Raw genomic sequence first — 96,220 nt, 5'->3', positions numbered from 1 at the left:
TCACTTTTCCGTTCTCGAGTGTACTGAAACCTTGATATTCACGCCATATTTGATCATGTATTGTCCGAATTTCCATCTTTATACGGGAACGTTTATTAATCTCATTTCTCCTGGCACGGGTAAGATGTTGAAGCTTCTTGTATTCTCCTTTTACTAACTTTGCATTCGTAGCTTTATTACCAATTAACGCTTCAGCTATCAAATACAAATCAATATCATCCGTTTTTGTATTAGTAAGATGTTGTTTTCTCTCTTCATTTGTAGAAGATGGGTTAATAATATGAACAGAGTATCCCATATCCGTAAGGATACGAACGATATCTTCATAATAATGCCCGGTTGCTTCAATACCGATAAACACTCTTTCTGCATGACAAGCAAGTTTAGCCGCTTCAATATTATTTATTAAACTGTTCATCCCAGTCTTATTTACCATAAAAGAGAATGGTGCTATCTGTACCTCTCCATAGTAATTTAAAATCATCGCTTTTTGTAAAACCTTTGATACATCTATGGGTACAAGCAAAACTTTTTCTAAATTAGCTCCTCTAATTTCTTGTGCGAATTGACTTCTTCTTAATCCTTGTTTACTCTTAAGTAGTCTCATTGACTATGGCCTCCTTGGCGGGTTGGTAAATGATTGAGTTAACTTGGTTAAGTAGTTCAATCGTAGCATAGTCTTGGGACTTTTTTATGTGTAAAAATATTATTTCATACACCAGAAAGTATAAGTTTCTGGTGTTTGTTACTGCTAAATCAGCTCCAGCGCCCAGCCAAGATGAAATGGCGACGATCTTTGCCATTTCATCCTACTCGAGGGAAAAAGAAAAATCACTTTTTCCTTGGACAAATAACCTGTCATGAATAAAAGGCAAAACCACCCTTTTTTCATGACAGGTTATATGCTCTGCCTTAGGATAAAAAGGGCGCCCTGAGCCTTTTGTTCGCTTATGAATCAGATTTGGGTACATATTTCTCTCTTAAAAGATGAAGAAATCATGAATTTTTTCTACTCTTTTTCCTCTTCCCTCTTGTACTTAAAATAAAGGCAAGAGAAAGGGTGAAACTATGAATTCAATTCAAAAGCTATACCATCGTTATAGTGAGCCAGTTCGCATTCGATTTTTAGGGGCGTTTTTAACAAGCATAACCGGCTCGATGCTTGCTCCATTTATGATAATTTATTTGCATGAGCAACTAGATGGAAATTTATTACTCCCCATGCTCATTGTTGGATTACAACCTTTAAGTGATATTATCTTTACCTTACTTGGCGGTGGAATAACAGATCGGTATGGCAGAAAGCAAATGATGATGATCGCTTTATTCATGCAGGCTATTTCCATGGCAGGCTTTATTTTTGCCGAGTCCGTATTTTTCTTTGCACTATTATATGTACTCAATGGAATTGGAAGGTCAATCTTTATTCCAGCCCAGCGAGCACAAATTGTTGACTGTACGGAAGTGGAACGACGTTCTGAGGTCTTTTCTATCATTAGTACGATAGAATCCTTTGCTATTACCATAGGACCATTACTTGGCTTACTCGTTTATTCCTATCAACCAGACTTTATTTTTGGACTCGAAGCACTCAGTCTATTCCTTTATGCAATCATTGTTTGGTTGAAGCTTCCGGAAACTGCCCCAAAGCAAATGACGAAAGAGATTGAAACAAATTCAGCTACATCAGCTTTAACTGTCCAACAGTTTCTACGTAAACATCATTTTGTATTAGGTATAATGGTGTTCTCCATTCCTATAAGCTTTTTCTATAGTCAAGTAGAAACTAATTATAAGATTTTTGTACAGGATCTCTTCCCTAATTACTTAACGGTGTTGACGATCATTACGACCGTAAAAGCACTCATGATCACTTTTTTACAAATCGTTCTCGTAAAATGGACAGAAAAGCTACCAATGACAAAAATTGTCGCCATTTCCTATCTTTGCTTTTTTATAAGTGCCATCGGATTTGGATTTTCCACTCATTTATTCTGGTTACTCTTTACCCAATTAATATTAACTGTCGGGCAAAGCATTGGCCTTAATCATTTCCTCCGTTATGTATCTGAACTTGCCCCTGAACAACACCGTGGCTTATACTTTTCCTTGTATGGGATACACTGGGACATTTCAAGAACGGTTGGACCATTTGTTGGAGGACTGCTTTTACTCCATGGTGGGGGAGAACTGTTATTCCTACTATCCGCCATTTTCCTAATTGTGGGTGGAATTGGACAATATTTGTTTGTTTCCTACATCCATCGAAAACAAATGAAGAATCAACAGGAAAAAATAATCTTGCTCCACAATTAAAAGCCGACTTGTCGGCTTTCTTCTATACTAATCTATTATCTTTCCTTTTACACCCCTAATGTGCTTGGAACCAGAGCCGTCATTTTCAATGGTTACATCGTTTGTTACATTATTAATAGAAATATCTCCGCTCTCATCTTCCACGACAATACTTCCCTCCAGTCTAGCAATGTCAATCTCACCGCTTCCATCGACAATAGAAACGTTACCAGAATGGTCAACTATTACCAAATCCCCTGATTGGTCGTCTACTTGCAATTCTCCCGTACAGCTTTCTACTAGAATTGCACCTGAATCATCATGAATCTTTTTTATTCCAACTGTATTTAGTACTTCAATATCTCCAGATTCATCGTCAATTGTTAGTAATCCAGCTGAATTCTCCACGATGATCTCACCAGAATCATCCTTTATTTTAGATAGATTACTCGCATTTTTCACATAAATGTCCCCTGAATCATCGTCGATTTCAACATGTCCATCAATATCTGAAATACGTAGATCTCCAGATTCATCCTTAACAAATACAGATAAATGAGAAGGTACAGTTACGGTAATATCCATTGATTGCCTTGTCATAAACCCAAACGTTGGTCTAAACTTTGAAACAAGCTCAGCCTCGTTACCTTCTTGTTCAAGAGTTAACACAATGGCATCTTCTTTAACAGATTCAGAGCGTTTAATTTCGGCGACTACCGAAATCGTTGTAGCGTCCTTATCTCCTTTTATTATCAGATCACCTGAAGTTGTTTGTACGTTTAATCGTTCGACCCCACTAGTAGTAGCTAACTCTAACTCTCTACTTTCTTCGAAAACACGTGTACTGCTACAGCCTACCAGCATCGTGAAAATGCTACCTAAAAATATCCACTTTTTCATCATTAAATCTCCTTTAATCATGTCTATACTCATTATAAATTTAATGAGAAAAGTTTATTAGTGCCGTCAGTCATAACTTTTGTATGACCATCGGACAAAACTTTGAACGGATGTATGACCTCATACTTTGCTATAATAAACATAGAGGGAGGAGAGTTGAATGTTATTATTATCCATACTTGTAATCATCACCTTCACTTCCATCCTTTTAATCTTCATCTTTTCCATTATTAATGGGATTTCTTCCATGCCCACCTCTTCAATCGTAAAAGATGTACTTTTGCAACACCTCCCAGCTCATCCTAGCAACAATATCGCAGAGCTTGGCGCTGGCTTTGGTACACTGGCATTTCCTATTGCTAAAAAATATTCACCTACAACGGTCACTGCATATGAAAATTCATGGATTCCGTATTTATTTATGAGAATAAAAAATACGATTTCGTGTCATCAAAATCTACGAATTCAACGGAAGAATATATATCAAGTTGATTTATCAAGACATGATTTCCTAGTATGTTACCTTTATCCAAAGGCCATGACTCGTCTTCAGGATCAATTTCAAAAACAACTAGCGCCTGGAACGATTATTATTTCACACACGTTTGCCCTCCCTAACTGGAAGCCATACAAAATCATCACGGTTCATGACCTGTATCAAACAAAAATTTATTTCTACCTAGTATAAAGTGAAACTTCAATCAGTGGGGGTTTTCCTCATCCCCCACTGATTGTTAGCCCCGGCCGGCATGATGTGGGTCACACAGACGTTGCCACAGGATGTGGCGATCTTAGTCTGTGCTCATATTATCGGGTTCTTACTGGCGCTTATCCCCCACTTAAACTTCTCGATTCATCTAAAGTTTTGAAGTGGGGGACTTAGCGCCAGTTGGAGCGGGATAAATGGTGATTCGCCCAGTTTTACTCAATGTATGACATTCGCCCACCCAAACCATGGTCCCCACCCATATGTATATGGTGTAAGGCAAATCAAGGAGGTGCTACATTATGCACAACAACTTTGCGTTGATTGTTGTATTGTTCATCTTGTTAATTATCGTTGGATCTGCTTGGGTGTAATAAAATATCATCATAAATAGAGCCCTCTTGCTAAGAAAAGAGAGCTCTTTTTATCGGTCATCATTGTAAAAAAACACTGCCCAGTTTTGTTCAGCAATGGACAATTGCCCACCCAAAGTTCACACTCTCGCCATAGGTTATAAGTGTAAGGCAAATCAAGGAGGTGTTCTTGCATGCATAACAACTTTGCGTTGATTGTAGTTCTGTTCATTCTTCTAATCATTGTTGGTTCTGCATGGGTATAAATAGCAAAATTTAACTAACACCTGTTATCAGACGCCGGTTATTAGCTGTGTGTTTATAAGAAGGTTTCTTTTTATAGTCCATCTATCCTAATGATTTATAAGCTCTTTCATTAGCTCATATAAAAGCTCTCCTCCTTAAAGGATGAGAGCTTCTAGCTGTTCGACATTCTGCAAAGAATGTTGCCTTCTTATTTCCTAAATTCAGACCTGATACAGCTTCGAATTGTTCAGCAATACTCGATTTACCAGATAAAGAAACCTTCTTTTGACCTCTTTGTTTTATAATCTCAGCAAATCCTTCGACATCTATTTTTCCACTTGCATATGGTGTAAATGTTTCATGATACCTTAAAAGAACCGCTTGAATATTACCTTCCTCATCAAATTGTCCCCAAAGCTCCTGAAAATCAGTCTCATATCCAAATGCTTCTATATCTCCTAGAATAAATAGGTTAAAGGAAGCCTCTTTACTTAAAAATGGAAAAACAACTTCATGGTCTTGTTCGTTTAGTTTTCTAATCATATTCTTAAACCTACCTTTTCTTTTTCAACATCATAAAGGATTGGAAAAATTTCATCAATCATTTTATCAATGTACAGGTTATGGTTGCATAGGCTAGTGTGTACTTAAAAAAGGAGGGCTATAATGAGAAGAGCATATTACCCAAGTAAGCACAATACATGTACCTCATGTCATGAACAAAGAAACCTTTCAACCTACACGCCTTTTTATCCAGTTCAATCATCTAATCTGACTACCAGTACCACTCCAAATTATCCAATCAATCAACCTGTAAACAATTCAAGTGTTGGAAGATACCCTACTACTGTTCCAGGTGTAGCTGGAAACTACGGATCACCAATATACCCGCCCAACTTCGAAGGGCCTCTGCCTGGGCCTCCTAATGGGAACCATGGCTTTCCGGGATACCCGCCCAACTTCGAAGGACCTCTGCCTGGGCCTCCTAATGGGAACCATGGCTTTCCGGGATACCCGCCCAACTTCGAAGGGCCTCTGCCTGGGCCTCCTAATGGGAACCATGGCTTTCCGGGTTACCCGCCCAACTTCGAAGGGCCTCTGCCTGGGCCTCCTAATGGGAACCATGGCTTTCCGGGATACCCGCCCAACTTTGAAGGGCCTCTGCCTGGACCTCCTAATGGGAACCATGGCTTTCCGGGATACCCGCCCAACTTCGAAGGGCCTCTGCCTGGACCTCCTAATGGGAACCATGGCTTTCCGGGATACCCGCCCAACTTTGAAGGACCTCTGCCTGGACCGAGAAAAACCTAAAAGTCAGAAAAAAAGTCAACTAGGGCGATCCTTAGTTGACTTTTCATTATCCGTAAAAGGTTAAGATTAATGAACATAACAAGCCTAGAGCTGAAATAAAACCGACGATTGGACCGCCCTCCTCAAAAGCTTCAGGCATCATCGTTGAGGACACCATCGCGAAAATTCCCCCTGCTGCAAAAGCACTAATTGATGTAATTAAATGTTGTGACGAAGTATCAATTAGCGCATATCCTAATAAAGCACTAATTGCAGAAAGAAGCATAACAATTGCCCATAAAGAAATAATCTTAAGCTTTGAATATCCATCTTTTTTCATTCCGATACTACTTGATAGTCCCTCAGGGAAGTTACTTATAAAGATTGCGATTACAATTAACCAGCTCACTGTATGATTTTCTAATAAACTGACCCCGATAATCACTGATTCCGGTATAGCGTCGATAATGGTTCCCATTAGAATGGCAATACCGGCGTGGCCAGCCGGGCTTACTTTAGAGCGTTTCCTTTCATGTCCGCCTTTTTTCATGATGATGAGCTCTGCCACGATAAAGAGAGTTGCCCCAAGCAGAAAACCAATCGAAGGATATAAAATCCCTCCCTCCTTAACTGCATCACTAAGCAATTCAAATGTGGCTGCTCCGATGAGGACACCCGTTCCAAATGCCATGATAAAAGCTGATACTTTGTTTGGAATATCTTTAAAAATACCGACTAATGCCCCCAACAAGAGTGAAGAACCTGCAATTCCACCCCATAAAGCTGCCTCAAACATGAATCATACTCCCTGTCTTTACTAGATATTGTTAATGTAACCAATTAGTATCGGAAAATTACTACAAGACACTCTCTAGATATGTCGAATCGATGAATTCTATGTATATACGGAAATTATTAGCGAGTATAGGGCAAACGTAGTTGATCTTACTAGATAATTTAATATCAAATGGTGAAAATCCTGTTCCATCGCTTTTTACCTCATTTTCACCCAGAATACATTATTTGTTTCTACTACCATAATCAACAAAAAAATCCCCCATCCATGGAGGATTAATTAACATGACTATTTTACAAGAGAATTTTTAAATGCATAGATGACTGCCTGAGTTCGATCGTGCACTTCAAGTTTTCCTAAAATGTTACTAACATGGACCTTCACTGTTTTTAAAGCAATGAACAGCTCATCACTAATTTCCTGGTTGGTCTTCCCTTCTGCTATTAAAAGTAAAATTTCCATTTCACGATTCGTCAGATCCTCATGAAGAGGAGTGTTGGTCCCTTTACGCATCTTCGTCATCATCTTGCCCGTCACCTCTGGCTCAAGGACAGATTGACCATGGTAAGTCGAACGGATAGCGTTCGCAATCTCACTGGCCTTCGATGTTTTTAACATATAACTCGTTGCGCCTGCTTCAAGTGCTGGATAGACTTTTTCATCATCCAAAAAGCTTGTTACAATAATAATCTTTGCTTCAGGCCAGCTTTCCATAATTTTTTTAGTCGCTTCGATACCGTCCATCTCTTTCATAACTAGGTCCATAAGAATGATATCAGGTCGTAACTCTAATGCGAGCTCTACCCCTTCACTTCCGTCCTCTGCTTCTGCAATGACTTCTATATCAGGCTGTGCTGAAAGATAGGCAGAGACACCAATACGCACCATTTCATGGTCATCTACGAATAAAACTTTAATCATGCTTAATTAACCTCCATTTCCCATCACCGGTACTTTTACTTCTAACCTAGTACCCTTGTCTGCTAAACTAATGATCTTCATCGATCCACCGATTTCAACGGCGCGCTCATACATGTTTTGCAAGCCATATGAGCCTGTTTTAGATGTCTCAACATCAAAGCCTTTTCCATCATCCACTACCCGAAGAATAATAAATTCGTCCCGTTTAATGAGTAACACTTCTAGTTTTGAGGCTTTAGCATGTCGCAATGTATTCGAAACCGATTCCTGTAAAATTCGAAATAAATGATCTTCTACTCCCTTGTCCATTGGTTCATCTTCAATTTTCCAAGTAATTTCCATCGGTACTTTCTGTAAGAGCTCCGTTAAAAGCTCCTCTATTCCTTCTTGAAGGGACTTTCCTTTTAAAGCAACAGGGCGTAAGTGCAATAGCAGTGCTCTCATTTCGAGTTGAGATTGATGGATTGTCTCTTCCACCATTTTGAGCTGCTTTGTTTCTAGATCATCGGTTTCAGACTTTGCCTCGGTAATTGCAGACATTAGCATAGAAGCTGCAAATAATTGTTGACTCACGGAATCATGTAATTCCCTTGCAAGCCGATTTCTTTCTTGTGATACCATTTCTTGAATTCGTTTCTCTAGATCTTCTGCCTTTTCAGTTGCAAGCTTTTGCGAAAGCTTCACTTGTTCCATCATTTGTTTTTGAATCTTCCCTGCATGATTCCAAATACTCGCTAGTTCTTGATCGTGTCCAAGCTGTTCAAAATTCAGCTGTTTCCCTTGTTCAATTTGCTGTAATGTATCGGTAACTGTTTTAAGCTGACTGCGGGTAGACATACCCGATATAACACCGAACACAATCCCGCCAATGATACTTATACTCGGAGCAATTACAATAAACGGGACATCCATAATTTTCCTCCCCCAAAGGTATGACCAATCCTCAATAGGAAATGCACTAAAAAACGTTAAGGATAGGATGAGAAAAATGAATAGACATAGGACGATAGATGTAAGAATCTGCCTTTGAATAATACTCATACTCGCTTCACCTCAATATCGCCAATTAACATCGAGGTGATAATTTTAATTTTTTGTTCGGCTTCTAAATAATTTTCAGTTTGATAATGCAGCGACTGGTTAAATACTCGATCCTCATAATGGTCAAAGATCGTGGTCGAACCGGTTAGAACCGCGTGCCTGACACTCACTTCCATTTCATAAGGTACGAGAATCCTTACGTTTCCAATGAAATTACGAATAGAAATAACAGATTCACCTTTTGGTAGAACCGTATTACTTAAATCGATGGTCGTATCTCCCACACCAGTATGGATGTTCACATCATTCCACTCGTAAACATGTTCTGGCGTTTGCTTTTGACCGAAGAGGATGTTATCAAAAATAGGATTTCGTTTAATGATAGGTTCCCCAGTTATGGTTGGATTAGCTTCTTCAATAATAGGGATAAGCTTTACTGGTTTTTGTTTTGATTGAAGGTATTGAATAACAAAATAAATGATAATCGCCAATAATAAAAACTTAAATGTCATCATTGTGACAATCGTGATGAATAAACTGATTAACCCGAACCAAAATAAGATTTTCCCAAAGGTAGAAGGCAGCTTTTTTCTTCCGTAGTAAATACATAGTCCTGATAAAAATCCCGAGAACATGACTCCTCCATTAAAGAACGTAACTTCTATTAGTAGAAGACCTATCGCAATTAAGGTAATCGTACTTACATAATCTGTTTTTTTCTTATTTAACATGGGGATCCCCCCTTCTTTCATTAATATGAAGATTTGAACTATGATGTCAAAGTGGAAAAAGGCGCAGAGTACCACGCCTTAAGAATACCATGTTTTATCTATTAATTAGAATGGGTTTCTTCTTTTTTCATATCTTTTTCTAATTGAGCAATTCTAGCATCTATGGTATTACGGTAATAATCTGAAGTAACCTTTTCCTCTAGACGCTCCAAATAGTTTTCTAAATCTGAAAAACTAGAAGATGCTTTGTCTGTATAGGTTGAGCTTGAATCAATCACTTGGTTCATTCGGTGCTCGGCTCTTACCATGTTTTCGCGGCCCATTAGCTCCATTCTCTTCAATTGCATATCCTTAAGCTTATGCTTCATTTCTTCATACTTCTTTTCAAGCTCTAGTAAATGCTGAACCGCTTGTGTAAGCGAAGTGTTTAAACGAGTAGCCCTTTCTTCATATTGAAGCTGCTCTTGATAGGCGAACTCATGAAGCTGAGATTCTCCTGCTTTTAAGGCGACTTCAGCTTGAGACTTGCGCTTTTCTGCCATTTTCTGAGCATTTGTTAACTCACGATTAAACTCTTCCTTTAACACATGTTGACGTTCTAGTAATTTGCGAACCTTTTCAACCTCAACTTCACATTGGCGCAAGTATTGGTTTAATAAGGCAATAGGATTTTTCTTCTCCTTTTCATCTAACACCTCGTGTAAATCAGCTGCAATTGAATTCTTAATACGATCAAATAGACTCATCTAAAATCTCTCCTTTTTATTCATTAGTTTCTGTTTAACTTTGCCCATTCTTTTTCAAAGTTCGTGAATGGATCATTTTTTTCAACCATCACTTCATCTGTTTGCTTCAATTTTTTATAGACAATGTACAGAACATAAGCAGCAACAACTGCTACTATCGCCGGTACATTAGAAGCCGTAGCCGCGAATGCAATCAATCCGAAGATTGCCCAAAATACTTTACTTACAGTTGAATTTGTTTTCATAAACCCCTTGAATGCGTAATACATGATCGCAAGGCTAATCACCAATCCAACTAGAGGGCCTACATTCGCTAAAAGAATAATCGCTGCAACTCCACCTAAAAGTAACAATCCAAATTTTTTCATATCTTATTTCCTCCTTTCTTTCATGGTTTAATCATACCGTCGTATGATAATCTGTATAATGTACCGTAGTTATATTTTGATTTAAGACTAGAGGCTTATTTTGTTATAGGTCTGGATTGTACCTGGGCATATGATGGAACATACAAAGGTTGCCACAGATAATGCTGTAAAAGCGGTGGGGCTTGGCTCAAAGGGGAACTTGACTACTATCACCGAAGAAAGAAAGTGGCAATTACAAGCTATAAAAAGTATAGATACATGTTACTTAAAATAAAATGGACGATCCTTCAATGAGGATCGTCCATTTTTTGTTAGTTTAGGATATAAAGAGATAAGATTTTTGCTGCTTGAGCTCTACTTGCTGTGTTGTTCGGCTTGAATGTATCTCCATATCCAGAAACATATCCTAATTCCGCAGCTGCATAAACGGCTGCTGCCATTTCTACATCAAGGCCAGCTACATCATTAAATCCATTCGTTTCAACGTCTGTAAAATCAACGCCCGTTTCAAATTTAAAAGCACGCATTAACATCGTAACCATTTGTGCACGTGTTATAGACTGGTTTGGTTGGAACTCAGTCGCTGATACCCCTTTAATAATTCCTGCTTCAAATGCAGCAGCAATTTCTGCTTGAGTAGTTGCTGCTAATCCTTTTGTATCAGCAAATGGAGCAGCTCCTTCTGCAGTTAAACCTAGTGTACGAGTGATCATAGAAGCAAATTGAGCACGTGTTAATGTCTTCTCTGGAGAGAATGAAGTTTCAGTTGTGCCTTTCACTACTTCCAGGTTAAATAAATCCGTTACATATTGATTTGCCCAGTGGTTAATTGGTAGGTCAGTAAAGCGATTAGATAGCTCAGCGATTCTTCCTTCAGCTTCATAATAAACTGGACCATCAAATAACTTCACATACTCAAGTGTTGCATCCACATCGGTCGGTCCTTCAGTTTCTTTACCTTGGAACTCAGCACCGTATTTACCAAACATATAGTTGTTAACGGTTACTGTATATTCTGCCTTTTCATCAACTTTTGACCCGTCAGGTAGGAACATATCTACTACTTGTAAAGTTGAACGATCCCATGTATATGTGAATCCAGCAATTGAATTGTCTGGGCCGTATTTTTCTGAGATTTGCTTATTCAGAATTTCTCTTAATTGTGCACCAGTTACAGGGAATTTAACTAGATAGTTTCCAAATGGTTGAATATTGAATAGATCACCAAATGTAATTTCACCTGCTGGTAAGTCTTCACGGATTCCTCCGCCGTTCATTAAGGCAAAATCACTATCCATTGCAACCATCATTCCGTCAGCAATTAAGTTTCCAAGTGCATTGTCACCAAGTCCAAATGTACCGTATCCACCTAACAAATCAGCTGCAGCTTCCCCAACAACAACCGCCTGTTTTTCTTTAGCCTTTTCATCGTAGCTATCAATGATTGCTTTTACTGTTGCATCTGCTTCAACTTCTGCCTGCGTGTTGTAAACTACATCAGCAGTTTTCTTAACGATATCACCTGTTGTTGGGTCAATTTCAAGATCTACATCTGAGAAGGCTTTACCATATTCGTAAGCTTGTACTATTAATTTATTATCAACTGTTGCTACAACCTTTTGGTGGTTATGCGCTGCAAAGATTACATCAACCTCATCATCTACTTCGTTAGCAAAGTCAGCCGCATCACCTGTTGCGGAAGTACCATCTTGACTAGCTTCATTATGTGCAAGAACTATGATAGCCTTTACACCTTGTGATTTTAACTCTTCAGTATATTTATTAATTGCTTCTACTTCATCTGTTACTTCTAAGTTTTCATTTCCATTTTTAACGATAATATATGGAGTTTCTGTTGTCACAACTCCGATGAAACCAATTTTAGCTCCACCAATTTCTGTAATATGATATGGATCAGTGATTAGTTCACCTGTAGATTTATCAAACGCATTAGCCGCTAATACTGGGAAGTTCATTCCGTCATATCCAGCCTTTCCGTTTGGATGATCTCCACCTTTTAGCATTCTTTGTAATTCAGCAATACCTTCGTCAAATTCATGATTTCCTAAAACACCAAGATCAAATCCCATCGCTTCCATAATTTCAACAATTGGCTCATCTTGGAATGCAGCTGAGTTAAAAGGACTTCCACCAATCATATCTCCTACATTTACAAGCAGTGTATTTGGGTTTAATGCTTCTCTTTCCTTAATATGAGTAGCTAGATAATCCATTCGGCCGATTATTTCTTTTACACCATCAGCATTTATGTCTTCTTCATATTGCTCGCTCATCTTACCGTGAAGGTCATTAACACCTAATATTTGTACCTTAATTGTTTCTGTTTCAGCTTCTACGAAGCTCGTGCTAAATGGTGCTGCAAACGCTCCAATTACTAGAGCAGAAGCTAATGCAAGACTAACAATCCCTTTTGAAGTTTTACGAATCATGATTTTCTCCTCTCACTTTCTAAATTAATCATCCTATGTTTCCTAAAAGTAATAAAACTAGTATTGCGTTTAATATTGTAATAGATTTATATTTCTATAGTAAAGGGTAAATATGACACTAATTAGCGATATTTGTAAATTTCAAGATAATTTTTTGTAAATTCTTGCTTTCAAGTATCGTAATTGCTACTATTTCCTCGGAAATTGTCGGCACAACTAGGAAGGTCATTTAACATAAGCTAAGGAACATATTTCTATTTGATACGGGGGGAAAAACTATAAAAGTTTTCAGCAAAAGAATGGACTAGTTACTTCGAATCCAGCTCCAGCACCCAGCCACTCTAGGTCAAAAAAACTGTCATGAATAATGGGAAAACCACCCTTTTTTCATTGACAAAACATATGCCCTGCCTTATTAAAAATCAAAAAAGAACCCAGCTAGGTACTGCACTCCAGAGGTTAGATTTGCAACTCTAACTTCTGGGGTGCAGTACCGCTATGGGTTCTTTTTTTGATTATTCTACTGTTTTTAATTGTAGTGATTTTTCTTTGCAGGATTGTCTTTTTACTAGCTTATGTGGAACAATTACACGCTTCACATGACCTGATGGATTTTCGATTTGCTCGATCACATATTTAGCGGCTGTACAGCCAAGGTCGAAAATATTAATGTTTACGGAGGTTAACGGAGGCCGAGATACCTCTGAAAACATACTATTGTTAAAACTCACAACTGAAATATCATCTGGGACACTAATCCCCATTTCTGCTAACGTGTTTAACACACCTAGAGCCATGATATCATCCGTTACGACAAGAGCAGTAGGAGGATCAGTCAAGGCTAATAATTCCTTCACAGCCTCTCGTCCACCTTCTTTTAAAAACTCTTCTTGAACAATGTAGTCATCTCTGTAGACAAGATTTGAGTTACGTAATGCTTTCTCATATCCGAGAAGACGATCGATTGTCACAACTAGGTTTAAGCTTCCTCCGACAAAGGCAATTCGATCATGTCCTAAGCCTATTAAATATTCTGTAACTTCCTTTGAAGCTAAATAATTGTCATTATCGACATGTGTAATCGAGTCAGCATCTTTAAATGGCTTTCCAATAACAGTAAAAGGAAACTTATTTTCTACTAAGTAGTTGATGACTTCATCATCAATTCTAGAATATAGCAGGACGATGCCATCTACTCTTTTACCTTGTACCATTTTGACAACGCCTTCAAATATTTCATCCTCTGTCTCTCCGGTTGACATGTACAATGCATAGTCTTTCTCATGTGCCATTGTACTGATACCTCTAATGACTTCTGGAAAGAACGGGTTTTGAAAGACTTTATCTGCAGAACTTGGCATAACTAGGCCGAGTGCTTGTGTAGACTGATTAGCTAAGCTTCTTGCGATAAAGTTCGGATGATACCCGAGCTCCTTCATTGCTTCCCGAACACGTTCCTTCGTTTCTTCACTTATTCGAGGATTATCAGCAATAACTCTTGATACAGTAGAAGGGGCAACGTTTGCCAACTTTGCAACATCCTTGATTGTTACTGCCATGAACTCCCTCTCCTTCGGTCTCATTCATTACTCTTATTGTATCGAATAAGACCTTTATATGTCTGTGTTATGTTGTTTCCAATTTGAGTGATCTTGTTTTGAAGCATATACGCCTTTATATCGATGAAATTCACTAACTAAGGAAGAAATAGGACGTTTAACAAACTTTTCTTATGCCTTATTTTTCCCACGCTTTTTAGCAAAATACAGGAAAAGCCCAAACAAAATCCACACTCCAATCAGAGTTCCAATAAACCCCCAATTTAATCCTGATTTTTCATTAACAGTAAAGATATTGGCAAGTTCCCGGTCTAAAGTGATTGTGAATGACTCTCCAGATGGACGGATAATTTGATCCTGCAGAAGCCCTCTTAGTTCCTTATTTTCACCGATTTTACCAGAAGGTATAGTAGCTGTTTTTGTCTCTGTTGAATTATTGACTACCATAATCGTTGATTCATCTTCATACGAACGTATAAATACCGCCATTCCGCCATCCTCATATAGCAACTCGAAATCTCCTCGTGTTAATGAAGGAAACTTGGAACGAATGGACGCAAGCTTTGTCATATAGTCAATAATAACAGGGTCTGCTCTAAACCCCATCATTCTTCGATTGTCAGGGTCTTCCCCTCCATCAAGTGCTATTTCTGTTCCGTAATAGATAATGGGAATACCTGGGGCACCATATAGGTAAGTTAATGCTAGTTTTAATCTCGTTTCAGGGTTTTGCTTCTTTAAGAGTACCTCTCTTGTAAATCTTGGATTATCATGATTATCAATAAACGTTCCAAGCACGTAAGGGTTTTCATAAAAAGCTTCGTTTCGTTTCCAAATGGTCTCTAATCTACTAAGAGATTCATCTGGAGCACTAAAGACGCGAACCATTTCATTGAATAATGGATAATCAACAAATGAATCGATCCCTGTTTCACCGTATGAGGCTACATATCTAGGATCATCGTGCCATACTTCCCCAATCAAGAAAAAGTCACTTTTCACACTTTTTACTTCTTTGGAAAACTCTTCCCAAAACCATTTTGGTACATGTTTCACAGTATCGAGACGATATCCGTCTATATCCGTTTCGGTAATCCACCATTTTGCCATTTCAAGTAAATACTCTTGAACTTCAGGATTTTCTTGAGCTAAATCTGGTAAACCAAATAATTGGCCTGTCTCTACATCCTCTTGACTGTCCCAATTTCGAATATCTTTTCGTTCATGAAACCAATCCTGTTTGTCTGGGTCACTTAGCCAAGGATGCTGGTAACCAGTATGGTTCACTACTAAATCTAAGATTACTTTTATATCCCGATTATGAGCCTCTTGAACAAGCTGCTTGAATTCCTCAAGTGTTCCAAAATGCTCCTCGACATCATAAAAATCTTCTGTCCAATAACCGTGATATCCTTTTGGTTCGTTCTTCAAAATGGGTGTTAACCAGATGGCTGTAAAACCTAGATCCTTTATATAATCTAGTTTTTCGGTTATTCCCTTTATGTCCCCACCATGGTACGCTTTTGGATCACTTAAATCTACCTCATAGTCATTGGAGGTATCCCCGTTATGAAAACGATCAACCATTATAAAATAAATCATCTCATCTTGCCATGTTCGCTCTTCTTTTTCTACAGCCCCAACTGGTAGGGCGTAAAAAAGAAGAAACGGGACAAGCAATAATACTATCCGTTTGCTCAATCTCCGTTTCCCCCTTACGTATTATTTTTGTTCATGAGTTAGCTTGCGAACAGTCTGTCCTTCGTTCAATAACCTGAGGTTTTAAAAGGCACTACTAAAACGGCTTCATTTAAGCAATTATCCCTTTGTACCTCCAGCTGTTAATCCAGAAATTAAGTATCTTTGTAAGAACAGGAATACAACAGCAATCGGCAAGGCTATTAAAATGGAGCCTGCTGCAAATCGAGTAAAGTTGTTATTAAACTGATCATTTATAAAGTTAAATAATCCTAGTGCTAACGTAAATTTCTCTGGATCTCTTAAAACGATACGCGGTAATAAGAAATCTGTAAAAGGAGCCATAAAGTTAAATAATGCTACAACCGCTAATATTGGCTTAGCTAAAGGAAGCATAATTTTAAAGAACACTCCTAAATGACCTGCTCCATCCATTCTCGCCGCTTCATCTAACTCTTTTGGAATTGTATCAAAATACCCCTTAACTAGCCAAGCATTAAATGGAATTTGTCCCCCTATATAAATTAAAGTTAACCCGACTAAAGAATCTAAAAGTCCAATCATATTTAATAGGATGTAAAGGGCTACCATTGACATCAACGATGGGAACATTTGTAGGACTAAAAATGCGTATAGTCCATATTTCCTACCCACAAAGCGATATCTTGAGAAGGCATAGGCAACAAATGCGGTAATTAATACAGAGAAAAAGGCATTTGCAATCGCTACAAGAATACTATTCTTATACCAAGTTAAGTAATCACTGCTCGGATCTGTAAACAACCATTTATAATGCTCTAATGACCAGTTCTCAGGAATCATTGTTGCAGAGAACAAACTTGTCCCTGGATTTAAGGATAATCCAATGGTCCATAGCAGCGGATAACCGATTACAATAAACATGAAAAAGAGGAATAAATAAATAACTGTTACTTCTATTCTTGACTTTGTCTTTGGATTCATACTTAAATGTTCCCCTCCTCTTTAAAGGAACGCGTCCGTCTAAATTGGAATATGGCAAAACCAGCAACAATAAGACCGATAATAATTGAAATGGCTGCTGCCATATTGTAGTTATTTGTTTCAAACGTTAAATCAAATACCCACGAAATCAGGATATCTGTTCCTCCTGCATTTTGTCCACGAACCGCTGGACCACCTTCATTAAATAAGTAAATGATGTTAAAGTTATTAAAGTTCCCAGCATATTGCATAATCAGAAGTGGTGCCGTTGCAAATAGAACATGTGGCAGGGTGATAAACCTGAACTTTTGCCATCGCGTACCACCATCAACGTCAGCCGCTTCATACCAATCCTTTGAGATACTCGTAAGCACCCCTGTAAATAAAGCAAATACAAACGGGAAGCCAAGCCATGTCTGAATCATAATTAATGCAACCTTTGCCCAGAAAGGATCACTCAGCCAAGGAATCATCACACCAAAATGACTTAATATATCACGATTTATCGCTCCAAATCGATCGTTAAACATCGCAGAGAAAATAAGAATCGTAACAAAAGCTGGTACTGCCCAAGGTAAAATTAAAAACGTGCGAATTAGACGTTTGAATTTAATTCTTGGATCATTTACAAGTAAGGCTAAAAATAACCCTAAACCAATTTGCAAAGTAGTTGCAACAACTGTCCACACAATCGTCCAAGACATAACGGTAAAAAACGTATTTTTCCATATTGGAATCGATACTAAGCTAACAAAATTGTCAAAACCAATCCAATTCAGCAGGTTTCTCGGTGGTGAATTGTACAAATTATAATCTGTAAAAGCTAATGAAATCATGAATGTCAGTGGAAGAACGACAATGAATAACAGAAGAATTAATCCTGGAGTGACAAAGATATATGGAAAACCCGTATCCCATGCACTTCTTGCAGCTTCAATAATAGAAGGTTTTTTCTTTCCTAATTGTCGGTCAATCGCATCTTTTCTTGCGTCCTTGATATTGTATATGTATAAAGCAAGTGCAAATCCAATTAATATAACAGATACTAACCCCTGAATAAGCAAGAAAATAGAGTGGTCAATTTTCGGAATTTCTCCTAGGGTAAATAATCCCCATAGACCGATATTTAAGAAATCTAAGAAGGCAATCAAAAAGGCAGCTTCAACAATGAAGAAAACCGTTCCTTTAAGAAAACGACGATTATATAGCTGTCCTAAACCTGCAAATAGGATGGATAGGATCATAGCTATTGTGGGATTATGCCTATTTAGTTTATTTTCATTAATGTACTCAGACATAGGAAATCCTCCTAAATATAAAGTGAAACTTCAATCAAGTGTGTTTTTCCACAGATTGTTTGTTGAGGCCCACGATGTGGGTCACACAGATGTAGCCACAGGATGTGGTAATCTTAGTCTATGTTCTTATTATCTCGGGTATTTTTCCCCAATCTACGTTACATCGATAACTTATTTGCCTAAGGTTGGGTGGGACCAACTGCCCCTTAATGCAAGGTAAAGAATAATGGTGGATAGGACGAACTCCGTCATCTATCCACCTTTATTATACGTAAGAGACTTACTTTTTACGATTTCTTATTTTATTGTGCACCACTAGATGCAATCTTTTCGTTAATAATATCTACTGCCTCAGAAAGAACCTCAGCAACGTCATCTCCTTGAGCGATAAATGTTAAAGCGTTGCCCATTGGATCCCATACTTGTTGCATTTGTGGGATACTTGGCATCGGCTCACCATAAGCAATTTGCTCAGCAAACCCTTTCATTAAAGGATCATTAGTAATTTTGTCATCTGTTAACGCTGCTTGGTTAGCTGGCATTTCACCTGCTACCTCATAGTAATGCATTTGGTTTTCAGTGTTTGTAATAAACTTTAATAAATCTGTTGCCCACTGTTGGTTCTCAGAGTAAGAAGAAATCATCCAAGATTTTACTCCAACGAATGATTTTGGATGTTCACCGTTCTCAAGAGTTGGAAGTGGAGCAGTCGCAAGCTTATCGCCTAGAGCATCACGGTAAGTTGTAATATTCCAAGGTCCTGTAATAACAGTTGCTACTTTACCATCCGTGAATAAACCGTTCATTACGTCACCCGTGATTTCTTTTGGAATGTATCCATTTGTAAACCAAGATTGAATTAGTTCTCCACCTTTTACAGCACCTTCATTTCCTAATCCGATATCACTTGCATCGTAAGCTCCACCATCTTTATTGAACACATACCCACCGTATCCTGCAAAGAATGGATATACGAAATAGAAGTTTGCTGCTTCCATTAAGAAACCATATTTATCTTGAGAAGCATCCGTTTGTTCTGCAGCAATAGCCATTAGCTCTTCCATTGTTGCAGGAGCTTCTGCTACTAAGTCCTTATTGTAGTAAAGACCATATGTTTCTACTACATGAGGAACTCCATAAACCTCTCCATCAAATGTTACAGCATCTATTGCTGTTTCACTGTAATCACCAGTATTATCAAGTGTAATTGGATCTGCTAACCCTTGAGTTACGATATCACCAATACGATCGTGTGGCTGGAAGAAGATATCTGGTCCTTTTCCAGCGGGAGCATCTAATGCTAAAGCTTCGATTTGGTCTAGCATTGACATAGCGACCATCTCGACTTGTATGCCAGTTTCAGCTGTATACTTTTCAACAATTGTTTTAATTGCTTCTTTTTGCTTTTCTTCATCATTTACCCACATTACTAACTTTTCTGGCTTTGTAGCCTCATCTGTTGCAGGAGTATCAGTATCTCCAGCGTTATCATCAGTATCTCTTTGTGGACCACACGCTGCTAGCACACCAAATGCTAGAACCATGATCATGAAAATCGAAATGATTTTCTTCATTGTAATAACCCCCCATTTTCGAATAAGTATTTGCAAACGTTAAAGAAACTCGTTTGCCAATGCAATCGTTTGCACTTTTGAAAACGGTTGCACTGATTAACCTAGCTTTAATTATACAGCCTATTTCATTTTTGACAACTATTTTATCCTAATTTTTTCTATAATAAATTCCCCTTGAATGTATACGACATATACATTTTTCTTATGGATTTTTTCATCCTACTAGTCTCTTCTATTGAACATTTCTTCTCATCAAGAAAACAAATTGACTTTCATTTTCGCTTATTCTAACCTATTAATTAAGCAAACGATTGCACTTTAGGAGGATGATGGTGAGAATGCTAAAGGAAGCGGTTTATCATAGGCCCAAAAATAATTATGCCTATGCCTATGACAAAGAAACATTACATATTAGATTACGCACAAAAAAGAATGACGTTGATTCGGTTCGACTTATTTATGGAGATCCATATGACTGGAAGGAAGATGAACCAGGAAAACATAGGTGGCAAACATTCGAGATAAATATGAACAAAAGTGGATCGGATGCTTTGTTTGATTACTGGTTTTCGGCCATCAAGCCTGAATGCCGCCGTCTTCGTTATGGTTTTACATTAACGAATAGAAATGAAACTATATATTACACTGAAAAAGGCTTCTACGAAGAAAAGCCACTTGATGATACAGCCTATTATTTTTGTTTTCCTTTTTTAAATGAAGCAGATGTATTTAACGCACCAGAATGGGTAAAGGATACGGTTTGGTATCAAATATTTCCTGAGAGATTTGGGAATGGTGACCCATCGAATGATCCTCCTGGAACTTTACCATGGGGTACTACTGAACCAACAGGGAAGAACTTCTTCGGTGGTGATTTTCAAGGAGTCATTGACCATATTGATTATTTAGTCGAGCTTGGGATTACGGGCATCTATTTTACACCCATCTTCAAAGCATACTCTAATCATAAGTACGACACAATTGACTATATGGACATTGATGAACAGTTTGGCAATAAGGAGACATTTAGGCATCTTGTCGATACGTGTCACAAAAACGGGATAAAGGTAATGCTTGATGCCGTATTTAACCACAGTGGTTATTACTTTGAACCGTTTCAAGATGTATTAAAGAATGAAGAAAACTCAATGTATAAAAATTGGTTCCATATAAACGAGTTTCCTCTTAAGACAGAGCCACGTCCTAATTACGACACATTTGCTTTTGTCCCTAGTATGCCGAAGCTTAATACGGAAAACCCGCAAGTGAAGGAATATTTATTAGAGGTAGGACGTTATTGGGTTCGAGAATTTAATATCGATGGCTGGCGATTAGATGTAGCAAACGAGGTTGACCATCAGTTTTGGCGTGAATTTAGAAAGGCAGTCAAGGATATTAAACCTGATGTGTACATTCTCGGAGAAATTTGGCACGACTCCATGCCATGGTTACAAGGGGACCAGTTTGATGCAGTCATGAACTATCCATTTACGAACGCAGCCCTTCAATACTTTGCCAAGAATGAAGTGAAGTCTTCCGAGTTTGCCAATATCATCTCAAATGTATTACACATGTATCCTAACAATGTGAATGAAGTTCAATTCAACCTATTGGATAGTCACGACACTCCTAGAATTTTAACGATTTGTCATGATTCTATCGAAAAGGTGAAGTTACTTTATTTATTTCAGCTTTCCTTCCAAGGCTCTCCTTGTATTTACTATGGAGATGAAATCGGTATGACTGGTGGACAGGATCCTGGTTGCAGAAAGTGCATGGTTTGGGATAAAGACAAGCAAGACCGAGAACTCTTTACGTATGTGTCAAAGCTGATTCATTTCCGTAAAACCATTCCCGCTTTCGGAAATAAAGGACAATTCACGTTTATTGAAGCAAATGATGCCGAAAATTATATTATTTATCAAAAATCTTACCAAAATGACTATCTATATTTTGTTATTAACAATTCTGATGAAGCAAGAACAGTCTTATTGCCAAAGGAGATGTCTTCGCCTCTACAAAATCTATGGAATGGTAAAAGTATTACTTCTAGTGCAATAGACCTTGAACCGTATGGTTTTGCCATTCTGAGTAGATAAAACCAGGATTTTTACAAAAAAACAGGCTGAGCTTCTATTTTCAGCCTGTTCCTGTTTTATAATATATGAACAAGTATTCCATAATGAAAAATATGTACAAATGCATGAGCAATGATGGCATAGATTAACCCTTTTTTCCAATAAAGGTACCCACAGAATACACCAATTACACCATTTAAAACAATGGCTCTTATTACAATGGCTGTTGTTAAAGTTCCCACTAAAGCCTGGGTAGCTGGTAAGTGACCTATACCAAACATGATGGCTGCAAAAATAATCCCAAACCAATAGACCCATGCAGGGATATTATCTGCCTTTTTTCTAAATATTTTTGATACAATCCAGATGATCAATGTCATTAAGAACAGGCGAATGGCTATTTCTTCCCAAATCCCGCCGTACAGCACTCCCGCAAGCAAACCTTTGTACCATACCGTTTCGGCTACTTCACCAAATTCAGGTACAAATGGCTGGAAAACATACTTATCCATTAAAGCTAACGAAATAAATCCAATACATCCTCCAAGGATGGAGATGATGATCCATTTCCTAGACCACGTAAACGTATTACTTTTATCCACTAACGATTGAAAAAATGGGAGATGTAAGTTAACCTTTGGTGCTAATGTTAAACCCACAAGACTCATTACGAAGGTCGTGATAAAAAATTGAATACTTGATACAACCATTATTAACACAGGTGAAATTTCTGGAATCTCTACTCCTTCTGGTAAATTACTAGGTGTTATACCTTGGACCCATAGTAGCACTAAAATAGCGACAACACTGAACATCGAAAATACGAAACTTAATAATATATTTTGTTTTATACTAGCTTTCAAATGCGAAACTTCCCTTCTTCACTTGCTACAATTCTTTAGCTCCTTATATGTTATTTAACCATTCCTCTAGCATCAATCTTCCATAAATCTACCACTTTTTCTCCATCATGCACAACATATTCTTGAAATTGGTTTACAACGGTACATGCATGGTTCGGTATGATTTGGACTTTGTCAGTTAACTTTAAGGTCGTCCTTTGAGTAAAAGTCCCTACACCATGCTCTTCCGATAAACGTGCAATCGTTACCTCCGGATGACCAACGATGGATCCAAACCCCTTCACCGTTTCATTCCCATGTGCTCCTTTATCTAAACAGAGAGATTTGCTTCCAGTATCAAGCACAATTCGATCTTTATACTCTCCCACAACTGACGAGAGCAGTGATAAGGCACAGTTATCGAAGCTTGCAACCCCAAGACCGACTTGAATGGAATCAAAGAACACTGCATTCCCTGGTCTCACTTCTGTAATACCAGGTACCTTACCTGCCGTACGGTAAGTTGGTGTAGACCCCACACTTCTCACTCGAATGGGAATTCCTTCCCGTTCACAATCGTTCGCACTATCAACTACCGCTTTGCCTTCGGAAACACCGATTGCGTCAATTTCTTCTATAGAATTTGCCGCGTACGAATGTCCGGCATGAGTGAAAATCCCTCCTAGTTCAAGCTTGTTATATGACATAATTTCCTTTGCTAACTTTACTGCCTCTACTCCAGGTTCTACACCACAACGATGTAAGCCAGAATTCACTTTAATCCATACTTCTAGCTTATATGGAGAATGTTCTAACTCTTGCTGCAAATATCGCAATTGATCAGTATTATCAACGGCTATTTTCAAAGAAACCCCAATCATTAATAGTTGCACCAATTTATGAATCTTTTGATGGCTTGAAATAGGATAGGCAATCAATATATCCTTGATTCCACCAGCAGCCATCACCTCTGCCTCGCTTACTTTTGCAGTCGTGATGCCCACAGCTCCTGATTCTATTTGCATGTTGGCAATATGGATAGACTTGTGTGTTTTAATATGTGGCCTCAAGGCTAAGCCATTTTCCTCTGTAAAAGATGCAATTGTGTTTATATTTTTTTCTAGCTTTTTAATATCTAGTAATAGCGTAGGTGTATCCAATTCATGTAGTTTTGTCATCAAGTACCCTTCCTTCTCTCAGTTATGATGTGTAATGACAGGCATATTTCCATTAGCTTTTTCGCGTAGTCTGGGTAGTATTGTGATGTTTCATATTTTGTCAGCTCCAAGATCTCTTCCATCGTCCGCTCACCATTCATCCAATAAAATAAGAAATCTGAGTATCCGCTTGGAACGCTTGGTTCAATCTCTTTTAACCAATGAAGACGCTCATCTTTCGTTAATTGCTTCACCTCATCTCCAAGGCGAATAGGCCCCTTATATTTTCGAACATACACACGGTTCATCCAGTCTTCTATTTCGTCCACTTCGGAAGGATGCTGTTTGAAGCTAAGTTCATATTCAGCCATTTCTGTTACAAGTGATGTCTGTCTTGTATTAAAATCCTTCAAAACCTTCGTATGTTCTAGCAAACGAGTAAACCCGCGCAAGCGTGCATATTCTTCTAGTTGTAAGAAGGCTGCTTCCTCATATCCAATAAAGAAAGATAAAGCCTGTTTTATGGTTTCTTTTGAGAAATTTCTGTTCATTAACCATTTTTTCGAATCTATGAGGTAAGAAGATATCTCATCTGAATGATTAGAAGCGTAAGCCATCCAATCCATTTCTTCTCCATTTGCTAATCCATAACTATATAAGGCTGCTACAGTTCCTACTAGCTTCATCATGTTGGGATCTAAATGAGTTGTAGAATCAAGAGTGGTATGATAATTCTTGTCTGGCCATTGAATAAGCATAGGACAAGGTATTCCAATTGTCGGATCTGAAATGATGTAATGATCACTTCCTCCAGAAAAACGAGTTTTTTCATAATGGGTTGTGCTATACTCAGTAGTTCCAGTAAAGGTAGACGTATTTTTTGACAGATCTGAAACGAGTGAATAAACAAATCTGTCCACAAATGTAGGTGTTGAAAGTGGTGGCTGCTCGATGCATAAAGGTCCTCCACCCTTTGATTGATCAGCACCTACCATATCTAAATTCAAAGCTGCAACCGTCTTTGTGATTCGCTCCGGGTGCAAGTGAAAATAAGCACAGGTCCCCGTCATTTCAGGCATCATTAGAAAGCGAATACCAAGGTCAGGTTTTGGAAGGAGTCCTTTATTGATTAACCGTGTTAACGTTCTCATCACTTCCATTAAGGTCCCGGGCCCAGATGCATTATCCTGACCACCTGGATATGGATGACAAAGATGACTGACAATCAGAATTTCTTTATCCTGTTTACCTGGTATAAAGTATTCAATATTTTCAAATTGACCATCATATAGCTCTGACTTGACAGATGCCTGTAAAGTCACGGTTTGAGTTTTCGCTAATTGTCTAAGCTCTTCGCTAATTCTTGGTGATACGACAAAACCAAACGATTTCACCTCTTCTTGCTGGTGCCACCAATATGATGTGTATTGCCTCGCATCTGGCATATCCTTCCTTGAACGGATCGGTCTGAATTCAGCCAGATTGTCAAAGATTAGCCCTCTGCATTTATATTTTTCAACCGCTAATGCATGGACGATAAATTGATTCCCACGAACAAGTGCAATTTTCCCTTCCAGGTCAAGCCCTATATAGCTTTTTTCATCCTCTGCATTCTCAATCACAACTAACTCTGCCTTTACTCCTTCTAGTCCGGTTGAGATACTACGCTGAATAACGGATATTTCTTCTTCTTCAAACCGAGCGATTCTCCTCCGATTCGGTCCCTCTACCCAAAGCTCTGCACTTTCGCATTTCCATTCTTGAAATGAAAAATGTGAAAGAAATCGCTCACCATATTGGGCTGGATAGGAAATTAATTCTGCATCTACATGATCCCTTTTGAGCAGTTCAATAACCTCTCTGGCAGCTTGCCTGTACCCTGGAGATGCTTGTATTCGATGATACTGGGCAATCCGGTCTGCGTATCGAAAAGCTTGTCTACCTGATAACTCCTCTTCAATGAGCTTTCTCCAACTTTGAAACATACGTAAGACCTCCATCTCTTTTTCTGATTACTTCGCTATTTTAATAGGTAATTCCTTGTTTAGGACGGTTCAATTGCACTAGTTATCCGATACTGATATCACGGAGTTTGACGTATTTATTGATTTTTTATCATTTCATTCGTTTTACTGTAAATTCCTGTTAGTTTTGTATTTTTATTAAATGTTCTTGAACTTTTTTGTGATTTTCTTTATCTTTTCGGTTGTGTTGTACCGATTATCAGCAAGCCGACCTCCTCCTCTTTATCGACCCATTCATTTTTATCGCAACTTCCAACTGTTAACAGCAGCTTTCTGCTGGAATTCGTTTCTTCAGAACAAAAGGCTCAGGGCGCCCCGTTTAGCCTAAGTCAGAGCAAATGTTCTGTCATAAAAAAGGTGGTTTTCCCTTTTATTCATGACAGGATATTTGACCAAGGAAAAAGTGAGTTTTCCTTTTCCCTCGAGTAAGATGAAATGGCAAAGATCGTCGCATTTCATCTTCGCTCGGCCATGAGCTGGATGTAGCCGTAACATTGTATATACTAAACACCAGAAACTTTCTTAACGTAAAATAAAAAAGGTAAGCCGAGGCTTACCTTTTTTCATTATGCAGTAAAGGACTTATCCTTACCTTTCGGAGATGGATCATCACCTTCATACTTATATTCATCTACCCAATAGTCTGCATTTTTAATCCCTAATTTAACCGGATCAAATACTGGGTCAAGACCTTGCTTCCGTTGTGCTTCATAATCTTTAAATGTAGCAAGGGCAGGTTTTGCTAAAATTAAGATGGCAATCATATTGAGCCATACCATCAGGCCTAAACCTACATCTCCTAACGCCCATGCCATATCGGCAGATTTTACTGCTCCGTAGTACGTAGATGCTAGTAATACTACCTTTAAAATTAGCATTGGGATCTTGCTATTTCTTCCTTTTGTTAAGTACGCAATGTTTGTTTCTGCGATATAGTAGTAAGCCATAATAGTCGTGAATGCGAAGAAGAATAAGGCGATCGCAACAAATCCAGAACCAAATCCAGGTATGACAGAGTCAATCGCAGCTTGTGTGTAAGCAGGACCTGCTGCTATCCCCTTTAAGTTCTCAACAATAAAGGAACCATCTGCCGCTTGAGTATTGTACATACCTGTAAATATAATCATGAACGCTGTAGCAGAACATACTAAAAGTGTATCAATATATACAGATGCCGCTTGCACTAATCCTTGCTTAGCAGGATGCGATACTTCCGCAGCTGCAGCAGCGTGTGGACCTGTACCTTGACCTGCTTCGTTCGAGTAAATTCCACGCTTAACTCCCCAAGAAATGGCTAAACCGATGATTCCTCCAAATGCAGAATCTAATGCAAATGCACTTCTAAAAATTAGCCCTATAACAGCTGGTAGCTCCGTAATATTCATAGCAATAATGATAAGGGCTAGTAAAATATATCCTATCGCCATGAAAGGTACAACATATGCTGCAGTTTTCGCAATACGTTTAACTCCACCAAAGATAATTGCAGCTAGTAAAGCAATAATGATAATCGCCGTAATATTTGTGTTTAATCCAAACGCATTATCTACTGCAAGTGCAATAGAATTGGATTGGATACCTGGCATTAGTATACCTACTGCTAGTAAAGCCGAAATAGCAAAGATAACGGCATACCACTTAAGTCCAATGCCTTTTTCAATATAATACGCAGGACCCCCGCGGTACTCTCCGTCTTGCTTCTCTTTATAGATTTGAGCTAGCGTTGATTCAATAAAGGCACTGGATGCACCAATAAAAGCGATCGCCCACATCCAGAACACTGCACCTGGTCCACCAAAAGCAATCGCTGTTGCTGTACCAGCAATATTACCAGTACCTACACGACCTGAAAGCGCTAACGCAAGTGCTTGGAACGAAGAAACTCCCGCATCTGAGCTTTTCCCTTTGAACATAAGAACGAACATGTGCTTGATGTGTCTCACTTGCAAGAAACGAGTTAAGATTGAAAATAAAAGTCCAACAGCTAAACACCCATAAATCATTGGAGAACTCCAAAGCACACCGACTAACCAATTAATAAAGGCTTCCATCATCTTCCTCCTTATTTTCTGAATTTTTTAATACTTCAAAAAGATTATAAATTATAAATTCAAATTGGACAACAAAAATTTTCCATGTTAGGGAAAGTTACCTATTTCTTTCATGGTCCATATACTGTGAATGAACATAAAGGAGGGAACATACATGTTTCAGGAAAATGGAGCACTTGAGTACATTGCAATTGGAGACTCATTAACTGTGGGTGTGGGAATACCACTATTTGAGAGTGGATTTGTAGAAATGTACAAATATTATGCACAAAAGCACATGCAAAAACGAGTCGTGATCCATAAATATGCCCAAACGGGCGCCACTACCGGTGAAGTAATCGACATATTAAATAGCACATGTGTACAGCAATCTGTGAAGAAAGCTGATATGATTACAATCACAGCCGGTGGGAATGACATGATCGATGCAGCAAAACGGTATTTATTAGAGGAGAATAAAGAAATCCTTGTCGCTGCTTTAAAGACTAGCATTCAAAACTTACACACGATGGTTCGAACAGTAGATCAGTTTATTCAGGAATGTGAGGGCCCATTTATCGTACGAATATCAAACCTTTATAATCCTTTTCCACACGAACGATTAATGGATAAATGGATAAATGTCTATAACCATGAATTGCAAAAAATAACGTCTCATCCAACTATCAAAGTAGTAGATCTCTACTCTATATTTAAAAATAATGAAACAGAATTACTTTCAAACGATGGTATTCATCCGAACAAAAAAGGGTACGAAATGATTGCGTCTACACTCGATCAATTAAGCTATGAGCCCTTAACTAGACTTGATGATTAGACTTCGCTTAGAACGAAGAATAGAATTTTTTTAGAATTGCTTGTACCAGGTCCATGAGCAGTGTGTAATTATGTTTTATGTTAGGAAAATACCAATTATTTAACTGAAAAAGGGTTACTTTTTTGGACTTTGTAGAATTTTACTTATGAACAGAATCACAATAGAAAAAAAATACGTTCAGACCATTAAAAGCATGGTCTTTTTTATCATTTTAGAAGTTTACCAGCAACTTCATTCACTTTATCATCAACTCCTTGAAATTTATCAGCAACTTTCCGATTTTATCATCAACTTTTCATATTTATCATCAACTTTTTATGTTATCAGCAACTTTGCTAATATTATCAGCAGCTTCAAAGCATTTATCAGCAACTAACCTGATTTTATCATCAACTTTTTGGTTTACGGAAACATCTAGGTTTATGATTACCGCTCAATTGTAGAAAGACTTGTTGATCCTTTTTTTCCCAGGTGAGCTATATTCATTTATATGATTAGAGCGCACACAAGTTTTTTCAGGCAGCTCCCTACTTGAAGAATGATAATATGTTCTTTCATTTACGTGAAACATATCATCATATTGTATTAGCGAACAAAAGGCCCAGGGCTGAGTAAATTTCCTAAATAAGAAACAAGGCGCTTTTCCCCTTGTACTCATTTCGGAACATCTGAGCTGGATTCCAAGTCACTAGCCCATTCCCTAGCTGAAAACTATTATACTTCTTAATAATTCAAAGAAAACAGATACCATTTTGGTACCTGTTTTACATAACATCTTCTTCTAGCTGGCTATTATATAGGTCATAATAGAATCCGTGCTCGTTTAGTAGAGATTGATGAGAGCCTTGTTCAATAATCTCTCCGTCCTTTAATACAAGAATGACATCTGCACTTTGAATGGTATTTAGACGGTGAGCGATTACAAAACTTGTTCTTCCCTTCATTAGCCGTCCCAGCGCTTCTTGAATTTTCAGCTCGGTAATTGTATCAATACTACTTGTTGCTTCATCTAAAATTAAGATAGATGGATTTGCTAGAATCGCTCGGGCAATTGATAGAAGCTGTCGCTGACCTTGACTTATGCCTGAGCCATCCTGTTTTAGAACCGTGTCGTATGAGCTAGAAAGCTTCCGAATAAACGAATCAGCATTTGCAAGCTTAGCTGCTTCCTCCACCTCTTCATCTGTAGCATTCAACCGCCCATATCGAATATTCTCCCTGATGGTTCCTTCAAATAGATAAGAATCTTGTAAAACAAATCCCATCTGCTGACGCAAACTTTCTCTTCTAATCTTTGAAATGTCTTTGCCATCTATCGAGATTGTCCCGCTATCGACATTATAAAATCTCGATAGTAGATTGATAACAGTCGTTTTTCCAGCTCCAGTCGGACCTACTAATGCAACAGTTTCTCCGGGTGACACATGGAAGCTAAGCCCGCTTACAGTATCCTCCCCATCCTCATAGGAGAAGGATACACCCTTAAATTCTACCTCTCCCTTTACTTCAAGAATATCTTCGGCATCTGATTCATCATGCTCTTCCTTTTGTTCATCAAGAATTTCAAAAACACGCTCTGCTCCAGCCACAGCTGATAATAGTGTATTGAACTGGTTAGCCAACTCATTTAAAGGTCTTGTAAACTGTCTAGCATACTCGGCAAAAATGACAATGGTCCCAATTGTAATCATCCCATTTAAGGCAAATATACCTCCAATACCAGCAATAATCGCAAAGCTTAAATTGTTTAGAACGTTCATTAATTTAGGAATAAAACCAGAAATTGTTTGAGCCCAGAATGCGGAGCCTTTTAGACGTTCACTCTTCTCTAAAAATTCAGCAATCACCTTATCTTCCTGCGAAAACGTTTTGACAATTCGCTGACCTGAAATGGTTTCTTCAATAAAGCCGTTTAAATCACCTAGATTCCGCTGTGTTTCTTTAAACAGTCTCCCCGTTCTTTTCGTAATCCACTTTAATCCAAGGAACATAGCCGGCACAATGGTAAGTGTGATAAGCGTTAACAATGGACTTAGCCACAGCATCACCACAACAGTTCCTACTAATGTGAGGATACTAGAGAAAATTTGAATAACCGAGCTATTCAGAGTAGAGCTCACATTTTCCATATCATTTGTAACCCGACTCATTAATTCTCCGTGCTGTCTCTTATCAAAAAAGGGAATGGGTACTTTGTGAAGCTGATGGAACAATTGATTACGCATGGTATACACGGTCTCTTGCGCAATTCCAACCATCCATATATTTTGAAGCCACAAGGAGATCGAATAGAACAAGTAAACAGCTGCTAAGCTAGCTAATAAAAAAATCAGCCCGTTCTCATCACCTGTTACAATATAGTCATCAATCCCTACCCCAATTAGGAATGGTCCTAGTAAGCCTAAACCGGAGCTGATGAGTACCATGAACATAACAAGTGCAAGTAACCCTTTCCTGACTCCAAGATAGTGCCATATTCGATAAATGGTAGACTTCCAATTTTTCGCTTTTTGCTTCTTTTTGACCTCGCTTGGTAGTTCTTTATCGATTGGTAATTTCTTGTACTTAAATGGCTTAGTCAACTGATCTAGCATGATGAACCTCCTCTTTAAATTGTGATTCAAAGATTTTTTGGTAAAGTGGAGATTCCCTCAGAAGGGATTCATGGTTCCCCTTTGCAATTAATTTTCCATCCTCTAACAGGAAAATCTTGTCTGCTTCTAGGGCAGTATTAATTTTCTGTGTGATAATGAGCGTTGTACAGGAATAACGCTTCAATGCGTTTAAAAGCTTCCCTTCTGTTTTTAAATCTAAAGCACTTGTACTATCATCTAATAGTAGAATCTTCGGTTTTCTTACAAGCGCTCTTGCAATAGAGAGACGCTGTTTTTGTCCACCTGATAAATTGACACCCTTTTGACCTAAGATTGCCTCAAATTTCAAAGGTAATTTTTCTATGGTTTCATAGATTTGTGCATCTTTTGCTGCTTGAATCATTTCCTCCATTGTTGCATCCTCTTTACCCCATGCGATATTCTGCTTGACAGATCCAGTGAAAAGAAGGGCTTCTTGTGGCACGTAACCGATTTTTCTCCTCACATCCTTCATTTTCATCGAAGAAATGTCTTGGTCATCTAGTAACACTTTTCCTTTCGTTACATCATATAGGCGAGGTATTAACTGAAAAAGTGAGGTTTTACCAGAGCCAGTTGCCCCTAAAATCGCAACCGTCTCCCCCGGTTCTATTATAAAAGAAATGTCTTCAAGTACAGGCGCTTTTGTTCCTGGATACTGAAACGATACATGCTGAAACTCTATTTTCCCTGCCTCGATTCTAGCCGATTTATCAATGTCAACAGAATCTATTAAATCTATATCTGTAACTAACACCTCTTCAATTCGATTTGCCGAAGCTCTCGCCCTAGAAAATGCCATGACGATAAAAGAAAAAATCGATAGGGCCATCGTGATTCTCATTGCATAATTCACAATTGCGACTACTTCTCCTACCTTTGCATCACCAGATTGAACTTCAAAGCTACCAAACCATAAAACAGCAATAATACTAAGGTTCATCACTAATAATAAAATCGGCATCGTCGTTTCCATTAAACGAAAGGCTGAAACGGTTTTCTCCATTAGTTGTTCGTTCGTTCGATTAAACCGGTTCACTTCAAAGTTTCTTCTCATAAACGCTCGAATGAGGCGCATCGCCATTAGATTTTCCCTCATCACACTGTTAACCTTATCGAGACGTTCTTGTACAGACCTGAAAAGCCCCCATCCTTTCCCCATTACCCAGACGAGGAAAACAAATAAAATAGGGACTGTTACAACTAACATAAGGCCAAGCTTCACATCTACAATTAGTGCCATCACGACTCCACCAATGATTAAAAGCGGAGCGCGTAGCATAATTCGAAGACTCATAAATACCGTATTTTGAATTTGTGTCACATCATTTGTAAGTCTAGTAATCAAAGAAGAGGTTGGAAACAGATTAAAGTTTGCAAAAGAAAATGATTGGATTTTCTTGAACAAAGCTTCCCTTAAGTCATAACCATAGCTTTGACTAATGTGAGATGCATAAAACGAATTTGTCACTCCTGACAAAAACGCAAGTAGCGATAGACCAACCATCACGCCTCCCCACACTAATACGACAGAAAAATCCTCTTTAAGAATACCGTCATCGATTATTTTGGCCATTAATAACGGTAAAAGTAAATCCACAATGAGCTCCGTTAACATTAGAGAAAGAGCAATAACGACCGGAATTCGATATGGATTTAAATACGCAAGCACTTTTTTCATTTTTGGATCCTCCATACATGATGTTCATTCGTTTATGTAAAGTCATTCAAAATCATTTAGTAAACCGAAAATCTTGAATTTTCTATAATCTCTATTTTACATCGTTTTATCATTTTTTTAAATAAACAGGTACCTTTTATTTACTATTTCAACAAAAATTGCCTTACTCAGAAACCATCCTATAAACAAATAAAAATAAAACGATACTACATCGTAGCATCGTTATTCTAACTTCACCTTAAGTAAATGATCATCATCCTCGTCAGGTACACCCCTTCCGTCTGTATTGTTCGTAATGATATATAAGTCTTTACCAACGACCAATAGATCTCTAATCCTTCCAATATCTTCATACAGTGGGAACGATTCATTTTCACGTAAATCAAATACCCTTATTTGTTGCCCTGCTAATCCTGCAACTAGTAACCTTCCTTCTTGATAAGCTAAGCCTGAAGGTGCCCATGTGTCCTCTCCTGAATGGAAAATTGGAACTAACATCCCTTCCCTCTGTTCGTCTCCTTGTACAAGTGGCCATCCATAATTTTGCCCAGGTAAGATTCGGTTTATTTCATCATGTCCCTCTGCTCCATGTTCAGCGGAATACATCTCTCCAGCTTCAGTCCATGCAAATCCTTGAGGATTCCGATGACCAAATGAATAGATATAAGAATTCTCAAACGGATTATTTTCTGGGATTGTTCCATCTAAGTTCATCCGAATAATCTTTCCAGCTAATGAATTCAGCTGTTGTGCACTGTCTGGATTTGCTGCATCACCAACAGATGCATACAGTTTTTGATCAGGGCCGATTTCGATTCTTCCTCCATTATGAATTCTTGCACCAGGTAAGTCAGAGAGTAGAACGCTCTCTTCAATCCAAGTGGATCCTTCCTTCTTTACTTTTACAATTTGATTATTAATATTTCCATTATCCTGATACGTATAATAAATGTAGGCAAGAGCATTCTTTTGATAATCTGGATGTAAGATAAAACCTAGTAGGCCACCCTCTCCATATTCAGCGACATCCTTACTTAGCTCTAAAGACATATTCGTCTTATTTCCTTTACGATCAATATGAACAATGGTTCCACCTCGTTCACTTACAAAGTACTCCTCGCCAGTCTTTACAATATCCCATGGTACGACAAGATTTGATGCAATAATTTCAGCATTCTGAATGGGAACTTCTCGGATTGGGAGTGTGACTTCGTGAATCTCATCCGTGGAACGAGAACACCCTATTAAAAGCACAATTAAGATATAGACTAAAGTCCTTCTCATGTTTTCACCTTCTCATTAGTAATGACTATTACCAATATACCCCATATTCTATTAAAACTAATCCATTAATTTATCCCGCTCTAACTGGCGCTAATACCCCCTCTTCAAAACTTTAGAAAATTTGAGGACGGTTAAGTGGGGATTAACATGAGAATTCAAGAAGTTGTTTTGTGCTCAAATGACCTTGAATAACTATTTATCTTTTATCAAGAGGAATTAGATATGAAGTGTGTACGAATTGAACCAAACCTTATAAAGGTGCATCTTGATGAACCTTATTTTGAATTTACGCCCTCCATAGAATTAACAAAATGAGTTAGAGCCGACTTGTCCTTCGTCATGCATGAATACTTTTATAGCAGGCGGGAATAGTGAATATTATGGATTTCTCCTAGACTACTATATAAGGAGAGAGTGCGATTGAACGAGAAAGTTTTCACTCCTAAAACAACCGGGGTATTAAGTATTATGTCGATGGTGTATGTAATCGTCCTAATGGCTGGTACGATTCTTAACATCTACAAGGATGATGGTCTTGAAAATTGGTTTATGTTTCTTAAAGTAAGCTCACTTTACATTCTTGCTTGTTCGATTCTATTTTTCGCCATCAAAAGTCAACGAATCATTTTGAACAATGATGAGATTACGTTAAAACAATTAGGACTCACTAGGCACAAGATTCAATACAGGCATATAGAGCAAGTTAGGAAAGGAAAAATGAATGGTTCACCGATAATGGAAATTGAAACAAGAGTAAATGGTTGTCAAAAAGTTTCACCAATGCCGTTTCTACCATTTGAAACGGATTGGAAGGATATTATTCGGAAGCTGCAGGAAGAGTGCGGGAAAGAGGTAGTTGGAGAAATGACCATAAGACGTGCAAAAGGGGAGCTACGTACTTGGAAGGAGTGATTTCCTCTGTAAATTTTTTCCTAACTTTTAAGCGATGAAAGGATTCTCTCTGACCATGTCGAATACACTTACAATAGACATACAGAAGGGAGTGAGCCTTCATGGAAAAGAAAAAGTTTGTTGCACACTCAAATCCAGAGGACAAATTCGGTGGCTTGTTAAGCTTCGGTAGTAGGGATATAATTCTCCCACAGGATGCGATTATTTCCATTACACTTGGTGAGCAATTCACCACTTGGAAAACGGTTGTGAATGCCATAGTGAGCCAATTTGTCATGAAACAAATGAAGAAATCTGAAGGACTATTGTACGCAGAACTAAAGGGACATTTAACAGAAGGGTACGGACTAACCATGTCAGTATGGGACAGCAAGTCAATGGTTCCATTTAGAGACAAGGGTCCCCATAAATTTGCAATGAGGTTCTTCAGTTGGGTTTTTTACGGCGGAAAATCACAAGCCTACTTTCTTACTTATAAAGCAAATGGAAGCATTCCTTCAATCGAGGAAGCTTATACACTTGTTAAAAAATATGGAAAGCACTATAACGGAGGTAAGCTAGAACGTAGCGCAAAGAAGCCGATATTTGGTGATCACATTCCCCCTAGAGAGGAATCATCAAAAACAATAGTCCGCTTTTAACCATTCAACCAATATCTCAGCTACTGCCTTTTATCCCGCTATAAGTAGCGATAAGACCCCCACTTCAAAATTTATGAAGATTTAATTGTGGGATAAACGCCAGTTAGAACCGGATAATAGGAGCACAGACTAATATCGCCACACCCTGTGGCAACGTCTATGAGACCCACATCGTGCGAGTCTCATTTAACAATCATTTGAGGATGAAGAAAACCCCACTGATTGAAGTTTCACTTTATTTTATGACTATCAAATGATCGTTTACTAAACAAAACAAGCAGAAGCTTATAAAGCCTCTGCTTGTTTTTTAGTGTAGGTGTACCTCTTCATGACTAGATAGTTCCCTTTCAAACAGCCCTTCTATCTCTAGTTTTGGAAGAGGTTTACTAAAAATATATCCTTGTAATTGGTCACAATGGATTCTTTCTAAGATCTCTTTTTGTGAAAGTGTTTCAACACCTTCTGCAATTACTATCATACCTAAACTATGAGCAACCTCAATCAGTGCCTTAACGATGGTAATATCATCCTCATCATGCTCCATTTCCTGTATGAAGGACCGATCAATTTTTAACACATCAACAGGAAGCTTCTTCAAATAATTGAGTGACGAATACCCCGTTCCAAAATCATCAAGAGCAAGCTCCACACCAATTGTTTTTAATTGGTCTAACTTTGTAATTACTTGTTCCGGCTGTGACATTGCCACACTTTCTGTAATTTCAAGCTTTAAATATCGTGGCTCAAGCCCGCTCTCTGCTAAAGATGTCTTTACTAAATGGATAAGATTACTGTGTAAAAATTGACTCATTGAGATATTGACGGATATGTTAACCGGTTTATAGCCAGCTTCCTGCCATGACTTTGCGTCTTCGCAAGCTTTTTGCAAAATCCATTCCCCAATTCTAATAATGAGTCCAGATTCTTCTGCTACTGGAATGAAGTCAGCAGGAGAGATAAATCCTAACTCTGGATGAATCCAACGGACAAGAGTTTCTACCCCCTTTAAATTTCCAGTCAATAAATCAATTTGTGGCTGATAATACAAAAATAGTTGATCCCGTTCGATTGCATAGCGTAATTCTCTTTCTATTTCGACCTTTGATAGAACTTGTTTGATAATTTCCTCATTATAAAATTGATAATTATTCTTCCCTTTTTCCTTCGCATAGTTCATCGCCATACTTGCATTCTTAATAATGGTATGGATGTCTTTTCCATCCTCTGGGTACATGCTTATTCCTATGCTTGCAGTAAGGAAATACTCATTTTCCTTTAATGTATAAGGTAGCGAAAGCGAGTGAATCGTCTGTTTCGCTATATACTCCGGCTCTATGTGGCTTGTAATCCCAGGCATGAGAATGATAAATTCATCTCCGCTTTGTCTTGAAATGATAAACTCTTTCCCCTCACAAATGTCCTTAATCCTTCTCGATACTTCAATTAGAAGCAAATCCCCCGATTCATGTCCAAGTGTATCGTTTATGATTTTAAACCGATCTAAATCAAGAAATATAATTCCAATTTTTTGATTCATTGGCCCCTTTGCCACTATTTCCTCAAACTTAGTCATTAAATATGTACGATTATACAAGTGTGTCAGTTGATCATAGTGTGCAAGGAATTCAAGGTTTTTTTGGGCTGAAAGGACCTCATGAAACATATCCCGTAATTTTTTTTCTGTTTTTTTAAAGTTTCTAACGATATTATCAACTTCTTTGATCATCATAGTTGGCCAATTAATTTTAACATCTTGAGAAATCTTAGCTGGAAGGTTATCAGTTAAATCCGACACTTTTCTAAAAGACTGCTGTATCCAGTTACTAACTAAATAAGACAATACTAAAGCAACACCTGAGAAAAATATTGCAACTAGAAACAACTTGATAAAACGAGTGTACAATATATGGGCAAACTCTTGATTTGGCAATTTGATATATAGAGCATATGGAACTTCACCGTCTAGTCGTTTAAATTGACTATACCCAGAGTTAGCCCATACATCTGGATTCCTTACTCCACCCTCAATTGGCATCACTTTCCACTCCTGAAAATAAGACTCCGATTTTGACAATGTAATAGGTTCCATGATTTCTTGTTGTTTATCATTAGTTGCAACTACACGATTTTCTCGATCCACGATTGTGATCTGCATCTTGTCCATTTTGGTAGCCTGTATCGCCTTTAAAAAAGTGATTGGTTTAAGAACACCCACTACATAAAGGGTTGAATATATATTTTTTTCAACTGGAACTGTTAAGGTAACAACAGGCTCTGAATATGGTTCTGCTGCTAGAAAAACGTCAGAAAGATAGGGCTGTTTAGACCTTTTGGTACGCTCTGAAAAGCTATATAACGGATCAATTTTATAGTCTTTTAATTCATATAGCTGGTTTTTTAAAATAATTTGGTTGTTTTGATTACTTACATATAAAACCTTGAAATCTGGAAAGGTATCTTGCATGAGCATTAGATCGGTTGTAAGTAATTCTCCCCGTTCATGATTTTTCACTCGATTGGCAATTCCATTTATTGCTGTTAAATGGTTCTGATAATCTTGAACAATTCTAGCAGAAAGGCGCTCTGAAACTTCTTCTATTTGGTTCTGGATTGCATTTTCTGTTTCTCTAAACTCTATTTTACTTAAACTTATAAGTGAATAAACGACAGGTATTAGGAAAAATATTAATAGCAAATTTAAAATAATGGTTTGAAGAGAGACTCTTCGTTTTGATGGAAAAAGTCCAGAAAACTCTACAAGGATTATGATTATATGAGCTATTGCTACATTTAATAAAGTATTAATTCCTTGCTTTAATAAAACAAGAACCGTTGTAATCCAATCAAAATCAGTAAGAATATAATTAAATATGATATAAAACGGAACACCTATTATGAAATAGTAAGTAATGGCTCCAAAAATAAGACTTCTTTTATACTTATGATAAGCAACAGCGACAAAAACGGCTTCCATCGTATACCATAGGAACCCAAATGGAGTACCCCATAGATAGACTGTACATAAGCCAGTTAAAGTAGCCGCAATTACGGATGTTCTTATACCAAAATATTGAATCATAATATAAATAAAAATGGAGCCAAACACAATATGAATCCCTAAAAATAATTCGATTTTTACTATATTCCCTATTACAGCCAGAATAAATAATGCAAGTAAACTAGTAACTTCTATGGTGTTCCTTCTTTTTAGTGGCATATAGGAAATCCCCCGGACTGACATTATTTTACCGCTTTCGACAATTCTATTTTAATATAGAAAGATTCCCCTATTATTTGCAGACTATTAATTTTTTGTAAAGATAATTAAACTTTACATTACATTTGCTATTTACAAATTTTTCAAATATTATAAATCTATTAAATTTGGATAATAGTAGGTGAACAGGATGAAAAAGGTATTATTATTTGTCTATGATACATTTGCGGAATTCGAGATTTCAATTTTAGCAACTTGCCTTAGTAGTACAGAGTTTTCTCTCATAACATTTTCTCAAAAGGAAAAGGGAACACCGATTAAATCTGAGGGGAAATTTAACATCGTCGCAGATCGAACACTTGAAGAAGTAAATCCAATTGAATATGAAGCTCTTATTATTCCAGGAGGTACACCCTCCTATTTATTAAATGATGAGAGACTTATAAATATCGTTCGGGCTTTCTATAGGGAAAACAAACTGATTGCAGCGATTTGTGGTGGACCAGTTTTATTAGGGGTCGCAGGAATATTGGATGAAGTGAAATATACATCATCTATCACCATGTCTGATGATGAATACAAAGATTACATGAACTGGACGAATGCACAGGAGCAAGTTCTTGTTAAAGATCAAAATATTATTACATCCACGGGCTCTAATTACGTAGCATTCGCTGAAGAAGTCTTGCGCTCTCTCGGCTGTATATCAGCCGATGAAAAAGATCCACTTCTGTACTTTAGGGTACCTTCAATGGGATAATTGAGCAAAAGGCTCTGAAGCTGGATTCCAAGTCACTAGCCCATTCTTTTGCTGAAAACTTTCATACTTCCTAAAAAAATTCAAAAATCCCCTGCTAGGCTAGGCTGGCAGGGGATTTACTTTATGAAATTCTACAATGCTTTATCGTCCACACTATTTAACCACTCATCGATCACGCCTACTACAGATTGAACACAACCGTCTTCAAATGGAGAAAGTAGGTTAGCTTCCTTCACAATATCAGTAAAGGACTTTGAACCACCGATGCTACAAATGTGCAAGTAATCATTCCATGCTGCTTCTTTTTCTTCTCTTGAACGCTTCCAAAATTGAAATGCACAAATTTGAGCCAAAGTATAATCAATATAATAGAAAGCCGTATTGTATATATGGCTCTGTCTTTGCCAGAAACCACCGTTTTCTAAATACTTATTTCCATCATAGTCTCTTTGTGGGAGATATTTCCTTTCAACATTACTCCAAGCTTGCTTACGCTCTTGTGGAGTTACATCTGGATTTTCATACACAAAGTGCTGGAATTCATCTACTGCTACACCATATGGTAAAAAGAGCAGGGCATCACTTAAATGAGAGAATTTATATTTATCTGTCTCTTCTTTAAAGAAGTATTCCATCCATGGCCACGTAAAAAACTCCATACTCATAGAATGTATCTCGCAAGCCTCATATGTTGGGAAGTAGTATTCTGGTACCTCATAATTTCTGCTAGAATACACTTGGAATGCATGGCCCGCTTCATGGGTTAATACATCAATATCCCCTGATGTGCCATTAAAGTTTGAAAAAATATAAGGTGAGCCATAGTTCGCTAATATTGAGCAGTACCCTCCACTTGCTTTCCCTTTCTTCGCCTCAAGATCCATTAAGTTATTTTTAATCATATACGTGAAGAACTCATGCGTTTCTGGAGAAAGTTCTTCATACATTTTTTTCCCATTTTCGATAATCCATTCCGGACTACCTTTTGGAGTAGCATTTCCCGTTTGAAACTTAAAAGCTTCATCATAGAATTTAAGTGCATCTACCCCAATACGTTCACGTTGCCTTTCATAGAGCTTTGATGCAAGTGGGACGATGAATTGATGCACTTGATCACGGAAGGTCTTTACCATATCGGCATTATAATCCGTTCGAGCTAATCGTAAATAAGCAAGCTCAACAAAGTTAGAGAACCCTAACTTTTTAGCGATCATCGTACGAACCTTCACTAGCTTATCATAAATCTCATCAAACTTATCCTCATGCTCTTTAAAGAATCCAAATCGGGCTTCATTTGCTTCTTTACGGACATTACGATCCTTTGATTCTACATATGGTGTTAATTGGGCTAACGTTCTTTCTTCTCCATCAAATAGGATTTTCGCTGAAGCAACTAGTTTCGTATACTCTGAAGCTAATTTGTTTTCTTGCTGTAAATCTTCAACAATTTCATCAGAGAATGTTTTTAATTGAGCCTCAGCAAGTGAAAATAATTGTTTTCCCCACTTGTCTTCAAGCTGATTACGAAACTTTGAATCTACAAGTGCCTTGTAAAACTTTGTCGTCATACCTTGCATAACTGGCTGAAATTCATCCATATAATCTTGTTCAGCTTGATAAAATTCATCTGTTGTATCAATGGTATGTCGAATCGAACAGAGATTGAACATAGTATCTACATCATTTCTCAGCCTGCTTATCTCTTTCATCGCCTCATTTTGTGCCTCAAACGATTCTGCATTTGCAAAGTTAAGTAATAATGCATTAAACTGTGATTCTACTTCTTCCCTTACAGGACGTCTATATTCATAGTCTTGAAACTTCATGTTCTCTTCCCCCTTTTCCTTGTTCATTAGGTATTCTACCCATGGATAAAGTATTCCTCTTCCCTTCCAAAAACTTTATAATACAGAAACACTGGTTGCACCATATCATAGAATACGAGGGAACAAGGCTCAAGGCGCCCCGTTTAGCCTCAGGCAGAGCAAATGTTCCTAAATGAGGAAAAAGGGTGCTTTTTCCTTTTTTCTCATTTTAGGGTTATTTGACCCTCGAGTGGCTGGGTGCTGCAGCTTGGATTCCAGGTTACTTGCCCATTCACTGGCGGAAAACTTTTTTATACGTTTAATCAAAAAGAAAAGTGCAACTGTTATACAGTTACACTTTTTTCAATCCTATTCAATGAAGCTCCTGCCTCAGTTGTTGGTATCGCATCTTTTAATGGCAACGAAATGATGAACGTTGTACCCGTTTCAGAAGAATCGATTAATTCAATATCACCATTATGATTCTCAATGATTCTTTGAACAATGGTTAAACCAAGTCCAGTTCCCTCTTCCTTTGAGCTTGAAAATGGTTCAAATATTCTTTGCTTCATATAATCAGGAATACCTGGACCATCATCCTGTAGGGTAATTTTATAATAACCGTTGTTAATTTTTGAAGAAATGATAATGTTACCATTATCACCGATCGCCTCAATGCTATTTCGAATCAGATTGTGGAAGACTTGCTTCATTTGTTTGGAATCAACGAGAACCGGCTCTCTTATCAAAGAGACTGATAACGTTATGTCGCCCCCTTCAATACACTGTTGTATTAATGGTAAAAATTCCTGAACAATATCTTCCATATACCTTTCTTTTAATATGGGTGCCCCAGGCTTTGCTTGTAAAAGCATCTCTTCGATAATTAAATTAATCCTGTCTATTTCCTTCATCAATAAAGGAAATTGAAATCGTTCTTTTTCTTGTTCAGAAAGAGATTGATTCATTAAGGAGATGAACCCATGGATTACAGCCAATGGATTTCGGATTTCATGTGCAGCGCCTGCTGCAATTTCACCAACTAATGCCAACTTCTCTGATTGATGCATTCTTTCCTCTAATTCTTCTGTTTCTGTAATGTTAACAAAATGCATAATTCTACCAATGACATTTCCCTGACTATCCACTAAAAAGGATTGTGAAACTAATAATGTAAATATCCCTCGCTCAGATGTAAAAGTAACCTTTATGTTGTTACATATTTGTTTTGAAGATAGAATCCTCCAAAACGCCTTGTTTTCTTCATCCTCATCCTTTAGTAGAAGGTCCTCTATTTCAAGCAAACATTTAGCCGTACTATTTAAAGAATAAGTACCAGTTTGATCATTATACGTTATAATTCCTACCGGTAATGAATTTAAAATTTGTTCACGATACATTTTATCCATCATAATTGTATGGAACGAGTCCTTCAATCTTAACGACATTTGATTAATCGAATGAGTTAGGTATTGTAATTCTACTTGAGTTCTTTCGTTTATCGTTAAACCATAATCCCCATTTGCAATTTGATCCACTTTCTTCGTCATCGCTTCAATCGGACGAGTGATACTTGCACTTATTCGAAAAGAAAAAAAGATGGAAAGAATAATGGAAGATACGGTCAATAATAAAAGTAACCATAGTGAATGTTGTATAATCTCGGAAAATCTGTCAGCTCTTGTTGATAAAAAACCAAATGATGCTTCCTTTCTATCGACAATATCCTGCTTCAATTGTTCCAATTTCGGAAGATAGGTCGCTTCAATATACTCCTTTGCCGCTAGCTTATCATCGAATTCGACAAGTCCTTGAACATTATTCACGATTAAAAAGTCTAATAGTGCAACTTGTCTTTTTACATCTTCTAACGTTTCCGGAACCTTTCCATGAATATGCGCAAATTCGTTATCATCAGTTGATTTATATGTATCAGAGAAGTTACAACAAAGATCATTATCTATATAATTTTGGACCATGAATTTTTTTATCGTTAGTTCTTCTTCCCAATGCGATAACCAAATGAGCTCAGGTATACTCGTATCCTGGATGCTCTCGCTAACAGTGTTGATTTTCTCAATATCATGAACAAGGAACAGGGAATAACTAGTTAATATAACAGTGATCATTAGGAGGACTGTTACGATCTTACTTCGGAACGACATATTTTTTTGAATTCGATTCATTAACTTCCCCCCCTAATCTACTTTTTAAAAGGACAATTCCCCATCGTAGAACTTTTGAATTTCATGATGAATATACTGTTTCTCATCCTCTGAAAACATGGGACCAAATGGTGCTAGCTTGTACACCCCATCCTTCTCATTCAACACCACGGTGCCAGATGGAATACCTACCTTACTAAAATGGTCATTCATAATGGCTACATAAACCTGTGACACATCATTTAAAACACTTGTTAAAACGATGTCCTTTGCCATATATGATTGATCATCCAGATATCCTATGACAAAGATGTTCTTCTTTTTTGCATAATCAATGACATTGCGATTAAACCCATTTCCTTTCGAGTAGATGACGTCCACTCCTTGACTAATAAATCGGTCCATGATTTCAATCGCTTTTTCGCCATTATCACGACTTCCGACATAGTCATATAAAAGAGTAACTTCTGGCTTATAGTGCAATAACCCTAACTCAAAGCCTCCCAGCTTTTCTTCATTTGGAATAGAATCAATAACCCCAACTGTATTGGCTTTTGTCTTGAGAGCTGCAGACAATCCAGCAAAATACTCAATATTTACTTGATCAAATGTATAAACAGTTTGGTTGTCGTGTATGGCTTTTCCATGAACGGTCACAAACTGAATAGAAGGATAGTTTGGTGCCATTTCTGTAAAGACACCCGAAAATTCCCTTCCATGTCCAATAATGACACTTGAATCATTTTGAATGGCCTCTATCACCTTTTCCTTCATCAATTTTTTTGTATTCACTTCACTATAAAGGCTTACACGAACCGGGAACTGTTCTTCTATCATTAACTTTCCCTTGTAAGCTAAGCTTCCCCAGCTTTGATCCACAATGACATCTGATGTAAGAATTGATATCGTGTTTTCCTCGGCTGTACCATCAAAAATGGCTTCATTTAAAATTACCTTCGTTTTTATAGCCAGTATTATGATAAGTGTAAAAACAACAATCATCGAAACGATTAATATGAGTCTAAGCTGTTTGGACTGTTGCATATGATTCACCTTCTACCTTTGTTCTCTTCCCTTACAATCGTATACAGCTTTAATTATACAGAAGTTATGGAGTTTTTTCTTCATATAAATAAAGAATTTACTGCCAATTTCGACATTTTTTTCATTCGTCCCATATATCAAGAATAAAAATAGGCTTTATTCTACCCGAAAAAAGTTTGACAAATTTGTGAACGAAGTTAAAATTATTAGTAAGGAGATGGTACGTATGAATAATAAACAACTAAGTACAATAAAGCTAGTAACATCACTCGGATTTATTTTAGGTTTCTTAGCTGTTCTCATGGGTTTTATTGGTAACGGTATCAATCATGACTACTTTTTCGCGATCGGTCTAGGCATCATGATATCTTCCATCTTAACGTTCGGATTTTTCCTATTTATTTCTTCAATGGAAGAAGTTAGTGGTAACCGGCAACGAATATAGACCAAACAAAACACACTACTATATATTTAGGTTACACGGATAAAGAAAAATAAAAGGACCACCCATATAAACTACGTTTTATATGGGTGGTCCTTTTACTATTTATTAGTAGAAACAATGAAATTATATCCTTAATCAAAGCGTCACTGCTGTTATTGCAATAATGCTGACACATCCCACAACACTCATTGATTCTAATTCAACTTTTTTTGAACAAAAGGCTCAGGGCGTCCCGTTTAGCCTAGGACAGAGCAAATGTTCTGTCATGAAAAAAAGGGTGGTTTTCCCTTATATTCATGACAGGTTATTTGACCAAGGAAAAAATGATTTTTCTTTTTCCCTCGAGTAGGATGAAATGGCAAAAATCGTCGTCATTTCATCTTGGCTGGGTGCTAGAGCTGGATTTAGCCGTAACATTGTATAAACTAAACAACAGATCTTTCTTAACTTTTAAAAAAAACAGCCCAATTCTAAATTGGACTGTTTACAGCAAAATCTTTTTATATTTATTAGTGTGCAGCATGCCCTGATGATAAGACCCAAATGGAGCCAAGCACGATTACAATGGCACAAAATACACCATACGCTATATTAATAATTTGCGTCTTATTGTCCTCTCCTTCATTTACGTGCATGAACATGAATAGCTGTAAACCTGCTTGAATAACAGCTAAAGTACCAATAATCCACATCACAATCGTGAAGGATAAATTCGTCTTAATGGCAACCCAAGCTGCCACAAACGTTAACGCTAACGAAAGGGCAAAGCCGAAAACATGACTTATCGGAAAACGTTTCACATTTTTCTCCATTTACCCCACCAATCCTTTCAAATACACGAAAGTAAAGATAAAGATCCACACTACATCTAAAAAGTGCCAGTAAAGACCGATAATAAATGTCTTACGAGCTGTTACTGGGGTTAATCCTCGTTTTAGTAACTGAATAATAATCATCGTCGCCCAGCCTATCCCTAGGGCAACGTGCGCTCCGTGAGTCCCAAGTAATACAAAGAAACTAGATAGGAAGGCACTTGTTTGCATCGTTGCACCAAGGTGTACATAATGGTTAAATTCCATTATTTCCATATATAGAAACCCTACCCCTAAAAGGAGCGTGATGATGAGCCACGTGATAAGGCCTTTCACATTATTTCGGCGCATTTCAAATATGGCAACACCACATGTAAAGCTACTTGTTAACAGTAGAATCGTTTGAATCATCACTTCTTTGATCATGATTAAGTCTTTCGGCTCTGGCCCCCCTGCATAATTCCCTCCTAGTACTCCATATACAGCGAAGAGTGTTGCAAAAAGGACAATTTCCGCTCCTAAGAAAATCCAGAAACCAAGAATATTCATGCGGCTTTGCTCAGATTGATATTCTAAAGGTAAAGAGGTATTTAAACTAGCTGACATGATTGTGCACCTCTCCTTCACCATTTCTCCACGTACTCTCTTGCTTATTAATTTCTTTAACACTTACATAGTATCCGTCGTTGTAATCGAACGAACGAACGATTAATCCCGCAATAATTCCAATTCCGGCAATGAGTGCAGAAATGTGTGCCTCAAAGACTAAGAAGAAACCAGCTATCCCAAATACAACACACATGATAAAAGGCAACCCTGAATTACTAGGCATGTGAATCTTTTCAATCTCACTCTCTTTAAGAGTTAAACCTTCATTGTTCTTTTTCATAGACCAGAATGCATCAATAGATTTTACTTCTGGAAGCTTCGCAAAATTATAGAATTGAACGGGTGAAGCAGTTGCCCATTCAAGTGTTCTTGCATCCCATGGATCACTTGAGATGTTCCGGTCTGCATATCGAATACTCCAGTAAATGTTGTAACAGAATGCTGCAAAGCCTGCTGCTAATACAACAGAACCAATCGCTGACAACAAGAATAAATCAGAGAATCCAGCTTCCACAGAATACGTGTGAGCACGTCTTGTCGCCCCGCTCAATCCTAAGAAGAACATTGGCATAAAGGTTACATTAAAACCTATCACAAATAACCAGAAGTGCCATTTACCGATTTTTTCATTTAACATAAAACCGAACATCTTCGGCCACCAGTAGTAAAGTCCAGCAAATACAGCGAACACAACACCAGGAATTAATACATAGTGGAAGTGAGCGACTAAGAATAATGTATTGTGGTATTGATAGTCAGCTGCTCCCATTGCTAGCATAACGCCTGTTACTCCCCCAATAACGAAACATGGGATGAAGGCTAATGCCCAAAGCATTGCATTTGTCATCCTTATACGACCTTTTCGCATCGTAAACAGCCAATTAAACATCTTCACACCAGTTGGTACCGCAATAGCCATCGTTGTAATGGAGAAGAACGAGTTAACCGCTGGTCCTGAACCCATTGTATAGAAATGGTGAACCCAAACTATCATACTTAAGAAGGCAATTCCAACAATCGCATAAACCATTGATTTATATCCGTATAAAGATTTTCTTGAAAATGTTGCAATCACCTCTGAGAAAATACCGAAAGCAGGTAATGCAACAATGTATACTTCAGGATGTCCCCATAACCAGAATAGGTTCGCCCAGAGCATATCACTACCTCCACCAGATAACGTGAAGAAATGAGTACCATATAAACGGTCAAATGTCATTAACGCAAGTGCTACTGTAAAGATTGGGAACGCAGCAACGATAATAACCGACGTAATCAACGTTGTCCAAGTGAACATCGGCATTTTCATAAGTGTCATACCTTTTGTTTTCATTTTTAATATTGTTACGATAAAGTTAATACCTGTCATTAGGGTACCAATACCTGCAATCTGAAGTGCAACGGCATAATAGTTGTTCGCAATTCCTGGACTAAATTCCTTACCTGCAAGTGGGAAATAGGACGTCCAGCCAGCATCAGGTGAACCACCAATGACAAACGAAACATTGAATAACATCGCTCCGCTAAAGAATAACCAAAAGCTTAAAGCATTTAATTGCGGAAAAGCTACGTCTCTTGCTCCAATTTGCAATGGAACGATAACATTCATTAATCCAATCAAGAATGGCATCGCCATGAATAAGATCATAATAACGCCGTGTGTTGTAAAGATTTCATTATAGTGCTGTGATGATAGGAATTCCATCTCTGGTCTTGAAGTTTGATATTTCATCAAAAGACCATCCATCCCACCACGGAAAAACATGAGGATGGCAGCAATAATATACATAATCCCAATCCGTTTATGATCGACGGTAGTTAGCCATTCAGTCCATAGCCACTTCCATTTTTTCAAGTACGTTATTCCAGCAATTAAACCAATCATTGTTAAGACGATTGAAATTTGTGCTCCTAGAATTAATGGATCGCCTGTAATGAGTACATCATCCCATCTAATGCCCATGGTGCTGGTCACCCCCATCTTTGTCTTCTACATTATGTTGTTGTTCCACATGATCGTCATGTTGTTTATCATCTTGACTTGTATTATTTTTGTAATTATCTTCTTCTTCAAAGGTCTTTCCTTGATAACCGTGGTACCTATAAAGCTCAGGATTCGTATATGTTTTCGAATCTCTTTTGGCATGGTTCACCCATACGAGGTGTGTACCCGTAAATGTTAAACGTCCTAGGTGTGTTGGCTTTAACAGTTCTTCATATTTACTCTCTGTTAGTGTTGGTGCAGTTTTCTTAACATCTATAATCCATTTCTCAAAATCTTCTTGTGTTTGTGCTAACACTTCGAATTCCATATCGGTGTACCCGCGCCCATTAAAGTTTGAATTACGTCCAAAATAAGAACCCGGATTATCGGCAATTAAATACATTTGAGTTTCCATTTTACCCATTGCGTACTTCTGACCACCTAACGCCGGAACCCAGAATGATTGCATCGTACTCGCAGAAGTTAGCTTAAAATCAATTGGTGTATCTTCCGGTATATTCACATAATTAACTGTTTCTATTCCTTGATCGGGATAACTAAAAATCCATTTCCAATCAGCTGCAGTTACATGAATGGTAATCGGCTCTTTATTTTCATAACCATTTGGCACATCGTCAAGATCATATAATGTTGTAACGGTTGGTATCGTTAACGCAATGACGATTAGAATTGGTATTCCAGTCCAAATGATTTCTAAAAGCGTACTCCCGTGTTCTTCAGGTGGTTCATAATCCATATTTTCTGGCTTTTCACGATATTTCCAAACAATGTACCCGAACAGACCAAATACAACGACAACAACTAATAACATCCAAAAAAGTGACCAGTTTATAAGCTCAGTAATACTCCTTGCTACAGGGCCTTCTGGTTCAAATACAACCATATTCGTTTCACAACCAGTTAATAAGAAAAGCCCCATGAGTGCGGTAAAAAATACAAACTTGAGTTTCATATTTCTCATCTCCTTAAGAGAGTAATATTGATTTCCTTTCATTTGTGAGTAGCAGGAAAAAGTTTGTTCAATATTTCACAAAATAGTCAAATATTGTTCACTTCTTCACAAACTTTTATAAATAATATAGCTTGCTACTCCCTGTTCACAAGCTTTTTTACAATATTCGGTTCTTTTTTATCCTAGATGAATCATCCTGTAAGTGAATAATATCACACCTTCAAAAGAAAGGCTGTGACAGAAATGAGAAAAGAATGTGACAGAAAAATGGCGATTCGAAACTCCTTGTTGGAAACAATCACATCGAAAAATGTTTAGGCTTTTTCATCAATTTTGAGGCTAATCCATTGATCACTAAAACACAAAAACCACAGTTTCCTCTGAACTGTGGTTTCCATCCTACATCATTATCTTCATAAACAAAACTTTAATTTAATTTCCCTTTCATTTCTCCTCGTTTATAGTCGGGTTGATCATTATTCATTTCCAAGAAATTTTGATTTTCCCGTCTGTCTCCCTCATGAACCCCGTCAGCTTCATCTGGATCTCCATAATTCCCATCAGGTGAGAAATAATCATTGTCCATCATTTTGGCTCTTTGACGGTCAGTTTCTGTATCCATAAAATCCGTTTCGCCGTCATTATCAAAATCGTATCTTTTCTCATCATAGCGAACTGGACTATAATTTACATTATCAGTCATATTGTCTTGAAACATATTACAAGCGGTTAAAATACTAAATGAAGCGAAAAACATAACCACCATCACATATCTTACCTTCAATTGCGAGCCCTCCTTATACATCATCCTTCCTTTATACTATTTGCTTGATTTATGTTCTTAAGCATCATAATTACATACACTTTATGTAAAAATACCCAATTCTTAGTCTTATTTTCTCTAATATGCAGTAGTGAATCATTAATAGCAGTCAAATCCAATATCTTATCGGTCGAAAATACAAAATACAGGCCGAATCCAACACTTTACCGACCAAACTCTTGGCCATACCGGCTTAGTCCAAAATTCTAGCTAATATACTTTGTCTAGTCCTCATCCCGAATATCGATATCTTCTGGAATGGGCTCATTATGTAATTCTTCAACTAATTTTAAATACTTCTCCAGCTGGTTAAAATGAGTATCGAATTGGTCCTTATAAAGGATATAATCCTTTCCATCGAAAAGAGCCCTGACTCTTTTTTCTTTAATTAGTTTTAGAACATAAGCCTCTGATACTGATAATAATTCTGCTGCCTCTTTTATCGTTACGTACAAATGAAATCATCCTTTTTCCCTTCATTTTACTTGTACAACACTTTGTTAACAAGAAAACGAGCCAATCTGTTGGCTCGTTTATCTGGTCTATCGATTTCTTTCAGGGTTTCTTCCTAATTGCTCTCTAGGTTCTTCATCTGGATCAGGTTCTTCCCTATCCATATTAAATAAAGTATCAGGCTCACCTGGCTGACGTACATTTCGATTTCCTGTATCAAGATCAAAATTATCATCTATACGATTTGGTGCAAAATCATTTCTGTCATTTCCAAAAAAGTCACCATTTTGATTATCATCTAAAACCCCTCTAGTATCATTACGCTCATCATCATATCTAACTGGACTAAAGTTTGTTCCATTATCTCGATCAGTTAAGTTATTGTCATTTGCTCCACATGCTCCTAATAAACCAATTGATGTGACAACAATTGCCGTTGTTAATGCTTTTCTCATTTATCTTACCTCCTTTATTAGTAAGCAAGATTAGTATTTGTATTAACTACTTCATTACTCCGTCATATAGATGGAAACTATTCAAATACTTTACATGTTAGCGTTGCGCTCTTGATTCATGATTTAAATACATGTCACCTCGATCATCCGTTAGTCGTGGATGTCGACCATGTCCATTCCTGTTATGGTTATCACCTGCGTCATAACCACGACCTGGTGTAAAGTAATCATTTTGACCCATATCATGATCTTCATAATTTACTTGGTTGTAATTAACTCCTTCTGGTTCAATGAAATTGTTGTCATTATCATTGACACCACATGCAGCTAATAAACTTATTGAAGTAACGACTAAGGCAGTAGTATAAGCTTTTCTCATTCGTTTGACCTCCTTTTTATTAGCAAGCATTTATAAGTATTTGGTTCTTTTCCATTTTCAAATCTGCCAAAATACTTTCATATTTTCTATAAATGTCCACTCATTCAACCATTAAAATACGGGTAGGCACTATACATGACATCTTAAGTTTTTATGTATACTAATATAAATTCACACACGTAATTTGTTCGGTATGATATGATTACTAGGTATTTAACCCTATAAAATGGGTCTTATGATGGAAGTGGTGTTTGTAGTGCATAATCAGATAAATCAAAAGAAGAATGTAGATCTTTTTTGGGATCATACTAATATACAAAGCTTTTTAAATAGCCCTAATACTACCGTGTGGTATTGGGACATCGAATCAGATGCTGTCTTAATTACAAAAGGGGTAGAAGAGCTGTGTGGATATAAAAGAGAAGACTTCATCCATAACCCTACCATTTGGAAAAATAACATTGTTCACCCTGAAGACCGAGAAATAATAGTACAAAATGAAAAAATACACCTAAATGGTAAACATACTATATACGAGTACCGAATTGTTCAACCCAACGGATCCATTCGCTGGGTACGAGACCATGGTATTCCAATTACAGATAAAAACGGTAATACTGTACGAGTATACGGAGTTCTTGCAGATATTACTGAATTAAAATCAACCCAACAAGAGCTATTAGAAAAACAGGAACAAATCGAAGCGATTATTGATTCAGTTGACATTATAGTTTGGTCATATGATTACGAAACAAATAAAACTATCTATTCAGCAAGCTCCAAAAAAATTTATGGAATCGATCCGAAGGCATTTGATGAAAATCCTGGGCTATGGAGACAAGTTGTCCATCCAGACGACCTGAAGTATGTAGTCAATAAACATCAGGAACTATTAGCAGGGCATATCATTTCACTCGAATATAGAATTATTCGTCCAAATGACGGAAAAATAAGGTGGATTAATGACCGGGGTATTCCTAAGTTTAATACTCGAGGAGAAGTAATCGGTATTAATGGAGTAAAAGTAGATATCACGAAGAACAAAATGGCTGATCAAAAGATTCGGTTCATGGCTTTGCACGATACCTTAACAGGTCTACCCAACCGCAACTTATTGTATGATTATCTGCAAAACCTGTTAACTAATACCGAAGAAATGACAAATAGAAAACTTGCAGTTGCCTTTATTGATTTAGACCGATTTAAGCTAGTAAACGATAGTTTAGGACACCATTATGGCGATCTATTGTTAAATCATGCTGCATTTCGCTTAAAACAACATATATCTCAGGAGGATATGATTGCCCGCCAAGGTGGAGATGAATTTATCCTTATACTTGAAAACAAGGAAAAACATGAAATCGATAGTATTTTAAATCAAATTCTTCATTCCTTTGCCACTCCGTTTCATTTAGAAAAGGAGGAGGTATATATTTCTCCTAGTATCGGGGTCTCTTTTTACCCAAAGGACGGAACAGATGCAGATACACTTATTAAAAATGCTGACTCAGCCATGTATTATGCAAAATCAGTCGGTAAGAATAACTACAAATATTTTGAAGCATCGCATCCAGAACATGCCATTAGCTCCATAAAGCTTGATAAGCATCTTCGGAATGCCTTTAAAAACAATGAATTTGAATTATTTTACCAACCATATGTAGATAGTCATACTGGACAAATTAAAGGTATTGAAGCGTTAATTAGGTGGATGAATCCCAAATATGGTAACGTCTCACCTGCTACGTTTATCCCAATAGCTGAAGAAACAGGATTAATCGTACAACTCGGAGAATGGGTGTTACGAAGGGCATGCAAGGAAATTAAACAATGGCATGAAGAAGGATATCCTAAAGTAGTACTAGCAGTTAACGTATCCATTCGCCAGTTTAATGATGACCGCTTTACTACCATCGTACAATCTATATTAGAAGAATCTCGCTTAGAACCACATTTTCTAGAGCTAGAAATTACGGAGACTATCATGCAAAATACAGCCGAATCCATGCAAATAATCAGTAAGTTAAAGGAATTGGGAGTAAAGATAGCGATTGATGATTTTGGGACTGGCTACTCGTCACTGAGTGTATTGAAGGATGTATCCCTTGATAAATTAAAAATTGACCGTTCTTTTGTCGTCCAGATTGGATCTGAAAAAGCCTCCATTATATCTACTATCATTCAGCTAGGAAAAAACTTAGACTTACAAGTTGTGGCTGAAGGTGTTGAAACAAATGCCCAACATGAATTTTTAAGAGAGGCAAACTGCGATTTTATTCAAGGCTATAAAGTCAGTAAACCAGCCCCACTTCACGTATTAAAAAACTTGTATAAAAAGTCTTAGTCACACATATAGAAATCATCACTCATAATGAGTGATGATTTTTTATTTTGATAGAACTGAGTCATATACAACCCACCTTGAATCACTAATTTGGGCCGATAATCCAATAATTTTATCGAGGACTCGTTTTGCTTCCAATCCGTTAAGTGGCGTTGGTTGAAAGTTATTTCTCTCCGTAACTGAGGATATACGATATGGAATCACTTGAATGTCCTTTTGTTCAGTAATTTCACCATCTATAAAGTGGAAGGTTTGTTGAAACACAAAGGTATCTTTATCACTAGGGTTCCGGTTACCTCCGAACATGAAGTTCCCCAAGCTGTATACAATAAATTTTCCATTGTACTCCTCAATACCTTGAACAACATGCGGATGATGTCCTACCACTAAATCTGCACCACTATCAACGGTATATCTGCCAAGAGCTTTTTGAGTTTCATTAGGGACATACATTCGTTCCTCACCCCAGTGAAAGTGAACGAGAACTAGCTTTACTCCCTCGTCTCTTAGATGTTGAATATCTCTAGAAATTTGGGTTCTGAGCGCTTTCGTATCATGCCAGCCATTGTATCCAAGCGCTCCAATTTTTATATCCTTTATAGTAGTCATATAATAATCTTTGTTACCAAAGTAACCCACCTCATACTTATTGAGATGATGTATCGTATCCTCATATCCTTTTTGCAAATAATCATACGTATGGTTATTGGCCAAATTAACGGCTTCAATACTTCCGAGCGTTAATATTTCTGCATAGGATGGATCTCCCTTAAAACGAAATTTCTTGTCTGCTTTTTTAGTGGATGTAGTTAAAGTAGTCTCTAAATTAACAGATGTAAAGTCATCCTCTGAAAAAAGATCCTTTATATTCTCAACAAAAAATGCCAGTCCGTTCTTATCTGCTTCTTGATTAAATGAATTATAATACCCGAAGCTTTCATCACTTCCAATTGTAAAATCCCCAGCAACGCTTAGTTTTATAGTTTCCATAACTGGGTCAGGGACTGGTGCTGGAGGAGAAGACTTGTGAGACTTTTCCTTATGCGCCCTTTCCACATGGTTTTCAGCATAATGGTGTACCGTATTTTCCTCTTGAATGGCCGCAATTCCTACAATCGAACATGCACTTAAGAGACATAGCAAGCAAATAAACCATAGTCCATATAATACTCTCATCTCCATCATCTCCCGGCCTTTACCACGATTTTTTTACACACTATGTCATCTTATGGATGTTTTCAGTAGTAATATGCTATTTGCCCGCACAAATCCTTTCAAACGACAAAGGTTATCAAAACAATCTATTTTTCTCACACTCCTAGGCGAGAATTCGATTTATTTATTCAAATATAGTATTTTTTCGGCAATATAGACCGCATATTTTGAAAATCGCACCAAAACATGTTTTTATTAATATAAGATAGAAGGAAATAGTAAAAGTTTGATAGAAAGTGAGGTAGCGAAGAAGGTGAACTTTAAAACGATACTTTTTACTGGTTTTGGGTTAGTCATAGCCGTTATGGGAATCGTCATGATTATTATTATTAATACACTAAGTAGTCAAACCGAAAACATGCATAATCTAGTAAATGACCGCTACAATAAAATTGAAAAAGCGAACCAAATTCGATATGAAATCGGAACGATCAACATTGAATATTTAGAAAATGATGATATTCAATCAGTTGAATTAATCTATCAAAACATCAACCAGTATATCCGAGAGTTGGACTTGCTACTAGAACTCGATCAGGCTCAAACACTTCTTACAAATCTAGAAGACCAGTATTTCACTTTCCGGTCAAGGCTAGAAAACCTACTGGACAATTTAGGTAGTGGAAATAATAATGTCCACACTACACTCATACAGGCTACATCTGAGGAGCAAGCACAGTTAATCTTTGCAGTCGAGGAGCTTATTAATTTCCAAGAGGGTGTGATGAGAGAAACGATTGAGGATGCTAGAATCTCGTACAACAATGTTATCCGGAATATTATTGTAGCTATGGTGATTGGTATCCTTGTAGCCCTGATCATGGGATACTTTGTTACTCGTAATATTACTGGACGTCTAATCAAGGTTAAAAACGTCATGAAAACTTTAACAGATGATAATTATGGGTACTTAAAAGTAGATGTGATTTCAAACGATGAAATTGGAGAGATAGCAAAGGCATATAACGAACTGGCGACCACTCTAGAAAGACAAGAAAAGATAGAACAAGAATATCGAGTAAAGATAGAAGATCAAAACTGGATTAAAACGAAAATTGCGGAACTATCTGTTCTTACACAAGGTGTAAATGATTTACATGTAGCAGGCGATCGCTATATTCGGGAGACTGCCAATTCCATTGGCGCTAGTTTCGGTGTCCTATATTTACTTCAAAATGACGGAGAAAATGAATATCTTGATCGAACAGCTACCTATGCTTATGCGAATCAGTCAGATTCTGCTTTTGCCGAAGAGAAAATTTGGCTCGGTGCAGGTTTAGTTGGTCAATGTGCGAAATCAAAAGAAGTCATTTTATTAAATTCTGCCACTGATGAGTATATCAACATTACTTCTAGTTTCGGACAAATAAAAGCCAATAATATTATCATCCTCCCAATCTTGGTAGATAATGAGCCAATCGGTGTCATAGAGCTCGCCACTCTTACAGAGATATCAAGTATAGAACGGGAATTCTTACTTCAAAGCACTGAAATGATAGGGATCATCTTCAATCGTATCTTTAGGCATAAACAGGTCGAGGAATTATTGAAGGAATCACAAACGTTAAATGAGGAACTTCAGACTCAGTCTGAAGAGCTTCAATTGCAACAAGAAGAGTTACGTACGATGAATGATGAACTCGAGGCTCAGTATAAAAGTTCCGAAATGAAGACGAAGGAATTAGAGGAAATCAAAGAAAATCTAGAGCAGAAGACAAAAGAAATCGTGATGAGCTCCAAGTATAAATCCGAATTCATGGCCAATATGTCTCATGAATTACGAACTCCACTAAACAGTTTACTCATACTGGCTCAGATGTTACTAGAAAACAAAGACCAGAATTTAAACTCCAAGCAATTAGAATATGTCACGACGATTTATTCTTCAGGAACAGATTTATTGCAGCTCATTAACGATATATTAGACCTTTCAAAAATAGAGTCTGGCAAGATGGAAATCGTGGAAGGCGAAATTTATGTAGATGACCTTTTCACGTCACTTGAACGGCAATTTGGGCCTATTGCAAGAAAAAAAGGGCTAATATTTACCTATGAAACAGAAGATCATGTACCTTCCATCATCTATACGGATGAACAAAGACTAAATCAAATTTTAAAGAACCTTTTATCCAATGCTGTTAAATTTACAGAGGAAGGAAAAGTTCACCTCAGCTTAAGCCAAAAACACCAAGATGGGTTAGATTTCATTACATTTTCCGTCATTGACACAGGGATTGGCATCCCTACCTCGAAAAAACTAGATATTTTCGAAGCATTTAGACAAGCAGATGGAACAACTAGCCGAAAATACGGTGGTACTGGCCTCGGCCTTTCTATATCAAAAGAATTGGCCACACTTCTAAATGGTGACTTAACGGTCGAAAGTACAGAAGGAAAGGGTAGTACTTTTACCCTCTATATACCCTTACATGAAATGACAAAACAAGAAATCGTAAACCAAGATCAAGTGGCTTATGACTCGATTGACTCCCAAGACCATGAAATCGCTGCGACTAACGATCATCCAGGCTCATTCAATGGAAAGAAAGTATTAGTTGTTGATGATGATATGAGAAATATCTTTGCCCTAACAAGTTCCTTAGAGGCAGCAGGTATGGATGTTACATTCTCAGAAAATGGGAAGGAAGCACTTGCCAAACTACAAGAACAAAATGATTTTGACATTGTCTTAATGGATATTATGATGCCAGAAATGGATGGCTATGAAGCCATGAAGTCCATACGAAGTATGGAACAATTCGCTGATTTGCCGATCATCGCTTTAACAGCAAAAGCAATGAAAGATGACCGTCAAAAGTGTATTGATGCCGGTGCAACGGACTATATCAGTAAACCCGTAAATCTAGAACAACTATTTTCAATTATTAGGGTATGGTTATCCCACAAGTAAAAAATACAATCGGTGAGACGTTTTTTCACTGATTGTTAGATGGTTGTCTATAGGGTACATAGATGTTTGTCTGTGCGCCTTTGTCCTGCCTTTACGGGATCGGTATATCCCACCTTATGGAAGCGTAAGATGTGGGTTATAGCCCTAAACTTCAAGAGCGAACTGACATATTAAAAGTACTAAAACACTAACGATTATCAGGTGAGCGTCATGAATAAAGTCAAAGAAAGAAAAAGTGATAGTCAATCCCCTATTGAAGAATGTACAGAATTAGAAAGAATTGAAATTCATTTATTGCTTAATGGTATTTATTTGAAATACGGAGCCGATTTTCGAAACTATGCTTTTACCTCCATTAGGCGTAGAATTTGGCACCGAATTAAAGCTGAAAAACTACAAACGGTTTCATCCTTATTAGAAAAAATATTACATGATCCTGCAACGATGGATCGGCTATATGCTGATTTTTCTATTAATGTCACAGAAATGTTTCGAGATCCCTCATTTTTTATGGCATTTCGAGAAAAGATTGTTCCTCAACTAAAAGACCTTCCGTTTATACGGATATGGCATGCAGGTTGTTCAACAGGAGAAGAAGCCTACTCCATGGCCATTCTTCTTCACGAGGAAGGCTTATATAATAAAACAAGAATATACGCAACGGATATGAATGCCAATGTCATCAAGAAAGCACAAACGCGGAAGTTTCCACTTCATCGAATGCAAACCTATACGAGTAATTACTTTAACTCTGGTGGGAAAAATGCTTTTTCAGAATACTACTCAACAGACGAGCAATACGCGTGTTTTCATTCCTATTTAGCAGATAATATTACATTTGCCCAGCATAACCTTGTAACAGATGGGTCATTTAACGAATTTCACGTGATTATTTGTAGAAATGTCCTCATCTATTTTAATCGAGAGCTACAAAATAGAGTCCACCAACTCTTTTATGATAGCCTGTCACCAAATGGTTACTTAGGACTTGGAAATCGCGAAGGATTATCTTATACAGACGGTTCAGATCTCTTCAATGAAGTATTAAAGAAAGAAAGAATTTATCAAAAAAAATAAGATTTTACCAAAGGGCGAGGTGCTTATGGAGAAGCCAACAATAAATATATTAATGGTGGATGACAGACCAGAAAATCTACAAGCCCTAGAAGCTGTGTTGGAATCATCAGATTATGAATTGATTAAGGCTCATTCTGGTGAGGAAGCACTAAAATGGGTGTTAATAAGGGAGTTCGCTGTTATCCTAATGGACGTTCAAATGCCAGGCATAGATGGATTTGAAACCGCCAAATTAATACGTGCAAGAAAAAAGTCGCAGCAAATCCCAATTATCTTTATAACGGCTCTTACCCAGACTCAGGATTACGCACTGAGTGGGTATTCTGCCGGGGCGATTGATTTTTTATTTAAACCATTTAATCCCTTTATCTTAAAAAGTAAAGTAGAAGGTTTTGTGAAAATATATATAAGTCAATGGGAGCTTCAAAAAAAGAACGAACTGTTGCTAAGGCGTTCTGCTGAATTAGATAGAGCGAATTCACAGCTCAAAAAGAGCGAATCTATCGCAAGGGCCATTAGTGAAACGTCTTTGGACACCATTTGCACCGTGGATAAAAGTGGAAACATATTAAGTGTCAATCAAGCTGCTACTACGATGTTTGGCTATAAGGAAGATGAATTTGATCATCTATCTAAAATGATCCCTTTATTTCAAACACAGTCATTACAAGCTTCATCACTGAAGCTCATGTTTGAAACGACAGCTAATCGAAAGAACGGCACGAGCTTCCCCGTTGAAATTCAATTAAATCAAATTATAGAAGCAGATCAAGATCTATATGTCTGTTCAATTCGGGACATTACAGAAAGAAAAAATCAGCTTGTTCAATTAGAAAAACTCGTTGAAAAAAGAACAGAAGAACTTCGGGTCATCAATACGCATCTCCAACGGGAGATTCAAGAAAAACTTGAAATGGTAAAGTTTGCACAAATAAGTGAAGAAAAATATCGTAAGTTAGTCGATCACTCACCTCTTGCTATTGTCGTATTGGAGCTCGGTAACAATAAATGGTCGTTTATTAATGAAACTGGCATTAAAATGCTTGGTGGTACTACTTCTAATGATATCCTTTCAAAGGATTTACTTCATTTTGTCCATCCAGATGATCACGGTTTAGTAAAGGATCGACTGATGAAAATATCAAAAGGGGAAAGAGTTGGGACGGTCGAAGAAAAGTTTGTTCGATTAGATGGTGAAGTTATTGATGTAGAGGTATCCCTTATTCCATTTGATTATTTTGATAACCCTGCTGTTCATATTGTGATTAGGGATATCACTGAAATAAAGAGGACACAGGAATACATCTCTCAATCTGAGAAGCTTTCGGTCGTTGGAGAGCTAGCAGCAGGAATTGCTCATGAAATTCGCAATCCACTTACAAGTTTAAGAGGATTCACTCAATTACTGGTACATAAAGATGAAACGACGAGCAATCCGTATGTTCCTATTATGCTTTCAGAGATTGATCGTATTAATACGATTGTCGGAGAGCTCTTATTATTAGCGAAACCGAACCAGGAGGATTTCAGAACAGTAGAAATCACAGACCTTCTTCATACAGTTATTATTTTGATGAATACACAAGCAAATCTACATAATATTGAAATTAAATTTGCTTGTGAAAAACATTCAAAATCGATGATTCATGGCCTAGAAAATAAGTTGAAACAAGTCTTTATTAATCTTATCAAAAATGCCATTGAAGCCATGCCTAGTGGTGGTGAAATTGTGATCCAGCTCACCCAGTTTCATGATCACATCTCTATCGAAATCAAAGATGAAGGCTGCGGAATCCCAATGGACATACTATCGAAAGTCGGACAACCGTTCTTTACGACAAAAGAAAAGGGTACAGGCTTAGGTCTCATGGTTTGTAAAAGTATTATAGAAAGTCATCAGGGGACAATGCGAATCAAGAGCTATAAAAATAATGGAACAACAGTTATTTTAGATTTCCCCATACTTACTCAAGCTACAAATTCCGATGAACTCATACATACATAAAAAGGAGTTGAATACATTGTTCAACTCCTCTTTCTATGCTACTTATCTAAACCAGCCCTTTTCTTTAAATCTCTTGATGGCTTCAATTCGATTTGTTACCTCTAACTTATCAAGAATAACAGATATATAGTTCCGGACCGTCCCGGTTGTAATATATAACTGACTAGCAATCTCTTTCGTATTTTTTCCATCTGCCATTAGGAGCAGAACTTCATTTTCCCGGTCAGTTAATGGATTTTCCTGGTTATACGCTTCATCTACAAGCTCAGATGCATAAATACGTCTTCCTGCTATCACACTGCGAATAGAGCTTGCAAGCTCTTCACTCGGACTGTCCTTTAACATGTACCCATCTACACCAGCCTTCACAGCACGCTCAAAGTAACCTGTCCTTGCAAAAGTTGTTAATATGACAACCTTACAACCAGAACCTTTTAACTCCTCGGCAGCATCAAGGCCGCTCTTTCCTGGCATCTCAATATCCATAATACAAATATCAGGCTGATGTTGATGAACTAGTTTAACTGCATCTACCCCATTATTAGCCTTTCCTACGACCGTCATATCTTCTTCAAGGTCAATAAGAGCTGCAAGGGCGCCAAGCAGCATTTTTTGATCCTCTGCAATGACAATTCGAATCATACTTACACCTCCGCTTCAGACTGTTTATGTGTAATGGGTACTGTAATACTAATCGTTGTTCCTTCACTTGAGTCAATGTCAAGACTCCCATTTACAAACTCAAGACGCTCTCTTATTCCTTGTAATCCATTCCCTTTTAAGTCAGTTAAAGCACCAGTTATACCCACTCCATCATCAGCTACCTTTACAACAAGCTCAGTCTGAGATGGTATTATTGAAATAGTACATTTTTTTGCATGACTGTGTTTCACGACGTTCGTTACCGCTTCTTTCATGCACATACTGACAACATTTTCAGTAATTAAGGATGTATTAGACAGCTTTGTATCGCCCTTCAACTCAAATTGTATACCCGCTGCTTTTAAAATCTGATTCACGCGGAAGATCTCGTCCTCTAGTTTCGTTCCGCGCATTTTAGTAACCAGTTCTCGTACTTCCTTTAATGCAATCCGAGCAGTTTGTTGAACATCATTAATCTCAATTCTAGCTTGTTCCGGATCCTTGGTGATGAGTTTTCTGGCTAAATCACTTTTTAAACCAATAAGAGAAAGCTTTTGTCCTAATGTGTCATGCAAATCTCTTGCAATTCGCTGTCTTTCTTCAAGCTTGACAAGCTCAGAAATTCGTTTATTTGCATCTTCAAGCTGACCTTGAAGCATATCCTCTTTGTTTTTATTATACGTACTCACCGGTAAAAGGATAACAGCTAGTAAACTAAGAAACACAAAGGGAAGTTGGGTGATAATCACTCGATTGTCTGTTACAAATCCATAGTTTACCGTTGCAAAGGTCGTGATTAATAAGATGATATATAGCATAAAAAAGGCAATCCTGTTTTTAAGATTACCGATAAAAAAGGCTAAAAATAATGAAAAATAGATATATCCGAACAACAAGCTCATGGCAGTTGATATGGCGATTAAAACACTCGTCCAGAAATAAACAAGCCATCCTTTTGATACAAAGGATAGCACATAGCATATAAAGAACATGACAATCATCGCAATACCGAAGGCCGTCTCATAGGTTGAAGAAGAGTGAAAGATGAAATAAAAAGGAAGGATGTAAAAAACAACCCAAACATAGGGGCTTAGCCCTGTATTTTTCCGCAACAGCTGACTCCAATTTTTCACCTTCACCCCTCCTTTTTCACCTATTTTATCATAAAAATTGATTTATTGGTTATTTCCCTTGTAAGCTCGGTTTTCGTCTTGTCACCTTTTCTTGTAAAGTCTCTTTCTTTGATTCGTTTTGCTTTCGATAGCTTCTCAACTCTTTAAAGGTGATAAATGTTTTTTCCTTCTCATCCCATAATCGGTATTTAAGCGATTTTAAGCTTGTACCGAGCGTGATCGTTGTTGCTTTTTGAAGAGGAAGAGTTTCATTATGGGCTTTTTCTAAATGATAGTTTGGAACTCTTGGCGCCAAGTGGTGAACGTGATGAAAACCAATATTACCTGTAATCCACTGCAGCACTTTTGGAAGCTTGTAGTAAGAACTTCCTTCAACGGCAGCTTGCACGTAGCTCCACTCGTCCTCATGCTCAAAATATGAATCCTCAAATTGGTGCTGTACATAAAATAGCCAAATCCCCATTAAACCAGATAAGAAGAAAACTGGTCCTTGGATGAATACAAAAGCTTGCCAGCCAACGAGCCAGCAAAGGAAACCGTATAAGGAAACAATTGAGATGTTCGTAATATACGTATTGATTCTTTCCTTTTTCTTGGCCCCTTTACGGTTGAATCGATATTCAAGTAGAAATACGGCAATAGGTCCAATTCCAAACATCACAATAGGGTTTCGATAAATACGGTAATAAATTTTTGTCCATAATGGAGCTTCCATATACTCGTCCACTGTTAAAAGCCACATATCCCCCGTTCCTCGCTTATCAAGGTTACTGCTCGTAGCATGGTGAACAGAATGGCTATGCTTCCATTGTTGGTAAGGCACAAGCGTTAAAACACCTGTAATCGTACCAAGTATATCGTTTGCCTTTCGGCTTTTGAAAAATGATTGGTGGCAGCAATCATGGAATAGTATAAACGTTCTTACCATAAACCCTGCCGTTAAAACTAATAGAGGAAGTGTTAACCAATAAGAAATCGCTAAACTTTCATATGCCAAATACCATAAAATGATCAGTGGTCCTAACGTATTAACAATCTGAAGAATACTTTTTCTCGTATCCGTCTTTTCATATGGAGCGACCTCTTTTTTCAGCTTGGAAATATTCTTATTTGACATTGTGTTCCTCCTATACTTGATGATTAATTTGCTTTGTCTTTACACCCTTCGAGTAAACTATTCTCATGTTATTTAGTATAAGAAGTTCCTAAAAATTTTATAAGGCATATATGTCATTTTAGGGTATGACAAATGTCATATAGGACTTTAAGCGTATGTCGATTATTTTGTTATTCGCTCGTAATAGGAATGGGAACTAGATGGAATGAAATGAGGCGCACGTAGGCGGTAGTGGGGAATAATTTCAATGTATTATTTATTTTTAACTATTTTTTTCTTACTGTCTATGCACTTCACTTATATAGAAAAGCCAAGCATTAAAGCTTGGCTTCTACTTTCTCTTAACGCCTCTTGCAGCTTGTTGAATGGGGTCCCAAACACCGTTATAAGGCGGGGCATAAGCTAAATCTAAATCCAACAACTCTTCCATTGTCATCTCATGATAAAGTGCTGTTGCCAGTACATCTATACGTTTATCAACGCCATTTTCTCCAATAATTTGTGCACCTAAGAGCTTGTGTGTTTCCTCATGATAAACCATTTTGATCTTCATGATTTTGTCATTAGGATAATAGCCTGCAATGTCAGTAGCCTCTTTAAGGATGGTCTGATACGGAATGTTGAGCTTTCTCGCCTCTTTTTCTGACAGCCCTGTCCGTCCTAACGTTAAATGAAAGAACTTGATGATAGACGTTCCGACGACACCTTTGAATGATTTAGGCATATCAATCATATTTAAGCCTGCAATTTGCCCTTGCTTGTTTGCATGTGTGCCTAGCGGAATATGGTCATCTCTTTTCTTCACACGGTGGTAGTGAGTTGCACAGTCTCCAGCTGCATAAATATCTTTTACATTTGTCTCCATGTAAGCATTTACTTGTATGGCTCCGTTCACTGAAGTAACAACACCGGTGCCTTCTAAGAACGAGGTATTTGCTCTCACACCGACTGCAATTAAAACAAGATCACATTCATACACACCTTTATCTGTCTTAATCTGCTTGACACAATCACTCCCAAGGAACTCCTGAACAGACTCCCTAAATCTAAGTGTTATGTTATTACGCAAAGCTTCTTCATGAATGTTCTCCGCCATATCCGCATCAAAGATACCGGCTAATTGATCATTTCGCTCAATAATGGTTACATTCTTACCTAGTTCAGCAAAGCTCTCTGCCATCTCTAGTCCAATGTAACCTCCACCAATGACGGTAACGTTTAACACATCCTCTTGTAAGTAGGACATAATTGCCTTTGTGTCAGGAATTGTCTTAAGGGTAAAGATACCTTTTAAATCAGTCCCATTCCACTCCGGTATAAATGGGCTTACCCCTGTAGCCACTAAAAGCCGATCATAGGTGAGTTCAAAGGACCGTCCCTCATTATGATCCATTCCTATCACCTTCTTATTTTCAACATCCACCTTTTGCACTTCATGATACACTCTTGCATCAATACCATATTTTTGTCTAAACGTCTCTTGACTTCTCGCAATAAGCTTATCGGTCGATTCTATTTTCCCACTTACCACATAAGGAAGACCACACTGACCATATGAGTAAATACCACCCTTTTCAAGAGTAATCACATCATGTGTATCACTGTTTCGCACAATTTGCATCGCAGCGCTCATTCCTGCTGCATCTCCTCCAATAATGATGATCTTCATCGCATCAACTCCCTGCTATAGTATGTATCAAGATATCATAACGTATTTGCACATTCGAACGATTTCCTGCTTGACATTCAAAAGCATATTGACATATTTATGCTATAGTATACAATTCCACTACTTTCCTTACGATTTCTTCAGCCGTTGATTCGACCGGAGGCATCCATAAACTTGTGATGGGTCCGTACACTACTGGATTTAAGTCTACTTCATACCCACCATAAGGATAGGCTTCTTTAGTAGGTAAGTAGCCTAAATAACCATTTGTATACCCTCCAAATAAGACAAGCTCATTGTTAAGCTTCTCTTTAATATCAATCGCCATTTCTGAAAAAGGCTCCATCGGTATTCCAGAAAATGCGCCTTCATTAATCTGAAGGATTTGAACTTCTACATGAATCGATAACTGTTCATCTCCCTTTTGATACATATGAATAAGTGAATTTCTCCAGTTTTCCGTGTTAACTCCCCACTGTTCGGCAGCTAAAGCAGCCAACCTATTTATTCCATCCGGGCTTGGAATCTTTTTAACCTCATCGGATATGTAGTCGAATTTGTTCTTAGCTTTGATATCTCAGCGTAGTGAATACTTGGAAGAATCGTAAGAACACTACCGCTCACCTTATAAGCCATCTTTTCTATGTCGTTCATTGAACCGCGGTAAATGGGATTCACATTTCCTGCTGCGCCTTGAATTACAATAACAGAACAATCGAGAATGTGTTCAAGAATCTCTCGAATTCTTCCAGGATAATCTGCCGATAAGCAATCACTATCTCCCTTCAATACATTGGGATGAGCAGTGCAGAATACAATCAAACCTTGTAAAATTCCTGTAACTTGATGCTTGATTGCTAGTACACTAATTCTATTATCAACAATACCTTCTAAATTCGTTCCCATGACCGCTTTTCCAGTAGAAGAAATTTCCCTGCGATTTACACCCATATCACTTACAGTATGGTTCCAACCAACATTAGCTACTTGTAAGTTTTCATTTGCTAGAATAGCTGCTTGTACCACATTTTGAATAAGCATTTTTTTATAAGCCTGGACGATTACTTCTTGACCAGCTGTTGCAGGACCAGAATGTGTATGAGTAAACACTACTGTTGTTTGAGCTATTGAAATGTTTAAGCCATTCGCTATTTCATTACGAATAATGGTAGTATCCTCTATTAACATCCCTATATTATCAATACTGACAAGCACTGATTTATCTGATTTTGTTTCAAATACGAATGCCGTTGCATATAGACGATCTTTTATCCCCATCACGCCTGTTTCCCGATGATAGCCAATAAAAGCAATTCCAAGCGGAGGTGTTATATCTACTTTATAAATACCAACTTTACTCATTTATTAATCCCCTATTCTTCTTCTAAAGTAAATAATCTCCGGGTCCCCCTCATCTAGATTATCTACGTATCCACTCTGAACAAACCCATTTTGTTTAAATACCTCTTTCATTGTTTGATTAGATTGATTTGTTGAAGAGAAAATTTTAAAGGTAGGTGCATTTTCAATAAAATACGTTAATAGTGAGGTTGCATAACCCTTTCGTCTCTCTAACGGGTTCACAATAATTAGGGATATAAAGCTACTTTCAAAAAAATGTGTATTGTAAGTTAAAAATCCTGTAATAGAATTCCGCTCTTTTACAACGATACACCTTTTTTCTTCCATCGCTTTTTTTATATATCCCTTTCTGCTATCATTACCGATTACTTCTTTATCAATTTCGACTACTTTTTCTAAATCGTTTAATAATGCAATAGATACGTCTCTCATAATTTAGCCTCTCCTTAAGCCCTTGTTCTCGAAAACGACTCCAAATCCAATTGAAGTTTTCTTAATACATGACTTCTCTTCACTTCATTTGTTTCTTTCTAGTTAGTAGGATTTATGTTCTTCGGAATGCTTAAAATCGTCCAATCTTTATCCTTTATTTGTTTACCTATATAAAGAATTTGACCAAGATGATAACTAATATGAGCTACTTCGGTCTGGATTGCTTGAAAAACACTTACAGGTTGACCACGAAGGGTAATCGTGTTATGTAAGTCAGATGGCTCCAAGTTTTCAACCGTGCGAAATAATAATCCCCAGCCGCTTTCCCACATTTCTAGTAATTCTTCCAATGTTTCATGCCCAGTCTCAAATTCTAAGTCTCTATTTCGAGATGGCTTTTCTCCATCAGTCGTTAAAAAATCCACCCATCTTGAGTTCATATTTCCACTTAAATGCTTGATGATGATCGCAATACTATTGGACTCCTCGCTCGGCTTCCAATGTATCTCTTCTTCACTAAGCTGCTTCATTCCCTTTTCAGCACGCTGTTTAAAGTGTCTAAATTGCTGAATGGCTACTGTTAGATATTCTTTCTCAAAGCTATTCATTTCCATGTGCTACCCCCTGCGACCGTATTTTCAACAAAATCCTGTTCCACCTTGAAGAATACCTCTTTCAAGTTCTCTCTTCCTCCCCATTTTTTGTACCAGTTCTGGACACGTTTAATGTGCTCCTCATCGCTTCTGACCTTGCTTTCGATTGCCTCATACTCTTCAAAGCTATCATATTCCCAAATTGCAAATATCTCTACCACTCCATTTGTCTCTGGTGTCATCCATCTTCCTACTAACCGAGCCCCATATTTTAATTGAGTCGGCAGGAGAGTCTCATTAAAATCTAGAACAATACTAGGGGCAACATTATATAATTTTCTTCGATAAATCATTCGTTTGACACTCCTTCGTATACTTGTTTAGTTTGCCATTATAGCTCATTATCTATCTCAATCGCACCAGCCGTATCATAATTTTCTATTTGAAGTCCTGTTGGCAGATTCAAGGCTAGCTTCGCAAGCTCTCCTCCTAAGTACGGACCGCTTGTTAGCCCAGAAGCCCCTAAACCGTTTGCGACCAAAACACCTTTCCAGTTAGGAACATGGCCAATAATCGGTAAAAAACCAGGTGTATAAGGTCTGAAGCCTACTCTTGTTTCAACGATGTTACATGACTCAAGTCCAGGAGCCACCGCTAACGCCTTATTTAACACCTCATGCATTCCACCAGCTGTCACGCGATGATCAAAGCCAGCCTCATCCTCATGAGTAGCTCCAATCACTACACGACCGCTCTCGAACGAAAGGATGTATTGATCATTTGGGGGCATCACCACTGGCCAATTACCCGTTTCAACACGTTTCATTTCTAGATGAACAATTTGAGCCTTTTGAGGTCTTACAAGGAAACGTAATCCTAAAGGTTTAAATAGCTCATGTGACCAAGCTCCACCTGTTACAATCACCTTGTCGGCATTTAGCCGTTGTCCCTCAAGAGAAACACCTGTAATGGTATGATCGTCAAAAAGGAGGCGAGCATCTCCGCACAATATTTTTGCTCCTAGTTTCTTCGCAGCGTTTAATAACGCATTTCGGAGCTGACGTCCATTTACACGAGCTCCCCCGCTAACATGGACTGACCCATACTCACTTGCTAAGGGAGGAAACAGCTTTTTTGTTTCCAGTGACGACAAAATCTTAATTTCCCCTATCTCTGGTGCATCTTCCCGTCTTGTTCTAGCACGATCTGCCATTTTTTCGAGCTTATCCTCGTCTGTATGCAAACTGATCGCTCCTACTTGACGATATCCCGTGTCTACTTCACCAAGTTCTTTCAACTCTTTTACTAGCTCTGGATAGTAACGGGCGCCTCCTTTTACTAGCTCGTACCATGCTTTATTTCTGCGCTGCGATAGCCATGGACATACAATTCCAGCAGCCGCATCAGTTGCTTGTCCTTTATGGCTACGGTCCACTATCGTAACTTCTGCCCCAGCTCGAGCAAGATGATAAGCAGTCGATGCCCCGAGTATACCCGCTCCAACTATAAGAAAACGTTTCATGAAAACACCTATCTTCAGCTTTTTCTCTTATTGTACCTAATCCAGAAGGTGCTTCTCAATTTTTTAGGGGAAATGTTTTTGGAACTTGACTCATTTGGAACAAAAGGCTCAGGGTGCCCGTATAGCCTAAGGCAGAGCAAATTCCTAAATGAGAAAAAAGGAGATTTTCCACTTTTACTCATTTAGGGTTACCCCACTCCAACTGGCGGTAAAAAATCAAACTGCCAGTTGGAGTCCAATTGATTCAACTAACGATCAGAAAAAATCAATGATGGAAGTTTCACTGTATCTAACCTCGAGTAGGATAAAATGGTAAAGATAATCGCCATTTTAGCTTGGCTGGGCGCTGGGGCCGGATTAATAAGACATCGTAATAAGATACAATCAACAACTTATTATTTCTTATTCATCAAAAAAGCCTTGTCATCATTAGACAAGGCTTTAACTTATTATTTATCTTTAAATTCGAGTAGCTTATTTTTTAGTTCATGTTCCATGGCTGAGAGCTCAGCTTCAGCTTGTCTACGCTTATTTCTTCCTTCCTCCTGAATTCGAAGGGTCTCCTCTAAAGTGTAAATCAGACTTTCCTGTGTTTTCTTCAAGGTTTCTATATCAATAATTCCTCGCTCATTTTCCTTCGCTGCCTCAATCGTATTGGTCTTCAACATATCTGCATTTTTTAGTAATAGCTCATTTGTCGTTCTAGATACGTGCTTTTGAGCCTCGACCGCGTGACGCTGTCTTAATAAAGTTAAAGCTATAGCCACTTGGTTTTTCCAAAGGGGAATAGCAGTTAAAATAGACGACTGGATTTTTTCAACTAAGGCTTGATTCGTATGTTGGATAAGTCTTATTTGCGGTGCACTCTGAACGGTAATCTCCCTGCTCAGCTTCAAATCGTGTAGTCGTTTGTCCAACCTATCTGCAAATTGAATCATATCCTTTACTTCTTGAAACTTCATTTGATCGTTCGTAAGCTCCGCCTCTTTTTTCAGAGCCGGTATCGTCTTTTCGTGCAGCTCTTCTAACTTTATTTCCCCAGCCGAAATATAAACATTCAGTGCTTGGAAATAGTCTTTATTATGTTCATATAAAGTTTCTAGAAAAGAGATATCCGATAACAGTACACTTTTGCTTCGTTCTAGCTTTACACTGATTCGGTCAATTTGTGCACCCGTTTTTTGATATTTCGATAACACTTCTTGTACAGAATTAGATACTTTTCCGAACATCCTTTTTAAAAAGGATTGTTTTTCAAGCTTTAATTCATCTACATTGACATCATTAAATCTCTTCATCAGATCATGAATAATGTCTCCAATTTCACCAACATCCTTTTTTTGAACATGTTCGATCATAGTGTTAGAAAAAGATAAAAGCTTACCTTGTGCATTTGTTCCATATGAAATCATGGCTTCATGGTCTTTTGGATCAATCAGTTCTGCGAGTTGATAGGCTTTCTTCCGGTCCTCTTCTGGTATAACATCTATTAGTCTAACTGACTTTGGTTGTTCCTGTGCCTCAGGATTTATCTCAAGCTGCTCTTGACCAAATGGAGTAGCCAATAATTCGTCCATTAAATCAGCAGAGCGACTATTATTTTGTGTCATGCTTTCCTACCTCCTCTAAGCTTTGCGAGTTCTTTATTTGTCCAATCGAATGCTTCGCCACATCTAATTCAAAATGGAGCTGTTCAATATCGTTCGACAGCATATAATAAAGATCCTTTTCAATGGATTCAATTAATTCATCTAATGTGGTTCTTGTATCCACTAAGGCTGCCTGTACTTCTAATGTTTTTTTAGGCTGTGAAGATAAGAACACGTATTTTTCTGTCAGCTCCAACGCTGAATCTAAATGGGAATAGAAAAATCGTTCAGCTTTATAAAAGCGCTTAGGCTCTGCCTTTGATAAGCTATAAATTTTTCTGACAACCCTTAGCAGATCAATTCTTTGCTTTAAGGTCGTAATATGCCGAATAGATATAACACTTCTTTGAAGACGTGCTATTTTTTTCTTTGCTTCCTGTAAATTTTTCTTGATATAATTGAACTCTTTACGCGTCAACCCGTTCTTTTTTAAGTATCTTGAATGAAGCATCCCTGATAGTAATCCAAAAAGAATAACTCCCCCACCTACAGCGATTCCTGATGAGGCTAAGAAAGTTTGATCATAGCCAATAAAAAGAACGAGCCACGTAATAAACATAATCGGTATCGTCATCATCAATTTTACTAAAAAGACAAAAATCGAATTCATCGTTAATCGACTCCTAATCATAATCTACCCATATTATATCTACGAATGAACTATCTAGCAGGTTTCATCGTAGATTCTCAAAAACCCCTTATTTACATTTTATAGTTAGCCTCTTATTTTACCAATGGACTTGAAATGTAGGAGCATCTAGGTCTAGAGGCGTATTTTTAATAGTTAAAAAAGACGCAAAGAACAGATTATGCTCCTTGCTTCTTAGATGTTGGTGTTATTGTATAGCATTTCTGAGAAAGTCTTTTAGACGAGCCTGATATTCAGCCTCTGCAACTGTGTATCCTTCAGTATGTCCAGCACCTGGTACGATCCAAATCTCTTTATTTTCTCCAGCCGCTTCATATAGTTCATTGGCCATCTCTGTCGGAACAAGCTCATCCTTATCCCCATGAATAATAAATAGAGGCAGTGAATTCTTCTTCACTTGTTCGATGGCCGATGCCTCAGTAAAAGAATAGCCCGCTCTTAGCGTTGTTACGATGCTAGTTACCTGCATAATTGGAAATGCTGGTAAACGATATAAATACTTTAATTGGTGTGATAGCTCTTCATGAACTGATGTATATCCACTATCAGAGATGATTCCTTTCACTTCTATTGGAAGCTCTTCTCCACTTGTCATTAATACGGTAGCTGCACCCATAGAGAATCCGTGAAGGAATATGTTCTTCGCTTTTTTCTTATCAATTAAATAGTCAATCCATATTTGATAATCTTTTCGGTCGTGCCAGCCATAACCGATGTAATCCCCTTCACTTTTTCCGTGCCCTCTTGCATCAGGCTTCAAAATGTTGTAGCCAAGTTCATAGTAGTACTTCGTAATACCGGGCATTTGTGTGTTGTTCCCTTTATAGCCATGAGCAAGAATGACCGCTTTTCCATTTGAGTGTTCATTTTTTAAGAATATCGCGCTTAGCTTTAATCCGTCTTCACTGATCACTTCAGCTGAATCAAATTGCTTGCCTTCCGTCCACTTTACAAGTTCCTCAAGCTTGGCTTGTTCTTCCCTAGCTTCTTCCCCACTTGCCGGCTCAGAACCTCCGTGTAAACTGATTGGCTCATGATGCCTATTAATTGCAACACTATAGAAATAATTCCCTGCCCCAATCAGAATGACCGCTGTGATGAGCAATATACTACCAATAATCCAAAGCATACGTTTTTTCAAAACCATTCTCCTTCACTATCTACTAATCTCAACGATTTATTTCTTTTTTCTTCTAAAAAAATAGCATTTTTCAGCCATCTTCTTTCATTTCGGCTCGATTTTACTAAAAAATAGGTTTGTATAGTTAAAAATGTAACTAGTTTTTCTAGTATTCTATCTAGTTTTTCAATTTATCAGCAACTTATTGAATTTTATCAGCAACATCTTCCATTTTGTCAGCAACTATTTCACTTTATCAGCAACTTTTGGAAAATATCATCAACTTTTCAATTTATCATCAACTTATATATTTTTATCATCAACTATATATAATTTATCGGCAACTCCTTTTCTCTAATGCACTGACATGATTTCTTTCTCTTCTGCCCTGACCATATAAAATCAGCAACTACTTTCTAATCTGAACTGACCATACCTATTAGCAAACTTCAACCCACTAGCCGGTAGATCAGGAATCTCTCATTCGAGTCTTTCATCTCAGGGATCACTACTTCTTGTTTCAACTCAAACAAAGTACAATTCTCTAGATAAAATAAATACTCATCTGATACATAATATAAAATGAGCTCAACTGTCCGAGGAATTTGCTCGATTGATACAAGTATATGATTGATTGTCTTCATAAAAATTTGGATTGAAAATGGATTAAAGAAATAAAATCGATTATCTAATGGAGCAATAGGATACTCTTCAGCAAAACAATGATAAAATTGTACATCCCCATCTCTTCTCTTCTTATTTGCGAAATAACTCTCTAAGTTCACTAAAGCGTCATGGTAATAATCCTCAATCATTTCGATGCCCTTTACAGTCGCATGAAAAAAGTAATGGATGTAAAAAGCTAGCCTTCCTTTCCCGCATCCGAAATCAACAATATAATCATCACTTGTTAGCTTGTACTGTTCAAATAATAGCTCTAAAGCTCTATAAGGTGTTGGCTCGTACCTATGATAATGATATGAAGAGTAGAAGCCGTTTTGCTCACCAGCTGTTTGAATATTTAATAGTTGATCATAATCTTGTTCCTTCATCGTCTTCTCCTATTTGGTATGTCTATTTTTACGAAACACTACTCGTTCATAATATCGACAACATATTCATATGTTTATCCATAATGCTTAAAGGGAAAATTCCTACTAGAACTAGAATAGGAGGTTTTCCTATGAAGTCATTATCAAATCGTGAATTACTTGAGGTCTACAATATATCGATTAAAGAACAATTAGATAAAGATTTCATTACGTTACTTTACAAAGAGATTGAAAGAAGAGGTATATTACTCAAATTAGGAACCTCTTCCTACTACAATAAACAAAAGCCCCAAGCGACCCGCTTAGCCTAAGGCAGAGCAATGTTCTGTCATGAAAAAAGGAGGTTTTCCCTTTTATTCATGACAGGATATTTGACCTCGAGTAGGGTGGAATGGCAAAGATTGTCGCCATTTCATCTTGGCTGGATTCCAAGTCTCTTGCTGAAAACTTTTAGACTTTCTTCATAAGCTAGAAAAGAAGCTAGAAAAGAAGCTAGAAAAGAGCTACCCATAAGGTAGCTCCCAGTTTCACTTTCTCTCACAATCTAATAAACTACTCTTCATTTTAATAGGATATATAATAGTCCTTTTGAAGGGCACGAATCGATTGTAATAAATGCTTAGATTCTGAGCAAATAGAGATAAGCGGTACACCGTCTACTAAAGGTGTCTTATCATACACCTTTCTTACTTCCACTTTTTCAGCATTGTCTACTTGTTCATGATGAATCTTGATTCTTTCAGGCTCCCATAGAATAATGTTCATGATTTCTTTTACTCTCACATTTTCTGAACTTACAAGCACTTGAATCAGCTCATTATTCGTTAATTGTTGAATGTCTATGAATTGGTCTCTCGCATATTCTGATATCGCTTTTGCCAAAAGAGCATCTAACGCAAGAAGTTTGGGTGATAGAAAGCTAGTATGGTCATGATAAATCATCAGCATAATGTGTTTGCTTGTATGATAATCTGCATCTACATATTGTTGATTGAATGACATCGTTCGAATTACCTCAGAAGGATGTATTCCTTTTTTACCAAGCATATAAGCATCCCGCAGGAAGCTATCGAGATGATCGGCGCATATGTAAGGAGTTTTGTGAGATAAAGGTGTGTCTTGGTTAAGTAAATCGATGATCCGTTCTGGTAAAAAATGATGTTTTACTAAAATAGATGTGACTTCTTCACTTCTAATCTTTTCCTCTGTAATATGGTGATGATTAAAACCAAGTGTTTTTTCAACCGCATGTGAAAACGGAAGATGACCAATATCATGTAGGAGTGCAGCTATTCTTAACTCCTCATCTTTCGGAAAAAATGTGGCAATGAGAGTCCAAACGCCTATCGTATGCTCATACCTTGAATGCTTGACTGACGTAACGAATGACCCAGTCCCGTAGTGTGACAGAAACTTTAACCTTCTGACTGGACGAGTCTGTAACAATTCATATTCCCAAGGATATAATGAGATGGTTGTATCGTACAATGGTTCATGAACCTCTGCTTGATTCGAAAAAATATACATCGTTTCATAACCTCCTAAAAAGAACAAAAGGCGCAAGCGCCCCGTTTAGGCTAAGGCAGAGCAATGTTCTGTCATGAAAAAAGGGAGGTTTTCCCTTTTATTCATGACAGGGTTTTTGACCTCGAGTAGGATGAAATGGCAAAGATCGTCGCCATTTCATCTTAGCTGGGCGCTGGAGCCGGATTACTAAAGCACATTTTAATAAGATACAATCTAAACGTATTATTTCTTATTCATTAAAAAACCGGCTTCATATCTGGTAAGAGATACGAAACCGGCTCATTTCAAATGAGAGTGGTTGAACCACGGTTTATCAGTTCGCGATGACAATATTATACATTACAAGCAAATTATACAAGTTATTCTACATTTGTCAACCTAATTATCCTTCAACAGGCGCTTCCTTTTGAATAGCTTGAATATCCACACACTCTTGCTCTCTTGCTAGTCTTGGTAAAGTTGTCATATAAAATAAGCCTACACCAAACATTAAGATTGCAACCCCGTAATAAATATACTCAACAGATGTGATGAATGCTGGGAAAAGTAATGCAATGATGCCTAATGCAATGGATTGCGCTAACATCATAATTGGGTCTACCCAACCGTTTACTCTCCCCATATAGCTTGGGTTTACTAGTGAAGGAATCCAACCGGCTAAGGCAACGTTAATAGGGGCAATCATAAAGCCTGTGATGCTAACGAATACAAAATATATCCACTTCGCATCAGATACCCCCATACCGGCTGTTGTGACCGCTGTTGCCAAAATCCCCATGATCATTAAAATATGTGGTTTAAATAGCTTCCCGAAAAAGGCTGAAAGTGAACTTCCCGTAAAAATACCAATTCCAAAGAAAATGGCAAATAAGGATGCAAACCACTCATAATTATCTGGTGCTAGTTTATATTTCATCGTGAAAATGGGTAGAATCGCAAATCCACCATTGATAAAACCAAAAATAAGGAAACCCATAATCAATGTACGGAGAAGCTTGTTGTGAAGGATATATGTTCCACCCTTTTTAAAATCTTGTAGAGTCTGTTTAAACGTAAGCTCTTTTATGCTTGTTTTTCCATTTGGCATCTTGACTTCGTCAGAAATAGAGCATGCCCGAATTAAGAATGCAGACATAATAAAGCTAAGTCCGTCAATCAATAATGCACCATAAATACCGATAAGTTTGTACGTTAAGGCGCCAAGACCAACCCCGAATAACATAAACATACTAAAAATCATTTGATTTAATCCAGCCGCTGTTTGGTACTGCTCCTTTGTCAAGATTCCTTGAATGAGACCAGCTTCTGCTGGGTAGAAAAACTTCGCAATCGCACTTCTAATAAACAAAATGGCAAAGGTTAGCGGAATGATATTCACAAATATCGAAAGAAATAAAAACAGTGTTAATCCTGCCCTGATCCAATCTGAGTATTCCGCAATTTTTTGACGATCCAGTCGATCTGCGACCACCCCAACAATTAAAAATACTGCTAACGTAGGTAAAGAATACATGAGCTCCGCAAGTGTCGCCAAGTAAGGCTGACGACTAAAATGATCTAACAAATAGAAAGCGAATGCCATATTACCAATTGTTGAACCCATCTGAGAAGTAATCGTGGCCAAAAACAGCTTTAAAAACACTCTATTCTTAAAGATTTCCTTCATCTTTTTCCTCCAAAAAAATGGTGTGCGTAAACCTTCTTACAGCACACCTAAAGATTCGGTCATAATGTTATTTTAACTTCTGTCCCATCCTTGTCTTTGACTGATACAAGTTCTGTTCCTCTATATTCCTTAAATACCTTTGTTAATTCACTAATCATGTTAGCATCAATCCCATCCAGCCATTTCGCAGTCTTTGAATCTATGTGCTTTACATAATATTTTATGAGTAGTGGTGATGTTAAAAAACGAACAAGCCCATAAGGAAGATATATTCGTATTGGAAATGGAAGATCCTTTGTCACAACCTTAATTTTCATATGCTCTACTCAATCACAATACACACTTTTTCGCCGTCTGCGCTATCGATATCAACGATTGGACCTTCTACATGATTAGAGATTGCATCTAAAATTAAATTCATATCTAGACCATTTAAATGTTTTTGGATTACAGGTATGTTTTCAATTGCCCCATGCAATGACTTTACTAACTTAAGGGGCAAGTTTACATTCACTTTATCTCCGTCTTCAGAATCCACCTTAATTTTTAGACTTTTTGACATATAGCCTTTCGGTTCAAGCGCCGGGGCTACCTCTTCCTTTAACGCGGATAAAATATCGGCAGCTTCCTCGTTATTAATTTTCCCTTCCTGTAATAGCTCCAGAACCTTTGTAATTTCTCCTCTCATCTTCTCCACTCCTTCATCATTTTTATTAATATCTCGACGAGTCATACTATTTTTTGTAAAATATAGATACACACTTTTTTCTTCACTTCACTTCTTTTGGTGAAGTGCTTTTTTATTTTTTCTTTAATAGCTTGATTGCCTCCTCAGCACTTATAGAACCGCTGCTAAGCTTCTCAATAACATTTTTCTTTTCGTCTTCTTTTTCTTGTTTCACTTGGTATGGATCTCCTAATTCTGTAATGATTTCTTCTAATTTGTTCCTCACCGTTGGATAAGAAATTCCGAGTACCTTTTCGACCTCTTTAATACTACCTCTACATAATATAAAGGTCTCAATAAACTGAAGCTGTTCTTTTTTCAAAGACAGTAGAGCTGGGAATTCAAATGTATTTTCTATTGTTGTTTTACAATATCCACATGAAAGCTTCGTTACCTTTAGCCTCTCTTGACAGATTGGGCAAGTCGTTATTACCGGTATATCCACTATTTTCCACCTCCTTTTGACTTCATTATAATGACTCTCATTAAAATTATCAATACATTTATTAAAAATATTAATATTAACTTTAAATAAATTAACAATTTACATCAAATCCTCTAATTAATCGTATAACGATTAAAACTTTCACCATTTCCCTAACTGTAAATACATATATACTACCTGAAATTTTTCCTTTTAAGGGGATGACACCACTTGAATAGCCTAGAAGAATACTTCCATCCTTTTTACGAAGAAATAATTGGGCAGAAGGAAACCTTCCATTCTCCCTATGGAAAAAAAACGATTCTGTATGCAGACTGGACAGCAAGCGGGCGACTCTACGCTCCGATTGAAGAGAAAATATCCTACCAGTTCGGTCCTTTTGTTGCAAATACACATACAGAATCCAATATTACGGGAAAAATGATGACCGTTTTTTATAAGGAAGCAAGAGACATTATTAAAAGTCATGTACATGCTGATGACACATACGCCTTATTATTGGAAGGCAAAGGGATGACAGGTGCATTATGTAAGTTACAGCGAATATTAGGCTTGTCTTTCCATGAAGGAATCAAACAAACGCTGTCCTTACCTGAGAAGGAACGCCCTGTTGTGTTTATTACACATATGGAGCATCACTCTAATCAAACAAGCTGGGAGGAAACGATTGCAGATGTAGTCATTATTCCCCCAGATGACAGAGGACAGGTATGTACGTCCTCCTTAAGTCAGCGCCTTTCCGAATTCAATGATCGCCCATTAAAAATTGGTGCTTTTACAGCCTGCTCAAATGTAACTGGTATCCAAACAGATTATCATCACCTTGCAAAGATTATGCATCAGCACGGTGGCCTCTGCTTTGTTGATTTTTCTGCATCAGCTCCTTATGTGGCAATGGATGTAAAGCCGAAAAATCCTGCTGAGAAATTAGATGCAATCTTTTTCTCGCCACACAAATTTCTAGGCGGACCTAGCTCCACAGGCATCGCGATTTTTTCAAAGCATTTATATGCGAACTCAATACCAGATCACCCAGGTGGAGGTACCGTCAACTGGACGAACCCGTGGGGCGAGAAATCTTATCTCCAGGACATTGAAGCGCGAGAAGACGGAGGAACCCCTGGTTTTTTGCAAGCCATTCGAACGGCTCTAGCCATTAAACTCAAAGAAAAAATGGACATTGATAAGATAGAAAAAAGAGAAAATGAGCTCGTTCATCTGTTATTTGAAAGATTGGAAGAAAATAAGCGAGTCATCATCTTAGAAGGGCAATATAAAACGCGACTTCCTATCCTCTCTTTTTATGTTGAGGGCATTCACCACAACTTATTTGTTAAGCTTCTAAATGATGTACATGGTGTTCAAGCTCGCGGGGGATGTGCATGCGCTGGGACGTATGGACACTATCTGTTAAAGATTGGACTCTCACAATCAAAACAGATTACAGCGGAAGTCGATAAAGGTAATACCTTTATTAAACCAGGGTGGGTCCGTATTTCCTTACATCCTACGATGAAGAATCTAGAGGTTCATTATATAGCCGATAGTATTTTCGATATTATCGAAAACATTGAAACGTATCAAAGAGACTATATGTATGATGAAGAGATAGGCGAATTTAGACATAGAGTGAAAGATTCATATGTTTGGGGTGGCGATTGGTTTGAAGTATAGTTGGTGGAAACTCTTTGGAGATATTTTGCCTCCAGAGTTTCCACATATCTTACATACTATGGGATTTATAACAAGTTATTTTTTTGAACATAATGATATATAACAAAAATTAAGGGGTATGACTAGCTTATTATGATTTATTGGTGGTAAAGTTAAAGGATACTTTCTAAATTACAGAATGCGCAGGTGACACAATATGATGATTGAAGTAAAGAAATCACCACTAACTGATGGAGAATTTGATAGAGGAGTATTTGCGAAATGCGATATTAAAAAAGGAGAGCTTATTCATGAAGCTCCAGTTATAGCCTATCCTAACGAACAGCACGAGCATATTGAGAAAACGTTGTTAGCTGATTACGTATTTGAGTATGGACTCCATCACACCGCCCTTCTCTTAGGGTATGGGATGTTGTTTAATCACTCTTATGAACCGAATGCTATTTATGAAATTAACTTTGATAATCATACGTTTGACTACTATGCATATAAAGATATAAAAGCAGGCGAAGAGATCCTCATTAACTACAATGGCGAAGTAGATAATAAAGACCCGCTTTGGTTTAACAAAGAAGAAGAATAGAAAAAAGTACTCCATATATATATGGAGTACTTCTTATTATCCTTTTACCTCAAAATTTCCTTTACCCTTCCGACTACTCCGTTTTCTAACATCACTTTTATCCCATGCGGATGGTTTGAAGAATTAGTTAGCACCCGCGCTACAATTCCTTCTGTTAACTTCCCTGTTCGTTGATCCTGTTTTTGAACAACCTTAACTTTTAGCCCTACTGTTATGTTCTCTCTGTTTGTCCCAGCCATGACTTTCTACTCCTTAAAATTCAATTTTCTCAAGATAGAGCCCTTCCGCATCTGCTAAAAGCCCCGTTTGAACGCGTTCCTTTGATTCGATAATCGAAGGAATTTGATTTGCTTCTTTCTCTCCTAATCCCACCTCGATTAGTGTTCCTACTATTTTTCTTACCATATTGTAAAGAAAGCCATTTCCCTTGATTCGTATCTCAATAAAACCAGCGTTTTCTTTTATTTCAAGCGAATAAATTTCACGTACCATCGACTTCTTTTTCGACTTGGCGTTCGAATATGCGGTAAAATCATGCTCCCCAAGGAAGAACTGTGCAGCTTTTTTCATCTTTTCAATCTGGAGTCTTTCCTCTACATGCATACTATATTTTCTCATAAAAGGATTTGGATATGGATGATTCCAAAGCTTGTATAGGTAGGTTTTATCTTTTGTATTGTACCTTGCATGGAAGCGGTCATGTACCATTTCTACATTCGTCACACTGATATCCTGTGGTAAATACCGATTGAGGTAATCCATGACTTCCTTTTCAGAGAAGCTCTCACTCACTTTGAAATTCGCCACTTGCTCCAACGCATGTACACCTGCATCCGTTCGACTTGACCCAATGATTTCAATGGGCCTACCTATCATCTCAGAAAGAACATTTTCAATCTTTCCTTGAATTGTATTTTCTCCACTTCCTAGACGCTGCCAGCCTTTATAGCGTCCACCGTCGTACTGTATCGTTAGTTTATAGTTATTCATCATGTAATCTCCCTTGATTTTCTTTTCTGCTTACTTATTAACAGATTTCCCAATCTCCGTAACTTTAAAAAACCTGTTTAAGCGTAATGTAAAAGAATCATTGCGGCTTTTGCTAGCGAAACCACCCTTTGTTCAAGAATTATACACTTATGTTATAGAATTTGCATATTTACAAGGAAGGAGCGTATTCACAGAGCTCCGTTTTTTCTAAAACAAAAGCACACACATTTGATACTTTTTTCCATATCCAAGCATTCTAACAAATTTGATATAACCAAGTCAGGGAATCAATCGAATTAATCACTGCATTTCAAGATGCAAAATTTATGCTAACGAGCAATTAATTAACGAAGCTTGTTTCATTTACGAATGAAGGAGAATAAAAAAACGCAGAGGTTTAACTACCTCTACGTTTTTTCTAACAAATGAGCATTACCTTGTTTTTTGCTGTATCTTTTTCCCGCAAATAGTTAAGTGAGTTTTTGTTTTTTCTCAGTCCAAATTTGAGTTAATGCACTCTCAATAGTAGGATAAATAAAGTGAAACCCTTCCTGTTGCAGACGCTCTGGAACAACCCATCGACTCTTTAGAATTAACTCTGTTTCAGTCCTTATAAGGATTGCTCCTACTTCAAGGAGCCATTTGGGGGAAGGTAGTCCGACTCTTACCCCCATTACTTTACGCAATTGTGACATTAATTCACGGTTTGTAATGGGGTTCGGTGAGGCACAATTAAAAACCCCACTTAAGGATTTATTGTTTTGGATAAAAAGCACAGAGCGAAAAAGATCCTCGATATGAATCCAGCTGAATTTCTGGTTCCCTGGACCTTGTGCTCCACCTAATCCATATTTTACTAAATTTATAAAAGGTGTCATCACACCACCAGATTCACCTAATACAATTGAAATTCTGAGAGCTACCTGTCTTGTTTCTGGTAAATCAAATTGAAAAAAGGAACGTTCCCATGCTTTTGCCACCTCAACAGAGAAACCAGTTCCTATCTCGCCATTTTCCTCTGTCATCGGTCTATCTTCAGCATGCCTGTATATAGTAGCTGTACTTGAGTTTATCCATAATGACGGTGGGTTTTTACAAGCTTTCAAGGCTTTCCCTAGTATTTCTGTTGTTTCCGTTCTTGAGGTTACTATTTCTTTTTTATTTCGTTCATTATAACGACAATCAACTGATCTACCTGCTAGGTTGATTAACAGCTCAGAATGTTCTAAGGCTTCGATAATCCCTTTCGTATCGTCCCATACATAATCACACGAATTCCTTGAGACCACGACCACCTCGTATCCTAAATCACGGAATTTCTTCTGAAAGTACTTCCCAATAAACCCTGTTCCTCCAGCCAACACAATCTTTTTTTGCATGTTTGTATCAACTCATTTCAAGTTTTTTACATTCATAATAAGAGTATCATATTCTCTTCATAAAAAGACAAGAAGGATTTCCCAAGTGAACAGTAAAGTGAAACTTCAATCAGTGGGGGTTTTCCTAAATCCCCCACTGATTGTTAGCCCCGCTTACACTGTAGTCTCACAGACGTTGCCACAGGAGGTGGCGACTTTAGTCTGTGTTCCTATACAGGGTTCTTACTGGCGCATATCCCACTTAAACTTTTCGATCATCTAATGTTTTGAAGTGGGGGTCTTAACGCGAGTTGGAACGGGGTAAATACTATTCCTTTAATGACGATTAATGGTTTCTTGTTTTTTTGGAAAAACCGTGTAACTAAAGCTCCATAGAAAATCAATACATAGTACGATTAGCCAAAACTGCATAAAACTCAAAAGTTCGTTTATATTAGCAGGATTGTCAACAACCCAAATCATACCTAAGAGTAATCCATTACCTATGAGCCACCCTAATACATGACGATACCAGCCTTTTCTCTCAGCTCTGGCATGCTCTCTAGGGCTCTTTTCAACTGTTTGAATAGGAACCTGCAAAAATCTATGAGCAAAGCGCTGATCCGCCCATTTAATCATTCGATGTCCAAATGCAATCGTCATCCCTATATAATAGGCTGCCAGTCCATGAACAAAAGTAGCCTCACTTCCATTTTTCAGATCAATCACTGTCACGACAATGAGTAAAAGATCAATTATAGGTGTTCCCCATAAAATAAATGCTCCAGCTTTCGGTTTTCTCAGTAAATATCTAGTCATTAATCCTGCGATCACAAATATCCAAAAACCAATCTCACAAGCAATAATTAACCAACCAATCATATCATCACCCTTTCCGTGACCTTTGACATTATGTAGCATTTATCCCGTTCCAACTGGCGCTAAGACCCCCACTTCAAAACTTTAGATGAATCGAGAAGTTTAAGTGGGGGATAAGCGCCAGTAAGAACCCGATTGGTTCAACTAACAATCAGTGGGGGATGAGGAAACTCCCCACTGATTGAAGTTTCACTTTATCATGACATTATTTACATTTGAAGGTTCCACTGGGATCATAATCTCAATGGTTGTTCCTACATTCTCTTTACTATAAACATTTAGCGAGCCTTGATGATTTTCTTCGATAATATTTTTGCTAATCATAAAACCAAGGCCAGTTCCTTTTTCCTTCGTTGTATAGAACGGTTCACCTAATCGTGAGAGGATATGTTCTGGAATGCCACAGCCTTGGTCAATAAAATAGATATGAAGATTTTCAGCTTCTCTTTTCGTCTCAATCCTTAATTGTCCTCCATTTGGCATGGCTTCAATTGCATTTTTCACCACGTTAATAAACACTTGTTTTAGCTGATTCCCTTCACAAGATATCAACATCTCATCTGCCTCGTAAGTTGTAATTATTTCAATATTATTCATATTTGCTTGAGCAATTAATAGTGAGATAACTTGATCTAAAATAACGTAAACATTCTCTCTTTTCAACTTCAACACTTGAGGCTTAGCTAGTAGTAAAAGTTCACTAAGTATTGATTCGATTCTTTCAAATTCAGAAGATATGATCGAAAAATATTCTTTTTTATAAACACCTGATTCAATAAGCTGCATAAACCCTTTTATAGATGTCATCGGGTTTCGGATCTCGTGGGCAATACTTGCCGCTAATTGACCTGCAATAGATAGTTTTTCAGAATGAACCATTAGCTCTTCTGCTCTCTTTTTCTCCGTAATATCTCTTAAAATAACTGCCCATCCCATACCGTACTCATCTCTTACAGGAAATGTCGTTAATAAAACATGAAGTGGAGTACCGTCTTTCCTAATCCTTATCGTTTCCATACCCTTTACACCTTTATTTAACCGAATCGATTTCCTATTTCTCTCTAATTCGTGCCTTCGATTCGCTGGTACAAACGGCAAATCGTTTACGAGTGTTCCAAGTAATTCAGACGAACTCCACCCAAATGTTTTTTCAAGTGCCTTGTTTACCCGAACTAGTTTTTCTTCATTATTAAATATCATAATTGGATCCATATTATTGTCGATAAAGGACTCAAGCTGGGACAGCACCGCTCGTTCACGCGTAATATCTCTTACAATCCCCGCTACTGCATAGACTTCTTCATTGCTGTCACGAATTGGGGACATTGTAATACTAACCGTAATGTATTTCTGATCTTTTCGTTGTTTGATTGTTACGTACTCATTAATATAATTTCCTTTTATCGTTTCATTAAGTAGAAATTCAGCATCCTTCATTGTAAAATCTGGTGTAACAGGCAATCGTTTGCCCTTCACCTCACGTTCTGAATAGCCAAATATTTTCTCAAACGCACTGTTGGCATGCGTAACTCTTCCTTCTAAATCAAAAATGGCAATCCCTTCTGAACTATGATTATAGAAAGACTCTAATCTATTAAATGTTTCCTTGAACAGTTCATGTCTATCATGTTCTAATTTATCATTATCATTTGAAAACACAACCACAATGCCGTATTTACACGGAAAAACCATTACCTCAATCACTTTTTTAGAGCATACCGTTTTTGTTCCAAAAAATTGTGGACGTTGTTCTTCAAATGCTTTGAAGTATAGATTATATACCTTTGTATCCTTAAACTTAGGCAGAATATCCCAAATACAATGTCCAAGGAGCGCCTCCCTCGTCCTGTCAAGAATTTGTGCTGCTTTCTTATTAATATATTCAAATTCCCAGCGGTCATTTAAAAAATAGCACCCCTCAGATATGGCTTCAAGGATTCGCATTAAATCAACTTTATCATTTAAATAATTGAGGAAATTCACATTTTTCATTGACAGGTTCCTTTCTTTCAAGAATGGATTATATCAAATTTTACCACATATGGTAGAATGGTACAGTTATATCATGGTAAAAATTACAAAACATTAAAAAATCAACTTTTCTTGATTAACCTGTTGCATTTTGTAATTGTTGGTAGTACAATACAATTAATCAATAAAGATTGATAAAGGTGGTTTCGAATGACGAATAACAACATGATACCTCTTACGGATGTTTCATTAGAAAAAACTTTTGCTCATTATGAAGGTAGGTTCAAAGCCCTTTCTGATCAAAAACGTTTACAAATTTTAAATCTTCTTTGTAATGGGCCAATTAGTGTCAATGATCTTTGCTGCAAAATTGATATGCCCCAATCTAAGTTATCCTATCATCTCAAGGTTTTATTAGATGCAAATCTCATTAAAAAAGAAACAAAAGGTACTTGGAGCTACTACGAAATTAATGAAAAAGAAGTTAACCACATACTATCACCTGAATTATGCTGTTTATTTCGACCTAGCTGCTGTTAGGTCCTTCAACTATATTATTCATCAATTTTTTTTGATTATTAAATCAACTATTTTTGATTAAAAGGAGAGAGGATAATGTTTTTTCATCAACAGGAATTAATGATTGTAAAAGTAAAGCAGGAAGAAGTCGAGAAGCATGCAAAGAATGCATGGAAGTTTTTTAATCATCAAGGTAATCATCAGCCTCATAATTTAAAATCGCCTAAGCGTAAACAAGAGTACTGCACATGTCTATGTGAATCGTAGGAGGAAGAAATATGATGGATGTCCTTAAAAGCTTTACCTGGATTGCACTTGAATTAACGGTTTTATTTGTTGTCATTTCTTTTTTAATCAGTCTACTGCAAGGCTATATTCCGTATGAAAAGCTTGAAAAAAAGCTATCAGGGCACAATCAATTTGTCGCCAGTCTAGCTGCAATACTCTTTGCCTTTATCACTCCTTTTTGCTCATGCTCTACCATTCCGGTTGTCGTTAATATGTTAAAAAATAAGATTCCTTTCCCAATTGTCATGATATTCTTATTTGCATCTCCTGTACTAGACCCAACAATCTTGACAATCATGGGTGTCGTCATGGGCTGGAAGGTTACGATGATCTATACCGTTATCACTGCTGTCCTCTCAGTTATAATTGGTTTTACATTAGACAAATTAGGTTTTCAAAAATATGTTAAAAACGTCGTAATGACTGGATTTAATTCCACTACTAAAAAGTTTGATTGGAAGTTTGCCTGGCAAGAAACATGGAGTCTTATGAAGAATGTATATCCTTATTTGTTAATTGGTGCAGCAATAGGCGCCATTATTCACGGACTTGTCCCGACTGAATTTATCGCGAACTGGTTTGGGCATGATGCATGGTGGTTAATTCCAATTGCTGCCATTATAGGAATCCCACTATATATAAGACTCTCTAGTATGATCCCAATTTCTCAAATACTGATTTTAAAAGGTATGGCCCTTGGCCCTGTTATGGCCATGATGATTAGTTCTGCTGGAGCAAGCTTGCCAGAAGTCATCCTTTTAAAGTCCATATTCCGAAAACAGTTAGTTCTAGCGTTTATTCTATCAGTCATTACAATGTCCACTATATCTGGTTTTATCTTTTATTTAGTGTAGAAGCTGTGATGTTTCATAGAAGTTGATGATGAAATAATAAGTGATGATAAAAATGTCATGGTTGCTAATAAATTATTGAAAGTTGCTGATAAGCCAAGAAATGTTGATAATAAAATAAAAAGTTGATGATAAATTCTAATAGTTGCTGATAAAAATGTCATGGTTGCTGATAAATCAATGTGAGTCGCCGATTAATATGAGAAAGTTGATGATAAATCTCTTGATCTTGAAAAATAACGAACTGTAATGGTTCAATTCATTAAAAACTCATCTTGATAAAGAAACGAATAGTCAAAATGTAGGAATAACGAATACAATTTCATGAAAAAACCCTTAGTACACTCGTAAATAAGAAAAGCTCACTATTCACGCTAAATTTTTACAGACTTACACAGCGCCACGGAAAATTGCTTGGTGCTGTTTACTAATATATCTGTATTACTGCCTCGGAAGTAGCATAATTATAACTCCAACAATACAAATGCTCGCACCTATCCAATCATAGATGTCCGGGGCCTTTTTATCGATCCCCCATCCCCATAGGAGAGATAATACAATAAAAACACCACCATATGCAGCATACACCCTACCAAATGTAGGAAATGTTTGAAAGGTTGCAATCACTCCGTAAAGTGCTAAACTAAGCCCCCCCATTATTCCGAAATAGGCAGGCCTTCCTTCACGTAGCCACAACCAAATGAAGTATCCACCGCCTATCTCAGCTAAGCCTGCTACTAAAAACAATATTATTGCACTCATTAACATACCACCACCATCATTTACATTCTATCAAAACTTCTTTTTTTCTACATCCTGTACTTTTGGGACAATAGTTTTAGTTCCATCCTCTGCTAAAGCATCTTCTCTCGATGAGATTACTGAAACAGTTCTAAAACAAAACACGTCGTCCATACGACACTTGGAGACTGACATGCATCTTTTGCATCTTTCAATTGTTGCTCACATAGCTCAATACTCTATTTCATCTTGGCTGGGCACTGGAGCTGGATTCCAAGTCACTAGCCCATTTTCTTGCTGAAAACTTTTATACTTTCGTAATAATTAAATCAAAAACCGAGACACTACAATTTTTTAGTGTCTCGGTTATCTTTCATGATTATTAGTTCCCCATATCAAGGACAATTTTCCATTCCCCGTTATCCTTCTTTTCCCAAATAGACGTATAATAACCGAAGGTTTCAACCTTCTGTCCCTCATCATTGTGGATCGTTTTTGTATATCGTCCATACGTAAAGCCCATCTCTCCATCCTTTGATATCTTGGCAGATAGAGGTTCCCATCTCAAAGAATAGCCATTTTGTGAGAAAACATGCTTCATGGTTTGGTAGATTAACTCCTTCCCAATAATCGGGTCTGTACCTGGAAGCATGACACCATTTATGTCAAAATACGATGCCCATCCTTCAGCACCTTTTTCAGCTGTAACACTATCAAACTGCCTATCTAGATCCATAAGATTTTCTACATTCATAATGACAATCTCCTTTATAATCAAAATCGTTTAATCTATATAATTCGAAACCTGTCATCATATTCCCTTCTTTTTAAGGCAGTTCGTCAAATAACAAGGCATTCATCTTCTCGAGAAATGCCTTTTCGAAAAATGTTTATTGATTTCGGTCAGATAGATACCCATTGCTTCACACATAAACTGTGCTAGACCTTCCCCAAACTTATCAATATTTTGGGTAAATCTCTAATCATCCACGTACATTTGCCCAAGGCCTTTAAATGCATCAATAGAATAATGGTGGCCAAATTTACTATTTAGAAAATTGTACCACTCTTCAATCGCTTCTTGTGCTTCATCCGATTCAGGTGATCTGAATCGAAGATTTGCCAGCTTTCGATAGATGTCATTCATCTTTTCTCCCATTGCCTGTTGTTCAGTCTTTGACATCTTACCAAATGAAGCATTTGATTCATCGTAATGGTGTAGTGTGCGCACACAAACTTCCTTTACCTTCATACTCATTTCAATGCCTCCCCCTTACTCAATACTTTAAAGTATCACGTTGCGTGAGAGTCAACAAAAAAAATAGAGGGACGCAGAAGAATTATCCTCCTGTCCCTCCTTTCTATCTAATTAAATAAAAGCTCTCTTGCCTTGGTGTTAAGTATTGAGCTCCATCCTCATAAACGGCAATCGGCTGTTCTAAATAAATAAAGGTTTCATGCCCCCACTCCGGAATAAAGGTCTTTATATTAAATTCAAGTGCGTAGGCAGAATCACTTACAATCTCTAACTCTCCTCTAAATGGGATTTTAGTTTGTTGATCATATAACCCAATAAGAGGTCCTGCTTCGTGGCAGTGAGGACCGACTGGGTGGGAATACAGCATCGCTTGAATGGATTGCTTTCTTGCATCGTTTATACTTTCTTCAAAGACTTCATTCCCAGTTTTACCAGGCGTCATCTTTTTCATTACAATATCTTGAAACGCTAAGCCTATTCGAAATGCTGCTTCTAATCCTTCAGGCGGGTTGGACTCCCCTTTTCTTAGGACATAAGCTAGCTGTTGTGTATCCGTTGACAAATGTAAGTATTCAATCCCGAAGTCCAAATGAACAATATCTCCAGGCATAATAATTTCTCCAGAAATTCGGTCTATAGCTGACCCTTTTCTCTGTATATCAACCGTTGGATAAAAGGAGGTCTTTATGCCAAGGTCAAGCACATGTTGCCGTATCCACTCTACCACATCTGTCGTTGTTGTCACACCAGGTAAAATAACCTCATTCGAAAGAGCCTTTTTGGCTAGATTGTTTGTTAAATCTGACAAAAAAGGATAGATCAGCATCTCCTGTTTACTTCTTTTTAAAAACCAATGAATGACTAGTTGCTCTGCTGATACAAATTTACTGACCCAAACTGTACCTAGCTCTTCACATAATAGCTCATATAAACTATGGGTTAGCCCGTCTGAAACAGCAATATGTCTCGATTGATTAATACCAATCCTACTCGGATTCTTTTCCTCCATTAGCATTTTCAGCCTTTCCCACTGTGTTTCCTCTCCACGCTTCCATATAAACTGATACAAACCTGTAAGAGCTGGGTGAGGTGATCCAATACAATACCGGTCAACTCTGTTCAATTCTATGTCCAACACGAACACGAATATAGATAATCTTCTTGAACTGTCATGTTCACTTGGTGTCAATGTTTCAATAACAGGATCTTCATTATATTCCTTACTAATGACGATCCAAAGTGGAATATTAGCCTTTATCATTGCTTCTTTTAAAATATAATCAAGTCTATCTTTTAGCCAGCTATCAAATAATGCTTCTCGACTCTTAATAGGTAGAATATTTTGCGAACGATCTTGCTCATGTACATGTAACATTAATTTCACACTCCATTAGGTTATTCTCATGTCCATTTAATTAGGCATTTTTACTTTATTTCCTTCTACAAAGAACAAAAGGCGCATGCGCCCCGTTTAGCGTCAGGCAGAGCAAATGTTTCTAAATGAGAGAAGTGTGCTTTTCCCCTTATACTTTTACTCAGTTAGGGTTATTTGACCTTGATTGGCTGGAGGCTGGAGAAACTTTTATAATTTTTTAATAATAGAAAAAGGAACCAGTATTTCCTGGTTCCATTAGTTGATAATTTGTCTTAAACCCATTTTGTATGAAACGTACCTTCTTTATCGATACGCTTATACGTATGTGCTCCAAAATAATCACGCTGTGCCTGAAGTAAATTAGCAGGTAGTGTAGCGGTACGATAGCTATCATAATAGGACAAGGCTGCTGAGAATGTTGGAACTGGAATTCCTTGTTCTACGGCTAGAGCGATTGTTTTACGTAGGCCACCTTGATAAGCGTGAACAATTTCCTTAAAATACGGATCTAATAATAAATTTGGCAGGTTTTCATCTCGGTCAAATGCTTCTTTAATATTTTGTAAAAATGCCGCCCTAATAATACATCCACCTCTCCATAGCATAGAGATGCTACCATAATCAAGATTCCAGTCATATTCGGCTGAAGCGGCTTTTAACTGAGTAAATCCTTGTGCATACGAACAAATTTTACTCATGTAGAGGGCTTGGCGAACTGCTTCAATAAGCTGTTCTTTACTAAGGTGAATTTCAGGCTTCTCTGAAGGGCCTTCCAGTAGACCGCTCGCTAACATTCTTTCTTCCTTAAGAGCTGAAATGAACCTAGCAAATACTGATTCTGTAATAATTGGAAGCGGAACACCTAGGTCAAGAGCACTTGTACTTGTCCATTTCCCTGTCCCTTTTTGACCAGCTGTATCTAAAATAAAATCAACGAGAGGCTTTCCGGTTTCTTCATCTTTCTTTGTGAAAATATCCGCCGTGATTTCAATTAAATAGCTATCAAGCTCACCTTTGTTCCACTCTGAAAAAATTTCGTGAAACTCTTCCGCTGATAAATCAAGTGTTTGTTTTAAGAAGAAGTACGCTTCACAAATTAATTGCATATCTCCATATTCAATTCCGTTATGTACCATTTTCACATAATGTCCAGCCCCATCTGGACCAATGTATGAACAACAAGGCTCTCCGTTCACTTTTGCTGAAATATCTTCAAGTAAATGATGAACTTTTTCATACGCTTCCTTTTGTCCACCAGGCATAATCGAAGGGCCCTTTAACGCGCCCTCTTCACCGCCCGATACTCCAGCTCCAATAAAGTTAATGCCACGTTCAGCTAATAACCGATTTCTTCGTCTCGTATCTTCAAAAAACGTATTTCCACCATCAATCAAAATGTCACCTTTATCTAAAAAAGGAAGTAACGAATCAATCGCTTTATCAGTGATTTCACCCGCATTTACCATTAAGAGTATTTTTCGTGGTGACTCTAATGATTGAATGAACTGTTCAACATTATTCGTACCGACTAAATTTTTTCCTTCATGTTCCTCTACAATGCGCTTGATCGTATGCTCTGATATATCATATATGGCAACAGAGTAACCTTTGCTTTCGAAATTTAGCGCAAGGCTCTTCCCCATTACACCAACACCTACAACCCCAATTTGCTGCTTTGACATGTGGTAAACCCCTTTCCAACTTTGTACTCTGCAGACTATTTTAAATGAAAAACAAAAATATGTGAACTTATCCCACTGCAAATACTAAGATCTATCTTTATTTTATCCTGTTTTATTAAGATAAACCGTAATGACTATTTATCCCCTCTATCCTTCTTGGTTAGTTAGAGGAATATGTAAATAGAAATCCGTATTCTGGTATTAAGTTTGTTTTAGATGATAAAGCAGGCATTACCAAACCCCTCATCCAGCCATGTCGGATGTGGGGTTGCATATTTCTACTGAACCGTCGTTGCCTCTTCTTTGTTATCGTTTTGTTGCTCTATATATTTTTTTAAGTCTTCAAGGTGATTGCCGTCTTCCTTTTTGATAATCGATGCAATGACTGGCTTAAATAAAACATTCATAAATCCTTTCGTATGTATGACACCTTCAAACTGAACAATGGTTCCCGAATCTTTTGGATGAAAGGTGTAATGATATTCTACAAACAATCCATTATTTTCACTTTTAACTGAATACTTTTGATTTGGTATAAACTCTGTCACTACAATGAGAGCCTCCGCCTTTCGCCCTCTTATCTCTCTTACTTCCTTTAGTTTTGTTCCTTTCGAAATAGGTCCCTCAGATAGTAGCTGTACATCTACAACATGTTCCAAAATAGCAGCTGAATTTCGCAAATCAGATGCAATTTCAAATACTTTCTCCAAAGGAGCATTAATCCATACTTCACGCTTAAAGGCCATATTATCCCCATCCCTGTTATATTTTTTCCTTCCTTTCATTGTAATATAATCCTCATTGCAAGTTCATTTGTTTATTTTCTTTTTTTCAGGAAAAAATAGTAGCTAGTCGAGTTCTTTTATATAGTGGATTGAAATGAACGAATAGTAAGGAGTGGTGTAGATAAATGGCAATGAATGAGGAAGTTCCAAATGACAAGGGTATTGATAATAGTCTAAGTTTGATGAAAGATGGTTATCTCTTTATTAAAAATCGAGTTCAAAAATATCACAGTGATCTATTTTATGCGCATCTGTTAGGGGAACAAGTCATTTGTATGAGTGGAGAGGAAGCGGCGAAATTATTCTATGACCAAGACCTTTTTCAGCGTAAGGGAGCTGCACCGAAAAGGATTCAAAAAACTCTCTTCGGGGTGAACGCTATCCAATCAATGGATGGTGAAGCACACCATCATCGAAAGCATTTATTTATGTCTCTTATGACGGAAGAACATCAAAAACGACTGGCCCAGCTCGTGAGGGATCAGTGGGATTCCTCTCCAAACAAGTGGAATTCTTCAAAGGAAATTGTATTATTTGAAGAGGCGAAAACATTATTATGCAAAGTTGCCTGCCAATGGGCGGGAGTACCCGTTCAAGAATCAGAGGTTAAGGAACGAGCCGATGACTTTTATGCGATGGTGGATGCCTTTGGGGCTATAGGACCTCGTCATTGGAAAGGACGCTATGCTAGAGCAAAAATTGAGGACTGGATCGAGAAAACTATTAAGAATGTACGAGCCCAAACATTGCACAGCGAACAAGACTCAGCTCTTTTTAAAATAGCCTTTTACGAAGGTATGTCAGGCGAAAAACTTGATTCAAAAATGGCAGCCATTGAGCTAATTAATGTGTTACGCCCAATAGTTGCAATCGCTAATTTCATCACTTTTTCAGCACTTGCTTTATTTGAACACCCAGAATGCATTCATAAGCTTCGTGCAGGTGATGACAATTATACCGAAAGATTTACACAAGAAGTACGACGTTACTATCCTTTTGCTCCGTTTCTAGGGGCTCGTGTTAGAAAGGATTTCACTTGGAAAAAGTATACATTTAAAGAAGGAATGCTTGTTATTCTTGATCTGTATGGTACAAATCATGATCCAAGATTATGGGAAAATCCGGAAATCTTTATGCCAGATCGTTTTAAAGTATGGAAAGGTAGTCTCTACGATTTCATTCCTCAAGGTGGGGGTAAACAGGAGGCTGGTCACAGATGTCCTGGTGAGGGTATTACGATAGAGGTTATGAAAGCAAGTATAGATTTTCTTGTGAATCGTATTACTTATGAAGTCCCAGATCAAGACGTAAGCTACAGTGTAATAAAAATGCCTTCTTCTGTAAAAAGTGGATTTAGAATAAAGAATATTAATAGAAGATCCATTACATAATTAAGCATAGACGCTGGACTACTACAGTGGTTTTTGTTATGCGTATTCGTAATTTCTACTAGTTGAAAATAATATTATGAAGTTTACACATACTACAACAAAGTAGGGATTTACTATTAGCAGATCCATAAAGGGAAAGGATGAATGAAATGAGTGATAGAGATGAGCTTTATACAGACTTTGCAAATGTAGAAACCCAACGTACATTCTTAACTGCAGAGGAATTCCCTGAAGGTCCTTTTGGATCTCCTATTGGAGTAACAGATCCTGTAAAAAACAAAGAAACCCCTTGGAAACACGGACAACAGTACTATAGTAATTTTGCTTATGAAGATCGGAACTTCCATGAGGATCTTCCAAGACAGTTTCCAGGTGCTCACCCTACTCATGATGAAAAAAGTAAAGAAACAGAAGAACCCTACAATGATGCAAGTAATAGTAGAAATAACTAAGCAACACTTTCCCCTCCATAACCTAAATCTAGGGGATTAGGGGTATAAGATCTATAATGCTCGTGGAGCCCCGCACGACAAGCAAATGCTCCTTGAAGAGAAAAATTGCGCTGCTTTTCAAGGAGCATTTTACTACAGGAAGCTTTGTGCTAGAGCCGGAGCCGGATTACAAAATAGATAGGATCAAAACATAGCACTGTAACGTTTTACTTACCCCTTATATTTAACTGAGAATGAGTTACTTTTTTACGATGTAGAAGAATTTTGATAAGAATAGAGTCACTCTAGAGGAAAATTGCTTTCATACCATAAAAAACATGATGCATTTTTACCATTTGGGGAAGTCTTCCAGCAACTTCATTCATTTTATCAGCAACTCTTTTATATTTATCGGCAACTTCCTGAGTTTATCAGCAACTTTTCGTATTTATCATCAACTTTTTGAGTTAACAGCAACTTTACTAACATTATCAACAACTTAAAGATAGAGTCTATATAATTGTGTAAAAAGAAAAGGGGTCATACGAATCCCATGTTACAATGTTTTCGACCAAGAAAATTTTGTACAGGAGGATTTGTTATGACCC

The 96,220-nt window shown here is 37.5% G+C and carries 84 protein-coding genes and 2 pseudogenes; 22 read left to right on the top strand and 64 right to left on the bottom strand.

Features of this window, described 5'->3' with window-relative positions; translation table 11 throughout:
* Nucleotides 1-607 (bottom strand): IS110 family transposase (locus ACFSCX_RS25660; RefSeq protein ID WP_377931118.1); only part of this gene is annotated, 607 nt, incomplete at its 3' end.
* A gap of 470 nt (nucleotides 608-1,077) precedes the next feature.
* Here ACFSCX_RS25660 and ACFSCX_RS25655 point away from each other — a divergent pair.
* Nucleotides 1,078-2,316 carry an MDR family MFS transporter gene (locus ACFSCX_RS25655; protein ID WP_377931126.1) on the top strand — a complete coding sequence of 413 codons (1,239 nt, stop codon included), beginning with the start codon at nucleotides 1,078-1,080 and terminating at the stop codon, nucleotides 2,314-2,316.
* A 27-nt stretch (nucleotides 2,317-2,343) separates the two neighbouring features.
* On the opposite strand, the gene ACFSCX_RS25650 is transcribed toward ACFSCX_RS25655, so the two are convergent.
* Nucleotides 2,344-3,195, bottom strand: a complete 852-nt coding sequence (locus ACFSCX_RS25650) for a DUF4097 family beta strand repeat-containing protein (RefSeq protein ID WP_377931117.1) — start codon at nucleotides 3,193-3,195, stop codon at nucleotides 2,344-2,346.
* A gap of 160 nt (nucleotides 3,196-3,355) precedes the next feature.
* Here ACFSCX_RS25650 and ACFSCX_RS25645 point away from each other — a divergent pair, with 160 nt between their 5' ends.
* The 3 genes from ACFSCX_RS25645 to ACFSCX_RS25635 all read left to right on the top strand — a co-directional run bounded on the left by ACFSCX_RS25645 (nucleotide 3,356) and on the right by ACFSCX_RS25635 (nucleotide 4,520).
* Nucleotides 3,356-3,883: a methyltransferase gene (locus ACFSCX_RS25645; RefSeq protein ID WP_377931116.1), complete on the top strand. Its 528-nt coding sequence runs from the start codon at nucleotides 3,356-3,358 to the stop codon at nucleotides 3,881-3,883.
* 320 nt (nucleotides 3,884-4,203) lie between these two features.
* On the top strand, nucleotides 4,204-4,275 hold the full coding sequence (locus ACFSCX_RS25640) for a YjcZ family sporulation protein (RefSeq protein WP_377931125.1): 72 nt from the start codon (nucleotides 4,204-4,206) through the stop codon (nucleotides 4,273-4,275).
* A gap of 173 nt (nucleotides 4,276-4,448) precedes the next feature.
* Nucleotides 4,449-4,520, top strand: a complete 72-nt coding sequence (locus tag ACFSCX_RS25635) for a YjcZ family sporulation protein (protein ID WP_377931125.1) — start codon at nucleotides 4,449-4,451, stop codon at nucleotides 4,518-4,520.
* A 115-nt stretch (nucleotides 4,521-4,635) separates the two neighbouring features.
* On the opposite strand, the gene ACFSCX_RS25630 is transcribed toward ACFSCX_RS25635, so the two are convergent.
* The 13 genes from ACFSCX_RS25630 to ACFSCX_RS25570 form a co-directional block, all read right to left on the bottom strand.
* On the bottom strand, nucleotides 4,636-5,043 hold the full coding sequence (locus tag ACFSCX_RS25630; protein ID WP_377931115.1) for a hypothetical protein: 408 nt from the start codon (nucleotides 5,041-5,043) through the stop codon (nucleotides 4,636-4,638).
* A gap of 814 nt (nucleotides 5,044-5,857) precedes the next feature.
* On the bottom strand, nucleotides 5,858-6,586 hold the full coding sequence (locus tag ACFSCX_RS25625) for a ZIP family metal transporter (protein WP_377931114.1): 729 nt from the start codon (nucleotides 6,584-6,586) through the stop codon (nucleotides 5,858-5,860).
* A 288-nt stretch (nucleotides 6,587-6,874) separates the two neighbouring features.
* Entirely contained in the window at nucleotides 6,875-7,507 is a 633-nt protein-coding gene (locus ACFSCX_RS25620) for a response regulator (protein WP_377931113.1), read from the bottom strand.
* 6 nt (nucleotides 7,508-7,513) lie between these two features.
* Complete coding sequence (locus ACFSCX_RS25615; protein ID WP_377931112.1) at nucleotides 7,514-8,548, bottom strand: sensor histidine kinase; 1,035 nt, start codon at nucleotides 8,546-8,548, stop codon at nucleotides 7,514-7,516.
* Entirely contained in the window at nucleotides 8,545-9,279 is a 735-nt protein-coding gene (gene liaF / locus ACFSCX_RS25610) for a cell wall-active antibiotics response protein LiaF (RefSeq protein WP_377931111.1), read from the bottom strand. The genes ACFSCX_RS25615 and liaF overlap by 4 nt, the downstream gene beginning before the upstream one ends.
* Nucleotides 9,280-9,380: 101 nt before the next feature.
* Nucleotides 9,381-10,025 (bottom strand): PspA/IM30 family protein, encoded by a 645-nt coding sequence (locus ACFSCX_RS25605; RefSeq protein ID WP_377931110.1) that lies wholly within the window; start codon nucleotides 10,023-10,025, stop codon nucleotides 9,381-9,383.
* A gap of 23 nt (nucleotides 10,026-10,048) precedes the next feature.
* The gene (locus ACFSCX_RS25600; protein WP_377931109.1) at nucleotides 10,049-10,393 is read right to left on the bottom strand and encodes a lmo0954 family membrane protein; all 345 of its coding nucleotides are present in this window, start codon (nucleotides 10,391-10,393) and stop codon (nucleotides 10,049-10,051) included.
* A 311-nt stretch (nucleotides 10,394-10,704) separates the two neighbouring features.
* The gene (locus ACFSCX_RS25595) at nucleotides 10,705-12,843 is read right to left on the bottom strand and encodes a 5'-nucleotidase C-terminal domain-containing protein (protein ID WP_377931108.1); all 2,139 of its coding nucleotides are present in this window, start codon (nucleotides 12,841-12,843) and stop codon (nucleotides 10,705-10,707) included.
* A gap of 515 nt (nucleotides 12,844-13,358) precedes the next feature.
* On the bottom strand, nucleotides 13,359-14,402 hold the full coding sequence (locus ACFSCX_RS25590; RefSeq protein WP_377931107.1) for a LacI family DNA-binding transcriptional regulator: 1,044 nt from the start codon (nucleotides 14,400-14,402) through the stop codon (nucleotides 13,359-13,361).
* A gap of 171 nt (nucleotides 14,403-14,573) precedes the next feature.
* Nucleotides 14,574-16,103 (bottom strand): alpha-amylase family glycosyl hydrolase, encoded by a 1,530-nt coding sequence (locus ACFSCX_RS25585; protein WP_377931106.1) that lies wholly within the window; start codon nucleotides 16,101-16,103, stop codon nucleotides 14,574-14,576.
* A 117-nt stretch (nucleotides 16,104-16,220) separates the two neighbouring features.
* Nucleotides 16,221-17,063: a sugar ABC transporter permease gene (locus tag ACFSCX_RS25580; protein WP_377931105.1), complete on the bottom strand. Its 843-nt coding sequence runs from the start codon at nucleotides 17,061-17,063 to the stop codon at nucleotides 16,221-16,223.
* Between the two features lie 2 nt (nucleotides 17,064-17,065).
* Nucleotides 17,066-18,361, bottom strand: a complete 1,296-nt coding sequence (locus ACFSCX_RS25575; protein ID WP_377931104.1) for a carbohydrate ABC transporter permease — start codon at nucleotides 18,359-18,361, stop codon at nucleotides 17,066-17,068.
* 302 nt (nucleotides 18,362-18,663) lie between these two features.
* Nucleotides 18,664-19,935, bottom strand: coding sequence for a sugar ABC transporter substrate-binding protein (locus ACFSCX_RS25570; RefSeq protein ID WP_377931103.1), 1,272 nt, complete (start codon nucleotides 19,933-19,935; stop codon nucleotides 18,664-18,666).
* 338 nt (nucleotides 19,936-20,273) lie between these two features.
* Between ACFSCX_RS25570 and ACFSCX_RS25565 the strand changes: the two genes are divergently transcribed.
* Nucleotides 20,274-22,034, top strand: coding sequence for a glycoside hydrolase family 13 protein (locus ACFSCX_RS25565; RefSeq protein WP_377931124.1), 1,761 nt, complete (start codon nucleotides 20,274-20,276; stop codon nucleotides 22,032-22,034).
* 56 nt (nucleotides 22,035-22,090) lie between these two features.
* Here ACFSCX_RS25565 and ACFSCX_RS25560 read toward each other — a convergent pair whose 3' ends face one another.
* The 4 genes from ACFSCX_RS25560 to ACFSCX_RS25545 form a co-directional block, all read right to left on the bottom strand.
* Nucleotides 22,091-22,876, bottom strand: a complete 786-nt coding sequence (locus ACFSCX_RS25560) for a CPBP family glutamic-type intramembrane protease (RefSeq protein ID WP_377931102.1) — start codon at nucleotides 22,874-22,876, stop codon at nucleotides 22,091-22,093.
* Between the two features lie 50 nt (nucleotides 22,877-22,926).
* Complete coding sequence (locus tag ACFSCX_RS25555) at nucleotides 22,927-24,033, bottom strand: alanine racemase (RefSeq protein ID WP_377931101.1); 1,107 nt, start codon at nucleotides 24,031-24,033, stop codon at nucleotides 22,927-22,929.
* Complete coding sequence (locus ACFSCX_RS25550; protein ID WP_377931100.1) at nucleotides 24,033-25,997, bottom strand: DUF4910 domain-containing protein; 1,965 nt, start codon at nucleotides 25,995-25,997, stop codon at nucleotides 24,033-24,035. Before ACFSCX_RS25550 ends, ACFSCX_RS25555 begins: the two co-directional genes overlap by 1 nt.
* Before the next feature lie 605 nt (nucleotides 25,998-26,602).
* Nucleotides 26,603-28,087 (bottom strand): alanine/glycine:cation symporter family protein, encoded by a 1,485-nt coding sequence (locus tag ACFSCX_RS25545; RefSeq protein ID WP_377931099.1) that lies wholly within the window; start codon nucleotides 28,085-28,087, stop codon nucleotides 26,603-26,605.
* A 154-nt stretch (nucleotides 28,088-28,241) separates the two neighbouring features.
* Here ACFSCX_RS25545 and ACFSCX_RS25540 point away from each other — a divergent pair, with 154 nt between their 5' ends.
* Entirely contained in the window at nucleotides 28,242-28,904 is a 663-nt protein-coding gene (locus tag ACFSCX_RS25540) for a GDSL-type esterase/lipase family protein (RefSeq protein ID WP_377931098.1), read from the top strand.
* Between the two features lie 764 nt (nucleotides 28,905-29,668).
* On the opposite strand, the gene ACFSCX_RS25535 is transcribed toward ACFSCX_RS25540, so the two are convergent.
* The 3 genes from ACFSCX_RS25535 to ACFSCX_RS25525 all read right to left on the bottom strand — a co-directional run bounded on the left by ACFSCX_RS25535 (nucleotide 29,669) and on the right by ACFSCX_RS25525 (nucleotide 34,502).
* A complete protein-coding gene (locus ACFSCX_RS25535) occupies nucleotides 29,669-31,498 on the bottom strand; it encodes an ABC transporter ATP-binding protein (RefSeq protein WP_377931097.1) in 1,830 nt (609 codons plus the stop codon).
* On the bottom strand, nucleotides 31,479-33,218 hold the full coding sequence (locus tag ACFSCX_RS25530) for an ABC transporter ATP-binding protein (RefSeq protein WP_377931096.1): 1,740 nt from the start codon (nucleotides 33,216-33,218) through the stop codon (nucleotides 31,479-31,481). The genes ACFSCX_RS25535 and ACFSCX_RS25530 overlap by 20 nt, the downstream gene beginning before the upstream one ends.
* A gap of 222 nt (nucleotides 33,219-33,440) precedes the next feature.
* Nucleotides 33,441-34,502 carry a PQQ-dependent sugar dehydrogenase gene (locus ACFSCX_RS25525; protein WP_377931095.1) on the bottom strand — a complete coding sequence of 354 codons (1,062 nt, stop codon included), beginning with the start codon at nucleotides 34,500-34,502 and terminating at the stop codon, nucleotides 33,441-33,443.
* Nucleotides 34,503-34,922: 420 nt separating this feature from the next.
* Between ACFSCX_RS25525 and ACFSCX_RS25520 the strand changes: the two genes are divergently transcribed.
* Both ACFSCX_RS25520 and ACFSCX_RS25515 read left to right on the top strand, forming a co-directional pair.
* Nucleotides 34,923-35,414: a hypothetical protein gene (locus tag ACFSCX_RS25520; RefSeq protein ID WP_377931094.1), complete on the top strand. Its 492-nt coding sequence runs from the start codon at nucleotides 34,923-34,925 to the stop codon at nucleotides 35,412-35,414.
* A 101-nt stretch (nucleotides 35,415-35,515) separates the two neighbouring features.
* Nucleotides 35,516-36,055, top strand: coding sequence for a hypothetical protein (locus tag ACFSCX_RS25515; RefSeq protein WP_377931093.1), 540 nt, complete (start codon nucleotides 35,516-35,518; stop codon nucleotides 36,053-36,055).
* Between the two features lie 307 nt (nucleotides 36,056-36,362).
* Here the strand turns inward: ACFSCX_RS25515 and ACFSCX_RS25510 are convergent, their stop codons facing one another.
* Nucleotides 36,363-39,272: a bifunctional diguanylate cyclase/phosphodiesterase gene (locus ACFSCX_RS25510; RefSeq protein ID WP_377931092.1), complete on the bottom strand. Its 2,910-nt coding sequence runs from the start codon at nucleotides 39,270-39,272 to the stop codon at nucleotides 36,363-36,365.
* A 190-nt stretch (nucleotides 39,273-39,462) separates the two neighbouring features.
* Between ACFSCX_RS25510 and ACFSCX_RS25505 the strand changes: the two genes are divergently transcribed.
* Complete coding sequence (locus ACFSCX_RS25505; RefSeq protein WP_377931091.1) at nucleotides 39,463-40,032, top strand: DJ-1/PfpI family protein; 570 nt, start codon at nucleotides 39,463-39,465, stop codon at nucleotides 40,030-40,032.
* A 131-nt stretch (nucleotides 40,033-40,163) separates the two neighbouring features.
* On the opposite strand, the gene ACFSCX_RS25500 is transcribed toward ACFSCX_RS25505, so the two are convergent.
* The 3 genes from ACFSCX_RS25500 to ACFSCX_RS25490 form a co-directional block, all read right to left on the bottom strand.
* Nucleotides 40,164-41,858 (bottom strand): M3 family oligoendopeptidase, encoded by a 1,695-nt coding sequence (locus tag ACFSCX_RS25500; RefSeq protein ID WP_377931090.1) that lies wholly within the window; start codon nucleotides 41,856-41,858, stop codon nucleotides 40,164-40,166.
* Nucleotides 41,859-42,181: 323 nt separating this feature from the next.
* Nucleotides 42,182-44,023 carry a sensor histidine kinase gene (locus tag ACFSCX_RS25495; RefSeq protein WP_377931089.1) on the bottom strand — a complete coding sequence of 614 codons (1,842 nt, stop codon included), beginning with the start codon at nucleotides 44,021-44,023 and terminating at the stop codon, nucleotides 42,182-42,184.
* Nucleotides 44,024-44,047: 24 nt separating this feature from the next.
* Complete coding sequence (locus ACFSCX_RS25490; RefSeq protein WP_377931088.1) at nucleotides 44,048-45,046, bottom strand: BMP family ABC transporter substrate-binding protein; 999 nt, start codon at nucleotides 45,044-45,046, stop codon at nucleotides 44,048-44,050.
* 226 nt (nucleotides 45,047-45,272) lie between these two features.
* On the opposite strand from ACFSCX_RS25490, the gene ACFSCX_RS25485 reads away from it, so the two are divergent.
* A complete protein-coding gene (locus ACFSCX_RS25485; protein WP_377931087.1) occupies nucleotides 45,273-45,491 on the top strand; it encodes a hypothetical protein in 219 nt (72 codons plus the stop codon).
* A gap of 509 nt (nucleotides 45,492-46,000) precedes the next feature.
* Here the strand turns inward: ACFSCX_RS25485 and qoxD are convergent.
* From qoxD to ACFSCX_RS25445, 8 genes are all read right to left on the bottom strand, one after another.
* Nucleotides 46,001-46,303 carry a cytochrome aa3 quinol oxidase subunit IV gene (gene qoxD / locus ACFSCX_RS25480; RefSeq protein ID WP_377931086.1) on the bottom strand — a complete coding sequence of 101 codons (303 nt, stop codon included), beginning with the start codon at nucleotides 46,301-46,303 and terminating at the stop codon, nucleotides 46,001-46,003.
* A complete protein-coding gene (gene qoxC, locus ACFSCX_RS25475; protein WP_377931085.1) occupies nucleotides 46,304-46,909 on the bottom strand; it encodes a cytochrome aa3 quinol oxidase subunit III in 606 nt (201 codons plus the stop codon).
* On the bottom strand, nucleotides 46,899-48,875 hold the full coding sequence (gene qoxB, locus ACFSCX_RS25470) for a cytochrome aa3 quinol oxidase subunit I (RefSeq protein ID WP_377931084.1): 1,977 nt from the start codon (nucleotides 48,873-48,875) through the stop codon (nucleotides 46,899-46,901). The genes qoxC and qoxB overlap by 11 nt, the downstream gene beginning before the upstream one ends.
* On the bottom strand, nucleotides 48,865-49,878 hold the full coding sequence (gene qoxA, locus ACFSCX_RS25465) for a cytochrome aa3 quinol oxidase subunit II (RefSeq protein ID WP_377931083.1): 1,014 nt from the start codon (nucleotides 49,876-49,878) through the stop codon (nucleotides 48,865-48,867). Before qoxA ends, qoxB begins: the two co-directional genes overlap by 11 nt.
* A gap of 418 nt (nucleotides 49,879-50,296) precedes the next feature.
* A complete protein-coding gene (locus ACFSCX_RS25460; protein WP_377931082.1) occupies nucleotides 50,297-50,653 on the bottom strand; it encodes a hypothetical protein in 357 nt (118 codons plus the stop codon).
* 263 nt (nucleotides 50,654-50,916) lie between these two features.
* Entirely contained in the window at nucleotides 50,917-51,147 is a 231-nt protein-coding gene (locus ACFSCX_RS25455; RefSeq protein ID WP_377931081.1) for an excisionase family DNA-binding protein, read from the bottom strand.
* An 87-nt stretch (nucleotides 51,148-51,234) separates the two neighbouring features.
* Entirely contained in the window at nucleotides 51,235-51,600 is a 366-nt protein-coding gene (locus ACFSCX_RS25450; protein ID WP_377931080.1) for a hypothetical protein, read from the bottom strand.
* A gap of 97 nt (nucleotides 51,601-51,697) precedes the next feature.
* Nucleotides 51,698-51,979: a hypothetical protein gene (locus ACFSCX_RS25445; protein ID WP_377931079.1), complete on the bottom strand. Its 282-nt coding sequence runs from the start codon at nucleotides 51,977-51,979 to the stop codon at nucleotides 51,698-51,700.
* A gap of 256 nt (nucleotides 51,980-52,235) precedes the next feature.
* Between ACFSCX_RS25445 and ACFSCX_RS25440 the strand changes: the two genes are divergently transcribed.
* Entirely contained in the window at nucleotides 52,236-54,323 is a 2,088-nt protein-coding gene (locus ACFSCX_RS25440; protein ID WP_377931078.1) for a bifunctional diguanylate cyclase/phosphodiesterase, read from the top strand.
* 42 nt (nucleotides 54,324-54,365) lie between these two features.
* Here ACFSCX_RS25440 and ACFSCX_RS25435 read toward each other — a convergent pair whose 3' ends face one another.
* A complete protein-coding gene (locus tag ACFSCX_RS25435; RefSeq protein WP_377931077.1) occupies nucleotides 54,366-55,499 on the bottom strand; it encodes a CapA family protein in 1,134 nt (377 codons plus the stop codon).
* Between the two features lie 292 nt (nucleotides 55,500-55,791).
* Between ACFSCX_RS25435 and ACFSCX_RS25430 the strand changes: the two genes are divergently transcribed.
* From ACFSCX_RS25430 to ACFSCX_RS25420, 3 genes are all read left to right on the top strand, one after another.
* Nucleotides 55,792-58,449, top strand: coding sequence for a response regulator (locus ACFSCX_RS25430; RefSeq protein ID WP_377931075.1), 2,658 nt, complete (start codon nucleotides 55,792-55,794; stop codon nucleotides 58,447-58,449).
* A gap of 210 nt (nucleotides 58,450-58,659) precedes the next feature.
* Nucleotides 58,660-59,526, top strand: a complete 867-nt coding sequence (locus ACFSCX_RS25425) for a CheR family methyltransferase (RefSeq protein WP_377931073.1) — start codon at nucleotides 58,660-58,662, stop codon at nucleotides 59,524-59,526.
* Nucleotides 59,527-59,551: 25 nt separating this feature from the next.
* A complete protein-coding gene (locus tag ACFSCX_RS25420) occupies nucleotides 59,552-61,531 on the top strand; it encodes a PAS domain S-box protein (protein ID WP_377931071.1) in 1,980 nt (659 codons plus the stop codon).
* A 42-nt stretch (nucleotides 61,532-61,573) separates the two neighbouring features.
* Here ACFSCX_RS25420 and ACFSCX_RS25415 read toward each other — a convergent pair whose 3' ends face one another.
* From ACFSCX_RS25415 to ACFSCX_RS25355, 13 genes and pseudogenes are all read right to left on the bottom strand, one after another.
* Nucleotides 61,574-62,173 carry a response regulator gene (locus ACFSCX_RS25415; protein ID WP_377931070.1) on the bottom strand — a complete coding sequence of 200 codons (600 nt, stop codon included), beginning with the start codon at nucleotides 62,171-62,173 and terminating at the stop codon, nucleotides 61,574-61,576.
* A gap of 2 nt (nucleotides 62,174-62,175) precedes the next feature.
* Nucleotides 62,176-63,306 (bottom strand): sensor histidine kinase, encoded by a 1,131-nt coding sequence (locus ACFSCX_RS25410; RefSeq protein ID WP_377931069.1) that lies wholly within the window; start codon nucleotides 63,304-63,306, stop codon nucleotides 62,176-62,178.
* Between the two features lie 49 nt (nucleotides 63,307-63,355).
* Nucleotides 63,356-64,423 carry a Delta(5) desaturase DesA gene (gene desA, locus ACFSCX_RS25405; protein WP_377931067.1) on the bottom strand — a complete coding sequence of 356 codons (1,068 nt, stop codon included), beginning with the start codon at nucleotides 64,421-64,423 and terminating at the stop codon, nucleotides 63,356-63,358.
* Between the two features lie 331 nt (nucleotides 64,424-64,754).
* On the bottom strand, nucleotides 64,755-66,092 hold the full coding sequence (locus ACFSCX_RS25400; protein ID WP_377931065.1) for an FAD-dependent oxidoreductase: 1,338 nt from the start codon (nucleotides 66,090-66,092) through the stop codon (nucleotides 64,755-64,757).
* Nucleotides 66,093-66,189: 97 nt separating this feature from the next.
* Nucleotides 66,190-67,454 (bottom strand): annotated as a pseudogene (locus tag ACFSCX_RS25395) (neutral/alkaline non-lysosomal ceramidase N-terminal domain-containing protein).
* 3 nt (nucleotides 67,455-67,457) lie between these two features.
* Nucleotides 67,458-67,886: a GNAT family N-acetyltransferase gene (locus ACFSCX_RS25390; RefSeq protein ID WP_377931063.1), complete on the bottom strand. Its 429-nt coding sequence runs from the start codon at nucleotides 67,884-67,886 to the stop codon at nucleotides 67,458-67,460.
* Between the two features lie 98 nt (nucleotides 67,887-67,984).
* Entirely contained in the window at nucleotides 67,985-68,494 is a 510-nt protein-coding gene (locus ACFSCX_RS25385) for a DUF1572 family protein (RefSeq protein ID WP_377931123.1), read from the bottom strand.
* On the bottom strand, nucleotides 68,491-68,832 hold the full coding sequence (locus ACFSCX_RS25380) for an NIPSNAP family protein (protein ID WP_377931062.1): 342 nt from the start codon (nucleotides 68,830-68,832) through the stop codon (nucleotides 68,491-68,493). The genes ACFSCX_RS25385 and ACFSCX_RS25380 overlap by 4 nt, the downstream gene beginning before the upstream one ends.
* 38 nt (nucleotides 68,833-68,870) lie before the next feature.
* A complete protein-coding gene (locus ACFSCX_RS25375; protein WP_377931060.1) occupies nucleotides 68,871-70,001 on the bottom strand; it encodes an NAD(P)/FAD-dependent oxidoreductase in 1,131 nt (376 codons plus the stop codon).
* 449 nt (nucleotides 70,002-70,450) lie between these two features.
* Nucleotides 70,451-71,611, bottom strand: a complete 1,161-nt coding sequence (locus ACFSCX_RS25370; RefSeq protein WP_377931058.1) for a toxic anion resistance protein — start codon at nucleotides 71,609-71,611, stop codon at nucleotides 70,451-70,453.
* Nucleotides 71,598-72,260 carry a 5-bromo-4-chloroindolyl phosphate hydrolysis family protein gene (locus ACFSCX_RS25365; protein WP_377931057.1) on the bottom strand — a complete coding sequence of 221 codons (663 nt, stop codon included), beginning with the start codon at nucleotides 72,258-72,260 and terminating at the stop codon, nucleotides 71,598-71,600. The genes ACFSCX_RS25370 and ACFSCX_RS25365 overlap by 14 nt, the downstream gene beginning before the upstream one ends.
* Nucleotides 72,261-72,486: 226 nt before the next feature.
* Entirely contained in the window at nucleotides 72,487-73,440 is a 954-nt protein-coding gene (locus tag ACFSCX_RS25360; protein WP_377931055.1) for an alpha/beta hydrolase, read from the bottom strand.
* Between the two features lie 428 nt (nucleotides 73,441-73,868).
* Nucleotides 73,869-74,471: a class I SAM-dependent methyltransferase gene (locus tag ACFSCX_RS25355; RefSeq protein WP_377931053.1), complete on the bottom strand. Its 603-nt coding sequence runs from the start codon at nucleotides 74,469-74,471 to the stop codon at nucleotides 73,869-73,871.
* 131 nt (nucleotides 74,472-74,602) lie between these two features.
* Here ACFSCX_RS25355 and sda point away from each other — a divergent pair, with 131 nt between their 5' ends.
* Complete coding sequence (gene sda / locus ACFSCX_RS25350) at nucleotides 74,603-74,782, top strand: sporulation histidine kinase inhibitor Sda (RefSeq protein ID WP_377931051.1); 180 nt, start codon at nucleotides 74,603-74,605, stop codon at nucleotides 74,780-74,782.
* A gap of 253 nt (nucleotides 74,783-75,035) precedes the next feature.
* Here the strand turns inward: sda and ACFSCX_RS25345 are convergent, their stop codons facing one another.
* The 5 genes from ACFSCX_RS25345 to ACFSCX_RS25325 all read right to left on the bottom strand — a co-directional run bounded on the left by ACFSCX_RS25345 (nucleotide 75,036) and on the right by ACFSCX_RS25325 (nucleotide 78,836).
* Nucleotides 75,036-75,998, bottom strand: a complete 963-nt coding sequence (locus ACFSCX_RS25345; protein WP_377931050.1) for an HD domain-containing protein — start codon at nucleotides 75,996-75,998, stop codon at nucleotides 75,036-75,038.
* Between the two features lie 382 nt (nucleotides 75,999-76,380).
* Nucleotides 76,381-77,664 (bottom strand): MFS transporter, encoded by a 1,284-nt coding sequence (locus ACFSCX_RS25340; RefSeq protein ID WP_377931049.1) that lies wholly within the window; start codon nucleotides 77,662-77,664, stop codon nucleotides 76,381-76,383.
* A gap of 59 nt (nucleotides 77,665-77,723) precedes the next feature.
* The gene (locus tag ACFSCX_RS25335; protein WP_377931047.1) at nucleotides 77,724-77,981 is read right to left on the bottom strand and encodes a hypothetical protein; all 258 of its coding nucleotides are present in this window, start codon (nucleotides 77,979-77,981) and stop codon (nucleotides 77,724-77,726) included.
* Nucleotides 77,982-77,986: 5 nt separating this feature from the next.
* Complete coding sequence (locus ACFSCX_RS25330; RefSeq protein WP_377931046.1) at nucleotides 77,987-78,352, bottom strand: SHOCT-like domain-containing protein; 366 nt, start codon at nucleotides 78,350-78,352, stop codon at nucleotides 77,987-77,989.
* A gap of 112 nt (nucleotides 78,353-78,464) precedes the next feature.
* Nucleotides 78,465-78,836 (bottom strand): DUF2089 domain-containing protein, encoded by a 372-nt coding sequence (locus tag ACFSCX_RS25325; protein ID WP_377931045.1) that lies wholly within the window; start codon nucleotides 78,834-78,836, stop codon nucleotides 78,465-78,467.
* Between the two features lie 210 nt (nucleotides 78,837-79,046).
* On the opposite strand from ACFSCX_RS25325, the gene ACFSCX_RS25320 reads away from it, so the two are divergent.
* Together ACFSCX_RS25320 and ACFSCX_RS25315 are read left to right on the top strand one after the other, a co-directional pair.
* Nucleotides 79,047-80,510, top strand: a complete 1,464-nt coding sequence (locus ACFSCX_RS25320; RefSeq protein ID WP_377931044.1) for an aminotransferase class V-fold PLP-dependent enzyme — start codon at nucleotides 79,047-79,049, stop codon at nucleotides 80,508-80,510.
* Between the two features lie 199 nt (nucleotides 80,511-80,709).
* The gene (locus ACFSCX_RS25315) at nucleotides 80,710-81,093 is read left to right on the top strand and encodes an SET domain-containing protein (protein ID WP_377931122.1); all 384 of its coding nucleotides are present in this window, start codon (nucleotides 80,710-80,712) and stop codon (nucleotides 81,091-81,093) included.
* Nucleotides 81,094-81,137: 44 nt separating this feature from the next.
* Here ACFSCX_RS25315 and ACFSCX_RS25310 read toward each other — a convergent pair whose 3' ends face one another.
* The 5 genes from ACFSCX_RS25310 to ACFSCX_RS25290 form a co-directional block, all read right to left on the bottom strand.
* Nucleotides 81,138-81,332: a YwbE family protein gene (locus ACFSCX_RS25310; protein ID WP_377931042.1), complete on the bottom strand. Its 195-nt coding sequence runs from the start codon at nucleotides 81,330-81,332 to the stop codon at nucleotides 81,138-81,140.
* 13 nt (nucleotides 81,333-81,345) lie between these two features.
* Nucleotides 81,346-82,083, bottom strand: coding sequence for a tRNA pseudouridine(38-40) synthase TruA (gene truA / locus ACFSCX_RS25305; RefSeq protein WP_377931041.1), 738 nt, complete (start codon nucleotides 82,081-82,083; stop codon nucleotides 81,346-81,348).
* A 470-nt stretch (nucleotides 82,084-82,553) separates the two neighbouring features.
* Nucleotides 82,554-83,462 carry a TIGR01777 family oxidoreductase gene (locus ACFSCX_RS25300; RefSeq protein ID WP_377931040.1) on the bottom strand — a complete coding sequence of 303 codons (909 nt, stop codon included), beginning with the start codon at nucleotides 83,460-83,462 and terminating at the stop codon, nucleotides 82,554-82,556.
* 315 nt (nucleotides 83,463-83,777) lie between these two features.
* Nucleotides 83,778-84,323 carry a hypothetical protein gene (locus ACFSCX_RS25295; RefSeq protein ID WP_377931121.1) on the bottom strand — a complete coding sequence of 182 codons (546 nt, stop codon included), beginning with the start codon at nucleotides 84,321-84,323 and terminating at the stop codon, nucleotides 83,778-83,780.
* Nucleotides 84,324-84,509: 186 nt separating this feature from the next.
* Nucleotides 84,510-86,312, bottom strand: a complete 1,803-nt coding sequence (locus ACFSCX_RS25290; protein WP_377931039.1) for a PAS domain S-box protein — start codon at nucleotides 86,310-86,312, stop codon at nucleotides 84,510-84,512.
* 189 nt (nucleotides 86,313-86,501) lie between these two features.
* On the opposite strand from ACFSCX_RS25290, the gene ACFSCX_RS25285 reads away from it, so the two are divergent.
* From ACFSCX_RS25285 to ACFSCX_RS25275, 3 genes are all read left to right on the top strand, one after another.
* A complete protein-coding gene (locus ACFSCX_RS25285) occupies nucleotides 86,502-86,831 on the top strand; it encodes an ArsR/SmtB family transcription factor (protein ID WP_377931038.1) in 330 nt (109 codons plus the stop codon).
* Between the two features lie 75 nt (nucleotides 86,832-86,906).
* Complete coding sequence (locus ACFSCX_RS25280) at nucleotides 86,907-87,077, top strand: hypothetical protein (protein ID WP_377931037.1); 171 nt, start codon at nucleotides 86,907-86,909, stop codon at nucleotides 87,075-87,077.
* Between the two features lie 14 nt (nucleotides 87,078-87,091).
* A complete protein-coding gene (locus ACFSCX_RS25275; RefSeq protein WP_377931120.1) occupies nucleotides 87,092-87,952 on the top strand; it encodes a permease in 861 nt (286 codons plus the stop codon).
* A gap of 438 nt (nucleotides 87,953-88,390) precedes the next feature.
* Here ACFSCX_RS25275 and ACFSCX_RS25270 read toward each other — a convergent pair whose 3' ends face one another.
* From ACFSCX_RS25270 to ACFSCX_RS25245, 6 genes and pseudogenes are all read right to left on the bottom strand, one after another.
* Nucleotides 88,391-88,711, bottom strand: a complete 321-nt coding sequence (locus ACFSCX_RS25270; RefSeq protein ID WP_377931036.1) for a YnfA family protein — start codon at nucleotides 88,709-88,711, stop codon at nucleotides 88,391-88,393.
* A gap of 361 nt (nucleotides 88,712-89,072) precedes the next feature.
* The gene (locus ACFSCX_RS25265) at nucleotides 89,073-89,444 is read right to left on the bottom strand and encodes a YybH family protein (protein WP_377931035.1); all 372 of its coding nucleotides are present in this window, start codon (nucleotides 89,442-89,444) and stop codon (nucleotides 89,073-89,075) included.
* Nucleotides 89,445-89,546: 102 nt separating this feature from the next.
* Nucleotides 89,547-89,900: pseudogene (locus ACFSCX_RS25260) on the bottom strand (TipAS antibiotic-recognition domain-containing protein); the annotation flags it as partial.
* Nucleotides 89,901-90,051: 151 nt separating this feature from the next.
* Entirely contained in the window at nucleotides 90,052-91,323 is a 1,272-nt protein-coding gene (locus ACFSCX_RS25255; protein WP_377931034.1) for a M24 family metallopeptidase, read from the bottom strand.
* A gap of 272 nt (nucleotides 91,324-91,595) precedes the next feature.
* Nucleotides 91,596-93,005 carry an NADP-dependent phosphogluconate dehydrogenase gene (gene gndA, locus ACFSCX_RS25250; protein ID WP_377931033.1) on the bottom strand — a complete coding sequence of 470 codons (1,410 nt, stop codon included), beginning with the start codon at nucleotides 93,003-93,005 and terminating at the stop codon, nucleotides 91,596-91,598.
* A gap of 278 nt (nucleotides 93,006-93,283) precedes the next feature.
* Complete coding sequence (locus ACFSCX_RS25245; protein WP_377931031.1) at nucleotides 93,284-93,790, bottom strand: SRPBCC family protein; 507 nt, start codon at nucleotides 93,788-93,790, stop codon at nucleotides 93,284-93,286.
* A gap of 131 nt (nucleotides 93,791-93,921) precedes the next feature.
* On the opposite strand from ACFSCX_RS25245, the gene ACFSCX_RS25240 reads away from it, so the two are divergent.
* Together ACFSCX_RS25240 and ACFSCX_RS25235 are read left to right on the top strand one after the other, a co-directional pair.
* Nucleotides 93,922-95,181 carry a cytochrome P450 gene (locus ACFSCX_RS25240; RefSeq protein ID WP_377931119.1) on the top strand — a complete coding sequence of 420 codons (1,260 nt, stop codon included), beginning with the start codon at nucleotides 93,922-93,924 and terminating at the stop codon, nucleotides 95,179-95,181.
* A gap of 149 nt (nucleotides 95,182-95,330) precedes the next feature.
* Entirely contained in the window at nucleotides 95,331-95,633 is a 303-nt protein-coding gene (locus tag ACFSCX_RS25235) for a hypothetical protein (protein ID WP_377931030.1), read from the top strand.
* Nucleotides 95,634-96,220: the final 587 nt, after the last annotated feature.

The organism is Bacillus salitolerans (genome assembly GCF_042680805.1).
Taxonomy (GTDB): Bacteria; Bacillota; Bacilli; order Bacillales; family SA4; genus Bacillus_CJ; species Bacillus_CJ salitolerans.
This window is presented reverse-complemented; position numbering and strand designations above follow the sequence as displayed.

Coding starts and splice junctions, on each gene's coding strand:
- ACFSCX_RS25650 (WP_377931117.1), bottom strand. CDS start 3,195: ATGAAAAAGTGGATATTTTTAGGTAGCATTTTCACGATGCTGGTAGGC.
- ACFSCX_RS25645 (WP_377931116.1), top strand. CDS start 3,356: ATGTTATTATTATCCATACTTGTAATCATCACCTTCACTTCCATCCTT.
- ACFSCX_RS25630 (WP_377931115.1), bottom strand. CDS start 5,043: ATGATTAGAAAACTAAACGAACAAGACCATGAAGTTGTTTTTCCATTT.
- ACFSCX_RS25625 (WP_377931114.1), bottom strand. CDS start 6,586: ATGTTTGAGGCAGCTTTATGGGGTGGAATTGCAGGTTCTTCACTCTTG.
- ACFSCX_RS25620 (WP_377931113.1), bottom strand. CDS start 7,507: ATGATTAAAGTTTTATTCGTAGATGACCATGAAATGGTGCGTATTGGT.
- ACFSCX_RS25615 (WP_377931112.1), bottom strand. CDS start 8,548: ATGAGTATTATTCAAAGGCAGATTCTTACATCTATCGTCCTATGTCTA.
- liaF (WP_377931111.1), bottom strand. CDS start 9,279: ATGTTAAATAAGAAAAAAACAGATTATGTAAGTACGATTACCTTAATT.
- ACFSCX_RS25605 (WP_377931110.1), bottom strand. CDS start 10,025: ATGAGTCTATTTGATCGTATTAAGAATTCAATTGCAGCTGATTTACAC.
- ACFSCX_RS25600 (WP_377931109.1), bottom strand. CDS start 10,393: ATGAAAAAATTTGGATTGTTACTTTTAGGTGGAGTTGCAGCGATTATT.
- ACFSCX_RS25595 (WP_377931108.1), bottom strand. CDS start 12,843: ATGATTCGTAAAACTTCAAAAGGGATTGTTAGTCTTGCATTAGCTTCT.
- ACFSCX_RS25590 (WP_377931107.1), bottom strand. CDS start 14,402: ATGGCAGTAACAATCAAGGATGTTGCAAAGTTGGCAAACGTTGCCCCT.
- ACFSCX_RS25580 (WP_377931105.1), bottom strand. CDS start 17,063: ATGAATCCAAAGACAAAGTCAAGAATAGAAGTAACAGTTATTTATTTA.
- ACFSCX_RS25575 (WP_377931104.1), bottom strand. CDS start 18,361: ATGTCTGAGTACATTAATGAAAATAAACTAAATAGGCATAATCCCACA.
- ACFSCX_RS25570 (WP_377931103.1), bottom strand. CDS start 19,935: ATGAAGAAAATCATTTCGATTTTCATGATCATGGTTCTAGCATTTGGT.
- ACFSCX_RS25565 (WP_377931124.1), top strand. CDS start 20,274: ATGCTAAAGGAAGCGGTTTATCATAGGCCCAAAAATAATTATGCCTAT.
- ACFSCX_RS25555 (WP_377931101.1), bottom strand. CDS start 24,033: ATGACAAAACTACATGAATTGGATACACCTACGCTATTACTAGATATT.
- ACFSCX_RS25550 (WP_377931100.1), bottom strand. CDS start 25,997: ATGTTTCAAAGTTGGAGAAAGCTCATTGAAGAGGAGTTATCAGGTAGA.
- ACFSCX_RS25545 (WP_377931099.1), bottom strand. CDS start 28,087: ATGGAAGCCTTTATTAATTGGTTAGTCGGTGTGCTTTGGAGTTCTCCA.
- ACFSCX_RS25540 (WP_377931098.1), top strand. CDS start 28,242: ATGTTTCAGGAAAATGGAGCACTTGAGTACATTGCAATTGGAGACTCA.
- ACFSCX_RS25535 (WP_377931097.1), bottom strand. CDS start 31,498: ATGCTAGATCAGTTGACTAAGCCATTTAAGTACAAGAAATTACCAATC.
- ACFSCX_RS25530 (WP_377931096.1), bottom strand. CDS start 33,218: ATGAAAAAAGTGCTTGCGTATTTAAATCCATATCGAATTCCGGTCGTT.
- ACFSCX_RS25525 (WP_377931095.1), bottom strand. CDS start 34,502: ATGAGAAGGACTTTAGTCTATATCTTAATTGTGCTTTTAATAGGGTGT.
- ACFSCX_RS25515 (WP_377931093.1), top strand. CDS start 35,516: ATGGAAAAGAAAAAGTTTGTTGCACACTCAAATCCAGAGGACAAATTC.
- ACFSCX_RS25510 (WP_377931092.1), bottom strand. CDS start 39,272: ATGCCACTAAAAAGAAGGAACACCATAGAAGTTACTAGTTTACTTGCA.
- ACFSCX_RS25505 (WP_377931091.1), top strand. CDS start 39,463: ATGAAAAAGGTATTATTATTTGTCTATGATACATTTGCGGAATTCGAG.
- ACFSCX_RS25500 (WP_377931090.1), bottom strand. CDS start 41,858: ATGAAGTTTCAAGACTATGAATATAGACGTCCTGTAAGGGAAGAAGTA.
- ACFSCX_RS25495 (WP_377931089.1), bottom strand. CDS start 44,023: ATGAATCGAATTCAAAAAAATATGTCGTTCCGAAGTAAGATCGTAACA.
- ACFSCX_RS25490 (WP_377931088.1), bottom strand. CDS start 45,046: ATGCAACAGTCCAAACAGCTTAGACTCATATTAATCGTTTCGATGATT.
- ACFSCX_RS25485 (WP_377931087.1), top strand. CDS start 45,273: ATGAATAATAAACAACTAAGTACAATAAAGCTAGTAACATCACTCGGA.
- qoxD (WP_377931086.1), bottom strand. CDS start 46,303: ATGGAGAAAAATGTGAAACGTTTTCCGATAAGTCATGTTTTCGGCTTT.
- qoxC (WP_377931085.1), bottom strand. CDS start 46,909: ATGTCAGCTAGTTTAAATACCTCTTTACCTTTAGAATATCAATCTGAG.
- qoxB (WP_377931084.1), bottom strand. CDS start 48,875: ATGGGCATTAGATGGGATGATGTACTCATTACAGGCGATCCATTAATT.
- qoxA (WP_377931083.1), bottom strand. CDS start 49,878: ATGAGAAATATGAAACTCAAGTTTGTATTTTTTACCGCACTCATGGGG.
- ACFSCX_RS25450 (WP_377931080.1), bottom strand. CDS start 51,600: ATGAGAAAAGCATTAACAACGGCAATTGTTGTCACATCAATTGGTTTA.
- ACFSCX_RS25445 (WP_377931079.1), bottom strand. CDS start 51,979: ATGAGAAAAGCTTATACTACTGCCTTAGTCGTTACTTCAATAAGTTTA.
- ACFSCX_RS25435 (WP_377931077.1), bottom strand. CDS start 55,499: ATGAGAGTATTATATGGACTATGGTTTATTTGCTTGCTATGTCTCTTA.
- ACFSCX_RS25425 (WP_377931073.1), top strand. CDS start 58,660: ATGAATAAAGTCAAAGAAAGAAAAAGTGATAGTCAATCCCCTATTGAA.
- ACFSCX_RS25420 (WP_377931071.1), top strand. CDS start 59,552: ATGGAGAAGCCAACAATAAATATATTAATGGTGGATGACAGACCAGAA.
- ACFSCX_RS25415 (WP_377931070.1), bottom strand. CDS start 62,173: ATGATTCGAATTGTCATTGCAGAGGATCAAAAAATGCTGCTTGGCGCC.
- desA (WP_377931067.1), bottom strand. CDS start 64,423: ATGTCAAATAAGAATATTTCCAAGCTGAAAAAAGAGGTCGCTCCATAT.
- ACFSCX_RS25400 (WP_377931065.1), bottom strand. CDS start 66,092: ATGAAGATCATCATTATTGGAGGAGATGCAGCAGGAATGAGCGCTGCG.
- ACFSCX_RS25390 (WP_377931063.1), bottom strand. CDS start 67,886: ATGAGAGACGTATCTATTGCATTATTAAACGATTTAGAAAAAGTAGTC.
- ACFSCX_RS25385 (WP_377931123.1), bottom strand. CDS start 68,494: ATGAATAGCTTTGAGAAAGAATATCTAACAGTAGCCATTCAGCAATTT.
- ACFSCX_RS25380 (WP_377931062.1), bottom strand. CDS start 68,832: ATGATTTATCGAAGAAAATTATATAATGTTGCCCCTAGTATTGTTCTA.
- ACFSCX_RS25375 (WP_377931060.1), bottom strand. CDS start 70,001: ATGAAACGTTTTCTTATAGTTGGAGCGGGTATACTCGGGGCATCGACT.
- ACFSCX_RS25370 (WP_377931058.1), bottom strand. CDS start 71,611: ATGACACAAAATAATAGTCGCTCTGCTGATTTAATGGACGAATTATTG.
- ACFSCX_RS25365 (WP_377931057.1), bottom strand. CDS start 72,260: ATGAATTCGATTTTTGTCTTTTTAGTAAAATTGATGATGACGATACCG.
- ACFSCX_RS25355 (WP_377931053.1), bottom strand. CDS start 74,471: ATGAAGGAACAAGATTATGATCAACTATTAAATATTCAAACAGCTGGT.
- sda (WP_377931051.1), top strand. CDS start 74,603: ATGAAGTCATTATCAAATCGTGAATTACTTGAGGTCTACAATATATCG.
- ACFSCX_RS25345 (WP_377931050.1), bottom strand. CDS start 75,998: ATGTATATTTTTTCGAATCAAGCAGAGGTTCATGAACCATTGTACGAT.
- ACFSCX_RS25340 (WP_377931049.1), bottom strand. CDS start 77,664: ATGAAGGAAATCTTTAAGAATAGAGTGTTTTTAAAGCTGTTTTTGGCC.
- ACFSCX_RS25335 (WP_377931047.1), bottom strand. CDS start 77,981: ATGAAAATTAAGGTTGTGACAAAGGATCTTCCATTTCCAATACGAATA.
- ACFSCX_RS25330 (WP_377931046.1), bottom strand. CDS start 78,352: ATGAGAGGAGAAATTACAAAGGTTCTGGAGCTATTACAGGAAGGGAAA.
- ACFSCX_RS25315 (WP_377931122.1), top strand. CDS start 80,710: ATGATTGAAGTAAAGAAATCACCACTAACTGATGGAGAATTTGATAGA.
- ACFSCX_RS25310 (WP_377931042.1), bottom strand. CDS start 81,332: ATGGCTGGGACAAACAGAGAGAACATAACAGTAGGGCTAAAAGTTAAG.
- truA (WP_377931041.1), bottom strand. CDS start 82,083: ATGAATAACTATAAACTAACGATACAGTACGACGGTGGACGCTATAAA.
- ACFSCX_RS25300 (WP_377931040.1), bottom strand. CDS start 83,462: ATGCAAAAAAAGATTGTGTTGGCTGGAGGAACAGGGTTTATTGGGAAG.
- ACFSCX_RS25295 (WP_377931121.1), bottom strand. CDS start 84,323: ATGATTGGTTGGTTAATTATTGCTTGTGAGATTGGTTTTTGGATATTT.
- ACFSCX_RS25290 (WP_377931039.1), bottom strand. CDS start 86,312: ATGAAAAATGTGAATTTCCTCAATTATTTAAATGATAAAGTTGATTTA.
- ACFSCX_RS25285 (WP_377931038.1), top strand. CDS start 86,502: ATGACGAATAACAACATGATACCTCTTACGGATGTTTCATTAGAAAAA.
- ACFSCX_RS25280 (WP_377931037.1), top strand. CDS start 86,907: ATGTTTTTTCATCAACAGGAATTAATGATTGTAAAAGTAAAGCAGGAA.
- ACFSCX_RS25275 (WP_377931120.1), top strand. CDS start 87,092: ATGGATGTCCTTAAAAGCTTTACCTGGATTGCACTTGAATTAACGGTT.
- ACFSCX_RS25270 (WP_377931036.1), bottom strand. CDS start 88,711: ATGAGTGCAATAATATTGTTTTTAGTAGCAGGCTTAGCTGAGATAGGC.
- ACFSCX_RS25265 (WP_377931035.1), bottom strand. CDS start 89,444: ATGAATGTAGAAAATCTTATGGATCTAGATAGGCAGTTTGATAGTGTT.
- ACFSCX_RS25255 (WP_377931034.1), bottom strand. CDS start 91,323: ATGTTACATGTACATGAGCAAGATCGTTCGCAAAATATTCTACCTATT.
- gndA (WP_377931033.1), bottom strand. CDS start 93,005: ATGTCAAAGCAGCAAATTGGGGTTGTAGGTGTTGGTGTAATGGGGAAG.
- ACFSCX_RS25245 (WP_377931031.1), bottom strand. CDS start 93,790: ATGAAAGGAAGGAAAAAATATAACAGGGATGGGGATAATATGGCCTTT.
- ACFSCX_RS25240 (WP_377931119.1), top strand. CDS start 93,922: ATGAATGAGGAAGTTCCAAATGACAAGGGTATTGATAATAGTCTAAGT.
- ACFSCX_RS25235 (WP_377931030.1), top strand. CDS start 95,331: ATGAGTGATAGAGATGAGCTTTATACAGACTTTGCAAATGTAGAAACC.